Here is a 115343-nt window from a genome sequence, read left to right as displayed (position 1 = left end):
TGGACAGCTAAATGGGGAACTACTAAAGACTTTGTATCTGAAGAGATCATTCAGGAGCAATACAATTGGTGTTATGACAATTATCTTTTGTTTGCCCCGGCGATTATCGTAAACGGATATGTTTTGCCTAAAGAATATGAAATTAATGAACTCAGTTATTTTCTTGAAAATTTAATTGAAACTAAAAAAGCAGTACTTTGAAAATAAGAAATTTCCCTTTCTATAAACAACCGGATTCTAAAGACTGTGGTCCAACATGTCTTCGTATAATTGCAAAGTATTACGGAAAAATTATCGAATTGCAGCAAATTCGTAATCTGGCCGAAACTACCCGTGAGGGAAGTAGTTTACTGGGATTAAGCGATGCGGCAGAAGCTCTGGGATTTAGAAGTCTTGGCATGAAAATTAGTTTTGAAACACTTCAGACAGAATCTCCATTGCCCTGTATCGTTCACTGGAATAATCAGCATTTTGTAGTTGTATATAAAGTACAAAAAGATAAAGTTTATGTGTCTGATCCCAGTCACGGTTTACTGACTTATTCAAAAGATGATTTTATCAAGTTTTGGATCGGAAAGAATGCCCATGAAAAAACCGAAGAAGGAATTGTGTTGTTTTTAGACCCAACACCTCAATTCTATGAAAACGAATGGGAAACTGAAGATTCAAAACGAGGGTTTAGCTTTCTCACAAAGTATTTATTTAGATATAAAGCATTAGTGATTCAATTAGTAATTGGATTGCTGACAGCAAGTTTATTCTCCTTATTATTTCCTTTTTTAACGCAGAGCATAGTAGATATTGGAATCCAGACTCAGGATTTAAACTTTATTTATTTAATGCTTTTAGCGCAGTTAATGCTTTTTGCCGGACAAACATCTATAGAAGTTCTTCGTTCCTGGATTATGTTGCATTTAAGTACACGAATACAAATTTCGCTTATTTCAGATTTTTTTATCAAACTGATGAAATTACCGATAAGTTATTTTGATAGTCGAATGACGGGAGACATTATGCAGCGCATAGGCGACAATCATAGAATACAGCAATTATTAACCGGAAGTTCTTTGAATGTGATGTTTTCACTGATGAATTTAGTCGTTTTTAGTTTCGTTCTTGCCTTTTATAGTATGCAGCTTTTTATGGTGTTTTTTATTGGAGGCGCAGTGTATCTTTTTTGGATTTTGTTTTTCTTGAAAAAAAGAAAAGAACTTGATTATAAAAGATTTTCTCAGGTTGCTACAGAACAATCAAAAGTAATGGAGCTTATAAATGGAATGCAGGAAATAAAGATGCACAATGCCGAAAAGCAAAAACGCTGGGGTTGGGAGTTTGTTCAGATTCGTCTTTTTAAAGTAAGTATGCAGGCTTTAACTTTAGAACAGTGGCAATCTGTAGGTTCCAATTTTATCAACCATCTTAAAGATTTACTGATTACTTTTTTTGCAGCAACGTTAGTAGTAAAAGGAGAACTTACACTAGGGATGATGCTTTCGGTTCAATACATTATTGGGCAGTTAAATAGTCCGTTAATGCAAATGGTAGATTTTGTGCGCTCATTACAAGATGCAAAAATAAGCTTAGAAAGATTAGGTGAAATTCATGATAAAGAAAATGAAGAAGATGTTTTGAATCCTAAAATTCAGGACGTCGAACATTCTGATATTCAACTAAAAAATCTGTCATTTAGATATAGTGGAAATCCTGCCCTTGTTTTAGAGAAATTAGACTTAATTATCCCTAAACAAAAAACAACCGCAATTGTTGGAACAAGCGGAAGCGGAAAAACAACTTTGTTAAAACTTATAATGAAGTTTTATGAGCCGAATGAAGGCGAAATTAGTCTGGGTAAAATTAAGTTTGATACCATTTCTCCCCGCGCCTGGAGATTAAATTGTGGTGTTGTAATGCAGGACGGGTTTATTTTTAATGATACAATTGCCAATAACATTGCTGTAGGAGATGATTATGTAGATAAGAAACGTCTTTTGCACGCTGTAGAGATTGCCAATATTAAAGAGTTTATAGAGAGCTTACCACTTTCTTATAATACAAAAATCGGAAACGAAGGCACAGGAATTTCAGGAGGGCAAAGACAACGGCTTTTAATTGCCAGAGCGGTATATAAAAACCCCGATTATCTGTTTTTTGATGAAGCAACTTCTTCTCTTGATGCCAATAATGAAAAGGTAATTATGGAGAACCTCAATGAATATTTAGTAGGTAAAACAGCTGTAATTATAGCACATCGATTATCTACAGTAAAAAATGCAGATCAGATTGTAGTTCTTGAGAAAGGTAGAATAGTCGAAATAGGAACCCATAAAGAATTGGTTCATGCTCAAAAAAACTATTACAAGCTAGTTAAAAATCAATTAGAATTAGGGAATTAAAGGGTTGTAAATTAAAAGAAAATGGCACAAAAAAATGTTTTAGAAGATATAGAATTACGCTCTGAGTCGGTGCAGGAAGTATTGTCCAATCCGCCGGCATGGATTGTTCGTTACGGAATTTCGATTGTTTTTGTACTAATATTATTGTTCGTCATAGGTTGTTGGTTCATTAAATATCCAGATGTTATTGTTGCCAAAGCAGTAGTAACGTCACATCATCCTCCCGAAAAACTGGAGTCTAAAGTCAATTCCAGAATTGTAAAGCTTTGTGTAGCTAATTCTTCAAAAGTAAAAAGAGGAACTGTACTTGCGATTTTGGAAAGTTCGGCCAATTATGAAGCTGTTCTAAAACTGGATAAAATTATAACATCAATTCCTTCGGATTATCAGTCATTTTATTTTCCTTTTAAAGAAATGAGTAATGTGCAGCTTGGGGATATTCAGTCTTCATTTAGTCAATTTCATAAAGCCTATATTGAGAATGAACTCAATCAGAAACTTCATCCTTATTCTGAAGAAATAAACGCAGGAAAAAGTTCTCAAACAGAAAATAACAACAGATTAGCTGCACTATATGAACAGCAAAAACTAGAAAAAGTAAAGCTTTCATTAAGTGATATACAATACAAGAGATCTTTGCAGTTGTTTGAAAAGGGCGTAATTTCAAAATACGATCTGGATACTCAAAAAGCAAATAACTTGCAGGCAAAACAAGCTTATGATCAGATAAGTTCTTCGATTTCACAACAAAAAGAAGCCATAAATCAAGCTAAAAAACAAGTTGTAGCCAGTGAGATTTCACAGGAAAAAACAGATGTGACTAATTTAGCCTCTTTGTTTCAGGCTTTGGATGAACTGAAAAAAAGCATTCATATCTGGAAACAAAATTATTTGTTTGAAGCAACTTATGACGGAGTTTTTAAGTTTCAAAACTCATGGCAGGAAAACCAACTCATAAAAACCGGAGACTTATTTGCTACAATTTTGCCGGAAAACCAAAAACAATATTTTGGAAGCTTAAAAGTTCCTTTGCAAAACTCAGGAAAAATTCAGCACAATCAGAAAGTATTAATTAAGCTGGATAATTTTCCTTTTCAGGAATACGGAATGTTAGAAGGCCGTGTACAGTCTATGTCGACAATAACAGATCCGGACGGTAATTATTTTATAGAAGTTATAATGCCAAAAGGGCTTAAAACAAGTTATGGAAAAGAGATAAAATTCGACAAAGAACTCACAGGATCTGCTGATATCATAACAGATCAAATGCGTCTAATTGAACGTGTTTTTTATCAATTTAGAAAATTAGTTCAGAGATAAGTATTTATTTGACAACAAATAACACTTGAAATAATTGATTTCAGAATTTCATTTTTATAATAATTTTCAGTGATTTAGAATAAAGTTTTAAACACTACAACGTTGTCGTGAGTCAATTTCGAAAACGCTGTAGTGGATTTACAGTGAATAAGATATCTTTATTAATTATCTCAGTTTTTGCTTTAAAATATCTTAACTAAAATTATGAAAAAAACGATACTTTTAATTCTCTTTTTATTATCGATTACCGCATACGCTCAGCAAATAACAATTTCACCAGCAGTATTTCAGGTAAACCAATCCATAACAATTACAGCCTCATTTACATCAGGTACATGTAATACTATGGGAACCAATCCGACGAAAGTTTATATGCATTCCGGAATTGGTACCGAAGCCAATCCGTGGCAGGTGACCAAAGGAAATTGGGGTGTAGATGATGGTGTTGGCCTAATGACAAAAAATGCAAATGGTACGTGGAGTATTACCATTACACCAAGCACTTATTTTGGTTTGAATGCTACTCAGCAAGCTGCAGCAGTAAAAATGGGAGTTGTATTTAGAAACGCCAGCGGGTCTCAAACCTTAAAATTAGCACCATCTTGTTCCGACTTCTTTCTTAATGTAGGCTCTTTTCAGGTAACACTAAACTCTCCTGCAGAAAACAGCAGTACAATCTTAACTTCCGGTGCTTCTTTTAATATTGCGGCAACAAACACAAATGGAGCAGCAAGTTATGTTCTAAAAGCAAATGGAGTTCAGATTAATGCAAATGCAAGCACATCTAGTTATGCATTTAATCATACAGGTATCCTTGATAATCAGAGTTATGAATTGGCGGTTACTCAGGGAGCAACAACTGTAGTGAAAAAGTTCTCGGTTGTTATCAATCCCAATACAGTTTCTGAGGCAATGCCAACAGGTTTAGTTGACGGAATAAATTATAATGCCGGAGATGCAACAAAAGCAACTTTGGTTCTGGATGCACCTTTAAAGGATTTTGTTTACGTTGCCGGAAGTTTCAATAACTGGCAGCCAACAACAGCTTATGCAATGAAAAAAGATCCGGTTTCGGGTAAATTTTGGTTAGAATTAACCGGATTGGTTTCGGGAGTAAACAATACCTATCAATATTGGGTGGCAGACAGTACGCCATTGGCAAATTCTCCATCAATGGTTAAAACGGCAGATCCTTACTCAACTTTGGTTTTGTCACCTTATGATGATTCATCAATTCCGGCAACTTCTTATCCAAATATTCCAGCTTATCCTGCAGGTCAAAATTTTGAAGTTACAGTTCTTAAAACAGGACAAACACCTTACAACTGGCAGGTTACAAATTTTGTAAAACCAGAAAAAGATAAATTGGTAGTTTATGAAGTTCTGGTTCGTGATTTTGATGCGACAAGAAATTTTCAAAGTTTAATAGATAGAATTGAATATTTTAAAACACTAAAAATTAATGCTATCGAATTAATGCCGGTAATGGAGTTTGAAGGAAATGAAAGCTGGGGTTATAACACCTCGTTTCATATGGCATTAGATAAATTTTACGGAACATCAGATAAACTAAAAGAACTTATCGATTTATGCCACCAAAACGGAATAGCTGTTATTCTGGATGTAGCGTTAAATCACGCCTTCGGAAGAAACCCAATGGTAAGAATGTGGATGAACGATCCGGATGGAGATGGTTTTGGTTCGCCAACAACAGAAAATCCATACTTTAATACCGTTGCAAAACACACGTATAGCGTTGGAGAAGATTTTAATCATCAATCTCCAAGAACGCAATATTATGTAGATCGCGTTATCAAACAGTGGATTGAAGAATATAAAATAGATGGTTTCCGTTGGGATTTGACCAAAGGATTTACTCAGGTTTGTACAGCTACAGATCAAGTATGTACAGATGGATATCAACAAGACAGAGTTGATGTTTTAAGAAAATATGCAGATTATTCCTGGAGTCTCGATCCGACACATTATATCATTTTTGAACATTTAGGAAACTCAGATCTTGAAGAGCAACAATGGGCAAATTACAGAGTGGGAGAAACACCAAGTAAAGGCATTATGATGTGGGGTAACTTGACAGATAAGTATAATGAATTGTCTATGGGGTATACTAGTAATATATCAAGAATGATGAGTTCTAACCACGGCTTTACAGCAAACCGTTTAATGGGGTACGCCGAAAGTCATGACGAAGAACGTTTGATGTACAAAAACAAATTATATGGAAATTCAGCAGGTAGCTATAATGTAAAAACATTAAATACAGCTTTGTCAAGAATGTCTGCAATAGGAGCTGTTTCATTATTGATTCCCGGCCCAAAAATGATTTGGCACTTTGGTGAATTAGGATGGGATGATTCAATTTATACTTGTAATAACGGTACTTTTAATGATACTTCGGGAACTCTTGGTGGAGATTGCAAATTAGATACGAAACCACAGCCGCAATGGTCAGAAAACTGGCTTGGAGACACAAATCGTAATAAAATTTATTATGACTGGGCAAAAATGATCAACATGAAAGTTACAGAGCCTGTGTTTTTAGGAACTGCTACCATGGCAAATACAAGTGCAACAACAGTAAATATTAAAATTACAAACAGTACTCTTGCGGCAACACAATTAAAAGACGTATTAATTATTGCCAATTTTGATGTTACAGCAAAGAATGTTGCAACAGGATTTCAGTACACTGGAGCATGGTACAATTTGATGGACAATACAACATTAAATGTTACCGATGTAAATGCTACAATAAATTTAGGCCCGGGAGAATACAGAATCTACGGAAATAAAACAGCCAATTTGGCTTTGCCTGAATTTGAAAAAGGAAATTCGGTTAATTTATATCCAAATCCTGTAGCTAATTATTTCACCCTGAATATGGCGGCATCAAAAGTTCAGGTTTACGCAATATCAGGTCAATTGGTAAAAAGTTTTAGTTCAAATGGAAATGCAGATTTTCAGTTTGGTGTAAGCGAATTAAAAACAGGATTGTATTTTATAAAAGCATTAGATGAAAACAATAAAGTTCAGGTAATGAAATTTATTAAAAAATAATAAGTCAGTTTTTAAAAGGTTTTAGGTGAAGATGAGATTTTATCTATGGTTCTAAAGCTATAAAAAGCATGTAAAATTTGGTTAGTTAGTAAGGTAAAAGGGCTGTCTGTTTCATTAGGCAGCCCTTTTCTGTTGAAGTAATTTTGGTTATTTTTTCTCGTTGTATTCGCCAATCAAAGAAAAATAGCCAAAAGTTCCCAGGCCTAAAACGATTAATGGGGTGAGAATAAAAAGAATTATAATTCCAAATACCAAATCATCCTGTTTGTCTGATAAAAACTTTGGAAGACCAAATTCAAACACACAAAAATAAGCGGCAGCAATAGAAAGTATAATCCATAAAACACCTAAAATTTGTTTAACTGTATTCATATTATATGTAGGTATTAAAGGTGATTCGTTTTGTTTTTGTTGTCAATATAAACCATTCCAATTACAAAGCAGATTGAAGCGATAATAATTGGATACCAAAGACCATCAAGATAAAAATCGGTTTTTCCGTTTGCTTTAGCATGCGTTACAAAATAAGTCGAAATCGCAGGAAGCAGACCGCCAAAAATCCCGTTCCCGACATGATAAGGAAGCGACATAGAGGTATATCTGATTTTAGTTGGAAACATCTCCACTAAAAATGCTGCAATTGGGCCATAAACCATGGTAACAAATAAAACCTGAATAAAAACCAAAAAAATTAAAGTCCATTTATCGCCTGAATTTATCTGAATTGAAATACTGCTTTGAGAGTCTTTTCCATCAGTAAAATCCGTTTTCTTTTCGATATACGAAGTTCCGTCCGTATAGGTTTTAGAAATAGTAGTTAATAAGTCATTATCTTTTGTTCTTTCGGTATTTTGAGTGGTTTTCTGGGTAATTTCGGTTTTTTGAGTAATGTCAGTAGTGTTATACATCGACTTATAAATAGGTCTGTAAAATAAAATAGCCAGTAACATTCCGCCCATCATAATATATTTTCTTCCAATTTTATCGCTCAGCCATCCAAAAACAATAAAAAAAGGCGTTCCAATTAATAATGCAATTCCCAGTAATCCATCCACCTGAGAAGAATCAATATTCATTACCGTTTTCATGAAACTCATGGCATAAAATTGTCCCGTATACCAAACGACACCCTGACCCATTGTAGCGCCAAATAAAGCCAATAAAACAAATTTCAGATTATATCGGTTACCAAAACTTTCCTTTAACGGATTTGTACTTGTTGTGCCTTCTTTCTTGGCTTTCGCAAAAACAGGAGATTCATCCATATTTTTTCGGATGAGGTATGAAACACCTACCATAACAATGGAAACCCAAAACGGAACGCGCCATCCCCAGGCATCAAAAGCCTCGGCAGATAATATATTTTTGGTTGCCAAAATCACCATTAAAGAGATAAATAAACCAACAGTAGCGGTGGTCTGAATCCACGAAGTCCAATATCCTTTTTGACCAGCCGGAGAATGCTCAGCAACGTATGTGGCGGCCCCTCCATATTCGCCACCAAGTGCCAGACCTTGTAATAAGCGTAAAATTAAAACCAGTAAAGGAGCAAAAAAGCCAATTGATTCATAACTCGGAATGCAGCCTATCGCAAAAGTAGAGCCACCCATCAATAATAAAGTAGCCATAAAAGTATATTTACGACCAATAATATCGCCAAGCCTTCCGAAAAATAAAGCGCCAAACGGACGTACCACAAATCCGGCAGCAAAAGTTGCTAAAGTGGATAAAAATGCTGCAGTTGGATTATCACTCGGAAAAAATTTGGTTGAAATAACAACAGCTAAACTGCCAAAAATATAGAAATCATACCATTCAATCATTGTGCCCATAGAAGAGGCCGAAATTACTTTCCAGATACCTTTAGTAGAAGTTTTATCCATAAAACAGTTTTGTGTACTTAATAAAGATTAAAATATAAAAATATGATTTTACGAATATATAAGATAGTTTTTTATTTACATGATACTTTTTTAACAAAAATGATTGATTTATTGACTTTCTAAAATTTGAATTCTTGATTTTATTGGCAACAGTTCTATATTTGAGTAAGATTTTTATATTTTGATAAAAATGAAAGAAATTTTATTAGTGATTTTTTTTGTATTTTTTATTTCTTGCGGAAACAAAAAAAATATAATGACTGTTGAAAAAAAATGCAAAGCGGTGCCAGTGTCATCTGAAGAGGTACAGCGACAATATTTGCATTTTATAAGTGATTCTGATTTTTCTAAAAAGGAATTTGAAGATTTTAATAAAATAAAGAAAGGTGTTTTACTCTATCATTGGACGGAAGGACTTGGAAGTAATCAATTTTTAATAGTTGATTTTGATAAAGACTTTAATTTTTTTTATAAGTCGAAAAGTTTAACAAAAAAAGTAGATTTTGATTTAGAAGATAAAAAGAAGCTAAGTTTTATTTTGGAATCTTTAGAAAAAGGAAGTTATTATCAAAGTTGTGAGAGAGTTAATGGTCATTCCAATTTATATGTATTAATTATAAAGTGTAATAATGAGGTAAAAGTCCAATATTTTTCACCTTACACAAATCTTTATGAAATAGAGCCATCAGATGTTAATATGAATTCAATTCGGGAAGTTTTTGGAATGATAGAAAGTAACTATTATAAAAGTATTAGTTTAAATAAAAAATAGAAGTTTAAAAACAAACTTTGCGGTTAAATCCAAAAAGTATTAAAAATAAAAAACCCGAATATTTCTATTCGGGTTTCGTGGTACCTCCAGGGATCGAACCAGGGACACATGGATTTTCAGTCCATTGCTCTACCATCTGAGCTAAGGTACCGTGCTTGTTGCGGGTGCAAATATATAACCATTTTTGATTTGTGCAAAACATTTTTTTAAAAAAATCAATTTGTATCTTCGCAGAAGCAAAAAAGTAAATATGGTTTTAACTGTTGATGTTGGTAATACTCGAATCAAAGCGTCTGTTTTTGAGGGAAGTACTGCGCTGGAGAATTTTGTTTTTGAGAAAAATGAGCTTGAAAAAAATATTGAAAAAATTTTAATAAAATTTTCAAATTGCTCCGATTTGGTCGTTTCTTCAGTTGGAAAAATTGAAAAAGAGTCTTTTTTGGCTTTCGAAAATAGACTAAAAGTTCATTTTTTTACACATGAAGATGTTTTCCCATTCACAAATAAATATGCAACGCCAAAAACCTTAGGAATCGACCGAATGATTTTGGCATCCGGGGCTACGTTGCAATTTCCAAAACAAAATAGATTAGTTATCGATGCCGGAACTTGTATTACCTACGATTTTATCGACGAAAACGATAATTATCTGGGCGGAGCCATTTCGCCAGGGCTTAGGTTGAGATATGAATCCCTGCATCAATTCACGGCCAAACTGCCTTTGCTGACTTTTGAGGAGCCTGAAAATTATGTAGGAAACTCTACAAAACAAGCAATTCACTCAGGAGTTGTTAATGGGTTCGTCTATGAGATCGACGGTTTTATCGATGAATATCAGGCGGAGTTTTCAAATTTTATAATAATTTTAACGGGAGGTGATGCAGAATTTTTGGCTAAACGATTAAAAAATACCATATTTGCCAATTCAAATTTCTTACTAGAGAGTTTGAATCAAACTTTTCAATACAAAACCGACAATGATTAAAAAAATTATAATAAGCGCTTGTCTGCTTGTTTCATTCGTTTCATTTGCTCAGCAAGGTACGGCTTCACCCTATTCTTTTTACGGAATTGGAGATGCAAGATTCAAAGGTACACTTGAATATAGATCTATGGCTGGAGTTGCCGTTGAGCAGGATAGTATTCACTTGAATATTGATAACCCGGCGAGTTATGCTAGTTTGATTCAGACCACTTTTTCTGTTGGAGGTTCTTTTGGAACATCAACATTAAAAAACGATAATGAATCTTCAAAAGCACAAAGAGCAACTTTTGATTATTTGGCTTTAGGGATTCCAATGGGGAAATTTGGAGCTTCATTTGGTTTGGTTCCGTTATCTTCTGTAGGATATAAAATTTTAGATGATAATACAGCAGATCCTAATGCTGCAAGCGGACAGTTTGAAGGAAAAGGTGGTGTAAATAAAGTATATTTAGGTTTAGCTTATAAAATTAAACCAAATTGGAATATTGGTGCAGATGTACAATATAATTTTGGTAAAATTACAACATCGAGTATTGAAGGAATTACAGAAGTTGCAGATGTAACAACTGAAATGAATTTGTCTGAACTGTCTGGTGTTAATTTTAATATTGGAACAATGTATCAGACTAAAATAAACAAGAAGTTAGGGTTGTTTACAAGTTTAAACTACACTTTTGCAAGTACTTTAAATTCGACTAGTACAAGGGTTATTTCGGTTTATTCAGATCCGGATCCTATTATTTATGATGCAGTTGAAACAAAATTAAAATTACCAAACAAATTGACATTTGGTGCCGGTATTGGAGAAGCAAGAAAATGGCTTGTTGGTACTACTTTGGCATTTCAGGGTAATGGACAATATGCTAACTACTACAATGCAAGTGAAGATGTTCGTTATGGTAAGTATTCAAAATATGCCGTTGGAGGATACTGGATTCCTAATTATACTTCATTTAGCAATTACTTCAGCAGAATTACTTACAGAGCTGGTTTGAAATATGAAAAACTAGGTTTGATAATTAATAGTCAGTCTATCAACGATGTTGGAGTGACTTTAGGAGCTGGTTTTCCAATTACGGGATCTTTCTCAAATGTTAACTTAGGACTTGAATTTGGTAAAAAAGGTACAACATCAGCAGGTTTGATCCAGGAGAATTATATGAACTTTAGCGTAAGTTTCTCTTTCAACGACAGATGGTTTGTTAAGAGTAAATTCAACTAAGAACAGGATTTTATCTTTTATAAGCTCACTACAATTTACTACTTTTGGCAAATGAATTTACCAAAGAGATATATTATAAACGTTGTCACAGTTCTTGCTGTGACACTGTTTTTTGGATGCGAAAGTAATTTTAAAGAAGTTCAGAGAAGTAACTTTGCAGAATTTGTTCCGGGAAGTGATGCTGATACTGTTGATATAAAATACACAGATTCCGGGCGTATAACGGGAGTTCTAAAAAGTCCTAAAATGCTCGATTATTCTAATTTGGAATTTCCTTTTACAGATTTTCCAAAAGGTATTGATGTAACACTTTATGATAAAAAACAAAAGCGTACTTTTATAAGATCAAATTATGCGGTCTCTTATAAAGAAACCGGAATAATAGATTTACAGGGAAAAGTAAAAATTACATCAGAAGCAGGGCAGGTACTGGAAACGGAGCAGCTTTATTTTGATCAGAAAAATGAATGGTTCTACACCGAGAGAAAATTTAAACTTACCGATGCAAAAGGAGTTTCAAATGGACAAGGGGTAGATTTTAGTAAAGATTTTAAAGTGATTAATTCGCAGCGAATAAGCGGTGAAATTGAATCCGAAGAATAAAACACAGGTTATGGGTTATTTAAAATACACACAATACGTTTATATTGCATTTGCCGTTTTCTTTATTTATGACGGTGTAACAAAGCTGAATGAAAACAATGAAGGTTATCCTTTGAGTTTTGTAATTGCCGGAATGGCAGTTTTTATGTTTTTCTTTAGAAGAAGATTTGTTAAGAAATTTGACGATAAGAACAAAAAACAGTAAAAAATGGAAATTAGTATTATAATACTATGTTTAATACTATCAGCCTTTTTTTCGGGAATGGAAATAGCCTTTATTTCCTCCAATAAAATTTATCTTGAAATAGAGAAAAAGCAAGAAAATTTTCTCTCAAGAATCTTAACCAGACTTACCGGGAATCCTTCCAAGTTTATTGCTGCAATGCTAATTGGTAATAATGTAGCTTTGGTAGTATATGGTTTTTATATGGGAGATTTAATTCTAAACTGTTTAATAAATTTAGGATTTCATTTTTCCGATCTTACAAGCTTAATAATTCAAACCATCATTTCGACGTTTATTGTTTTGCTTACGGCGGAGTTTTTGCCAAAAGTCTTTTTTCAGATTTACGCCAATTCATTAATTAAGTTTTTTGCAATTCCGGCTTATCTGTTTTACCGTCTGTTCTATTATATTTCGACCTTTTTTATCTGGATTTCAGATTTTGTTTTGAGAAAATTTTTCAAAACAGAAGGAGATCAGGTGCAATTGTACTTTAGTAAAATAGAATTGGGTAATTATATTACAGAACAAATGAATTCTGTGGAAGATGACGATGAAGTAGATTCTGAAATTCAGATTTTTCAAAATGCTTTAGAGTTTTCAGGTGTAAAAGCGCGTGATATTATGACGCCACGTACAGAAATCGTTGATATTGATTTGTTCGAAAGTGTCACGGAGCTTAAAGAACTTTTTATTGAAACCGGTTATTCTAAAATTGTAGTAAGCCAAAATTCACTGGACGATATTGTGGGTTATGTACATTCATTTGATTTGTTTAAAAAGCCAAAAACGATAAAATCGGTTTTGATGACAGTTGAATTTGTTCCTGAAACCATTTTGATAAAAGATGCTTTAAGCTTACTAATCAAAAAAAGAAAAAACGTAGCAGTAGTTCTGGATGAATACGGAGGTACTTCGGGAATTATCACTATAGAAGATATTGTAGAAGAACTTTTTGGCGAGATTGAAGATGAACACGATTTAGATGAAGAATTAATTGAAGAAGAATTGGGCGATGGTAAATATTTGTTTTCTACTAGATTAGATGTTGAATATCTAAATGAAGAGTATAAACTGGCAATTCCGGAAGAAGATTCATATGGAACATTAGGAGGATTTATCGTCAACTTTACGAAGGAAATTCCGCAAAAAGGAGATAAAATTCTGATAGATAAGTACGAATTTGTGATCGAAGAGGCCACAGATAAGAAAATTGAATTGGTGAAAATGACTATAAAAGAGTGATTTTTTTTAATTATTAAAAAAATTGTTGAAAATAAAACGCTAGTTGTATTGTTATTAACTAGATAATTGTATTTTCGCAAACTGAATATAAAATTAACGATAATAAAAATGGCAGTTTTAGCAAAAATTAGACAGCGTTCCGCTTTATTGATAGGAGTTATTGCACTTGCATTATTTGCATTTATAATACAAGATCTAATCGGTAAAGGGACATTTAGTCAAAGTTCAAAAGATGTGGGAAGCATCGACGGAAAAGATATTTCATTTGAAGACTTTAGAGTTAAAGTTAGTAATGTTGAAAAAAGTGGGCAAGGAATTACTTCCACTGAAGCTGCAAACAGAGTTTGGGACCAAGAGGTTTCAATCGCATTATTATCAACTCAGTTTGATAAATTAGGATTGAGAGTTGGAGAAAAGCACTTGATGGAAGTTTTAAAAGCTGATCCAAATATTGGTAAAAATCCAATGTTCTTAAATGCAGCAGGTATGTTTGATGTAGTAAAATTTAAAGAATACTTCAAAACAAATCCTGAAGCGGCACAATATATTTCAAGTAAAGAGAAAGATGCAGAATTGAATGCAAAATTTCAAATTTACAACACATTGATTAAATCTGGACTTTACACAACTGCTAGTGAAGGAAAGTTGAAATATGAAATGGAAGCTAACAAAGTAAACTTTAGTTATGCTGCAGCTTTATATTCTTCTATTAAAGATAGTGATGTTAAAATTTCTGATTCTGATATTGTTGACTATATGAAGAAAAACGAGAAAAAATTCAAAGCGGATGAAACTCGTGAAATTCAATACGTTTTAGTAGAAGACAAAGCTTCAAAAGAAGATGAAGCTGAAATTAAAGCTAAAATCACAGGTTTATTAAACGGAAGTGTTGTTTACAATGCTAAAACTGGTAAAAACGATACTTTAGCTGGTTTTAAAAATGCTACTAACATTGCTGAGTTTGTAAACTCAAATTCTGATGTTCCTTACGATTCTACTTATGTTCCTAAAAATGCTTTACCAGCTGTTGATGCTGATAAATTATTCAGCTTACCTGCTGGAGCAATCTACGGGCCATATGTTTACGGAAGATATTATGCAATCTCTAAATCTTTAGGATTTAAAGCTGGTGTTAATGCAAAAGCAAGTCATATCTTAATTGCTTATGACGGATCTCAAACACCAAACGCAAAAGAAAAAAGAACTAAAGAAGAAGCTAAAGCTAAAGCTGAAGAAATTTTAGCACAAGTTCAGGCTAATCCGGATAGTTTCATGATGCTTGCTTTTACAAGCTCTGATGATTCATCTGCACAACAAGGTGGTGATTTAGGATATTTTGGTCAAGGCCAAATGGTAAAACCATTTAATGATTTTGTATTCAATAATGGAATTGGTAAAGTTGGATTGGTTGAAACTCCTTTCGGATTTCACATCATCAAAGTTACAGATAAACAAGACGGAATTCGTTTAGCTACAATTGCTCAAAAAATCGAGCCGTCTGAAGCTACTTCTGATAAAGTATTTACATTAGCAACTAAATTCGAAATGGCTGCGGCTGATAAGGATTTTGCTGCAACTGCTAAAGAATTAGGTTTAAAAGTAGCTGCTCCGGTAACTGCTAAAGCTATGGATGAAGCGTTTGGTCCTCTAGGAAATCAACGTAACATTGTAAGATGGGCATTTGATAAAGAAACAAATACTGGTGACGTTAAACGTTTTGAAATTGCAAACGTTGGACACGTAATCGCACAATACAAAAGCGAAAACAAATCAGGTTTAGTTTCTGTAAGTTTAGCTAGACCATATGTAGAGTCTATCTTGAAAAACAAGAAAAAAGCTGAAATGTTAAAAGCTAAATTAACTGGTTCAACTATCGAGGCTATGGCTAAGAGCGCTGGTGTAGCAGTTCAACAAGCTACAAACGTTACTTTAGATAATCCTGTATTACCTGGTGGAGTTGGTCAAGAGCCAAAAGTAGTTGGAAATGCATTTGCATTGGCTGCTAATAAAGTTTCTGCTCCAATTGAAGGAAACACTGGAGTATATGTTGTAAAAAACATCAGTACTGTAAAAGCTCCTGCTCTTGCTAATCATGCAGAGTATGTTGCGAAAGTAAAAGCACAAAGTTCATCTGATACAAGCAGAATCTTGCCAGCTTTGAAAAGCAATGCTAAAATTGAAGATAACAGATTGCAATTTAATTACTAGTTTTTAGTAAAATAAATAAGGTTTAAAAGCCCGAAGATTCAATCGAATCTTCGGGCTTTTCAGTTTTAGTAAAACACTTAACTTGTTTTGTAATAAATAGTTGACAATTTTTTCTTAATTATATAGGAATAATAGAAATTTAATCATAACATATTTGTGTTATTAAAATTATTACTGTTAATTTGCTGAAATTTTTATTTAAACAGAATAAAATTAGTTTAATGTTTGTTTTTAAAATTGGGGAATTAAAAAATGAATAAGTACTTAAATAATCCGTTGGTTAATGTTTTTTCTTAGTTTGTTTCGCAGAAAGCCGCGAGTGTATACTAAAATAGAAAATCATATTTACGGAATCATCATCGAGCTTTTAAAAGTTAGCAGTACCGACATCAATGTTGATGAGTTGGGAGGGAAGTACTATTTAAGTAACGAAGAGCAGCACTTTAAAGTGACAATACTAAGCAACGATTATGTTATCAGGCTTACGAATACTCGTGATTCTGTTGCTGAAAAATATGATAAAGTATTTGTTGAAGATGTTTTGAAAGCGGTAAAAGAAGAAAAACACCGTAGAATGGAACTGGTATATGATTCTATCAATAATAGTATAGAAAAAATGGCCGAACGTCTACACAACACACTTATCGAATCTAATGAATTAGAAAGTCAAAAAGTCCGGCGCCTTGAGTCTAAACAAATTGGATAAGAGTTTTTGCTGATTTACACTTTAATAAAAATCAGATATTCGGGAAATGATAATTATTCCTTTAAGATCATTTCGTCATAAGTCAGGATTGTGCCGTATCCTTTCGATTCAAAATAAGCTCTAGGGTTTTCTTTAGAGACCACCATTACAAAATCTCCACCCCATGCACCCAGACTTTTAATTGCCCCGTTAAAATCTGAAAAAGCACGCTCTTTTATCGTATCAAGTTCAAGAATTTTACTCAGGTGAACTTCATGTTTTTCAACTGCTCTGGCAAATTCACTCAAAGTTTTTGCATTTAAAATTGCCTCAGTAATCTTGTTGTTTTCAACAATACTTTTGATTAAGTTTTGATCTTTATGATTGTTGTACGCATGAATTGCTGCTTTGCTATTTTGCTTCTTATTAAGATATACAAAGAATATATTTTCTGTAAAGTCAGGATAAAAAGAAACAGGAGTCACACTATTGTTTTCTATTTTGTAGATAATTGGTGTGTCGTTTTGTGCGCAGGCAATATCGTAACCGCTTCCTCCAAAACTATTTTTCAGTAATGTAAAAGCATTAATTTTAGTCCATTGTGCGATATTATTAATCAAAGTCGAGGACGTTCCCAATCCCCAATTTCTTGGAAAAGTAAGGTTGGTTTGAATTTTATATCCCTGAGATTGATTAATAAAATCGGGATTAAGAACATAAGCCTTATGTAAAATATTGATGAGAGTCGATTTTACAGTTTCTATTTCTGGATTTGTATTATTTATTATTTCATCAAACGAAATGGTGTTCTCAAACCAAAGTTGTTGGTCATAATCGTAACTTTTCCATTCAATGATTTTATCGATTCCATCTTCAACAATTAAATTTTGTCCAAATTTGGTTGGTAATGCAAAAGCATCTGCGCCATCTAAGACTAAATATTCTCCAGAGATAAATAATTTTCCGTTACTGTAAAAAGTTGTTGACATAAGTGTTCTTTAGTCCTTAGGACAAATAGTGTATTTTAAATGTAAGCGTTTCTTACTTTCTTAAACTTTCAATAAATTCTACAACTGCGCTATGAGAAACAGCAGTTTTCTTGAAATGTGCTTTAATCAAATGACGTTCTTCGTCTGTAGCTTCAAACTGATTAATGATGTTGTTTAAGTGCATTTTCATGTGACCTTCCTGAATTCCTGTTGTTGTTAAAGAGCGTAATGCAGCAAAATTTTGAGCAAGACCAGCTACTGCAACAATTTCCATTAATTCTTTTGCAGAAGGCTTTTCAAGCATTTCAAGGCAAAGTTTTACCAAAGGATGTAAAGAGGTTAATCCGCCAACCGTTCCTAAAGCCAGAGGGATTTCAAGCCAAAAAGTAAAGATTCCGTTTTCTATTTTTGCATGAGACAAACTCGAATATTGTCCGTTTTTTGATGCGTAAGCGTGGATTCCAGCTTCAATAGCTCTAAAATCGTTTCCTGTTGCCAAAATTACAGCATCAACACCGTTCATGATTCCTTTGTTGTGTGTAACGGCTCTAAAAGGCTCTATTTCGGCAATCTGGACTGCCTGAACAAAACGCTCGGCAAATTCCTGAGGATTTGAAATATGTTTTTCAGTTAAGTCTTCAACAGGACAAGAAACTTCGGCTCTAACGATGCAATTTGGGACATAATTAGATAATATACTCATTATAACCGTAATTTTTTCATCTTCTCCAAATAATTCAGACTGTTGAAATTCTTCTTTTAAAGTGGTTGCAAATTGTTCTAAGCAAGAGTTAATGAAATTGGCGCCCATACTATCTTTTGTTTCAAAAGAAGCATGAAGCTGAAAATAATTCTCAAGTAAATTTCTTTTATCTCTTAGTTGAATATCCAATATACCACCACCGCGTTGTTGCATATTCTTGGTGATACTTTGTGTTTCAGAGAAAAATTTTGGTTTTATGGTATTAAAAAACGATTGTAGTTTTTCGGCATCGCCATTAAAAGTAAAATGAACCTGGCCAATTTTTTCAGTATTGATTACTGTAGCTTTAAAACCGCCTCTTGTTGCCCAATATTTAGCAGATTTTGAAGCTGCAGCGACAACAGAACTTTCTTCGATTGCCATCGGAATTGTTTTGTATTTTCCGTTGATCAGAAAGTTAGGAGCAACTCCAAGGGGGATATAGAGGTTTGTGATCGTATTTTCGATGAATTCATCATGCAGTTGTTGGAGCTTTTCGTCTGAATTCCAGTAATTTCTTATAATAGTTAGTGCTTCTTCTGGAGTAGAAAAGTATTCGTTGGCAATCCAATTAATTTTTTCTTTTTTGGATAATTTAGAAAATCCGGCAACAGCGTTGTTCATTCTCAGTATATTAAATAATAATGTTGCTGCAAAGATACTATTTTAAGAGTTTTCATTGCAATGTATTTGAAAGAGGAAAATACGCAATCGTTATTTTTTTTAACATTTAACACTTATAATGTGTATTATGTTTATTTTTTTTACTAAAATTGGGCTCTTTTTTAAAATTAAATAATTCTAATGAATACAAGTAAAATTACTGTAATGCTTTTGTTATTTGTTTCGACTGTTTTTGGTCAACAAAAAATTACTGTTGAAAGCATTTATAGCGGTGCATTCAAGGCAAAAGGAATGGACGAATTGCAATCTTTAAAAAATACTGATCAATACACGGTTTTAAATGTAGACCAGTCAACAAGGAGCATGCAGATTGATTTATACGACTTTGCAACTTTAAAAAAGGTATCTAACTTAGTTGATTCAAAAAATCACAAAGAACTTGCCGGCGGAATTGACAGTTATATCTTCGATGCTTCAGAAAAAAAGATTTTAATTGCTTCTCATACCAATAAAATATTCCGTCATTCATTTACTGCCGATTATTTTTTATACGATATCGCTTCAAAATCACTAACAAAACTTTTTGATTTTCAAATTCAGGAGCCAACTTTCTCACCAGACGGAACTAAAATCGCTTATGCAAGAGAAAATAATCTTTATGTATATGATTTAGCCTCAAAAAAATCTACTGCCGTTACAACTGACGGAAAGAAAAATGCTGTTATTAATGGTATTACGGATTGGGTTTATGAAGAAGAATTTGCTTTTGTGCGGGCTTTTGACTGGAGTGCAGACAGCAAAAAATTAGCTTACATCCGTTTTGATGAAAGCGCTGTTCCTGAGTTTTCTATGTCAATGTTTCATAAAGATTTATACCCAACAATTGAAACTTTTAAATATCCAAAAGCAGGAGAAAAGAATTCAGTAGTTTCTTTACATGTATATGATGCAGTTGGAAATAGTACTAAAAAAGTTGATTTAGGTAATTATAATGACTTTTATATTGCAAGATTAAAATGGACAAATGATGCTAATGTATTGTCTGCTCAGGTTTTAAACCGCCACCAGGACAATCTTGATTTATTATTTGTTGACGGAACAACTGCGGCAGCAAAAGTTATTTTGAATGAAAAAGATAAAGCTTACGTTGATATTACTGATAATTTGACTTTCTTAAAAGATAACAGTTTTATCTGGACAAGCGAAAAAGACGGTTTTAATCATATTTATGTTTATGATAAAACAGGAAAACTTAAAAATCAGGTTACAAAAGGTAACTGGGAAGTGGTTTCATACTACGGTTTAGACGAAAAAACAAAAACTATTTTCTATCAGTCTACAGAAAATGGTTCTATCAACAGAGATATTTACAGAATTGGTTTAGACGGAAAAAACAAAGTACGTTTAACTTCAAAAGTTGGAACAAGTACAGCTACTTTTAGCCCAAATTTCCAATACTTCATTAATACTTTTTCAAGTAATTTACAGCCTACAACTTATACTTTAAACGAGGCTAAAACAGGAAAAGAAATCCAGGTTATCGAAAACAATCAGGCTCTTGCTGATAAATTGAAAGCATATAATCTTCCTGCAAAAGAATTCATCGTATTAAAAACAGCGAAAGGAAACGAACTTAATGCATGGATTTTAAAACCAAAAGATTTTGATCCTTCAAAAAAATATCCGGTTTTCATGTACCAATATTCTGGTCCGGGATCACAACAAGTAAACAATGATTGGAACAATAGTGATGATTATTGGTTTTTATCTCTTACACAACAAGGTTATATTGTAGCTTGTGTTGATGGTAGAGGAACAGGTTTTAAAGGTGCTGATTTCAAAAAAGTAACTCAGAAAGAATTAGGGAAATACGAAGTAGAAGATCAGATTGACGCTGCAAAAGTAATTGGAGGATATTCTTATGTTGATGCTTCAAGAATTGGAATCTTCGGATGGAGTTATGGTGGTTTTATGGCCTCTAACTGTATCTTTCAAGGAAATGACGTATTCAAAATGGCAATCGCTGTTGCTCCGGTAACAAACTGGAGATTTTATGACAGTGTTTATACAGAGCGATACATGCAGACTCCTCAGGAAAATGCAAGCGGATACGATCAGAACTCTCCAATAAATCATGTTGATAAATTAAAAGGTAAGTTTTTATTAATTCACGGTTCTGGTGATGATAACGTTCATGTTCAGAATTCAATGCAAATGATGGAAGCTTTAATTCAGGCAAATAAACAATTCGATTCTCAAATTTATCCAGATAAAAACCACGGTATTTATGGCGGAAAAACAAGAATTCAGTTGTATAACAAAATGACTAATTTTATCAAAGAAAATTTATAATCTAAATCAATTAACCTTAATATAATAATGAATAATATGGGAGAAACTCAAGTAAAAACTGCGCATCCAAAAGGACTTTGGGTATTATTTGGAACGGAGATGTGGGAGCGATTCAATTTTTATGGAATGCGAGCTTTGTTGACTTTATTTCTTGTGAACTCATTATTAATGAAGGAAGAAGAAGCTTCCTTAATTTATGGAGGTTTTCTTGGACTTTGTTATTTAACTCCTATGTTAGGAGGTTTTGTTGCCGACCGTTTTTTAGGAAACAGAAATTGTATCCTTTTAGGTGGATTGCTTATGGCAATTGGACAAATGTTGTTGTTTACCAGCGGAAGCGTTTTTGAATCTAATTTAGGATTGGCTAAAGCCATTATGTATTCTGCATTAGGAGTTATCGTTTTTGGTAACGGATTCTTTAAACCAAACATTTCAAGTATGGTTGGAAGTTTGTATCCTAAACAGGAAAAAACAAAATTAGATAGTGCTTTTACTATTTTCTATATGGGAATTAACATCGGAGCTTTTTTAGGTCAGTCTATTTGTCCTTTATTAGGAGATGTTAAAGATGCTGGCGGAATTAGAGATATTCATGCTTTTAGATGGGGATTCCTTGCGGCTTCTGTTGCAATGCTTTTAGGAACTGTTCTTTTTTACTTCTTGAAAAATAAATATGTAGTTTCTCCAGAAGGAAAACCATTAGGGGGTTTGCCTTCTAAAAATGATGCTTCAGATTTTGAAGAAGGAGAAGCACAAAAAGCTAATTTTTCTAATAAAGCTTTATTGATTGCCGGATTAGCATTTATTGGTTTAGGATTCTTTTTTCATTACGTAGTAGGTCAGAATTTAATTTATACTTTGATTTATTCTAGTGGATTATCATTGGCGGGATTAATTATTTCGGATACTTCTTTGACTAAAATTGAAAGAGACAGAATTATAGTTATTTATATTGTTTCGTTCTTTATTATTTTCTTCTGGGCTGCTTTTGAGCAAGCGGGTTCATCTTTGACTTTTATTGCAGATAACCAAACAGACAGAAACTTCTTTGGATGGCAAATGCCTCCATCAATGGTTCAGATTTTTAACGGACTATTTGTTGTTGTTTTAGCAGTTCCATTTAGTATTTTATGGGATACTTTACGAGCTAAAGGAAAAGAACCAATTTCTCCTGTAAAACTGGCTGTTGGTTTAGTAGTGATCTCATTAAGTTTCTTTATGATTGCAACTCAGGTTTCTTATATCGGAACTTCTGGTTTGCTTTTAGTTAAGTGGCTTATCTTGTTATATTTCTTAAATACATGTGCTGAGTTATGTTTGTCTCCAATCGGATTGTCATTGGTTGGTAAATTATCTCCAAAACGTTTCGCTTCATTATTGTACGGAGTATTCTTTTTGTCAAATGCATCAGGTTATGCTTTAGGAGGGACTTTAGGATCTATCTTGCCTGCTACAGGAGATAAATTTGCAAAAGCAAAAGAATTAGGAATCGATCTTCAGGCTGTTTTAGATAAAAAAATAACACCAACTGCAGAGCAATTGGCACTTTTAGAAAAACATCAGATTAGTGATGCAAACCACTTTTTTGCAGGATTCGAAATTCATAATCTATATGAGTTTTTCATGGTGTTTGTGGTGCTTACAGGTATCGCAGCAATTATATTATTTGCTTTGACTCCATTTTTGAAAAAAATGATGCACGGTGTTAGATAATATAATCGGATAGAATAAAAAAATATAAAACATCATCTTTTGGTTTTTACCGAAAGATGATGTTTTGTATAAATCTACTTTAAAAAAGAAAGTTTATAATGGAACAAAATTTAAGTTTAGAAGAAATTCAAAATTTTGAAGGTAAATACCCGAAGCAATTGTGGTATTTGTTTTTAGTTGAAATGTGGGAGCGTTTTTGTTTCTACGGAATGCGTGGGGTTTTGGCATTTTTCATGGTAGATCAATTGGGTTTACTTGAAGGAAAAGCGAATCTTCAATACGGTGCAATTCAGGCATTTGTTTATGCGTTTACTTTTATTGGTGGAATTTTTGCTGATAAAATACTTGGATTTAAAAAGTCATTACTTTTCGGAGGAATTGTAATGATTTTAGGAAACTTGCTTATCGCCGCATCTCCACATGATTTCTTTTATTATGGAATTACGCTTTCAATTATAGGAACTGGATTTTTTAAACCAAACGTTTCTTCCATGGTAGGTGAATTGTACCATGAAAACGACGGAAGAAGAGATGCTGGTTACGGATTGTTTTATGCCGGAATTAATATTGGAGGAATGCTTGGTGGTGCGATTCCGATTTATTTAGGAAAAAATTATTCATGGAGTTTGTGTTTTCTTTCTTCAGCGATTGTAATGATTATCGGAGTGGTGACCTTTCTTTTAACTAAAAAATATTTAGCGCCAATAGGAAATTCGCCTTTGGAAAATGAAACACCATCAAAAAGAAAATCTTATGAAATTGCGGTTTATGTAGGATCATTGTTAGTTATTCCTCTTATATACATAATGGTGATCAATTCTGATTATACAGACTATTTTATGTACACAATCGGAACTATTGCTATTGGTTATTTCTTATATGAATTATTGAGAATTAAAGACAGAAATCAGCAATACAAGTTACTGGCGGCATTTATATTTATTTTTGGATATTTTATGTTTATGGCTATTTCTGAGCAATCAGGAGGATCACTTTCTTTGTTTGCAAAAGATAATTTAACAAACAAATTATTGTTTTTCAACATTGATCCAAATGTGGTTAACAATAGTATAAATTCAATGTACGTTATTATTTTTAGTCCACTTGTTGGTTTACTTTGGATATTTATGTACAAAAGAAAAATTGAACCAAATACGGTAATTAAATTTGGACTTTCATTTGTTTTATTAGCAGCTGGATTTTTCATTTTTTATAGTGCAAGATTTTTTGTTAATCCGGAAGGATTGAGTTCATTAAATGTTTTTGCATTAGGATATTTAGTTTACACACTTGGGGAATTATGTATTGGACCAATTGGTATGTCGGTAATTACAAAACTTTCGCCTAAACGTCTTTTTGGAATGATGATGGGGCTTTGGTTTTTGTCTAGTGCTTTTGGACAATTAGCTGCAGGAAAACTAGGATCTGAAATGTCAAATGCTAATACAGGTACAACTTTGATGTCAAAGCTTATTGCTTATACTGATGGGTATTATGATTTGGCTGTTTATTCTCTTGTTGCAGGTGTAGTTTTAATTATTACGACTCCTTTGATTAAAAAATTAATGCAGGAAGTTAAATAGATCAATTTTGTGACTCTTTTTTATTTAAATTTGTGGTAAATAAAAACAGTATGAAAAGAATATTTCTAGTAGCGTTATTTTTTGTTGGAGCTCTTGTAACACAGGCTCAGGACAAAGAACTGAAATGGTATACAGATGTAAGGGAAGCTATTACGGTGAGTAATAATGTGCATAAACCATTACTGATGTTTTTTACCGGAAGTGACTGGTGTGGATGGTGTATTCGTTTACAAAATGAAGTTTTGAAAACACCTGAATTTAAAAAATGGGCTACTGATAATGTTATTTTAGTTGAATTGGATTATCCAAGAAGAACAGCGCAGTCCCCGGAATTGAAAAATCAGAATAACGAATTGCAGCAAGCTTTCGGAATTCAGGGTTTTCCAACGGTTTATTTTACAAGTGCAGAATCTAAAGACGGAAAAGTTAATTTTAAAGGCCTTGGTCAGACTGGTTATGTTGCAGGCGGACCAACAGCTTGGCTAACAGTTGCGGACGGAATTATCAATCCTCCAAAGAAGTCTTAAGAATAAAATATAAAATTAAAAAAGCTCCTTGCGCATATTGTGCAAGGAGCTTTTTTTTATGCTTTAGTAAGAAAAAGTTTTCTTTAATTTGGGTAAATTATGTATTTGATATTTTAATGTTTGAAAAAAAACATATTATGTATTTTTTGTATTAATAAAAATTGGATAATTAAAATATAATGTTAATTTCGTCTTGCTATTCTAACCAAAACCAATATAGTATGACTAAAAAATTACTTATCCTACTGTTCTTTTTTGGTTCATTTTTTATGAAGGCACAGAATTTAGTTTGGAGAACAAACATGACTGATGCAATTGCAATAAGCAATGAACAAAGAAGACCAATGTTAATTTTATTCACTGCCTCAGGTGTACCAGAAAATCTTCAGAATGAAATATTTAAAACCCCGGATTTTGCCGTGTGGTCACGTGATAATGTTATTCTGGTAAAACTGGATTTATCTGATAGCTCTGCTTCAGACAGTGATAAAGAACAAAACATCAAACTTAAAAATGCCTTTGGAGTTGAAGAACTTCCGGAAGTTTGTTTTGCTAGTGCTTCCATCAGAAAAAGCAAAACGACTTTTAGTGCTTTAGGAAAATTATCCTATAAGCCAGGAGGAGCAAAGGCGTGGATTGCAGAATCAAATGCAATTTTGCATCCAAGTGAATGAAAACTGTTGAATTAGATTATATTAATTTAATTTGTAGAATCCCTTTTCGGCTGTGGCATGAAAAGGGATATTTTTTTTGATGCAGGTTGCTTTCCAAGTTTTCTGAATTTTATATGAATTTGATGCATCGGCAATTACAATTTTTGGATGTATTTCTTTCAGTACGCGTTCTAAGTTTACTTTTGGATTTTGAATTAAGAGTAAAATATCCGGCTGAATTTTAGAGTTGTAAATTCCGCTACTATCAATTATGAAAACCTTTTTGCCTTTATAAAAAAGTAGGTTACGCATTTTATTTGCCGCTTCTAGTTGCCCATAATTTCCAACTATATAATTGTTTAAAGTATAGTCTTTTGATCCGTTCAGGATAAGCGTATCAGTAGAAAAGATTCTAATTTTTTTGCCTGCCTTTTCGCTGATAAGTGTTTTTCCTTTTGTATTGTAGACAATTAGTTCTTGCTGGTTTTCTATTTCTTTCTTAGTGACGATAAAAGAAAATTGCATTAAAATTATTGTTATTAAGACAAAGGTAAGTTTGTTGAAGTTTGGTTTTAGAAACCAGATTATTGTTGAGAAGATGAAGAAGTAAAATGTTACGAGATAATAAAAATTAAAACTGATGTCAAGTATAACAAAGGATTCAAAAGAAGCTACCCAATGGATGATTTCGTTTAAGAAATAAATGCTTTTTTCAAAAATAAAAACTAAAAAATCTGGAGGCGAAGTAAAAACGGCAAAAATCATAACGATAATTCCGGCTATCATTATGAATGATAAAACGGGTATTATGGCAATATTAGTCACAAAGAAAAGTCCTGGAAACTGATGAAAATAATACAAACATAAGGGGAATGCGCCAATTTGTGCCGCAAAAGAAACAGTTAGTGCATCCCAAATATAAACGAGAAACTTGCTTTTTGGAGACCAGATCTTTTTTAATAAAGGTTGCAGCCAGATAATAAAAAATAAGGCGATATAACTTAATTGAAATCCAACATCAAACAGGAAGTAAGGTTCGAATAACAATATTAGAAATAGAGAAACAAGTAAAGTGTGATAAATGTTTCCGCTTCTTCTAAGATGATTTCCTGTAGCGACAAACGAAAACATTACAACAGAACGCAATACAGATGGAGACAAGCCTGAAATAACGGCAAAGGCTCCTAATGAGATCAAAACACTAAAGAGTTTTATAAAAGATCCTTTCCGGGTGTTTGGAATTGGTTTTAAAATAAAATTAATAAACAGCATTATAAAACCAACATGCAAACCCGATACAGATAAAATATGCGTTGCGCCTGAATATTGATAATCCTGAATAATTTCTGGCAAGATTTCCTGTTGCTGTCCCAGAATTAGGGCAAGTGCAACATTCATTTCGGCAGCATTAAAATGTGCTTTTTGCAGGTTTCTGATAATACGTCTATGTAGACATCCGGAATAGTACCAAATATCTTTTTTCAGTTTTTTATTAATGCTTATTTCTGATTTATTTACAAATATCTGGGCAAATATTTGTCTGTCGGCTAAGTATTTACTGTAATTAAATTGGTTTGGGTTTTTATTTGAGGGATTGTGCTGCAAAGTTGTTTTTGTCTTAATAATGTTTCCAATTATAATTGGTTTTAAACTGTCTTTAGCAATGTTTACAATAATCTTTCCATGATATTTTTCATTGTTAATTTGGCTTATTAATGCAGTATACCGATCGTTATACGAATTGCTTTTTAGTTTTTCGCGTATCGTAAATGTGATATATTGAGGAGCTTTGAAAGCTTTGCTACAATGTACATAATTAGATTTTTGAAGCGAATCGGTGTGAAATAATAATGCTAATACACCCAGAAAAAAAGAGGTGTAATAAGTACTAACTCCAAAAAATGGAATTATTTTATTATGTTTTTTTGCTAGAAAACAGCAAATTGAAAAAAGAATTGCTCCTAATGAAAAAGCAACTAATGAAGGAAAAAGTGATGGCGTTACATAATAAGCCATTATTATGCCTGCAAGAAACCAAATTGTAATTTTAGCCAAAGGAAAATCTAATACTTTCATGTTCTAAAAGTATTAAAATTTTGTAAGAAAAAAGAATCAAAAATGTTTATTCGATAATTCTGTTAATCTGCGCAAATGAGTTTTGATAATAAGGTTCTTTGGTAGAGGAGATAATGACACCTTTTGAAGTAGATGAATGCACAAATTTGATTTCATTTGAACTTACTTCTGTAATAAGTCCGACATGATTAATTTGCTTGCTTTTGTTGGTTTTAAAAAATATCAAATCTCCTTTTTGAGCGTCCTTCGTCGGAATTACAACTCCAATTTTCGCTTGTTCAAATGAACTTCGGGGTAATTTTATATTTTCTGATTCAAAAGTGGTATAGACTAATCCTGAACAATCGTAACCGCTTTTTGTTGTACCGCCAGCTTTATAACGAACACCGATATTATCGGTTGCTGTTTCAATTAAATGATTGACAACATATTTGTTTTCCCGTTTAGATTCCTTCTTGTTTGTTACAGCCGAAGTCGACTTGCAAGAAGCAAAAAAGAGGATAAAAAACAGTAAAGCGATTATTCTTTTCAAAATCAAAAAATTAAGCTTGTTTTAAATCGTCTACAATAAGTTTTGCTGTCTTTTTGCTGGCGCCAACTCCGCCCAGTTTTTGTTCCAGAATATCGTAATTCTTCAATAGTTTTTCGCGATAAGCCGGCTCTAATAATTTTTGAAGTTCTTCTTTAATGCGTTTTGTGTTGCAATCATTTTGAATCAGTTCCGTTACAACTTCCTGATCCATAATTAAATTAACAAGTGAAATGTATTTAAGCGTAATAATGCGTTTTGCAATTTGGTATGAAATTGAACTTCCTTTATAGCAAACTACTTCGGGAACTTTAAAAAGTGCCGTTTCTAAAGTTGCAGTTCCTGAAGTTACCAAAGCTGCGGTTGAAGAACGCAATAAATCATAGGTTTTATTGGAAACAAATGCGATATTTTGGTTTTTTATAAACTGCTGATAGAATTCATAATCCTGACTTGGCGCACCTGCGATTACAAATTCGTAATCCTGAAAATCATCAACAACGCTAAGCATTACACTTAACATTTTTATTATTTCCTGTTTACGGCTTCCAGGTAAAAGTGCAATAATTGGTTTATCTCCCAATTTATTTTCTTCTCTAAAAACAGCTTCGTTAAAAGGAGGCTGATTCTGAATGGCATCAATTAAAGGGTGTCCAACAAAATCTACAGGAAAACCATGTTTGTCTTCGTAGAAACCTTTTTCAAAAGGAAGAATAACAAACATTTTATCTACATCATGTTTTATAGCATTGATTCTGTTTTCTTTCCAGGCCCAAATTTGTGGAGAAATATAATAATGAGTCTTATAGTTTAATTCTTTAGCCCACTTCGCAATACGCATATTGAAGCCGGGATAATCAATAAAAATTAAAACATCGGGTTTGAATTCAGAAATATCTTTTTTGCAAATTTTAATGTTATTCAAAATGGTTTTTAAGTTGAAAAGAACTTCAACAAATCCCATAAAAGCCAATTCACGATAGTGTTTTACCAACGTTCCGCCAGCTTTCTGCATTAAATCACCACCCCAAAATCGAATCTCAGCCTGAGGATCTTCTTCGTATAAAGCTTTCATTAAATTAGAACCATGCAAATCTCCGGAAGCTTCTCCAGCTATGATGTAATATTTCATATTGATTTTTTTGAAAGTGTGTTACAATTATGGAACACGATATTTTTTTTGCAGAACAAAGATAAGATTTAAATAAATAAAGTCGAAATCGCGAGAACGATCACAGCAAAAACAACTCCTCTTGCCATTATTTCTTTGTTTCTTTTCAGCAGAAACAAAAACAGAATTAAATCCAAAACAGTTCCCAGTGTAATGACTTTACCCAGATACCCATATTGTTTTATGGTTTGAATTCCATTTGAAAGGTCAAACGAAGTAAATAGTTTAATAAAAAGATAACTCCCGATAAGAGAAGTGATAATTCCGATTATAAAACCAATAAGCAGGTCTAATTTATTCATTTAATTTCCAGGTATTAAGTTGCTGCATTGAATGATGAGCGGTTAAATCAAATTGAACAGGAACAACAGAAATATATCCATTTTCCAAAGCCCATTCGTCTGTGTCTTCGCCTTTGTCTTCATTTGTGAATTTTCCGGTAAGCCAGTAATAGTCTTTCCCGAAAGGAGTTTGTCTTTTGTCAAATTTTTGAGCATAGTAAGCTTTCGCCTGACGACAAATTTTTATTCCTTTTATTTCGTTTTCTTTCAGTTTCGGAAAATTTACATTTAGAACGACACCAGCAGGTAATTTATTGGCAAGAGTTTCTAAAGTAATTTTTTTGACGAAAGATTTTACAGGTTCAAAATCGGCATTCCAGTCAAAATCTAACAAAGAGAAACCAATTGCCTGAATTCCTTCTATTCCGGCTTCAACAGCTGCACTCATTGTTCCTGAATAAATTACATTAATTGAAGAATTTGAACCATGATTTATTCCTGAAACACAAAGGTCTGGTTTGCGTTTTAAAATCTCGTTTACTGCCAGTTTTACACAATCAACAGGAGTTCCGGAACAACTGTATTCGGTAATAGTGTCATCTTCTTTTGAGATTTTATCAAGAAATAAAGTGTTATTTATGGTTATGGCATGCCCCATGGCACTTTGAGGTTTGTCCGGAGCGACAACGACAACTTCACCAATAGTCTCCATTACACTTATTAAAGCTCTGATTCCCGGTGCCAGAATTCCGTCGTCATTTGTTACTAATATTAGTGGTTTTTCATCTTTCATGTTGTCAGTTCTGTTTTTTTATTGTCAAAATTAAGCCTTGTTTTGGCAAATGTAGTGACAGATTTTGGTAGAATACTAACAAATAAATAAAAATTGTAAACTAAATCTTAGAACACTTTTGAGCGCCAAACTATTTTATATCTTTAACAAAAAATTATAGTGAGCTTGGCTTTGTTGGCACAGTTTTTACCGTAACTTAGATTAAAAAATTTGATGAATGCTATTATTAAGTTTATGAAAAGAAATTATAAAATACTTATAGCCGTACTATGCTTGTCAGTTACCTTGTTTGCATTTAAGATAAATGCAGATAAGTCTCAAGATCCGGATCCAAACAGAGATAAAACACTTTTAGAATTACTTGCGTTTGTTATTGAAAAAGGACATTATCATCCTGCTGAAATAAATGATGAGTTTTCTAAAGGAATTTTTAAAGATTATGTAGATGCGCTTGATCCATCCAAGCGATTTTTTCTACAGTCTGATATTGATGAATTCAAGCAGTATGAATTACAGCTTGATGATCAGTTTTTAAACAAAGACTTAACGTTTTTTAATCTTACTTATACCAGATTGATGAAACGTATGGAAGAAAGTAAAAAGCGCTATAAAACGATTTTAGCTCAGCCATTCAACTATACAGTTGATGAGACTTTTAATGCTGATTACGATAAACTTCCGTATGCTAAAAATGCAGTTGAGATCAACGAAAGATGGAGAAAACAAATCAAATTGTCTACTCTTTCTTCATTGGTTACAAAACAAAAATTAGAAGAAGATAAAAAGAAAACAGATCCTGCATACAAGGAAAAATCTTTTGAAACATTAGAGAAAGAAACACGCGAAAGTTCTTTAAAATCTTTAGATGACAACTTTAGTCTGATAAAAGATTTGAATAAAGAAGATTGGTTTTCTGTTTATGTTAACTCAATCATGACTCGTTTTGATCCGCACACAAGTTATTTTGCTCCGGAAGAAAAAGATCGTTTTGATGTTAATATTAGTGGTAAACTGGAAGGTATTGGTGCAAGATTGACTAAGAAAAATGATTTTACTCAAATTGATGAATTAATCTCAGGCGGACCAGCTTGGAAAGGGAAACAACTTGAGGCAGGTGATTTAATTTTGAAAGTAGCACAAGGAAACGAAGAACCAGTTGATGTGGTTGGAATGCGTCTTGATGATGTTGTGAAAAAAATTAAAGGTCACAAAGGAACAGAAGTAAAACTTACGGTTAAAAAAGTTGACGGAAGTATAAAAGTTATTTCAATTATCCGAGATGTAGTTGAAATTGAAGAAACGTATGCAAAATCAAGCGTTGTTGAAAGAAACGGATTGAAATACGGGGTAATTTATTTACCTAAATTCTATATTGATTTTGAAAATAAAGATGGCCGTGACGCCGGAAAAGATATTGCTCTTGAAGTTGAAAGACTGAAAAAAGAGGATATCAATGGTATCGTACTTGACGTTCGTGATGATGGTGGTGGATCTTTGTCTACAGTTGTTGATATTGCCGGATTATTTATTCAGGAAGGACCAATCGTTCAGGTGAAATCTGCCGGAATGAAAAAAGAGGTTTTATACGATAAAGACAAAAAAATAGAGTGGGACGGACCATTAGTAATTATGGTTAATAGTTTCTCTGCTTCGGCTTCAGAAATTTTGGCCGCTGCAATTCAGGATTACAAACGTGGAGTAATCATTGGTAGTAAACAAACTTATGGGAAAGGAACTGTACAAACCGTATTAGACTTAAATCAGTTTGTTAGAAATGCAAATTATGGTGATCTTGGAGCATTGAAAATTACAGGACAAAAATTTTATAGAATCAACGGAGGTTCAACGCAGTTAGAAGGTGTTCATAGTGATGTGGTGATGCCAGATCGTTATGCATATTTGAAAATGGGTGAGCGAGATATTGATAATGCAATGCCATGGGATAAAATTGATCCGGCTGATTATAGTACGTGGACATCTAATGAAAAATTTGCTCAGGCAATTAATAACAGTAAAAACAGAATTGCAAACAACGATCAGTTTAAATTGATTGAAGATAATGCAAAATGGATCGATGTTAAAAACAAAGAAAATACTTATAGCTTAAATATTAAAAACTTTAAAGCGACTCAGGAACAAGTAGAAAATGAAGGTAAAAAATACAAACCAATTGCTGATTACAAAAACAATTTGGTTTTTAAATCATTGCCTTACGAAGAGCTTGAAATGAGTAATGATGCTACTTTAAAAGAAAAAAGAGAGGCTTGGCATCAGGCATTGTCTAAAGATGTTTATGTAGAAGAAGCATTAAATGTTTTAGATGATTTGCAGACAAAAAGCTATGTAAAAAATACAGTTGCTCCTAAAATGAAAAAGGATAAATTGGTAAAATCTTAATTCGACAAAGAATTAATTTGTTATTAAAACGCTCCATAGATTTAAAATTTATGGAGCGTTTTTTTGTAAGTTTAATAAAAATAAAATAGATGAAGAATTGTATTATTTTAGGTTTGATGGGTTTTGTATTGTTTTCCTGTAAAAAAGAAAATGTAGAAAAAACAGAGGTGAAGGAAGAAAAACAGACTTCTTTTGCTACAGTGCAAAATAATTCAGATTCTTTATATACTGTTGCCTATTTGCCAACTTCAACAACGGGGCAAATCGTAAAGCACAAATATTACACGCTTTCTTATAATGAAAAATTTGAGCAGGCTGAATGGGTTGCTTATGAATTAAAAAAGGAATATTTGAAAAATGCAGATTATAAACGTCCGTATTTTATTGAAGATCCAAAAGTAACGACAGGTTCTGCTGATTGGAGGAATTATAAAAAATCCGGATATGATAAAGGACATTTATGCCCAGCAGGAGATATGGAGTTTAATGAGGATGCTTATAACGACACCTTTTATACCTCAAATATTTCACCACAAAAACATGATTTCAACAGTGGAATCTGGAACAGAATTGAACAAAAAACACGCTACTGGGCTGGAAAATACAATGATATTTATGTTGTTACGGGCGGAATTTTGAAAGATTCTGATAAAAAAATAGGAACAGAAAATGTCTCTGTCCCTCAATATTTTTATAAAATCGTCGTGGCTAAATCTGGAAAAGAACATAAAGCAATTGCTTTTCTGGTTCCAAATGAAGACAGCGATAAATCTATTTATGATTTTGTAGTTCCTATTGAAACGTTAGAAAAAATGACCAAAATAGATTTCTTTCCGAATTTAAAAAATCTGGAAAGCGACAAGAGTTTTTAATTTAAATAGTACGCTGATTATCGACGCTTTAAGCGTTTTGAAAGTAATATATTGTTATAAAAAATAAAGCGTAATTTTTATTTACCTGTTTAAAAGACTAATTTTAAACAAAAAATATCATGGACTACCTTTTTCTCAGAATAAAACAACAATTGATTTTTGTTGTTTTGATGACTACTTTTATTATAAATCAGAGTTACTCCCAAACAACATTAACAAAGCAAAATATAGAAAGTGTTCTTAATAATGCCTTTAATAAATTTAAAGATTTAAAAGAAGGAAAAAATGCTGACTATATTAAAGAACTAGCCAATGTTGATCCCAATCTTTTTGGAATTACGCTCGTTACCACAGACGGAACTGTATATACTAAAGGTGATATAACTTCTATGGTTTCTATACAGAGTATATCGAAAGTGTTTACCATGGCAAAAGTAATTGAAGAACAAGGGCCTCTTGTTTTGCAGGAAAAAATAGGCGTAGATGCGACCGGATTACCTTTTAATTCTATTGTTGCGGTAGAAATGCATAAAGGGGATAAAATCAATCCTCTTGTGAATCCTGGTGCGATCGCGGCAACTAGTCTTGTGCGAGGTAATGATTCTGTTGCAAAATGGAAAGAAATCATGAAAATCCAAAGCGACTTTGCAGGTAGAGAACTTTCTATAAATCGTCCTGTTTATATTAGTGAGGCAGGAGATAATTTACGTAATCAGGCCATTGCGCATTTATTATTGGCTTATGACAGGATGTATTTTGATCCGGTTCAGGCTACGGATATCTACACGAAACAATGTGCATTAAATGTTAATACAAAAGATTTAGCTACAATGGCCGCCACACTTGCAAATGGAGGAGTTAATCCGGTTACTAAGAAAAAAGTTGTAAGTCAGGCTACAGTTATGTACACTTTACCAGTAATGGCAACCGCTGGGCTTTATGATAATTCAGGTATTTGGTTGTTTAATTCAGGTCTTCCTGCAAAGAGTGGTGTTGGTGGAGGAATGTTAGCAGTATGTCCGGGTAAATTTGGAATCGCTGTTATTTCTCCTCCTTTAGATAAATTCGGAAACAGTTTAAAGGCGCAAAAAGTTATTCAATATATTGTTGAAGAGCTTAAGGTAAATCCTTATTGGGTTGAGCCTAAATAATACCACTTAATATTTATTGTTTAATCTAATTTTTTCTGGTATAATGCCGATGTAATATGAAAATAGTACAATGCAATTGGACTATATTGAATATGCAATCGGTATAAAAATAGATGTATTATAAAATGAAAAAGTCCTAAAAATTATTTTAGGACTTTTTGTATTTTATATAGAGCAAAAAAAAATTAAAAACTAGTAAGAGCTTTTAATTCAGCTACAGTTTGAGTAGGGTTTTCGGCTTTAAAAACAAAGCTTCCTGCAACCAAAACATCGGCTCCTGCTTCTACTAATTGCTTAGCATTTTTGCTGGTTACGCCACCGTCAATTTCAATTAAGGTTGAAGCATTTTTGCGTGTAATCAAAGCTTTTAGTTTTGCAACTTTAGCATAAGTATTTTCGATGAAAGACTGACCTCCAAAACCTGGATTAACACTCATAATACAAACTAAGTCGATATCGTTTATAACATCTTCTAATAAGTCAATATTAGTATGCGGATTGATGGCAACTCCGGCTTTCATTCCCTCGGCTTTAATAGCTTGTAAAGTTCTGTGTAAATGTGTGCAGGCTTCGTAATGTACAGTTAGACCATTGGCGCCTAAATCTGCAAAAGTTTTAATGTATCGATCCGGATCAATAATCATTAAATGCACATCGATATATTTTTTGGCATGTTTTGAAATCGCTTCCAAAACGGGCATTCCGAAAGAGATATTCGGAACAAAAACTCCATCCATAATATCAATATGAAACCAGTCTGCCTGACTGTTGTTAATCATTTCGATATCACGCTGTAAATTAGCAAAATCAGCTGCAAGAACAGAAGGAGCAATAAGTGTATTTTTCATTTGTAGTGTGTTGTTTTTCTTTACAAAGATAATTTTTTTAACCGCATGTTTTTTGAACCATAAAGAGATTAAGAAAATTAAGTTTTAAATCTTAATTCGCTTGTTTGATGAGATCATTAAGCTTTTCTTTATGAAACTTAATGTCTTAATGGTTTAGTAAATAAATAAAAAACTCCGGTAATCAGCCGGAGTTTCAATCATCAATCAAAAAACGAACAGTCAATCAAACTGTTGTTTGTGGTAAAATTCCAATTTAAAAATATCCAAATTTCAATTATAAGTTGGAATTTGGGATTTCAAATATTGAAATTTGTATTGTTTATCCTAAGTAAGTTTTAAGGATTTTACTTCTTGAAGTATGTTTCAATCTACGGATTGCTTTTTCTTTAATCTGACGTACACGCTCACGAGTTAAATCGAAAGTTTCTCCAATTTCTTCTAATGTCATTGGGTGTTGATCGCCAAGACCAAAATACAAACGAACAACATCTGCCTCTCTTGGAGTTAATGTTTCTAAAGAACGCTCGATTTCAGTACGTAAAGATTCGTGAATTAATTCTCTGTCAGGGTTTGGAGATTCTCCAGAACGTAAAACGTCATAAAGGTTAGAATCTTCTCCCTCAACAAGAGGTGCATCCATTGATAAGTGACGACCAGAGTTTTTCATAGACTCTTTTACGTCATTTACAGTCATGTCTAGTTCTTTTGCAATTTCTTCAGCAGAAGGCGGACGCTCATTAGATTGCTCTAATAATGCATACATTTTGTTGATTTTATTGATAGAACCAATTTTGTTCAAAGGTAAACGAACGATACGGGATTGTTCTGCTAATGCCTGAAGGATCGATTGACGAATCCACCAAACTGCGTAAGAGATAAATTTGAAACCACGGGTTTCATCAAAACGTTGTGCAGCTTTAATTAAACCTAAGTTTCCTTCGTTAATTAAGTCAGGAAGAGTTAATCCTTGATTTTGATATTGTTTAGCAACCGATACAACGAAACGTAGGTTGGCTTTTGTTAATTTTTCTAATGCTCTTTGATCACCTGCTTTTATTCTTTGTGCTAATTCTACCTCTTCATCAGCGGTAATTAGGTCAACTTTTCCGATTTCTTGTAGATATTTATCTAACGATGCAGTTTCACGATTAGTTACCTGCTTGGTGATTTTAAGTTGTCTCATGTTTTTGTCTCCTCAATTTTTAAGTGTACAAATAGTTATACGTATGAAGTATCAAAAAAGTTACAATTAAATAAAAATATTTTAATCTTTTATGATTTTACTATTTTTAAAAGGTTATTTGCTCTGATTATTAAATACATAAAAAAATCGGAAGAGTAAAATACTTTCCGATTTAATTAAAAACTATTGTAAAAAAAAATTATGTGCTACAGAAGCCTCTATTTTACGGTAATGTTTTTTGAAACATAAACCGGTTTTCCTTCTTCTGTAAAACCTTCAAGAACAACTTCAAAATTTCCTTTTAAATCAGAAGTATAAAAAGAGATGTTGTCTTCTTTTTGATCTAATTTTAAATTGGGTTTCCAAAGCAATTGATATCTGTAATCCGGAATTCTTTTTAAAGTATTTCCGGAATTATAATCGGGATTGTAGTAAACTTTCTCAGGATTTGGCCTTTGAATATCAGTTGTTTTTAAATACTTTTTAACGTAATTAGTAGCAAAATCACTGTTTTTGGTTTCAAAACTAATAAGTCCGCCATATAAATCAGGTCCGTAAACATAAGGTTCTGTAATAAGACTGACTTTATCAACATTACCCATATTGTATTCAAAAAGATCACTTGGGTCCTGAATTTGAAGTCCATCGACAATCACTAAAGGTGGTCCATAAGATTCCAGATCTTTATGATCATTTCTAACTCTCAATTGGTATTTACCATTGTTTTTTCGGTAATATAACTCAACTATTACTTCGACTACATTTTCTTTTAAAGTCGGAAAACGGGTGTAATCATCTAGTAAATATGTTTTTTCTATTGTGTTGAAGAAGGGGCTAATAACAGCTTCCTGAACTAAACTGTCTTTTTTAGTTTGATAATAAGCATTTTGAATCTGGCTCGCTGTTGAACGATCTTCGATATCACTTTTGAGGCCCTCAGTTAAATTTAATTTTGATGAAAACTTAAGTTTTGAGGTATCAAAGGTTGGAAACGGATCTAAAACAATGCTATAATCACTAGGATTTGGATCAATAATTTGCATAATTGCACTTGAAAAATTTGGAAAATGATCCAGCAAAAATGCAAATTTCCCCTCTGAATTTGTTTTAACTATTTTCAGTACATATTCTTTTCCGGGTAATGAAAGTGAAATAGATTTATTACTTATTGCATTATTGGTTTTTGATACAATTGAACCCGTAATTAATTCAGCTCTTAATTCTGGAATATAAACATAAGAAGTAATAGTATTGTTCTCATAGCTGCCAGCTGTTTTTGCTATAAATTCTTGTGGTGTGGTTTGTTTTATTGTTGGAATTTGATCTGTTTTTCGCACTGAAACAGAGTAACTCCCTTTTTCGATCGTTTCAGTTAATGATTTGATTTTTAAAGTTGCTTTCTCTCTCGTATAATAGCTTTCTTTATCAAACTCAAAGTCAATTCTTTTTTCATTATCAGCATAAGAATTAGTTTGCACTTGCGATGATGAAATGTTGTTTTTTTGAGTACTGTCAAAAGTCACGTTTTCATTTGGTTCCTGCGTCTGAAAAGGATTTATTATAAAAACATCAATTTCGAAAGTTTGTGATTTAGGATTGTTTAGCATCCATTTGGTGTAGGCTATTAATTTATAATTACCAGTTTTTAAAGTAGTAGGAATAAAATAGTCACCAGCTCCAATTCCTTTTTCCAGATAGACTTTGTTTTTTTGAAGCGAATTTTTCTCATTATCCACAAGCTCAATATAAGCTATTTTACTTATTTGACTAGGCTTGTTGTTAAGAGGATTTAAACAATATAGTTTATAAAATAATGTTTCACCCGTAAGAAAAGTTGAAGTATTAGCGTGAAGAAAAATAGTTTCCTGTGTTGATGTTTTTAAATTATCAGTAACACGAGGCTGAGCAAAACTAAAAGCGCTTACTAAAATAGCAACTAAAATTACAGAACGTTTTATTAGATCCAAAATTAAGGTTTGTTTGTATGTTGAAAATTGTTTCATATGTGCTAAAAAAATTAATCTACCCAAAATGGAGGAACGATATTAGATGAAAAAGTAGTACAATCTCCACAAGCAGATTTAACCATATCATAAACGATTTCGGAATCCCATGAAAAAAGCACTTGTGATTTTGTACGAATTATTGAGCGTAAAGCTGCTCCTCGACATGGAGGCTCTGGGAGGTCACAGTTGTAATATGCCTCTGGCTCACAATCACTTTCGTAATAGGGAGGAAGAGGTTCGTTTGGAAACAAATCAGAATAATTGAAATAAATTCGTTCTGATGAAACAGAAGAAACTTCAAAAAAGCCAATTACTTTTTCGGATGGATTTTCTACAGATTTTATATTTCCGTAAAAAAATCCGGGCTGTTTAGGTGAAAGTACGCTTCCTGAAGATGATAAATCTCTTAATGTTTTATAAAAAGTGTGAGCCGCCAAATTCTGAACATATTGTTTTACAAAAATGCTATAACGATGAGAAATGATATAATTCTGGTCACTAATAAATCGTACAGGAAAGTGTACACGATCTTCACTAAGGCCACCGGTGTTGTTTAAAATTATATCTTCAGAATTTTTAGTAGAAAAACAGGTTTTGGTTTCAGTAGTTCTGCGTGTTACGACAATTCCTTCTGAGGCTGCCTGGCCAGGAAAATCATTAATAGGATCGGGTGGTATTGCCGGATTGAACACAACATCAGCTTTAAAAGTATACCATCTTGGTGCTATTATTTTGTATGTTTCGGCATATTCATATCTGTAATATTTTGAGGTATTAGTTGGGTCATAGCTGTTTACATTGATTTGAACACCTCTTTCTCCCTTGACAGTTTCAACAGTTGCAGTTACGTTGTCGATTTTAGTTTCGGTGGTTAAAGTTTGTTCATCAGAAGTATAATTTTTGCCGTCTTTTGTTTTTATTTTTAACTGATACTTTCTACCAGGTTGAGCTCGAAATTGTACGAGAGAAACATACATAGTATCTCTTTGTTCAAATTGATACTCATTTCCCTGATCATCAGTAACAAAAATATTGGCACCTGTTTCAAATTTTGGTCCTGTTTCATCAAGCTGATATACTTGAGAAAGTTTTATAGTCTGATTTTTTGTTTCATTTGTAATGGTACCTTCAACGACAAGAGCACTCTCAAAATTACTGTTTTTAAAAGCATATTGTTCCGTACAACTTGTAAAAGCTATAATGAAGAGAAGAAAAAAAGATATTTTAAGTATAAAATATTTCATAAGTTTTAAAGAATTAATCTATCCAAAATGGAGGAACTATATTAGATGAAAATGTAGTGCAGTCCCCGCAGGCAGGTTTCACCATAAAATAAGTGCTGGCACTCGATGAAAAGTGTACAAGGGAATTGGAACGTATAGAAGAACGTAACGGAATTCCGCTACAAGGAGGATCTCCCTCACAATCTAAATACTCTCGTTGTTCACAATCGCTTTCATAATAGGGAGGAAGAGGCATATTAGGAAACAAGTCTTTGTAGTTAAAGTAAATTCTATCTGAAGAAACCGAAGAAACTTCAAAGAAACCAATAACTTTTTCAGAAGGATTTTCTACAGATTTTATATTTCCGTAAAAGAATCCTGGTTGTTTAGGAGACAATACGCTTCCGGAAGTTGATAAATCTCTTAATGTTTTGTAGAAGGTGTAAGCCGCTAAATTCTGAACATATTGCTTTACGAAAATAGTATAACGATGTGACATAATATAATTCTGATCGCTGATAAAACGAACAGGATAATGAACGCGATCATCACTGTTTCCGCTTGTGTTGGTTAACAAGATCTTATCAGAGTTTTTGGTTGAAAAGCAAGTTTGAGTTTCTGTTGTTCTTGGAATTACTAAAATACCTTCTCCGCCAGGACTCCCTGGAAAATCATTTTCCGGATCTGGAGGGATTGCGGGAAATGATTGTAAAATTGTTTTTCTGGAGTCCCATTTAGGAGCAATTATTTTATAGGTTTCAGTATACTCATATCGGTAATACTTTGAGGTATTTGTAGGATCGTAACTGTTTACATTTATTTCTACACCTCTTTGTCCTTCAACAGTTTCTACTGTTGCCGTCATGTTTTCTATTTTGGTTTCAGTTGTTAAGGTTTGTTCATCAGAAGTATAATTTTTGCCCTCTTTTGTTTTGATTTTTAGCTGATATTTTCTGCCAGGCTCTGCCTTAAATGCTGTAATAGAAGCATAAAGTGTATCTTTTTCTTCAAATTGATATTCATTTCCTTTATCATCGGTAATATAAACATTAGCACCCTTTTCATATCGTGGTCCTGTTTCTTCCAATTGATAAACCTGAGAAATTCTTATAGTTTGATTTTTAAATTCATTTGTAATTGTACCTTCAACAACAAGCGCACTTTCAAAATCTGTATTTTGAAAAACATACTGCTCCGTGCATCCGCTTACAGCGAAAGCAAGAACGAGAAAAAGGTATATTTTTTTAAGATATTTCATGATTTTTAAAACTTGAAATTGTAAGTAATACTAGGAATCGGAATCGAGAAAATAGATGTTTTATAGGCTTTAATTTGCCCCTGATCTGTTACGAAAAATACAGAATACGGATTGTTTCTGCCTAAAACATTGTAAACCGAGATGTTCCAAAAACTATGTGCTAACTTTTTAATTTTATGATTTCCTTCAATATTAAAACCAAGATCTAACCTGAAATAATCCGGAATTCTAAATTTATTACGATCACTATAAACAGTGTATTGCGCATTTCCATAATCATAAGTTCCGATTGGATATGTAATCGGGCGACCCGTTTGATATATAAAATTACTTGAAAAACTGTAACGTTTTGTAATTCTGTAATTTAAAACCGCGCTGAAGTCATGAGGCTTGTCAAAATTTGATGCAAAGTATTTACCGTCATTTACTTTTTCTTCATTAAACTGGCTGTTAAGTTTAATTAAAGATCTTGAGTACGTATAGCCTAACCATCCGTTAAGACGACCTTCAGATTTTTTCAAAAGAACTTCGACACCATAAGCTTTTCCCTGACCTTGTAAAAGTTCAGTTTCAATATTTTCATTTAATAATAAACTGGCACCAACTTTATAATCTAAAATATTATTTGATTTTTTATAATATCCTTCCAGACTTAATTCTAATTCATCATTTTTTAAATTCTTATAAAAACCAAGTGAAAATTGTTGCGCATCTTCTGGTTTAACATTTAAATCTGAAAGTTTCCAGATATCAGTTGGCGATTGTGTTGTGTTATTAGATAATAAATGAATGTATTGATAGGTTTTATCATAACTTGCTCTCACAGAAAAATCATCCATTATAAAATAACGAGCTGCAATTCTGGGTTCAAAACCGCCATAACTTTTAATTACTTCATTGTTCTTGTAGGTTTTGGTCTCTGTAACGGTTGCATCACTAATTGGAAGATTTGGCTGGTAAAGTCTTTGAGTGGATTCACCTAAAGCAGAAAATCTGGAATAGCGCAAACCAAAATCCAATAAGAATTTATCTGTGATTTTAAAATTATCACCTATATACACAGCAGATTCAAGACCTCGTTCCTTTTCAATTTCAACTGGAATTAACGATGAGTTAGGATTTGTAGGTTTTAAATATCCGGGATTAATTCCATACAATTTGCTTGAAATTCCGTATGATATTTTGTGCTTATCATTATATAAATAAGTCATTTTAAGTGCAGCCTGTGTGTCGTTGATCTTATAGCCAAAATCAAATGAGTTTAAGCCGGTCGATTCATAATCAATATTGAATTTATATTCACTATTGGTTAATATCAACGAACCTTTGTTTTTTTCATTGAATGTATGATTCCATTTTAGTGTGGCTAAACGATTACTGTACTTGTACAAAGAATCAGATGAAACGCTAAATTTATCATGACTATAATATAAGGTAGATTCGATATCGTTGTTGTTATTGATTTTATGATTGTATTTTAAAATTAAATCATAGAATGAAGCCTGACTGTTTTTTAAATCCTCGTCGTCAAGAGTTTTTAATATCCAGTCAGAATAACTCGCTCTTCCTCCAACAACAAGACTCGATTTTCCTTTTACAATTGGAGTAGAAAGCATAAGGTTACTGGTTGCCGGACCAATGCCACCTTCTCCTTCAAATTTGTCATAGCTTCCTGTTTTTGAGGTTATATCAAAAACCGAAGATAATCTGCCTCCAAATTCAGCAGGGATACTTCCTTTATAAATATCAACTTTTTTTGTTGTGTAAGGGTTTAAGGCGGTAAAAAAACCGAAAAAGTGAGAAGGATTATATAAAACAGCCTGATCTAATAAAAATAAATTTTGATCTTCTTTACCACCTCGAACGTTATAACCTGCAGAACCTTCTCCTGCAGTTTTAATACCCGGTAAAGTTAAGGCTACTTTCAAAATGTCACGTTCTCCTAAAACCAGAGGTACATTTTTGATTCCTTCCGCATCTATGGTTGTAACTCCTGTAATGGCTGATTTTGCTGTTTTGCTTTTGTTTGTTTTAATTAAAACTTCATTAAGTTGATTTATGTTATCGGTAACATTAAAATTGAGCGTTCCATCATTGTAAACCATGATTTTCTTGGATACTTTATCGTAAGCAAAACTTTCGGTTTCAACTGTACTTACTCCGGCAGGAACCTGTAATTTGTAATGTCCTTCTTTGTCTGTTACTGCGGTAAATTCAGTTTCAGGAATCTTTACCAAAATATTCGCGATTCCGGTCTTATTTTTTCCTCCCTTTATATATCCGGAAAGGGTATAGGTTTTCTTTTTTTGATTTTTTCCTTCTTTTCCGATGAGGATAATGTCTCGAAGATTTTTGTTCGGATTTCTGGTGTTTGTTCTTTTTAAGGAATCAAATTGTTGGTAAAAAATAGGAGTTAATGGTTCTCCGTTTTCGTCTTTTTCCAATGGAATTCCAAAGTAATCATCAGGAAGCTGATTGTAAATTATACTATTGTTGCTAAGTATGATTTTATTTTCTGAAACAAAAAAATTGATACTCGTGTTCTGGAAAATATCTTCCAGGACTTCAGAAATACGAACTTCTTTAAATTGTTTTGAAATAACGGTGCTATCTGCTTCAAGCCATCTTTCATCAAAATAAAACTTAAAATGAGAGGTTTGCTCGATGCTTTGAATGGCTGTTTTTAGATTTGCATTTTTTAAATCGACAGAAACTTTATCACTTATAACCTGACTATAGATAATTTGTTGAAAGGCGAGTAAAAAAAAGAGTAGAAGAGTAATTTTTTTCATTTATGTCGAACTTTTTTTTAAAAAACTATTGATTTGCTTTGTTAGATTTTCCATGAATTGGGTTTTGTCTGAATGTTCTAACTTTTTGTCAACTTTATAATAATTATTAATTTCTTTTTTGACAGAAGGAAATATCTTTTTTACCTCTTTTTGAGAATCAACCTTATAAAAATAATTGTTGTACTTGATGATGTAATCCGTTTTGTAGATATAGTTGTAGTAGACACCATCGGACTGAAAAACTTTAATTTTTTCTTTGTGATGTTTTATGTATAGCGATACAAGATCTCCAACATAATTTTCCTCGTATATGCCATTTATGATACTAGGAAATTTTAATGCCTCAGATTTTAAATTGACAAATTTTTTGTTTTTAATGCTGAAAAAATTAACCTTGTCTTTTATCAGATTGATTGCAAGGTTATCTGTTTGATCCTTTTGTTTGAAAATCAATTGATCCTGATGAATATCATATTTAAGTAGAACGTTGTCGTAAATTTCATCTTCAAAACCTAAACTTCCAGCGTTAAACTCGTTGATATAGTATCTGTGTTTTTCGGCAATTGGCCTAAAAGGTTCGCTATGCAAAACACCATTGTTTATGTTTAAATTGTCTCTGCCAACATTGTTGTCAAAGAATTCGTAAATTGAAGATTTGTCAGAAGTTTGGGAATATAAATACGAAACGTTTGAGATAGTGCTAAATATTAATAGATATAAAGCCTTCTTTTGATAATTTTTCAAAGGATTCAGTGGTTTTAAGGTTTGTTTTTGGTGGTTTCTCAAAATTATTAAAATAATCCTACAAAAAGCATGAACAATTGTTAAAATATAACAAAATGTATGTTTTTTATGAAAAAAACGCCACAAACTTAAAATCAAGAAGTCTTGTAATTAAAAATGTAAATCGACCTGAGAGTTTATTTTTTCTAGATAATAATCTATTTTTCTGATGGCCCTATTAAAAAACAGATTTTGTTCTTTTATTCCTGAGAGTTTTAAAGGCACAGAGTTTTGGATTTGCTGTTTGAAAAATTCATGTACATTTTTGCAGCTTTCCTCATTGTCAGTAATAAAGTATCCCAAAAGAGTGTAAGGAACAAACATAGTGAGTTTTTCTTCGGTCTCGATAAGCATATTATTGTTCAATAATATGAGCTCATTATAGTAAATAGAAAATTTATCATTAGTTTCATTGCATTTTACTTTAATTGAATTAATGATTCTTTTTAAATCTATACATAGAGCATTCGCATTTTTTAGATTTAGAAGTCCTGCCTCATAAAAATATAGAATTTGTTGTAAACTACTATTTATAGTCGTGTCGTTCCAAACTTCATTGACAGCAGTATTCTCGTATGCTTTTTTTAATTTTTGCATATATTCTGCAAAAGACTCGTCAACAACAAAATGTTCAAACGAGGTTTTTTTATTGTTTTTATTTAATAAGTTCAGCCAGACAAAAGCTTTAAATTTTGATAAAATAGTTCCATCCATAAAATAAAACAACGGAATGTCTTTTGCTGAATAAAAAAGAATGGTGTTTTTGTTTTTGGTCAACACTTCAATTTGTTCTGCTGATGATTTAAAATAGTGCAACATGTCTTTTAATGTTTCTATTTCAATTGTTTTTTCAACAATAACTTTTTCTTTTTTTGAATATAAATTATCTAGCGAAATATTGAAATGATCTGCTAATTTGATCGTTTCATCAATCGAAAATTTACTTTTTTCAGAAATTCTTCTATGCGATGCATCATAGCTTATTTCTAAAACTGCAGCAATCTCCTCTATTATAGAAGCTGATTTGGGGATTTTTGAGCGAAGCGCTTTTAAAAAGGATTCCTGATATTTCATAATTTGCGATAATCACAAATATAATAAATGTTTTTATTGATTAAAGCAAATTAATATGTGATAATTGCAATAGGTTTGCTCTGTAATTTTTAAAGAAAATATTATGAAGATATCAGTCTTAATAGCCGTTAGCTTTGTTTTTGGATGTTCTTACAGTCAGAATTCAGTTCTGATTAAAAACGATTCAGTTCCCTTGCATTCGCAAATTTTCAGTCTTTCACCAATGTCTAAAAAAGTAGATAAAGTAAATGGTTTAGTACTTGGTTTTGGACATGTTGAAAATAGAAATGTAGATAGGCAAACTATTAATGGATTAAATATAGAAGCAAATCCGGCTCCGGCAGTTGGCGCTTTATTAGCTTTTGTGTCGATATTTTATCTGCCGGAAATTATTGAACGGAACGAAATTAGAATTGTGAAAACAATTGAAAAAGAGTATAAAATTAAGAATTGGGATTACACTCCTGATCTAAAATTAAATGGATTAAACATAAGCTCAGGATGTTTTTTTACTAAAACGAGCATGAATGGATTGAATATTTCTGCCGGAAATAAATTCAACAATTTTAATGGACTTTCGGTTACTGTTTTAGGGACAATTTCGGATCATCAAAACGGGCTTTCAATTGGTGTGTTTAATGCTAATAATGAAATGACTGGCTCAACGATTGGGGTTTATAATCAATCTTATAAGCTTAAGGGATTGCATATTGGGATTTTTAATCAGGCTCTAATTAATAGAGGTGTTCAGGTTGGAATTTTTAATAAATCTAGTTCTAAAGGATTACAATTAGGATTATGGAATAGTAACAACAAAAGGTCAATGCCTTTTTTAAATTGGTAATAATGAAAAAAGTTCCTTTATTGCTTATTGGTATTAGATTACTGTTAGGTTTTGTCATGATTTTCATTGCAAACAATGATTTGGTTCATGTTAGAATGATTTTGGTTTCATTAATGGTGTTAGGATTATTAACCGATATTTTTGATGGTATTATTGCTCGAAAATTTGAGGTGTCATCAGAAAAATTAAGGAGAATGGATAGTCAGACAGATTTAATTTTTTGGATTTGTGTAGGCTGGTGTGCGTGGTTGCTAAATCCTGAAATTATCATTGAACATAAATATTCTATTATTTTGATTTTTTTAATGGAGGCGTTAACTTATGTTTTTAGTTTTTTAAAATTTAAAAAAGAAACTTGTACACATGCTCTTTTATCTAAATTATGGGGTATAACATTGTTAGTTGCCTTTGTTTCGATAATTGGTTTTGGTCATGCTGGAATTCCGTTTTTTCTTGCAGTATTTTTTGGAATTATAGGACATATTGATGTTTATCTGATAATATATTTTTTACCAAAATGGACACACGATGTTCCTAGTTCTTACCATGCTTATTTAATTCGAAAAGGAAAATCAATCAAAAGACATACATTGTTTAATGGATAATTCTTGCGAAATACTAGCTAAAAACTCCAGTTTATTCATTTGAACTGGGGTTTTTAGCTAGTAAATTTTAACCGGGCCAAAGATTATCTTTTAAGAGATTTGAATTATTTATTCCGTTTTGAATGTTTTATAAAAATGAACATAATTTCCTGTTTCAGTAATTCCTTCTAACATGATTTCATAATCTCCGGAAATGTCAGAGGTATAAAAAGAGATTGTCATATCACTATTTTTAAAAGTTATATTAGGTTTCCAAAGTAATTGATGTCTGTAATCAGGAATTCGGCCAAGCGAACTTGATGTTTCATAGTTTGGTTGAAAATACACTTTTGCAGGTTCGGGTCTTAAGATTGTTGTTTTTAAAATATTTTTATCAGTGTAAACAGTGGCAAAATCGTTATTTTTTGTACTGATACTAACAATTCCGTTGAATATTTTAGGACCATAACAGTAGGGTCTGTTAACAACGCTAATATCTTGAATTTGATAGGCATTGTAATTTAATAGTGCATTTATATCCTGAATTTGTAGTCCGTCAACCAAAACCAGACAAGGCTCAGGAGATTGTATTGTATTGTATCTGGAATCGCTTAAGTATAATGAGGGAACCTGATTGTAATCTCTAAAATTAAGATCAGTAACAATTTCTATTATTGTCTCTTTAAATGTTCTAAATCTTTCGAAATCATCAAGATTATATTTTTTTTCGGTAGGCTGAAAAAAGAAATCGGTATGGATAGCTTCGATAAGACTGTCTTTTTTTTGTGAAAAATAAGCGTTTTCTACCTGAGTTGCCAATGAGCGCTCTTGAATTGCTTTCAAATTTTTGCCAGAAATAGAGGTCTTATTGGAGAAAATTAAATTTGATAAATCCGGACCCGGTGTTTTATCTATTGCGATAGTATAATTTTCTTTGTCAGTTTCTGATAATTGTAAATAACAATCTGATGTACTGGTTTGTTTATCAATTAAAAAAGTGAATCTTCCGTTGCTATCTGTTTGGGTTGTTTTGAAGATGAAATTTTTCCCGGGAAAAGATAGTGTAACTATTTTTGAGTCTAAATTAGAAGCTCCGGATTTCGGAGTAATATATCCAGTTATAATTTCGCCTCTTGCTTCAGGAAGTATCCTTATGTCTTGTTTTAAATTTATGGCAGTATTAATAGTTTCGTTATTTGCATTTGCAGGTATAAAATCTATTTTTCTGATGTTTAAAAAATAATTTCCTCTATCTAATGTTTTTGATATGGTAAGTCTGGCTTTCTCCCTTTTAGAATATTTTTCTTTGTCAAGACTTAAAAGAGCGCTTTCGGATATACTTTTTGTTCTGTCTTTATAAGTGCTAAGGTTTTTAAATGTGCTGTCAATTGTCATATTGATATGTTCCTGAAACGGATTTATTATGGTAAAATCGTTTTCAAAAAAGGTATTTTGACTATTGTTTAACATCCAGTTTGTATAAGCAATAAGTTTATAGTTCCCTGTTTTTAATGTCGTTGGAATAAAATAATCACCGGATCCGATTCCATTTTTTAGACTAATTTTAGTCTTAAATATACTTTCTTTCTGATCGTTAATTACTTCTAAATATGCAATTTCACTGATATCAGAAAATACATTCGTTTTATTTAGACAATATATTTGATAGAACAGTGTTTCGCCGGTCAGGACTACCGAGGTGTTTGTTTTAACTAATATTGATTCTGTGCCCAAAAACATATTGTTTTGAGCGCTGGATTTATAAGTAAAATTTACTAATAAGAGTAAAAAAGCTAATTTTATGTTTAATTTTCCCAAAATGAAGGTGTTACGTTAGAAGAAAATGATGTACAATCTCCGCATTTTTTTTCTACCATGTAGAAGCCGGAAGGTGTCATTCCTGGACCATCTCCTAAAAAATCATACGTCTTAAGTAACTTATGATTTTCTAGTGCTATTTCATCAAAGTCAAAGAGTCGGGCATCGCAAATTTTAAAATATTCGACAGGTTTTTCTGAAGGGAAAAAATCTTTGAAGCTAAAAAAGATTCTTTTTTTGGAGACTGATGCAACTTCAAAATAACCAACAACTTTTTCACGAAAATCGGTTGTTGATTTGATGTTTCCTACAACATATCCAGGCTGATTTGGAGATAATAATTCTCCTGAATCAATTATTTTTTTTGATTTATAATAATAATCGTAAGCAGATTCGTTCTGTGTGTATTGAGAAACCATAATGCTATAACGATTTGTCAGCATGTAATCTGTGTCACTAATAAAACGGACAGGATATTTTACACGATCTTCTGTTAAATCGACCGTACTGGTTTGTCTTATTCCTGTAGAGTGTTTGGTTGTGTAGCAAACTTGAGTGTTTGGTTCTGCCGGAACTTTTTGATAGCCATAAGAGCCATTTTTTGGCACCACTATTAAACGTGTATCAATATTATAAGGTGTTATTATTTTGTAAGTTTCCTCATATTCATATCGGTAATATTTGGAAGTATTTGCAGGGTCAAAACTTTTAACATTTACCTGAACACCTCGGGCGCCGTCTTTTTCTGCGATTCCTATTTCCAGATCAATACTGTTTTGCGTAGGTAAAACTTCTGTTGAAGATACGTATGATTTTCCCGATTTGGTTGTTATTTTTAATTGATAGTTTTTATTTGGTTCTGCTTTAAATTCATTTGCAGAAATATACTTTCCATCTTTTTCGTTAAACTGAAATATATTGCCATCGCTATCAACAACAGTAACGTTAGCTTCGGGTTCAGACTTTTTTATTGTATCATTAAGAAGTCTTGTCCTTGAAACGTTTATTTCCTGATATTTTAATTCATTGGTTAACGTAGCTTCAACGGTCAGTGCATCTTCAAAATCTTGATTTTGATATACATATTGTTCCGTGCAACTTGACAAAACAGCAAAGGTAAAAAAGGTCAATGTCGTTTTTTTGATTATTGATAAATTCATATAGATGTGATAAATGAATTAAAATTTAATGTTATACGTTATTGTTGGAATCGGAACAGAAAAAATAGATGTTTTATATGCCTTGATTTTTCGATCTTCAGTAACAAAATAAACATTATACGGATTGTTTCTTCCCAGAACATTGTAGACTGAAAAATTCCAGAAACTATGTGCAAGTTTTTTTATTTTATGATTTCCTTCAAAATTGAGACCAATATCCAATCTGTAATAATCCGGAATTCTATATTGATTGCGATTACTATATAAAGTAAAATCCTCTCCCGAAAAACTATACGATCCAATAGGAAAAGTAACTGGTCTGCCGGTTTGGTAAACAAAATTGGTTGACAAACTGTATCTCTTTGTGAATTTATAGTTTAGAATAGCGCTAAAATCATGCGGTTTATCATAATTTGTAGGGAAATAATCTCCGTTGTTTATTTTTTCGGCATCAAATCTACTGTCAAGTTTTATCAGAGCTCTGGAATAAGTATAGCTTAACCAGCCATTAAAATTTCCTTTTTCTTTTTTGATCAAAAATTCAACTCCATAAGCTTTTCCTTCTCCCTGAAGAAGTTCTGTTTCTATGTTTTCGTTCAAAAATAATTCGGCGCCCACTTTGTAATCCAGGATGTTTTTTGAGCGTTTATAATAACCTTCTATACTTAGCTCTAATGATTTTTGAATTATATTTTTGAAAAGCCCTAAAGAGAATTGATTGGAAGATTGTGGCTTAGTATTTAAATCAGAAAGTTTCCATACATCCATTGGAGATTGTGTGGTATTAGTAGACAGTAAATGCATGTATTGGTACGTTCTGTCAAAACTTGCTTTTATGGATAAATCAGGAAGTATAAAATAACGAGCTGAAATTCTAGGCTCAAAGCCACCATAAGTTTTTATGGATTGATTGCTGTCGTAAGTCTTGGTTTCAACAACTGTTCTTTCAGATTTAGGACGGTCATCCTGATAGATGTTTTGCGTAGAAGGGCCAAGTGCAGAATAAAAAGAATAACGTAAACCTAAATCAATTAAAAGTTGGTCATTGACCTTGTAATTTTCGGTAAAGAATAAAGCCGATTCTAAAGCTTTTTCCTTTTCAAGTGTGATGTCTTTAATGAGAGAGTTGTCACTTGTTGATTTGAGGAAACCAGGTTTAATATTGTATATTTTGCTGCTGATGCCATAATTAAAGGAATGTTTTTCATTGAGATTGTATCTCATTTTAAAAACAAACTGAGTTTCATTAATTTTATAGCCGTAATCAAATGATTTTTCAGGTTGAGAATCGTAATCAATATTAAAATTATACTGACTATTGGTAATAATTAGTGAAGATTTATTTTTTGCATTAAAATCATGATCCCATTTTACGGTTGCTAATAAGTTGTTGTATTTGTAGATGGAATCTGAATTAATGCTGTACTTGTCATGACTATAATAAAGTGAGGTTTCGAGATCATCTTTTTTACTGATTTGATGATTGTATTTTAAAATCACATCATAAAAAGAAGCTTGACTATTATCCAGTTCAGGATCTTTAATAGTCCTCAGAATCCAGTCAGAATAACTAGCTCTGCCACCAAATAATAAGCTTGATTTTCCTTTTACAATCGGAATTTCCAGAGTAACATTGCTCATAACCGGTCCAATTCCGGCTTCGCCAGAAACTTTTTCGGTATCTCCATTTTTAGATTTAATATCAAAAACAGAAGAAAGTCTTCCTCCAAACTCAGCAGGAATACTTCCTTTGTAGATATCGGCCTTTTTTGTTGTAAAAGGATTTACGGAGGAAAAGAAACCTAAAAAGTGAGATGGATTGTATAAAGAAGCGTTATCCAGTAAAAATAAGTTTTGATCATCTTTTCCTCCTCGCACATTAAAGCCCGCAGAACCTTCTCCTGCAGTTTTTATTCCTGGAAGAGTTGTCGCAACTTTAAAAATGTCTCTTTCGCCTAAAATCAAAGGCACATTTTTAATGTTTTCGATATCAATACTTGTAAGACCTGTAACTGCTGAGGTTACATTTCTTGTTTTTTTGTTTTCGATGACAACTTCTTTAAGTGCATTTACATTTTCGTCTAAATTAAAATCAACTTTTCCATTGTTGTAAAGTACAATCTTTTTAGTTTTTGGCTGATGAGTAACAGATTGTGTTTCAATTATATTAATACCCGCAGGGACTCTAAAACTGTAATAACCATTTGCATCAGTTGTCGTACTTATGTCTTTGTCTTTTACTTTAATAGTGATGTTGTATTCTGGTTTTCCTGAAATTCGGTCCTTAATATAGCCGGATAAGTTGTAGGTTTGAGATGCGTTTATTAAAGACTGTTTACCAAGAGAAATAATAGAGTCTGAATCTTTCCTAGCGTCTTTTAGATATTGCTTATTATAAATAGGAACAATTTGCGAATTAGTGGCCTTAGTAACACTTTTATCATCAGTGTTTTCAAAATAACTTTCAGTTATAATGTTTGAAATTAAAAGACCATTACTTAGAATAATATTGTTCTTGTCAATAACGTAATTTATGGTGGTGTTATTAAAAATAGCGTCTAAAACTACTGTAATAGAGGTGTCTTTAAATTTATCCGAAATAAGTTCATTGTTAGATAGCCATTGGTCCTCAAAATAGAAGCGAAAAGAAGTGTTTTTTTCTAGTATTTCAATAGCTTTTTTTCGTGTTACATTTGAATATTCTATAGAAATATTTTTTTCCTGAGAAAAAAGGAAATTTGATAATAATAAAAATAAACAGAAGATAAAGTGTTTTTTCATTTAGGTTTTGGAATAGCGCTTATAAATTGTTATCAATAAATTTTATTAAATCTGCTTTGAATTGGTATGGGTTTGTTTCTTCTGGGATTTTATTTCTTTTGTAATAATCTTTTATTTCTTTTTTTAGTTGAGGAAATAGTGTGAGGATTTCTTTTTGTGTGTTTACAGATGTAAATTTTGAATTATAAAGAAGTTGATAGTTATTATATTCTTTGAATTCTGTGTACAAATTATTTTCAATAATAATTTCTTTTGCGGTTTTAAAAGGTTTAATGTACAGGGAGATAGTTTTGCCTAAATATTTTTCTTCAAAAAAACCGGTGATGGCTTTTGGATATTTATACTTATTATCAATATTGACAAATCTCTTATTTTCGATCAAAAAATAATCGATTTTTTCATTTGTAAGCGTTATACCGAATGTGTTATTGTTCTTAAATGATTTTACAAGTTGGTCTTTATATATATCATACTTTATGAGAATGTTTTCATATAGTTGATTGTCATAAAAAACAGATCCTTTTACGAAGTTTTTATTTAAATAATAGTTATGATCATTTTTAACATTATAAGGGTCAATATGAATTTTGCCGTTATTGATGTTTAGAATTTCTTCGCCAATTGTTTTGTCCAGATAATTAGAGACTTCTTTTTTTGCATTAGTTTGAGAAAAACTGTTGATTGAAAGTAATAGTAGAATACAAATTACTGTTGAGTAATTTATGATTTTTAGTGGAGGGATTTTGTAATATAGTTTGATTTTAAAAGAGATTATGATAAATAATATTGTTTTAATTCTTGACAATGCAATACTCTTTCTCATCAATATTTTAGTTTTATGTAGTGGTTTTCTATATAAAACTATGTTAATGATGTTTTGTTAAAAAATAAATTAAACCAACAACATTGATTTTTAAACCAACAACATTATTTAATCTATAATGTGTTTTTCTTGAAAACGTTCTGGATTAGCGTTTTAACCATATGATTTTAGGTTGAAAAGTAGATGTGAAAACCGAAAAACCCCAGTGCAAATGAATGAACTGGGGTTTTCTATGAATAAACCTTTAGTAAACTAAGATCTGATTACTCTTTTTTCTCCTCACGTGGAGGTCTTGGAACAAGTGCTTTTTTAGACACTTTTTCTTTTTTAGTTTTAGGGTCAACTCCTAAGTATTTCACTTGGAATACATCTCCCATATTAACTACGTCAGCAACGTTTTCAGTACGTTCCCAAGCTAGTTCAGAAACGTGAAGCAATACTTCGTTTCCTGGTGCAGCAGTATATTCTACTACAGCTCCAAAATCAAGCATTTTGATTACTTTAACTTCGTAAGCTTCTCCCATTTGTGGTTTGAAAGTGATAGATTGGATTTTTGCCAATACCGCTTCAATTCCAGCAGGATCTGTACCTAAGATTTCGATTACACCTTGCTCGTCAACTTCGTTGATCACAATAGTTGTTCCAGTAGCTTTTTGTAATTCCTGAATTACTTTTCCACCAGGTCCAATTAATGCTCCAATAAAGTTTCCAGGAATAGTTCTTGTAATGATTTTTGGTGCATGTGCTTTTACGTCAGCTCTTGGAGTTGCAATAGTTTCAGTTAATTTTCCTAAAATATGCAAACGTCCGTCACGAGCTTGAGATAAAGCTTGTTCCATAATGTCATAACGTAAACCATCAATTTTGATGTCCATTTGACAAGCAGTGATACCATCAGCAGTTCCAGTTACTTTAAAGTCCATATCTCCTAAGTGATCTTCGTCTCCTAAGATATCAGACAATACAGCAAATTTCTCACCGTCAGTAATTAATCCCATAGCAATACCAGAAACTGGTTTTACCATTTGAACTCCAGCATCCATAAGAGCCATTGTTCCGGCACAAACAGTTGCCATAGAAGAAGAACCGTTAGATTCTAAAACCTCAGAAACAACACGGATTGTGTAAGGACAATCTGCAGGAATCATATTTTTTAATGCTCTTTGAGCTAAGTTACCGTGACCAACTTCTCTTCTTGAAGTTCCTCTTAATGGTTTTGCTTCACCAGTAGAGAAAGGAGGGAAGTTATAGTGTAAGTAGAATTTCTCTTCACCTTGCTCAGATGGAGAATCGATTTGGTTAGCTTCTCTGGAAGTTCCTAAAGTTACTGTAGCCAAAGCTTGAGTTTCTCCACGTGTAAATAAAGAAGATCCGTGAACTCTTGGTAAATAATCAGTTTCACACCAGATTGGTCTGATATCTGTAGTTTTTCTACCATCTAAACGAACGCCTAATTCTAAAACTACGTTACGAACAGCTTCTTTGTTTGTTTTGTAGAAATATTTAGAAACTAAATCACCATCAGCAGCTAATTCTTCTTCAGTAAATAAAGCTTTAACTTCTTCTTTTACTTCAGCAAATGCAGCACCTCTTTCGTGTTTAGCTGAACCAACTTTTGCAATAGCATAAATTTTATCGTATGCTGCAGCTTTTACTTTTTTGTAAATTTCTTCGTTTTCTTTCTCACCTTCGTAAGTACGAATTTCTTTTTTACCAAAAGCTTCTTGTAAACGGTATTGAGCCTGAATTTGAACTTTGATAGCCTCGTGAGCAAATTTAATAGCTTCGATCATTTCAGCTTCTGAAATTTCTTTCATCTCACCTTCAACCATTGCTACAGAATCCATAGAAGCTCCAATCATCATGTCGATGTCTGATTTTTCTAATTCTTCTCTGCTTGGGTTGATTACTAATTTTCCGTCGATACGTGCAACACGTACTTCAGAAATTAAGTTGTAAAACGGGATGTCTGAAACTGCTAATGCTGCAGAAGCAGCTAAACCAGCTAATGCATCTGGCATAACTTCTTCGTCGTGAGACATTAACTGAATCATAACTTGTGTTTCAGCATGGTAATCATCTGGGAAAAGCGGACGCAATACACGGTCTACTAATCTCATTGTTAATACTTCGCTGTCGCTTGGACGTGCTTCTCTTTTAAAGAAACCTCCTGGGAAACGACCTGCTGCTGCGAATTTTTCGCGGTAATCTACCGTTAATGGTAAAAAGTCAACCGCTGGGTTTGATGTGCGAGCTGAAACTGCTGTTGCAAGAATCATTGTGTCGCCCATTCTTACTACTACAGAACCATCAGCTTGTTTTGCTAAACGTCCTGTCTCGATTGTGATGCTTCTGCCATCACCTAAATCGATCTTTTCTACAAATAATTGTGGAATCATAAATTTTTTCCTTATTGATTATACAATGGGTTTTAGTTGTGTTGTAGTTGTTGTGTGTAGTTGTTGTTGTCTAAAACCCAATGAAAAACCAAACTTTTTTTCTTGTAATAGTATGCGTGTAATGTAAAAACAAAAAGAGGCACTTTCGCACCTCTTTTCTATATTGATTATTTTCTGATATTCAATACTTTGATAATCTCACGATATCTGTTGATCTCTTTCTTTTTCAAGTAATCTAACAACGATCTTCTTTTACCTACTAATAGTACAAGAGAACGCTCTGTGTTGTAATCGTGACGATTTTTTTTCAAGTGTTCAGTTAAGTGAGAAATTCTATAAGTGAACAATGCAATTTGACCTTCTGCGCTTCCAGTGTTTGTTGCACCACCGTGTTGTGCGAAAATCTCTTCTTTCTTTTCTTTGCTTAAATACATTCCAATATTATTTAATGATTTTTATGTATGTCTTACATCTTTTGTAGACGGGTGCAAAATTAGATTAAAAAAACAGAAAAATCAAAAAAAAATAAAAGAATCTAAAAATAAGACCTAAGAAATTCGTTTTTAACGATTTGAAGCTGTTTTTTTAGGTGCTATTCTTTCATTTAGCGAAGAATAAGAATAATTTATATTGTTTTCATTTACGCCTACTCCCGAGATTAAGATTCCTTTGTCGTAATTTTCAGTAAATGTAATTTTACGTAAGGCATCATTTCCCTGCCAGAGACCTTGCTTTAAACCATTTTTAAGGACTCCTTTTTCAGTAACAAAATTATCGGTACTGGCATACTCACCATTCCCATCAATTACTTTCTGCTCATTTTCTGTATTCCAAAAATTAAGAATAGAAGTTTGAACAGCCTTCGTTTTAGGATTCCAGATATTCTGTTTCTCAGATTTTTTATTTTGGTTTTCGTACCAACTAATTTCTTTTCCTTCTTTATGATCCTGAGAATAATTTACCACAGATTCTTTTGCTCCGTTTTTGTAATAACAAATAAACTCTCCATCCTTTTTTAGAATATCTCTGTCTAAAGTAGCTCCGGTCATTTTTTTTCTGCCGTTCTTGTAAAAATCAGTTACAACATAGCGAACACTTTTTTGAGAGTAGTTGGTAATTACTCTAGTATAAGCATATTTTTCGGGTGTACATTCACGATTTAACGAGTCCAGAAAGATTTTTTTCGAGAGCATGTTAATTTGTGCAGACAGATTAACTGAAAGTATCAGAAGCAGAAAAATGAAGATATTGCTTTTCATTCCGTTCTATTTTTACTTAAAAATAGTTCTTCTAGAATAATTTTGCAACTTCTTGATTTACAAATTCTAAAAATCTTTCGTCAGCTTCTGTAAAAGGATCAATAACATGGCTGTCAATATCGATTTGACCAATATTTACCCCGTTTACAAATAAAGGAACTACAATTTCTGATTTAACGGTGAAACTGCAGGCAATATAATTGTCTTGTGCTGCTACATCCGGCACTACAAAATTGGCATTACTTTCGGCTACCTGACCACAAATTCCTTTCCCAAACGGAATAACAGTATGATCTGTTTCTGCTCCAACATAAGGGCCAAGGTGCAATGTTTTGTTCTCGTGATTGGCAAAATAAAAGCCAACCCAGTTGTAATATTCTATATTTTCATTTAGCAATTGACAGATTGCTAATAATTTTTCGTCTCTGTTTGTACTATTTTCAGCTACAATAGCGCTTACTTTTGGTTGTAATTCCTGAAAACTCATGATGTAATAATTTTATACAAAAGTATTTAAAGCTACTCTCAAAAAATACATAAATTTGAAAAAAAAATCCATTGAAAAAATATTTAGTACAATTTAAACCATTCTTAATTTTTATAAGCACGTTTTTCTCGGTATATATTATACTCACTATACTTTATAAGTTATATTTAAATAGTTTTGATTTAATAGAGGTTGACGGAATCACAAAGGTAGTTGGGAGACATGTTGAAAGCTTAATGCTTTTTTTTAATTCAGACATAAAAATTGTACAAAGTGTACATGAATCTTGTTTAAACGTTTTGTACAATAATAAATATATTATTAGGATAATTGAGGGGTGCAATGCCGTAAGTGTTATTATATTATTTGTGTCTTTTGTGATTGCCTTTTCAGGAAAATTTAAAACGACTTTACTTTTTATTTTATTCGGAGTGTTTTTTATTTATGTTCTAAATGTTATCCGAATTGCTCTTTTGACAGTATTATTGTTTAATTATCCGCAACATCTTCATTTTATACATGGTGTTCTTTTTCCTCTGATTATTTACGGAATCGTGTTTGCACTGTGGGTGATTTGGGTAAGTAAATTTTCGAAATATGCTAAATAGATTAATCGAGCATCGAAATAAAATTGGAATTTCGATTCTTATTATATTCGGCTTTGGTCTTATCAGAGCTTTTGAGAACAGCCTTTTTTACGATCCGTTTTTAGTATATTTTGAAGCTGAATTTAAAAATACGCCTTATCCTCAAGTAGATGTTTTAAAGCTTCTTGGCGGGCTTTTAGTGCGTTATTCTTTGAATTCGATTTTGTCTTTAGCTCTGATTTATAATTTGTTTAGAGATGTCGAAATCTTAAAATTTAGTACTTTTCTTTACCTGTTTTTTCTGGTATTTTTAATGGTAGCATTTGTTTTAATCTTAGAATATTTCCCAGATGGAAACTGGCTTTTGTTTTATGTTCGAAGATTTATAATTCAGCCCATATTTGTTATATTATTTATTCCTGCATTTTATTACCAGCAGGAAAATTTCAAAAAATAACATTTCATTAGAATTTTTTTAAGTCTTTTTAGATAATTTTGCAATATGAATTTAAAAAAGTGCACAGGATTGTTTTTAGCTTTTCTATTGTTGGTTTCCAACTTTGGATTTGCTTTTGATGTGCATTATTGCGGAGGTAAAATTGCTTCTGTTTCATTAAATACTACAGTTTCCGGAACACCAGAAAAAAAATGTTGCGGAGCTTCTGAAAAAAAATCATCTTGTTGTAAAGACAAAGTGGTTCATTTTGAAAAAAAATCAGATCATGCTACTTTTAAGATCTTCTTTTTTCAGCTTGATTTTCCTGCAGTAATTCAGGAATTCAAACCAATTGCATTTTTGGCAGTTCCAAATTTCAAAACAAATCAGATAATTGCCTATTATTCTGATGCCAATGCGCCCCCTTTATTTAAATTATACAATCAATATATTTTTTACTCCTGATTTTAATGTTAGAATCAAGCCCACTTTGGCTTGCCTTTTCTGCTTGTATTTTTTATAAAAAATAAGAAAGCAGTTTTCTAATTAACATTAAAATCATTTTTATATGCACAAAAATATTATGCTTTTGGGCATGATTTTGCTTTCCTTGTCTGTGTTTTCGCAAGAAGATTTAGAAGAAGTAAAAATCACCAAGAAGCAAAAGGGAATTAAAAAATCGTACACCCTTACCGCTAATACATCAGTAATAACCAGTAAAGAACTTTTAAAAGCTGCTTGCTGTAATCTTGCTGAGAGTTTTGAGACAAATCCTTCTATAGATGTCAATTTCTCGGATGCCTTAACTGGAACCAAACAAATCAAAATGTTAGGTTTAACAAGTCCGTACCTAATGATTACCGAAGAAAATATTCCATCCGTTCGTGGCGCTTCTCAGGCCTATGGATTATCTTTTACTCCGGGAACCTGGATAGAAAGTGTTCAGATTACAAAAGGAGCCGGAAGTGTTATTAATGGTTACGAAAGTATTTCGGGACAAATAAACACAGAGCTTTTAAAACCATTAAATGATGTTCCGTTTTTTCTGAATGCTTACGGTTCTACCGATGCCCGTTTTGAATTGAATACTCAGTTTAATAAAAAACTATCAGATAAATGGGCTACAAGTCTTTTTGTTCATGGAAACACCCGTGTAGCAAAAAACGATATGAATGACGATGGTTTTCTGGATAATCCGTTAGGGAAGCAAATCAATGTTTTAAATCGTTATCAATATTATGATGCCGAAAGTGGTTTGGTAAGTTTTATCAATTTCAGATATATGAATGATAAAAAGCAAACCGGAGAGGTTGATTTTGATAAAGATCGAGATCGCGGAACCACAAATAAATGGGGTTCAGAAATCAACACAGAACGCTTTGATGTATCGACCAAAATAGGATATGTTTTTCCAGATATGCCTTATCAGAGTATTGGTTTTCAAAATGCTTTTAACAGCCACAAGCAAGATTCCTATTATGGTTTAAATCAATATGATATCAAGCAGAATAGTTTTTATTCGAATTTAATTTTCAATTCGATTATCAGCAATACGATGCATAAATTCACAACCGGATTAAATTTCACGTATGATCAGTATCAGGAATTTGTGAATGTAAATGATTACAGTAGAATTGATAATTCTGTTGGGGCATTTTTTGAATACACCTACGACAATACCGATAATTTTAGTTTGATTTTGGGAGGAAGAGTTGACAATCATAATCGACTTGGATTTTTTGTGACACCTCGTTTGCACATGAGGTATAATCCATGGAAAAATGGAGTAGTTCGTTTTTCTGCAGGAAGAGGGAAGCGTTCAGCCAATATTTTTGCCGAAAATCAACAACTTTTCGCAAGTTCAAGAACATTCTCAATTTTAGATACTAACGGAAAAATCTACGGACTAAATCCTGAAATTGCCTGGAATTATGGCGTAAGCTTCTCGCAGAAATTTAAACTTTTTAATAAAAATGCCGAAGCTGGATTTGACTTGTACAGAACTGACTTTCAAAACCAGGCTGTTGTTGATTTAATGCAGAGTCCTCAGGATGTTTTATTTTATAATTTAAAAGGAAGTTCATTTGCAAACAGTCTTCAAGTTGAATTTAATTATGAGTTGATTCATAATCTTAATTTAAGAACAGCTTATAAATATTACGACATTCAAACTGACTATCTAAGAGGAACTTTTCAACGTCCGCTTCAGGCAAAACATCGTTTTTTAGGAAATCTGGAATACGAAACACCTTCAAACAATGGAAAACAATGGAAGTTTGATTATACCTTTAATTGGTCAGGAAAGCAACAATTGCCTTATACGGCATCTAATCCAGTGGAAGATCAGTTTCCGGATTTCTCACCATCTTATGCCGTTATGAATGCTCAGGTAACAAGAGTTTTTTCTCCGGTTTTTGAGGTTTATATTGGAGGAGAAAACATTGGAAATTACAAACAACAAAAAGCAATTTTAGGAGCAGAAGATCCATTTGGACCCAATTTTGATGCTTCGATAGCATATGCGCCAATCTTCGGACAAATGTATTATGCAGGATTGCGATTTAAAATAAAATAAATTAATTTAAAACTTTAATATTAGACAAAATGAAAAACTTAATTTTAATTGTATTACTAGCATTTTTTGGAATCTCGACACAAGCTCAGGACAAAAAAAATAAGAATTTAAAATATACTACAGAGGTAAATGGTAATTGCGAGCAATGCAAAAAACGTATTGAAAAAGCGGCATTTGCAGTTCCGGGCGTGAAAACAGCAACTTGGGACATAAGTTCACATCAATTGAATGTAATTTTAAATGAAGAAAAATCTTCAACGCAAGATTTAAATAAGGCGATTGCAAAAGCGGGGCACGATACAAAAGAGGTTAAAGCTACGGTTGCTGATTATGATAATCTTCATTCTTGCTGTAAATACGAAAGACAAGAATAATTTTAAAAGCCCGGGTTTGTACTTGGGCTTTTTTAATAGTTAATTTATCTTTAAAATAAAGCATTTAATTGTGGTTAAAGCAAATTATTGTTAATTTCACCCTTTTATAAGTATAACCAAATTCTTTTTATGAATAATTTTGATTGGACCCAGTTAATAAACCCTGAATTTTATATAACTTTAAGTATCGGAGGTTTTGAAATTGGGTTGTTTATTGTTCTGTTTATAGTTTTTGCCGAAACAGGACTTTTTGCAGGTTTTTTTCTTCCGGGAGACAGTTTACTTTTTTTAGCGGGTATTTACAGTCGCGATTTAGTCCAGAATGTGGTTTATATTCCAGGTGATTTTATTAATGTTTTTTTACTTTCGCTGGCAGTAGCTATTATGGGAGTTTTTGGTAATATGACCGGTTATTGGTTTGGAGCCAAAAGTGGTTATTACTTATTTAAGAAAGAAGATACGTTCTGGTTTAAGAAAAAATACCTTTTGCAATCAAAAGACTTTTTTGAAAAATATGGTGGAAAAGCTATTATATATGCTCGTTTTCTTCCAATCTTCAGAACTTTTGCGCCAATCATTGCGGGAATAGTTTCTATGGATAAGAAGAAGTTTATGTTCTACAATATACTAAGTTCTTTTTTATGGTCGTTTATATTAATCTTTGCAGGACATTATCTGTATGGTGTCTTTTTGAAACAAGGGATAGATTTAAAACAACATATTGAATATATCATTATTATTATAGTTATCATTTCTACATTCCCTGTACTTTTAAAGCTTTTAAAAAAGAGACCAAGTGAACATGTATAAATAACGTTTAACAAAATAAAAAAGTCCGAAGTATTAAACTTCGGACTTTTTTTATGTATTTATTTTATTGAATTTTAATTGTTTTCAGATCATTAGATAGATAAAAAGCTAATGCTAAATATATTGTTCTGATGATGTATAACTTAAAGAATTACAGCTGAAAATTAATGTTCAGAATCAATATTTGAATTTAAACTTTGAGCATTTAATAATTACCATTCATTTACTTTATTGGCATCCATTTTTAAGAATATAAACAACAAAATAGTGAATCCCCATAGTCCGGAACCTCCATACGAGAAAAAGGGCAGAGGGACTCCAATTGTTGGGAAAATACCAATAACCATAGCAATATTTACAAAAAAGTGAATGAAAAGAATTCCGGCAACACAATAACCATAAACCCTGCTGAATTTGGTTTTTTGTCTTTCCGCTAAATAAATAACCCTCAAAAATAGCCCAACAAAAAGAGCAATTACAACAAATGAACCAACAAAACCCCATTCTTCTCCAACAGTGGTGAAAATGTAATCGGTATGTTGTTCTGGTACAAATCCTCCTTTAGTTTGTGTTCCTTGTAAAAATCCTTTTCCAATCCATCCTCCCGATCCAATCGCGATTTCAGATTGATTGGTATTGTATCCAATACCTTTCATATCGACTGTTTTTCCAAGTAAAATATTGAAACGATCTCTATGGTGTTGCTTGAAAACGTGATCAAATACATAATCTACAGAAAAAACAAAAGCTGAGGCTATGACCAAAAGAATACCACTCATAAGTAAATTTCTGTCTACAACCCGACCTTTAAAATGTATAACAGCTAATACTAATGCTGCCAAAAGTATTACCACCCAAGGTTCTAAAACTAGTGTAAGTACAAATAAAAGTATTGTAATAAACCCTGTAAGAACATACCATGATGGTAATCCTTCTCTGTACAGAACGATAATAAAAATACTGTAGATTAACGCACTTCCGGGATCCGGCTGCGGTAAGATAAGTATAACCGGTAAAAATACAATTGCAAGAGCCTGAATTTGCCTGTTTACGTCTTTCAGATTGATTTGCGAATCACTTAAGTATTTTGCTAAAGCTAATGATGTAGCGGCTTTTGCAAACTCAGATGGTTGCAAAGTAAAACTTCCAATGGCATACCAACATCTTTGCCCGGCAATTGTTTTTCCAAAAAGGAAAAGCCCTGCAAGAGATAGTAACGATACACCAAAAATGATACTGGCATACTTTTCATAAAACTTTCCGTCAACAAAAAGTACAACAAATATCAAAGGAATGGTACAACCAATAAAAATTAGTTGTTTTTGATAGGTACCTTCTGTTGATAATAATGATGATGAATAGATATTTAGCCACCCTAATATTACTAACGAGATGTAGATAAAAACACTTATCCAGTCTATGTTATTTTTTACACTTTGATTTTTCATTTGAAATAATCTTTAGTTCTTTTTAGTGGTATCTATTGATGTTTTTTTAATTTCAGTTTTAGGAGCCGGTTTAGGTGCAACAATTTTTGCTTTTAAAACAGAGTCCTTTGGTGTCGATTCAATCGCGCTGGCTTCGTTCATTCCGCCCAATTTTGCATATTCGCTTGCCAAACTTTTATTAAGAACACGAACTTCCAGATCGTTTCTTGTGATCTTTTTTCTTAAATATTTTTCAATCATCAAACTTGCAATCGGACCTGCTACTGTTGCTCCAAAACCTCCATTTTCAATCATTACTGCAATAGCAATTTTTGGATTGTCTTTTGGGGCAAAAGCCACAAATATAGAGTGGTCCTTAAGTTTTTCTCTTTTACCGTTTATTTTTGCGTAATTCTCAGCAGTTCCTGTTTTTCCGCAAATGTCTATTCCTTCCACTCTCAGAGCATAAGCAGTACCTTTGTTGTAAACATCAAATAATCCGCTGATAACAGGTGGAAAATATTTTTGATCAATCGTAGTCACATGTTTTGTTGTGAACTTTTCATCGATCTTTTCTCCTTCAATTTTTTTAATGATATGAGGCGTATAATAATATCCCTGATTCGCTACGGTAGCCATCATGTTGGCCAACTGAATAGGAGTCATCAAAACCTCTCCCTGGCCAATTGAATTCGATACAATTGTTGTACTTCTCCAGCCTCCGTTAGGATAGATTTTTTTATACGTTTTAGAAGTTGGAATATTTCCTCTTTTACCTGTTGGTAAATCATATCCCATAAACTGACCTAAGCCAAAACTTTTTACGTGGTCACTCCAAACATCTACAGCTTTACCAGGGTTGTTAAACTTGTTAATAGTTAACATGTAGGCCTGTGCAAAATAAGTATTACAAGAATTGTAAATTCCGTTATGTAATTGATGTGGACCAAAACCGTGACATTTCATAAAGCGACCTCTTCCGTAGCTAAATCCATGATGACACATAAAAGTAGTTTGTTCGTTGATCACACCTTCTTGTAATGCCACTAAACCAGTTAAAATTTTAAATGGCGAGCCTGGAGGATATTCTGCCAAAAGTCCTCTGTCGTATAATGGTTTTGCAATAGAATCACGATATAAAAGGGTGTAGTTTTTAGATCTTTGACGACCTACCAAAATCCCCGGATCATAAGATGGTGCTGTAACAAGTGCCAGAATTTCTCCACTTTTAGGTTCAATTGCAACAATTCCCCCTCTTTTATTGATCATTAATTCTTCCCCGTATTTTTGAAGTTCGGCATCAATGGTTAGATTAATATCTTCTCCGGCAACAGCTATAGTATCGTATTTTCCGTTTTTATAAGAGCCAATTTCACGGTTATATTTATCTTTCTGAATGTATTTCACGCCTTTTATACCACGCAAAATCTCTTCATAACTTTGTTCTACACCTTGTTTTCCAATTAAATCCCCGCTATTATAATATGGGTTTTTTGCTATTAAACGCTCATCTGCCTGCGTAATAAAACCAAAGATATTGGCGCCATAATCAACTTCATAATCACGAAGAGATCGTTTTTGAAAATAGAAACCTTCGTATTTTCTGATTTTCTCCTGAAAAGCAGCAAATTCATTTTTGTTCAATTGAGATAAAAATACAGAAGGAAGTCTCGGACTATAAACTTTAGCCTTTGCAACTCTTCTTTCGTAATCTTCTTTTGTGATGTTTAAGAGTGCACAAAATTCATCTATATTTAAGTTTTCTTTGATTTCTCTCGGAATAACCATGATGTCATAGGAAGCCTGATTGGCAACTAAAAGTTTGCCATTTCTATCATAAATGTATCCTCTTTCGGGGTAATCATACTGCTTTTTAATTGCATTATTATCCGATTTTAATTTGAAAGAATCATCAATAATTTGCAAATAAAACACCCTGATCACCAGCAAAGATCCTGCAATGATAATTAAAGCGGGTAGCAGTATTTTTCTCATCGTTTATTAGGCTTAATAAGGTAAATTATAATTATTGATATGATTATTGTAAATATCGAACTGAACAACGTTCTAAGTAAAATGTCCCAAATAAATCTAAACTGAAATGCTTCGAGTACAAAGAGTACAATGTGATGCAGTAAAACAGAAACGAGAATAAATGAAAAACGTTCAGGAGTTAAAGATTCATTTAGTTTTATGGTTTGATACTCATAACTTAGACCAAAAGAAAATTTAAATATATAAGGTCTGTAATAGGCAAGAATTACACATGCAGTAGCATGAATTCCTCCCGAATTACAAAACATGTCCATCATGATCCCAAGTAAAAAACTTGAAATGATTAATCCGGATCTATTACTGTTTACAGGATATAAAATTATATACAGAATATATGGAAAAGGACTTATGTAACCTAGAAAATTCATATTGTTAAAAATAACAACCTGAATTGCAAGTAACATAATAAATCGCAAAACATTGACTAACAACGCGCTATTCATCTTTTTCCTTTTTTTCTAAATTAATAAGTTCTTCTCTGTCTTTACTTTTGATGATGTAAACATGTCCAAGGTTTGTCATGTCGTTAAATAGTTTAACTTTTATAACATAAAAACTTGTTTGTTCTTCTTTGTAAACGGTTTCAACGGTTCCGATGTTTATTCCTTCAGGGAAAATTACAGATTGGCCACCAGTTACTATTGTGTCGCCTTTTTTAACAGAAGCTAATCTTGGAACATCTTTTAGCTGTACAAATCCAGTACTTTTCCCATCCCATGTTAAAGAGCCAAAGTGATTTGACTTTTTAAGTTTGGCGTTAATCTGCGATTTCATATTTAAAATACTAATCACAGTAGAGTATCTTGGAGATGTGTTGTCGATAACTCCAATAATTCCAAGGCTATTAATTACCCCCATATCTTGTTTCACACCATCATTGGCTCCGGAATTTAGGGTAATATAGTTTTCGTGTGTATTATAAGAGTTGTGAATTACTTTTGAAACAATAATATCAGCAGGTTTTACCCCCTTTATACTATCTGCCAAAGGTATTTTTGTGGTATCTTCTTTATTGAATAAAAGACTTTTTAACCTTGCATTTTCAAGTACAAGCTCATCATTTTCGGTTCTTAAATTCAAATATTCATTAAAATGATTAATTTTTTCATAAACACCGCCGCTCAGAAAATTAGCAGAACTGATTACTTTGCTTCTATGGAAAGAATGCGATTGGATTGTTAGCGCCAACGATATACCTAAAAGCAGCAAAAACAGCAATCGATTACTGTTTCTTATAATGAAATTAAAAATTTGCTGCATTTCTTGTTTGGTTATTTTGTTTCAGGATATGCTTATGATTTCAGATTTTACTGGAGTTAAATGTTTGAATTTAACTCCAATAAAAAAATATTGATTTGTTATTTTGAATCTTATTTGATTAAGATGCTTTTAAATTTTGCGATATTTTTAAGTGCCATTCCTGTACCACGAACAACTGCTCTTAAAGGATCTTCTGCAATATAAACCGGTAAGTCAGTCTTTTGAGAAATACGTTTATCAAGACCTCTTAACATCGATCCACCACCTGCTAGATAAATACCTGTATTGTAAATATCGGCAGCTAATTCCGGAGGAGTCTGAGATAAAGTTTCCATTACCGCATCTTCAATACGCTGAATAGATTTATCTAAAGCTTTAGCAATCTCACGGTAAGAAACATCAACCTGTTTTGGTTTTCCGGTAAGTAAATCTCTACCCTGAACAGACATTTCTTCTGGTGGACCATCTAAATCTTCAATAGCTGCACCAATTTGAATTTTTATTTTCTCAGCAGTACTTTCTCCAACAAAAAGGTTGTGTTGTGTACGCATGTAATACACGATATCGTTTGTAAAAACGTCACCTGCAATTTTTACAGATTTGTCGCAAACAATTCCGCCCAATGCGATAACAGCGATTTCTGTTGTACCACCTCCAATATCAACAATCATATTTCCTTTTGGCTGCATGATATCAATACCAATACCAATTGCTGCTGCCATAGGCTCATGAATTAAGTAAACTTCTTTTCCGTTTACTCTTTCACAAGATTCTTTTACTGCACGCATTTCAACCTCAGTAATTCCAGAAGGAATACATACCACCATTCTTAATGCCGGGGTAAACATTCTTTTCTTTAATGCCGGTATACTCTTAATGAACATATTGATCATTTTTTCTGAAGCATCAAAATCTGCAATTACACCATCCTTCAATGGCCTTATGGTCTTGATGTTTTCATGTGTTTTACCTTGCATCATATTGGCTTCTTTACCAACTGCAATTATTTTGCCTGATATTCTATCGCGTGCAACGATTGATGGACTATCAATAACAACTTTATCATTATGAATGATTAAAGTGTTTGCGGTACCAAGGTCTATCGCAATATCCTCAGTCATGAAATCAAAAAATCCCATAAGTTTTTTAGGGGTTTAAAATGTTATAAATTATTTTGAACAAAGTTAAACAAATTAATGTTTAAAATGACGTGTTCCTGTAAATACCATTGCAAGATTGTTTTCATTGCAATAATTTATACTTAATTCGTCTTTAATCGAACCTCCCGGCTGAATTACTGCTGTAATTCCCGCTTTTTTAGCTAATTCTACACAATCCGGAAATGGAAAAAATGCATCACTTGCCATAGATGCGCCAGTTAAATCAAATCCAAAAGCTTTGGCTTTATCAACAGCCTGCATTAAAGCATCAACTCTTGACGTTTGACCTGTTCCTGAAGAAATTAATGTTCCGTTTTTTGCAAATACAATCGTGTTTGATTTCGTATTCTTGCAAATTTTTGAAGCAAATATCAAATCTTCGATCTCCTGAGCGGTAGGTTCTGTAATTGTAACGGTTTTTAAATGCTCTTTATTATCCGTAATATTATTTCTGTCCTGAATTAACAAACCATTAAGACAAGTTCTTACCTGACGGGATGGTAATTCAACTTCATTTTGTACTAAAATGATTCTGTTTTTCTTCTCTTGCAATACAGCAATTGCCTCATCATCATAAGCAGGAGCGATTACTACTTCGCAGAATAATTTGTTGATTTCCTGTGCAGTTGCCAAGTCAATTTTGGTGTTTGCAATCAAAACTCCGCCAAAAGCTGAAGTAGGATCACAAGCCAAAGCTGCTAAATATGCTTCGCTAATTGTTTTTCTTGAAGCTAAACCACAAGCATTGTTATGTTTTAGAATTGCAAATGTTGGTCCGTCAGTTTTAAATTCAGCAATTAAATTTACTGCAGCATCAACATCTAATAAGTTGTTGTATGATAATTCTTTTCCGTGAACTTTTTTGAACATTGCGTCAAAGTCTCCAAAGAAAAATCCTTTTTGATGAGGGTTTTCACCATATCTTAAAACCTGACCATCTGCAATGCTTTCTTTGTAGATAGTTTCGTCAGTATTAAAATAGTTAAAAATAGCTCCATCGTAGTGAGAAGAAACGTGGAATGCTTTTGTAGCAAGCAATCTTCTGTTCTCAAGAGTTGTAGAACCGTTTTGTTCTGTAATTAAATCCAAAAGCAAACTGTATTCGTTAACCGAAGCAACAATTACCGTGTCTTTGAAGTTTTTTGCACCGGCGCGGATTAATGAAATTCCGCCAATGTCGATTTTTTCTATAATATCTTGTTCGCTTGCACCAGAAGCAACTGTTTTTTCAAAAGGGTATAAGTCAACAATTACCAAATCAATTTGAGGAATATCAAATTCTTTCATTTGTTGAACATCACTTTCATTATCCTGACGATTTAAAATTCCGCCAAAAATCTTTGGGTGTAAAGTTTTTACTCTTCCTCCAAGAATTTCAGGAAAAGAAGTAATATCTTCAACAGGAACTACAGGAATTCCAAGGTTTTTAATGAAGTCTTCAGTTCCTCCGGTTGAGTAAAGTGTTACGTTTTGTTCGTGTAATTTTCTAACAATTGGCTCTAATCCATCTTTAGAAAAAACAGAAATTAAGGCTGATTGTATTTTTTTAGTTGTGCTCATCGTGTAGTTATGATTTTTGAGACTGCAAAAGTAGTTTTTTTATATATTATTTTAAAGAAATTAGTGTAACATTATAGTAAAAAAATCTACTGATGAGTAAGTTAACTTTTATTAGGTTTTTGTTTTTAAAATATTGAATTTTACTTGTTTGAAAAATACTACTATATGCTTCTTTATTTAAGATTATTAAAAGAAAGTCTCAGCTTTGCCATAAACGCTTTACGAAATAATAAATTACGAACTTTATTATCGCTTTTAGGTGTTACAATTGGTATTTTTTCAATCATAGCTGTACTGGCTGCCGTAGATTCTTTAGATAGAAAAATTTCTAAAGACTTGAGTAGTTTAGATAAAAATACGATTTATTTAATGAAATATTGCTTTGGGCCGTCGGAAATTCCGCAATGGAAGAGAGAACAGTTTCCAAATGTAAAATACGACGAATACATTGGCTTAAAAAATTCACTAAATAATACTGATCAGGTTGCGTATCAGCTTTTTGTAAATCACGAAAGTTTAAAATACGATTCAAAAACGGTAAGCGATGTTAATATTATTCCGTCATCTAGCGAAATGGTGGATATTGACGGATTGAGTTTTGCTAAAGGAAGATTTTATAACGAGTCTGAGTCGAATTCAGGAACTGCAGTAATTGTTTTAGGCTATGATATTGCCGAAGGCCTTTTTGGAACAAGTGATCCAATTGGAAAAAATATTCGTTTATACGGACAACGTTTTACCGTTATTGGTGTAATCGAGAAGCAAGGTGCAGGTTTTTTTGGTGATAGTAATGATACTTCGGTTTATTTACCTGCTAATTTCCTGAGACGAATGTATGGCGATAGTGATTCAATGACGCCGGTTATTGTTTTAAAACCGGTAAAAGGAATAGATATGGATGCTTATAAGGCGGAAATAGCCCAAAAACTGCGTGCAATTCGCGGAATGAAAGCAGGGGAAATGGATAACTTTTTTATTAATGTCCTTTCCGGATTTACTGATTTTATCGATGGAATTTTGGGTCAGATGAATGTTGTGGGATGGATTATTAGTGGATTTTCTCTATTAGTTGGAGGTTTCGGAATCGCTAATATTATGTTCGTTTCGGTAAAAGAAAGAACCAATTTAATCGGAATACAAAAATCACTTGGCGCAAAAAACCGATTTATATTATTTCAGTTTTTATTTGAGGCTATAATTCTTTCGGTTATTGGAGGAATTATTGGTTTACTGATGGTTTGGGGAATTGCACTTCTTTTAACAAAAGTACTCGATTTTGAATTTGTGTTAAGTCTCGGGAATATTCTTTTAGGAACCGGATTAGCCGCTTTGATCGGGTTAATTTCTGGAATTTTGCCAGCCATTTCTGCGGCAAATTTAGATCCTGTAGAAGCGATTAGAACGGGTATGTAATAGGTTGTTTTTGTGTTGTTTAATTGTAAATTTAAATTTTGAAGATTTGAAATAATTCGATATTTTTGGTAAGCAGACAATTTAAATCAATATATAAATGAGCTTTATTCTAAAACCTGTTGATACTGTTGAGTCTATTTCCAGAGAAGATTTTAAAAAGAACTATCTGGATAAAAGAAAGCCTTTAATTATTAAGGGGCTAACAAAAGATTGGCCTGCAAGAGAAAAATGGTCAACGGATTATTTTAAGCGCATTGCAGGGGATATTGAAGTTAAATTAGTTGATAACTCAAAAGCAGATCCTACAAAAGTTATTAATGCTTCTATTGCCAGTATGAAATTTGGTGAATATCTTGATTTAATAAAGAGAGAACCAACACAACTGCGCATTTTTTTCTTCAATCTTTTTAAACACAGACCCGAATTAATAGAGGATGTAAAAGTTCCTAAAGAATTAATGGGCGGTTTTATAGAAAGTATGCCAGCTATGTTTTTCGGAGGTTCTAAAGCAATTACTTTTCTGCATTACGATATCGATTTGCCACATCTTTTTCATACTCATTTTGGAGGTAGAAAACACATTATATTATTTGATAATAAATGGAAAAAAAGGCTCTATTGTCTTCCTAATACGACCTACGCCTTAGAAGATTATGATGTTGCTAATCCAGATTTTGAAAAGTTTCCCGCTCTAAAAGGTGTCGAAGGTTATGAAGTTTTTCTGGAACACGGAGATACCTTATTTATGCCAACTGGTATGTGGCACTGGATGCGTTATATAGACGGTTCTTTTTCTCTGACACTTCGCGCTTGGGATAAATCTGTTTCCCGAAAGATTGCCAGCGTTTGGAGCTTATTTATGCACGGCGCAGTTGATAGTGCTATAAAAGTTGTTTTTAGAGGACGTTATGCGTTATGGCGTGAGAAATTAGTTTTTAAAATTGCTGAAAAAGAATTAAAAAAAGACTTAAAGAATGATTTGAAAAAAGCGAGCTGATTGAAGATTTTGATTTTATATGGAATGATGCTCTATTACTCGTTTTGATTTTTTAATTTTGGTTTTATGAAAGGAAGTGTAATTCGGTTTTGGTTCCATTTAATATCTTCATAATTATAGGATTCATTGTTTTTCTTGTATTTCAAAACAGTATCCTCTTCTTGGGTTGTTCTTCTAATTTTATAAGCTTTTAGTTTACTTGTAAAACTAAAAATTGATTTGTTTTTTATTGTGTCATTTTGAGATGCAATAATTAATCTTTGTTCATTTTTTTTCTTGCTAAGAATATTTAGGGAAAGAAAATCATTTACATTTGACTGTGGAGTTTGAATTAAATCTATGGGCTGTAAGTTTAATAGATAAGGTATAGTGTCAATTCTGTCTGCAGATCCGCATATTCTCGGGATGTATTCTTTTTGGTAAAAGAAGAGATTGCCTTTGCTATCTATTAAAAGCTGATTTTGACAATAAAATCCTTTTATTGAAGGAAAGGTCACTTTATCGCTATTTTCTTTTAATGAATCAGCATACTTTTTGAATTTTTTGTCTTCATAAGAAACAATGTAGAATTTATTGTTTAAGTGGATAATTTCTTCTTTTTTGTTACAATTCAAAAAAAGAAAACAAACTATAAAACCAATAAAAATTCGTGTCATAAAAATCAGATTTAAAATAAAGATATAAAAACAGAATATATAAATACCTACAAGGTTTTGAAAACCTTGCAGGAAGGGCTTAACTGTGTTTGTAAAACTTATATGGTTTAAAAACAAAAAAATCCTAAGAAGAATTTCTTAGGATTTTAAATTGAATTTATAAGTTTTGAAAAGCTTATTTTTCTTTCAGTAATTTTTCAAGATATTCAACTTTTTCTTTTTCTACTATAACTAAACGTTCGTAAAGTTCAATTACTTTATCTAAAGGATTAAATGTGCAATGAGTTGGATTAAACATTCCGTTTATTCCGGTACTGGTACTGTTGTCATAAAAATTATTAAAATAATTGATCATATTTTCGTCAGTAAAGTTTTTTATTGCCTCAGCATTTACTCCAAGAGCTTTTGCTACTTCGGTAAGTCTTTCTTCATCTATATTCTCGCTGTTTTCTATTGCAGATACAGCTTGCTGAGAAATTCCTAAAGCCTGAGCCAAAGCTTCCTGCTTCATATCTCTAAGTTCACGAATACGGCTAATTTTTCGCCCTATATGATTTGGTTTTGTTGTTGTGCTCATAATTCAAAGATATTTATATTACTTTAGAAAAAATGGGTTTCTGTAAAAAACAAGAATGCTTTAGTAGGATACAATTATTAATAGTTTATTTTGGGGAACCATCAATATTTATATAAAAACAAAAATACAATTTTTCAGACAAGTATTGCATAGCTCAATCATATTGCATTTATTTTTAAATCAAGTAGTATAGTTTTTTTGTCCTGCAAGGTTTTCAAAACCTTGTAGGTTTAGTTTAAGATTTTAATTAAGAAAAAAGCATACATTAAATTAAGACCTACAAGGTTTTGAAAACCTTGCAGGAAAACCTTAACTTTACTTATATAACTTATATGGTTTAAAACAAAAAAAAATCCCAAAAAGTAATTCTTGGGATTTTGTATTTTAAGTAGTTTTAAAACTATCTAATATCATTGTTTTGAATCAAATCGATATATAAGTTGATCTTATCTTTCAATTCTTTTCTAGGCGTGATAAAGTCAAGGAAACCGTGCTCTAAAAGAAACTCAGCCGTTTGAAAACCTTCTGGTAAATCTTTTCCTGTAGTATCACGTACAACACGTGGACCAGCAAAACCAATCAAAGCGCCCGGCTCAGAGATATTGATGTCTCCTAACATAGCGTAAGATGCTGTTGTTCCTCCAGTTGTTGGGTCTGTACAAAGAGAGATATAAGGTAATTTAGCTTCAGCTAACTGAGCTAGTTTTACTGATGTTTTTGCTAATTGCATTAAAGAATAAGCAGCTTCCATCATACGAGCTCCACCAGATTTAGAAATCATAACAAAAGGCATTTTGTTTTTGATCGCGTGATCAATACCCCTTGCAATTTTTTCCCCTACAACTGCTCCCATAGATCCACCAATAAAGGCAAAATCCATACAACAAATTACAAGTTCTTTTCCTTTAGATTTTCCTACTCCCGTACGCACAGCGTCTTTAAGGTGAGTTTTTTCCATTACATCTTTCAAACGCTCTGCATATTTTTTTGTATCCACAAAATGCAAAGGGTCTTTTGATGTCATGTTTTTATCTAACTCAACAAATTCGTTGTTGTCGAATAAAATTTCAAAATAGGTTGCGCTTCCAATTCGAACATGAAAATCATCTTCAGGGCTTACGAATAAGTTTCTCGCTAATTCGTCTGCATCAATAATTTTTCCAGTTGGAGATTTGTACCACAATCCTTTCGGAACGTCCATCTTATCTTCTGTCGCGGTCGTAATCCCTTTTTCTTGTCTTTTAAACCAAGCCATATTGAATGTTTTATTTGTTTTAGGTTTCAAGTTTCAAGTTGCGAAACCTGAAACTTGAAACTTTAAACCTGAAACTTTTTTATTATAGTGTATTCACATTATTTAAGTCAGCAAAAGCTTGTTCAAGTCTTGCATTGAATGTTACTTCGCTCTCACGAACCCATTTTCTTGGGTCATAATATTTTTTGTTAGGAACATCAGCACCTTCTGGGTTACCAATTTGAGTTTTTAAGTACTCAATATTGTTTACCATATAGTCACGGATTCCTTCAGTATATGCAAATTGTAAATCTGTATCAATGTTCATTTTGATAACTCCGTATCCAATAGCTTCTCTGATTTCTTCAAGTGTAGAACCTGAACCTCCGTGGAAAACGAAATCAACTGGGTTAGCACCTGTATTGTATTTGTTTTGTACGAAATCCTGAGAATTTTTTAAGATTTTTGGAGTTAATTTTACGTTTCCTGGTTTGTAAACACCGTGAACGTTTCCAAAAGCAGCAGCAATTGTAAATTTTGGACTTACTTTAGATAATTCTTCGTAAGCATAAGCTACTTCTTCTGGCTGAGTATATAATTTTGAGCTGTCAACATCAGAGTTGTCAACACCATCTTCTTCACCACCTGTAATACCAAGTTCGATTTCTAAAGTCATACCCATTTTGCTCATTCTAGCTAGGTATTCTTTACAGATTTCGATGTTTTCTTCGATTGGCTCTTCAGATAAATCGATCATATGAGAACTGAATAATGGTTTTCCTGTTTCTGCAAAATGTTTTTCAGAAGCATCTAATAAACCATCGATCCATGGTAAAAGTTTTTTTGCACAGTGGTCAGTGTGTAAAATTACAGTTGCACCATAAGCTTCTGCTAAAGTGTGAATATGTTTTGCTCCGGCGATTCCTCCAGCGATTGCTGATTTTTCACCTGCGTTAGATAATCCTTTTCCAGCATTAAATTGAGCTCCTCCGTTTGAGAACTGAATGATAACCGGTGCATTTAATTTTGCAGCAGTTTCAAGAACTCCATTGATTGTACTAGATCCAGTAACGTTTACTGCAGGTAAAGCAAATCCTTTTTCTTTCGCATAATTAAAAATCTCCTGAACCTGATCTCCTGTAGCTACTCCTGGTTTAATATTGTGTGCCATTGTAATTTTTTTTATAGTTGTTTTTAGTTTTTAGGTTGCAAAAATAAGAATTAATTAGCATTAGAACGGATAATTTATTCCAAAATTTAAAACCGAGTGACCAAAATTGTATTCTTTAAACCATCTGTCTCCCTTCTCATGCGCCGGATTGTAGGTCTTGAAGCCTAAATCTAATCGAATAACAAAGAAGCTTAAATCGTATCGTAAACCAAATCCTGAACCCAAAGCAATTTCAGCTAAATCGTTTACGTTGTTAAATCTTGCTTTCTCATCGATGACATTATCGAGCACATTCCAGATATTTCCGGCATCTGCAAAGAGGGCTCCTTTAACATCTCCAAGAATTTTAAATCGAAATTCGGCACTAAGTGCAATCTTCATATTGGCCTCATTAAAATCATCCTTTGCATCGGTGCTTCCCGGACCTAAAGAGTAGGGCTGCCATGCACGGTTGTCATTGGATCCTCCTGAATAATAACTTCGTGAAAACGGAATGTAATCTGAATTTCCAAATGGAATTGCAATCCCAAAGAAACTTCGAACGGCCAGTACTTTTTCTTTTCCAAAATCCCAGTGTTTTATATAATCAAACTCTGTTTTAATATATTCTGAATATTCCAGATTGAAAATTTCATAGTTGCCCCTGTCATTTTTTGGAAGGCTGGCAATATTTGAAACAGCTGATAATAAAGTTCCTGCAGATTCTATTTTGGTTTTAAACTGATAGAAATTATTATCGGCAAGATCTTTTTTGGTGGTTTTTGTAAAAGTATAACTTGTTGCCAGAATAAAGTCATTTTCAGTCAAACGGACTCTTCTTTCTTCAATACTTTCTACATCTTTGTATAAAGGATCTCCTGGTTTTAAATCTGTTTTGTTGGCAAAAACATCTCTTGTAAAGCCTGTTGTACCATCAGGTATGGTCAGGTCTTTATGAAGTTGTTCTTCTGCTGTGTTTCCCCAGTTGATAGGGTTGGTGTTATAATCTTTACCAATACCATTCAATTCATCGTATGATGAAGTATAAACGTTGAAATAATTATCCGGATTTAAATTGCGTACATATTGTGCATTAAGCAACTCCAATTTTGCTGTATTGTGACGTTTTGGAGACCAGTTGTATGAAATTCCTCCGGTGAAATTCTCTTTGTCTAAACCTATATTTCGCTGTTTAGAAAAACCGCTTGAAATTGATGTAGACGGAATCATTCTTTTTGGGATAATTTTCTCCGTTCCAAAAGGCAATAGAATCCTTGGGAAATTCAGTTTTAAATCTACTCCGTATTCCGAAACATTAAAGAAATTATTGTTCGGATTCGCCATGTCCTGTGAAGATCCAATATTCATACGAGTCGAAATTTCAAGAGTTTCGGCACGATTAAAGACGTTTCGGATGGTTTCTGAAAGACTGGCTCCAATACCAAAATCCTGAATATTAGAATGTGTTACATCAAGAGTTGCCCCAAAACTGTATTTTTTTCTTGGCGTTAAATAAACCTTTGCGATTAAAGATTGTGCCGTTGAATCTCGTTTATCAACTTCATATTGAATAGAAGGATAATTGAATATTTTTAAGTTATTTAAATATCGCGAAGAAAGTGTTGTTCTAGTGTCCGAAAACGTACTTCCTTTTGTAATAAAAATAGCATCAGTAATTGCACGTGGTTTGTATTTTAATTTTTTGTAACTATATAAATTAAAGTTGTTGTACGTTGTACTATCTGTGATTTTTGCTTTTGCATTAGCGGCCGAATAATCGGTGTAGATATTTACAGCGCTAATTTTGTATAATTTAAAAGGCTCGGTACGGCTGGAATCTTTCTCCTGTATACTATTGTTGTTAATAATAAGGTTGACATCGGCTTTGTTTTTTTTGCCAATAGTATCAATGTCAAAAGTTACATAAGTTGGCTGAAAATAATAAGCACCATTATTTCTGAAGTAAGTTGTAATCCTGTTTTTTTCTTCTTCAAAATCAGTAGTTTTATACTGATTTCCGGATTTTAAAACAGAAGGTTCTCTGCTTACTTTGTATAATGAATCCAGAGCCGGAGTTAAAATTGTAGTTCTGATTGAATCTAATTTATAAGCAGGTCCGGTAGTAATATTATAATTTATTTTGGCTCTTTTAATCCCAATACTATCAATGTCGTAATCTGTTTTTACCTTAAAGAAACCATTGTTTAGATAATAGTATTTTAAACGCAGTAGAGTTTTTTTTGTTTTTGCAGTGTCAATAATTACGGGTGGTTCACCTGTGTTTTTCAAAAAATCATGAATACCTTTGTATAGAAAAGATTGCCCTAAACGATCTACTTGTTTTGCAGATAGTACTTTTGACCAATTTTCGTATCTGCCCGGATGATTGTCAAATCTTGCTTTATAGGTCGAATCTGGGTTTAAATTGGCTAAATTGTATAGATTTAAACGTAATTTAAAACCTAGTAATTTACCATTTGGCTTTTGGTACATTTGATTAGCTGCCGTTTCATCATTAGACGACTTTCCGTTAACTAGAATATTATTTTTTACAAGAAGGTTTTTTCCATCGGGAACTCTTTTTATGGCATTACAAGCAGAAATAAATATTGCTATTAGAATAAATGCTGTTATTTTTGTGGAATTATTTTTCAAGTGATTTTAAATATTTAATTCAAAAGTACATTATTTTATGGTTAGTAAAAACCAAATAAAACTTATCTCGGGTTTACATCAAAAAAAGCAGCGTTTTGCAAATCAATTATTTTTTGCTGAAGGAGTAAAAGTAATTCAAGAATTGTTGCAATCCAATTTTGAATTAGAGCATTTATACACTACACAAAATGATTTTGAAACTGTTCATGCTTCAAAACGAACACTTATTAATGAACAGGAACTTAAGAAAATAAGTGCTTTGTCGACCCCAAATTCTTGTTTAGCAGTCTTCAAAATTCCTGCCGAAAACAAAATAATTGACTCTGGTTTAATTGTTGCATTAGATGATATTCGTGATCCCGGAAATTTAGGAACAATTTTGCGTCTTTGCGATTGGTTTGGAATCAAACAAATTATTTGCTCTAAAGAAACAGTAGATATTTATAACCCAAAAGTGGTTCAGGCTACAATGGGCTCTATTACCAGAGTAAATGTAAGTTATGTTGATTTGAAAACCTTTATCGGTCAGACTAAACTGCCGATCTTTGGAACTTTTATGGACGGAGATAACATTTATCAAACAGATTTACCGAAAGATGGTATCATTATTATGGGTAATGAAGCAAATGGTATTTCTGCAGAAATTGAAAAAATGGTAACCAACCGACTCACAATTCCAAGATTTGGGGAGCTTCAAAAAACCGAAAGTTTAAATGTAGCTACCGCAACAGCAATTATTCTTAGTGAGTTTAAACGAAATAGTTAAGCAATTGTTTTAATGAAAAGTAAAATTTATTAAAATTGCTCTTGATTTCATAGAGTCTATATTGTCAGTGTATGGACTAACAGGATGTTCAGGAGTTACATTGTCTCGAATTAGTTCATCTGAAATACCAAACATACCTCTTACAGAAGGTGAAAAGATAAAATATTCTGTAAAAATATCGATTCCAAAACCAACTTCATAAGCATACGTCCAGGGTTTAACTCTGAATTTTTGCTGCCAGTTATCATCCTGAGATTTTGAGTTACTAGATAAGTTTAAAGTAGTAGACATTCCGCCAACTAAATAAGGACGGATATTTCCGGTACGTAAAGCTGAAAATTTAAGTAATAAAGGAAAATGAATGTAAGTACTGTTTACCTCTCTTAAATAATCTTTCTCAAGATTTCCAACTCCAGGAAAATATAAATCACGTTTTGTGTAGTATAAACCAGGTTCAAAACGTAAATTGATATATTCCTGCAATCTTAAATCGGCAACAACACCCACATTAAAGCCGGTAGTTTTTTTTACCTGGATATCTTCCTGAACAGGATTTTTGTAATCGAATTTAAAGTCAAAACTATTAAAGCCTAAATAATAACCAAAGTAAAGGCGTTGTTTTTGCCAGTTCTCCAGATTAATAATGGGATCTTTGCTAAACATGCTCTTAGCAAATTGCGAATATCCTTTTGTCGATAAGACTAATAAAATTACGATTACTGTTTTTTTCATACTATTTTTTAGAAGCAGAATAAATGGTTGCAACTCCAAAGGTTTGAGGCATAGCCACAACATCTATAAACCCAATTTTTCTCAAAATATTGTTCAACGCTTCACCATAAGGAAAAGCTGCTGCTGATTCTGATAAATATCCGTAAGCTGAATTGTCTTTTGAAAATAGTTTCCCGATAATTGGGAGTATATTTTTGCTGTAAAAGTTATATCCTTGTTTATAAGGCGTTTTATCCGGAACCGAAGTTTCCAGAATAACAAATACACCATTTGGTTTTAAAACTCTCAATATTTCAGCAAAACCTTTCTCTAAATTCTCAAAATTTCGAACTCCAAATCCCACAGTTATGGCATCAAAATAATTATCCTCAAAAGGAATGTTTTCAGAATCTCCTAAAACTAAATCAATAACATTAGATAGTTTTTTTTCTTCAACTTTCTTTTTTCCTACTTCAAGCATTCCTGCAGAAATATCTAAACCGATGATTTTTTCAGCTTTAGTTTGCGTCATTAAAATGGCAAGATCGCCAGTTCCGGTTGCAATGTCAAGAATAATTTTTGGTTTTGTATCAGATACTATTTTTAATACTTTTTTTCGCCATTTGACATCAATACCAAATGAGATAACACGGTTCAAATTATCGTAGTTCCCGGAGATGTTATCAAACATTTGGGCAACCTGCTCTTTTTTACCTAAAGAAGAGTCTTTATATGGAGTTATTTTCTCAGACATTTTTTTTATTTACGCAAATATAATACAATCTGACTTAACTGTAATTGGCTTTTTTAAATTGTAAAGTAAATGTTTATAAAGAAGAGATTTAAGCCGAGTTTCTCTTTGATTTTTGCAACTTATCAAACCTCCCCAAATGTTGGTATTTGAAAAAAATCACTAAAAGTGGGTATTGTGGGATGCTGAATTTATGCCCACTTTTGCTAAAGATAAAATGATGAAATTTTAATGATTGATTAAATAGAAAGAACTTAAATCAAATGAATACTTTTTTTGCACTGGTACCTCATTTGTTCTTGTAAGTAGTTTTGGAAGTATTGTTACTCAAATTACAGTACTATTTTTTTAAGTGCAAAGTACGTTCTTAGGATTAAATTTGTTTTTGGAAATTTTAATTTTCTTGCCTTTAATATCTTAGTGGTATTTGTTATTAAAGGCCCTCTTTGGGATTAATTCTCAAATTAAATGTTATTCAGTTTTCAAGTGTTTTTAAACATTTGTGATTTTTTTATCAAAATTCTTACCTGAGTAAGTTCAATCGAAATAATCAATCGTTTTTTAAAAAACATCCTCCAAAAGAGGATGTTTTTTTATTTTCTAATGTAAGTCTCGTACGTATAATCGTAAAGATGCTTTTCATCTTTGAAGTTTTCTTCAGATTCTACCAAAAGCCATTCGTTTTCATTAATCTTAGGAAAAAAAGTATCAGCATCAAATGTATGATGCACTTTAGTTATCTCTATAATGTCGCTATAAGGCAAGCCAAGAGTGTAAATTTCGCCTCCGCCAATGATATACGAATCTTCATCTTCCGGGCACATAGCAATTGCTTTCTCAATACTGTCTACTACAATACATCCTTCAGGATTATAATCACTTTGGCGCGTAATTACAATATGAACTCTGTTTGGGAGTGGTTTAGGAAAACTCTCAAAAGTTTTTCTTCCCATAATAATATGGTGATTCGTCGTGAGTGATTTGAATCTTTTAAAATCATTTGGCAGATGCCAAACTAATTCATTGTTTTTTCCAAGGGCATTATTTTCGGCAACAGCCGCTATCATTATAATCATGGCACTCTAAAACTAAATTTTATTTTTCAGTATCCTCATTTATTCTCGATTCCAATTGACTAATTCTTTTTTGCTGTAAGGCAACAAGTCGGTCAATTTGCTCTCTTTCCCATTTTTTATTCATGAACCTGTCTGTAATATATACTTTTATAAAGTGTAAAATAAACAGAAAAAGCCATATTGTGATTCCCCAAATACACCAGTTTTGGTTAGTATTGGCTCCAAAACCAAAAAATCTGTTGGCAATAAATAAAAATAAACTCCCTATGAGAAAAAGTACAAAATGAAAATACAGGATTTTCTTTTGTCTAAGTCTTCTTCTTGCATATTCATATTGCTCGTGTACTTCTTTTTCCATAAGATTGTAAATGAATGAGGTTATAAAGTTAAAATTTATTTTGAAATCATGGTATTCTGCGACTAGAATATTTGGATTACCTGTGGCTAAGAATCTGAAATTCAGAATTTTTAACAGATTAATTTATGGGTACTGTAAAAAAAATATTGTGTTTTTGCTATAGTCGCAAATCGAACATAGGACTATTGAAAGTTCTGGTGCTTTTGCGTAATTTAGGTGTATAAATCTAAAAACTAAATAGTTATGTCTTTAAAGAAACAATTTGTCAAAACAAAACCAGTATGTAAAGTAACATTTTCTGTAGAAGCCAAAGATGCAAACTCGGCAGCTGTGGTGGGAGATTTTAATAATTGGAATGCAGAAGAAGGAGCTTTAAGTAAATTAAAAAACGGAACTTTTAAAGCAACTTACGACTTGGTAAAAGATGCGATTTACGAGTTTAAGTATGTAATTGACGGCGTTTATGTGAATGATCCTGAGGCAGATTCATATAAATGGAATGATTTTGCCGGAAGTGAAAATAGCGTTCTGGCGGTATAAAAAAATCCGCTAAAATTAAGCGGATTTTTTTATAGTTTTATACAGCAACACTTCCTTTTATTCCCGGATGTGGTTCATAATTCACAAGGGTGAAGTCATTATAATCAAAATCAAAAATGTTTTTAATCTCTGGATTTAAAATCATTTTTGGTAATGGTTTTGGCTCTCTTGAAAGTTGTAATTCTAATTGCTCAAAATGATTGTTGTAGATATGTGCGTCTCCAAATGTGTGAATAAAATCACCAGCTTCAAGATCGCATACCTGAGCAATCATCATGGTTAATAATGCATAAGAAGCAATATTAAAAGGAACACCTAAAAATATATCAGCGCTTCTTTGATATAACTGGCAGGAAAGTTTTCCTTTTGTTTCTCCTTTTTCAGTATCAGGGCTTGAAACATAAAACTGAAAAAACGCATGACAAGGAGGCAAAGCTGCCTTGTTGTTTGCTACATTTTCTTCAAATGATTTTTTGGTGTCTGGCAAAACAGATGGATTCCATGCCGAAACCAGCATTCTGCGGCTATTCGGATTTGTTTTTAATTCTGTAATTAATTCAGAAATCTGATCGATTTCTTCACTATTCCAGTTTCTCCATTGGTGTCCGTAAACCGGTCCTAAATCACCATTAGAATCAGCCCAGTCATCCCAGATTTTAACTCCGTTTTCCTGAAGGTATTTAATATTTGTATCTCCTTTTAAAAACCAAAGTAATTCGTAAATAATGGATTTTAAATGAAGTTTTTTAGTTGTAACCATTGGGAAACCCTCACTTAAATCAAAACGCATCTGGTAACCAAAAACGCTTTTAGTCCCTGTTCCGGTTCTGTCTCCTTTTTGATTGCCGTTTTCTAAAACGTGTTTTACTAAATCTAAGTATTGTTTCATTATTGCTTTAGGCTTTAGGCTTTAAGCTTTAGGCTTTACCTAATGCTTTCAGCTTGTTTTTTTTGTTTTACGCTTTACGCTTAAAGCCTAAAGCTTACGGCTTATAGCCTTAAGTTATCTTTTTGAGATTTCGTCTCTAATTTTTGCTGCTTTTTCGTAATCTTCCTGAGAAACTGCCTGATCCAGAAGTTCGTTAAGCTCTTGTAGACTATGTTTGGCATATACATCTCCAGACTGGTTGCTTTCTTCTTCGTGTCCAAAAGTTTCAGGATTAGAAAGTACATCATCAATTTCCTGAGAACCTGGATCTGTTTCTGCTGTATTTGATTTTAGATAAATACCAGCTTTGTCTAAAATGTTTTTATAAGTAAAAATCGGAGCATTGAAACGTAGTGCTAAAGCTATTGCATCAGAAGTTCGGGCATCAATGATCTCTTCAATTTTATCTCTTTCGCAAATTAAACTCGAGTAGAAAACACCATCAACAAGTTTGTGAATAATCACTTGCTTTACCACAATGTCAAATCTTTCTGCAAAGTTTTTGAATAAATCATGTGTTAATGGACGAGGTGGTTTAATTTCTTTTTCTAAGGCAATGGCAATAGATTGAGCTTCAAAAGCACCAATTACAATTGGCAGTTTTCTTTCGCCATCAACTTCATTCAAAATTAAGGCATAAGCGCCATTTTGAGTTTGACTGTATGAAATTCCTTTTATAGATAATTTTACTAGACTCATATATAGGGGTAAAAAAGGGCATTTAAAGCCTCATTTTAATACTTTTTTTGATTGAAAAATAAAGGTGCAATTTTAATCAAAAAATATGGAACAAAAAAGCTACCTAAAACAAAGATACGATTATCTTGTTTTTAGGCAGCTATATTATAGAGAATTCTTAAATTAAGAATGTTGCGCTTTAAATGCTTTTAATTTCTCTGTTAATTGAGGTACAATTTCAAATGCATCACCAACAATTCCGTAGTCAGCAACTTTAAAGAAAGGAGCCTCAGGATCGTTATTGATTACTACTTTTACTTTAGATGAGTTGATACCTGCGATATGCTGAATCGCTCCTGAAATTCCTATTGCAATATATAAATTTGTTGCAACTGGTTTTCCTGTTTGTCCAACGTGTTCGCTGTGAGGTCTCCATCCTAAATCAGAAACTGGTTTAGAACAAGCCGTTGCAGCACCTAAAACAGCAGCAAGATTTTCAACTAATCCCCAGTTTTCAGGACCTTTCAATCCACGTCCGCCAGAAACTACGATATCAGCATCTGCGATAGAAACTTTTCCTGTTACTTTTTCAACAGATTCTACTTTTACACCAAAATCATTGTCTCCAATTGTTGGGTTAAAATCTTCTTCAGCTGCAGATCCTGCACTTTCAAAAATTCCGTAAGAGTTTTTAGCAAGTCCAAGAACTTTTACATCTGTACTGATTTCTGTAATATTGAAAGCTTTGTTTGAGAAAGCGTTTCTTTTTACCTGAAAAGGAGAAGTGCTTAATGGTAAACCAACAACATTTGATGCGAAACCAGCTTCTAAAGCTACTGCAACCAATGATGAAAGGTAAATACTATCTGTTGTTGAAGAAAGTAAAACTAATTTAGTTCCTTCTTTTTGAGCTGCTTGTTTAATTACATCAGCGTAAGCTTTTGCAGTAAAACCAACTAATTTATCGTTGTTTACTTTTAGAACTTTATCAACTCCGTATTTAGCTAACTCGCTTACGTCGCTAATGTTTACAGTTAAAGCTGTAACTGTAGTTCCTAAGCTTTCTGCTACTTTTTTAGCGTAAGAAGCTAATTCGTAAGCAACTTTTTTAAATTTTCCTTCTGCAGATTCTGCATATATTAATATAGACATAATGTTTTTTGTTTAAAAGTTTAAAGTTTCAGGTTAAAAACTGAACACTTACAAACTGATTACTAGATTACTTTCGCTTCGTTGTGTAATAAATTGATTAACTCGTCTAAGTTATCAGGAGAAATTAATTTCACTGCTGATTTTGGAGCTGGTTTTTCAAATTTCACTGCTTTTGTATTTACAGGAGCGTCAACTGGTTCAAGAATAGTTAAAGCTTTAGTTCTAGCCGTCATAATTCCTCTCATGTTCGGGATACGTAAATCTTTTTCCTCAACAAGACCTTTTTGACCACCAATGATTAAAGGAAGAGTAGTACTTACAGTTTCTTTTCCACCATCAATTTCACGAACCGCTTTTACATTATTTCCGTCAACAGTTAAACTTGTACAAGAGTTTAAAAAGTTAGAACCTAAAATTCCGGCAATCATTCCAGGAACCATTCCACCATTATAATCTAAAGACTCTTTTCCAGCAATTACAAGATCGTAACCACCGTTTTTAATTACTTCAGCTAGTTGTTTTGCAACAAAAAAACCGTCAGTTGGGTTAGCGTTTACACGAATTGCTTCGTTTGCACCAATTGCCAATGCTTTACGTAAAGTTGGTTCAGTATCTGGTCCGCCAACATTTACAACAGTTACAGTTGCGCCTTGTTGCTCCTGAAACCAGATTGCACGTGTTAAACCAAACTCGTCATTAGGATTAATTACATATTGTACACCATTGGTATCGAATTCTGAATCACCATTGGAGAAGTTGATTTTTGAAGTAGTATCAGGCACGTGGCTGATGCAAACTAATATTTTCATAAGTATATATTTTATAATTTATAATATGCTTTGACAAATTTAGAAATTAAAATCGAAATAATATACTATGCGTGCATAATATTTTTTGAAAACTATTACGTTTTCGAAGATTGTGAAATTTGCAGGGTGATTTATCTTAGTTGAAAAACAAAAATGCATTCATTTTGCCTGATTGTTAGCAATTTCATAATGTAGGGGGAAGGTGCAGATGTTAAATTTTGTAAGTATTATAATATTTTACGAATTGTTGAGTTTTACAAAAAGAATTTGAAGAATCAGAATTAAACAAAAAAAGCGGAGATTGTCTTAAAAATGTTTTTTCGGGAGAAATAAGAACAATTATATCGATTTCGTAAAAGTTACATTAAAAGTTACATCGAAAAAAGCAGAATTGATGGATAGGGAAGTAAGATTTTAAATTCAATTTATGCTTTTAAGTGATTTAAAATATTTATTTTTGCTCTTCAGAAAATTCAACATACAATATAAATATGAGAACAATACAATTTAGAGAGGCCATTTGCGAAGCGATGAGCGAAGAAATGCGTCACGATGAATCCATATATTTAATGGGCGAAGAAGTTGCGGAATACAACGGAGCATACAAAGCTTCAAAAGGAATGCTTGCTGAGTTTGGCGAAAAAAGAGTAATCGATACTCCAATTGCTGAGCTTGGTTTTACAGGAATTGCAGTAGGTTCAGCTATGAATGGTAACCGACCAATTGTAGAGTATATGACTTTCAACTTCTGTTTAGTTGGTATTGATCAAATTATAAATAATGCTGCTAAAATGCGTCAAATGACAGGAGGACAATTTAATGTGCCTATCGTTTTTCGTGGACCAACTGCTTCTGCAGGTCAATTAGGAGCAACTCACTCTCAGGCTTTAGAAAACTGGTTTGCTAATACTCCGGGACTTAAAGTTGTTGTGCCTTCAACTCCATATGATGCAAAAGGACTTTTGAAATCTGCAATTCGTGATAACGATCCTGTAATTTTCATGGAATCGGAGCAAATGTATGGTGATAAAGGAGAAGTGCCAGACGGAGAATATACAATTCCATTAGGAGTTGCAGATGTTAAACGTGAAGGAAAAGATGTAACAATCGTTTCTTTTGGAAAAATCATCAAAGAAGCTTTCATCGCTGCTGATGAATTAGCAAAAGAAGGAATTTCTTGTGAGATTATCGATTTAAGAACAGTTCGTCCTATGGATAAAGAGGCTATTCTTACTTCTGTTAAAAAAACAAACCGTTTAGTAATTCTTGAAGAAGCTTGGCCATTTGCAAGTATTTCTTCTGAAATTACTTATATCGTTCAGGAACAAGCATTCGATTTTCTTGATGCGCCAATTCAGCGTATTACAACTGCTGATACTCCTGCACCTTACTCTCCTGTTTTACTAAAAGACTGGTTGCCAAATGCAGCTGATGTAGTAAAAGCAGTAAAGAAAGTAATGTACAAATAAAAAAAATCAACAATACTTATAAAACTTCATCAGTCATAATTAATTGATGAAGTTTTTTTTTGCCAAATGATAAAAAGAATAATTTTACTCAGCCTATTTTTTGTATTCGCCTTTGTGAATCTTGGAACTGCACAAACAAAAGTGAGTGGAATTGTTTTGGATAAAACGAATCAGCCAGTACCTTTTGCTAATGTTGTTTTTAAAGGTTCAAATACCGGAATCGTTTCTAATGAAGATGGTCGTTTTTATCTGGAATCACCAAATACCTATACGGTTTTAATTGTAAGTTCGGCTGGATTTTCAGATAAAGAAGTTACTTTGGAGAAATCTGTAAATTATGATTTCAAGATTGTTTTAAGTGAAGCCGAAGCACTTAGTGAAGTAGTTATTTATACCGGTAAAACATCTAAAAAGAATAATCCGGCATTGGATATTTTGAGGAAAATCTGGGAAAGAAAGCGTAAAAACGGACTTTACCAATTCAATCAATATCAAATGGAAAAGTACGAAAAAGTCGAGTTTGATATGAACACGATTGACAGTGCTTTTATGAAAAACAAGCTGTTCAAAGGAATGGAGTTTGTCTTTAATCATGTTGATACTTCTGAAGTTACCGGAAAAACGTACCTTCCTATTTTTATCAATGAATCTGTTTATGATGTTTACGGCGACAATAAATTAAAGAAAGTAAAAGAAAATCTTAACGGAAATAAAATGTCTGGTTTCAATGGAAATCAACAGATTTTATCTTTCGTAAAAGATCTTTATTCCGATTATAATATCTACGACAATCACCTTAAATTTTTTGATAAGAGTTTTACAAGTCCGCTTTCAAAAACAGGAATTGATGTCTATAATTATGTTCTGAAAGACAGTGCTTACATTGACAAAAAATGGTGTTATAATATTGTATTTTATCCAAGACGTAAAAACGAATTAACTTTTAAAGGAGATTTTTGGGTTAACGATACCACTTTTGCGATCAAGAAAATTAATATGGGTGTAACTAAAAGCGCCAATATTAACTGGGTAAAAGACATTTATATCGAGCAGGAATTTGAAGTAGAAAACGATTCTGTTTTTCTATTGACACGTGATTATATGATGTCGGATTTTGCTTTGAATAAAAAAGAAAAATCAAAAGGAGTTTATGGAAAACGAACGACTTTATATCGTAATCATAAATTCAACATTCAAAAACCGGAGAAGTTTTATAAAGAAGAAGTCAACTTTATAGACAATGCCGTTTACGACCGACCTCCTGAATTCTGGGAAGAAAATCGTTTTGAGAAATTGAATAAAGATGAACAGGGTATTTATAAAATGCTCGATACTTTGCAAACGGTCAAGCGATTTAAGCAATTGTACAGTCTAGTCTCTATTTTAGGAAGCGGTTATGTCGAGTTCAAGAACTTTGATTTCGGACCTATTTTTTCAACTTTTGGCTATAATGAAGTCGAAGGTTTAAGAATCCGCGCCGGAGGAAGAACTTATTTTGGACCAAATGACCCTTGGCGTATACAAGCTTATACGGCTTATGGTTTTGACGATAATAAATTTAAATACGGAGTTTCTGGTAAATGGATGATCGATAAGAAAAACCGAATCATTATTTCCGGAGGAAACAGGCGGGATATAGAACAAATTGGTGCCAGTTTAACAACGACCAATGATATTTTAGGAAGAAGTTTTGCGTCTTCAGCTTTATTTACAACAGGAAGTAACGGAAAATTAACCAACATTAATCTGAGTAATGTTTCCTTTGAAATAGAGGCCAAGAAGAATTTTATTATTCAAACCGGTCTTTCATATCGAACGCTTGAATCGGCATCGCCAACATTTAGTTTAGATTATTATACGACTTTACCAAGTGCGGCAAATCCTGCCGGAGTTGTAGAAAGTATGGTAACACAATCTGAAGCAAACATTCAGTTTGAATATATGCCAAATCGTAAAACAATTGGTTTTGGTGTAGAACGTGATATTGTTGATAGCCCGTATAGTCATTTCTTTGTAAACTTTAGTTATGGTTTAAAAGGCGTTTTAAACAGTGATTTTGCTTACGAGAAAATTCAGATTTATTATAAGCAACCTATTATAATTGGACCATTAGGAAGATCAAATATAATTCTTGAAACAGGAAAAACATTTGGTACAATTCCGTTAGGTTTAATGAGTGTGATTCCCGGAAACCAGACGTACTTTACAATAGAAAACACGTTTAGTAACCTGAATTTCTACGAATTTATAACCGATCAGTATACAACTTTGCAGTGGAATCATGATTTTGGAGGAAGGTTATTTGCCAGAGTTCCATTTATGAGAAAACTGAACTGGAGAGAGTTTGTAGGTATTAAAGCCGTTCACGGAACAATTTCTGATGCAAACCGTGCCATCAATGCTTCGGGACAACCGTACAATGCACCTGAAAATGTGTATTGGGAGTATAACGCAGGAATCGGAAATATATTCAAAGTATTTAGAATTGATTTCTCCTGGAGAGGAAGTTACTTAAACGCTCCGGATGCTAATAAATTTGCAGTAAAAGGATCTTTTGGATTCTATTTCTAAATAAAGCAAAGCGAAAGCTATTAATAATCTCGCAAAGACGCAGAGACGCAAAGAATTTAAAAACTTAGCGACTTGGCGTCTTTGCGAGATTTTTTTTTTAGTTAATTTTGAATAGACTTAAAATCAAGCTATGCAAGAAGCCATCGATTTTCTTTTAACCAAGAATCCAATATTTCAGGAGATTATTGATAAATATGGATTACCGCCCATTCCAAAACGCCCACAAGGTTTTGAAACATTGGTTTTGCTAATACTCGAACAACAGGTTTCTATAGATTCGGCGAAAGCCACATTTTTAAAAATCAAAGCATACACAACCTGCAATCCTGAAAACATGGTATTGCTATCAGATGAAGAATTCCGGAATCTGGGAGTAAGCCGTCAGAAAACAAAATATATTAAAATACTGGCAGAAGCTGTTTTAAGCAAAGAATTAGATATTGAAAGTTTAGCTGAAAAATCTGCAAAGCAAGTTCGTGAAGAGCTTATCAAACTAAAAGGAATAGGAAACTGGACCATCGATATTTATCTGATGTTTTGTCTACAGGAACCCGATTTAATTCCGCTTGGTGATATTGCTGTTATAAATACAATCAAAGAATTGCTGAATATTCATGACAAACAGGAAATGGAAATTCATGCAGAACAATGGAGCCCGTATCGCTCTTATGCCACCTATTTGCTTTGGCATTATTACTTAAAAAAGAGAAATCGAACAATTACTTATTAAATGCTTGTTTTTTAATACATAATAGAGATAATTTAACCTGTTTTTTTATTGTAAAAATGGAATGTTTGGTTACTTTTGCAACCGAAATTATAGATATAATAAAAAAAGAAAATGACCGCAGACAAACTAACGACTTTCGATGTTTTAATCGAAATACCAAGAGGAAGCAGAAATAAATATGAGTACGATTTTGAAATCAAAAGAATGCGTTTCGACAGAATGTTATTCTCTTCAATGATGTACCCTGCAGATTATGGATTTATTCCTGAAACTTTAGCTTTAGACGGTGACCCTCTTGATGTATTGGTTTTAGTAAACGAACCAACTTTTCCTGGATGTGTAATGGAAGTAAAACCAATTGGTGTTTTCCACATGGCAGATGATAAAGGACCAGATGAAAAAATTATTTGTGTACCAGTTTCAGATCCAATCTGGAATTCTTTAAATGATCTTTCAGATATGAACCCGCACTTGGTAAAAGAAATCGAACACTTTTTCCAGGTATATAAAGATCTAGAAAACAAAAAAGTGGATGTAGAAGGATGGGGAGACGTAAACGAAGCTTATGCAATTATTGCAGAGTGCACGAAGCGTTTTGATGATATTGAAAACAAACCAGAAGGATTATTTAGCATTAAATAATTTTAGCCTTCATAATTTATAAAAAAAGCAATACTCCGTTAGGAGTATTGCTTTTTTGTTTAAATTCGTTTTAGTTAGTTTATTGACTATTAACCAAAACCATTAATATATTATGAATGCATTTATGATTTACTTGCCAATTGTCATGGCAATTTTAGGATTACTTTTCATGGGAATAAAGAGGACTTGGGTTTTAAAACAAGATGCTGGAGATGGCAAGATGAAAGAGATTTCAGATTACATCTACGAAGGTGCATTAGCCTTTTTAAAAGCAGAATATAAACTATTAACCATCTTTGTAATTATTGCAAGTTTAGCTTTGGCAGGAATTACTTTTATTCCAGGTGTAAAAACACATTTATTTATCGTAATAGCATTCATATTTGGAGCATTCTTCTCTGCTTTAGCAGGAAATATGGGAATGAAAATCGCAACCAAAACAAACGTTAGAACAACACAAGCAGCCCGCACAAGTTTACCGCAAGCTTTAAAAGTTTCTTTTGGCGGAGGAACTGTAATGGGACTTGGTGTTGCTGGTTTAGCTGTTTTAGGATTAACTACTTTTTTTATAATTTTCTTTAACCTTTTATCTGGAGGAGTTTGGAAAGACACCGAAACAATGACGGTTGTTTTAGAGACTTTAGCTGGGTTTTCATTAGGAGCAGAATCAATTGCATTATTTGCCAGAGTTGGTGGCGGAATTTATACTAAAGCCGCAGACGTTGGTGCCGATTTAGTAGGTAAAGTTGAAGCTGGAATTCCGGAAGACGATCCAAGAAATCCGGCAACAATTGCAGATAACGTAGGAGATAATGTGGGTGACGTTGCAGGTATGGGAGCCGATTTATTCGGATCGTATGTGGCAACTGTTTTAGCTGCAATGGTTCTTGGAAACTATGTAATTAAAGATATGGGCGGAAGTATTAATGACGCTTTTGGTGGAATTGGTCCAATTTTACTTCCTATGGCCATTGCCGGTTTCGGAATCTTATTTTCGATTATCGGAACTTTATTGGTAAAAATATCAGATGATAATGCGAGAGAAGCTCAGGTGCAAAAAGCGTTAAATATAGGGAACTGGGTTTCTATTGGTTTAACTGCAATTGCATGTTTCTTTTTGGTACAACACATGCTTCCTGAAGTCATGACAATGGAGTTTTTTGGAGAAGGATCTCAGCAAATTTCTTCTATGCGTGTTTTTTATGCTACTTTAGTTGGGTTAGTTGTGGGCGGAGCAATTTCATCAGTAACTGAATATTATACAGGATTAGGAACAAAACCAGTTTTGGCGATAGTTCAAAAATCATCTACAGGAGCAGGAACAAACGTAATTGCAGGTTTGGCAACGGGAATGATTTCAACTTTTCCAACAGTAATATTATTTGCTGTAGCCATCTGGATTTCTTATGCTTTGGCAGGATTCTACGGTGTAGCTTTGGCAGCTTCTGCAATGATGGCAACAACGGCTATGCAATTAGCTATTGATGCTTTTGGGCCAATCTCTGACAATGCCGGAGGAATTGCCGAAATGAGCGAATTACCAAAAGAAGTTCGTACAAGAACCGATATTTTAGATTCAGTAGGAAATACAACTGCAGCAACTGGAAAAGGTTTTGCAATTGCATCAGCAGCTTTAACTTCATTAGCATTATTTGCGGCGTATGTTACTTTTACAGGTATTGATGGAATTAATATTTTTAAAGCGCCAGTTTTAGCGATGTTATTTGTCGGCGGAATGATTCCGGTAGTTTTCTCTGCTTTGGCAATGAATTCTGTTGGAAAAGCGGCGATGGATATGGTGTATGAAGTACGTCGTCAGTTTAAGGAAATTCCAGGAATTATGGAAGGAACCGGAAAACCGGAATACGGAAAATGTGTTGAAATTTCTACAAAAGCCGCTTTACGCGAAATGATGCTTCCTGGAATTTTAACGATTGGTTTTCCTATTGCAATTGTATTAATTGGAAAATTAGTTTATTCAGACAACAACCAGTTAATAGCTGAAATGTTGGGAGGATATATGGCGGGAGTTACCGTTTCTGGTGTGCTTTGGGCAGTTTTCCAAAACAATGCCGGAGGTGCCTGGGATAACGCTAAAAAATCTTTTGAAGCCGGAGTTATGATTAATGGCGAAATGACTTATAAAGGTTCAGATGCGCATAAAGCTGCGGTAACCGGAGATACAGTTGGAGATCCTTTTAAAGATACTTCGGGGCCTTCTATGAATATTTTGATCAAATTAACTTGTTTGATTGGATTGGTTATTGCACCAATTTTGGGTGATGGACATTCAGCTACTGCAATGACAGAAAAAGGTTCTTGTTGTGCTAAAATGGAAATGCATGCAGGCGGAGTTTCTAAATGCGGAGATATATCTGGAATGACAAAAGAAGAGTGCATTAAAATGTGTAAAGAAAAAGGATGTACAGCAGAAGAAACTGCAAAATGTCTGGCACATTATGATGCAAACGGAAAATACGTTCATCAAAAAACAGATTGTTTTGATACGAGTAAATACGAGAAAACGGCTGTTCGTGTTGAAGTAAAAAATGTAAATGGAAAAGCTGTAGGAACTGTAACTAAAACTGAAAATGGTAAAACAACCACCGAAGTTTATGAAGGAACAGAAGAAGAAGTAAAAGCTAAAATTGAAGCTGTAAAATAATTACAATATCAACAGAAACCCGACAGGTTTTGAAAACCTGTCGGGTTTAAAACTGTTAGAATGATTCCATAAAAAATGCCTCTAAATTTTAGAGGCATTTTTTATGGAATTAGTGCATATTCTTTAATCAAAGTTGAGGCAGGAATATGAAGTGCTTCAGTTAAAATTCTAATTTGTTTTATGGACAAGGCCCTTTTTCGGTTAAATAATTCAGAAACTCTTGAGCGGCTGTTTAAAATAACTCCTAAATCGGCATCCGTCAATCCATTTTGTTCCATCATGAATTTAATTGCTTCAATTGGGTCTGGCTCTGGTATCGGGTAATGAATTTGTTCATACTTTTCAATAAGAGTAACTAAAATATCTAATTCATCTCCTTCAATAGTATCCGGTTTTGCATCAAAAAGGATATTAACTCTTTCTAAAGCAAAATTATAATCTTCTTCTGTTTTTATTGGTTTTATATCCATGTTACAAATTTTTAATGTCTTTTAAATTGTCATATTCGTCATGTGTTCCAATGAAAAGAACATAAACAATCTGTGTTTCATAATTGATTTTCACAATTAATCGATAATGATTTCCGCAAATATTAAACACTATTTTATTGTTGCCAATAAAATCTGCTGTGCCAAAAAAAGATTTTATGACGTTTGAGTTTGCAAAATTATTTTTATCGAAAATTTGATACCATGCTAGCAATTGCTGTTTTGCGTTTGGAAACCTTTCGTAAAAGTTTTGTAAAGTTCTTTTTGCTATTATTCTCATAATTGGTTTGACAAAGATAATAAAATTTCCCAAATCGGGAAAAAGCCTTGATTTAAACAAAAGTAAGAAAATAATTATAAAAATAAGATTTAAGCTTTAACAAAGTTGCTTGTAAATAAAAATGCCTCTAAAAATTTATTAGAGGCATTTTTTATGTAAATCTATGCAATTTGTGTTCTAAAACAACCCGTTCAATTCAGCATCAATTCTGTTAATGATGTTTCCTAAATCTTCAGGATTATCAACAAAATTAATATTGTCAACATCAATAATCAATAACTTTCCTTTTGTGTAAGTCTGAATCCAGGCTTCATATCTTTCGTTCAGACGACTTAAATAATCGATAGAAATTGAATTTTCATATTCACGTCCGCGTTTGTGAATCTGACCAACCAGATTTGGAATAGAACTTCTTAAATAAATCAATAAATCCGGAGCTTTTACAAGAGATTCCATCAATTCAAATAATGAAGTATAATTTTCGAAATCACGGCTTGTCATCAATCCCATTGAGTACAAATTGGGAGCAAAAATATAAGCATCCTCATAAATCGTCCTGTCCTGAATGATTTTTTTTCCGCTTTCGCGAATTTGCTGCACCTGACGAAAACGGCTGTTAAGGAAATAAATTTGTAAATTAAATGACCAACGCTCCATTTGGTGGTAAAAATCATCTAAGTACGGATTGTCAACAACATCTTCGTAATGAGGTTCCCATTTAAAATGTTTAGCTAATAATTTAGTTAAAGTTGTTTTTCCTGCGCCTATATTTCCTGCTATTGCTATGTGCATTACGGTGTTACGATTTTATAATTTACAATTTCTTTAGCCGTAAAAATAGATAAAATTTGGTCTTTGTAATAGAATTTGTCAAACGATTTTTCTAAAATTTCAATTTGGGAAGTTGTCTTTACTTTAGACTTGCTAATCTTACTTATGTACAACAAATTAGCTTTGCTAAAAAGATACTTTTGAGAATCAATAATTTCAATTTTATCAAAATCAGGAACATTTCCAAGATTCGAGATTTTTCCAAAAATATCACACGAAAACCAGTTGTTATTTTTATCAATCCAATAAAAAGTATTAAAGTCGGTTTGGTAATATTTAAAGTTTTCGGTTAACGGAACAGAAACAGTTTTGTATTCATTTTTTAAATAATCAAAAAGACCAATTTGTTGATTCAACGCATTGTAAATCCAAAGTTGATTTTGTGTCGACATACCAATAGCGCTTACCACAATTGGAATTTCATTTTGCGAAAAATTAATCTCTGTCATTTTATTCAGTTGATTATCCAGCAAAACAACGCTATTAAAATCTTCATAAAACAAAACAATTTTAAGAGGGTTCTGAATATCAACTTTGGTAATATTTCCTAAAGAAACGTTTTTGTATTCGAAAATTTCATTTCCTTTAATTTTACTAAAAACGTTATTGAGTATCTGATATTTATAGACGAAAGAATCATAGCCCACAAATTCATCAGCATCAGTTTTGAGTTGTGAAATCAGAGTAGGATTTATTTTTTCGCTTTGCCCATAAAAACTTGAAAAAGAGCATGCAATAAACAGCAGTAATAAAATTTGGCGCACTTTTTTTGTCATTGGGTTATTATTTCGAAAGGCCAAATTACAAAATCCAGTTTAAAGACCCGCTTAAAATTAGAGATTTAGCCCTTTTTAGTTTTAAACCTTTACAAGTTCCAATAGTCTTACAAATGAACCGTTTTGTCGATGCCATTTTGGGATTGATATATTTAACTTTCAGGATTTTAAAATTAATAATAATTTTGAAGAATAAGTTTCCTAAACTTGTCATTAAAACAAATCAGATAAAATGAAAAAACTAACTTATTTAATTGTGCTGCTTACTTTCTTTAAGGTTCAGGCTCAAAAAGATTTTCAGGGAATGGCAGTTTACGAATCTAAAACTCAGGCGCCGAAGTTTGATGGAATGAGACCGGGAAACCGCGATATCACGCCAGAAATGCAGAAGAATATGGAAGAGCGCATGAAAAAAATGTTAGAGAAAACATTTATTCTAAATTTTGACAAATCAGCATCAATTTATAAAGAAGAAGAAAAGCTGGAAACTCCCGGACAACAAGGTGGCGGAATGCGTGTTATGATGAACTCCTTTATGGGTGGCGGCGGAACATTTTACAAAGATGTAAAAAGCAAAACCTATACAGTTGATAAAGAATTTATGGGCAAAGAATTTCTGGTTATTGATTCCTTGCCAAAACTGAACTGGAAATTAGAAGCTGAAACCAAACAAATTGGCGGTTACAATTGTTATAAAGCGACGGCCGTTAAAGAAGCCAGTAAAACCGATTTTAGAAATTTCAGACCTAAAAATAACGACGATAAAAAGGAAGAAGTAAAAAAGACTTCCGGAGAAACGAAAACCAATTTTGAGGATAATTTTGAGATGCCAAAAGAAATTACGGTAACGGCATGGTATTCACCGGAAATTCCAGTAAATCAGGGACCGGAAAATTATTGGGGTTTACCAGGTTTGATTTTAGAAATCAGTGATGGAAAAACCACTATTTTATGTTCGAAAATTGTTCTGAATGCTAAAGATAAAGTAGAAATTAAACCCTCTAAAAAAGGAAAAGTAATCTCACAGAAAGATTATGATGATACTGTTATAAAAAAAATGGAAGAGTTTAGAGAGATGAATCGAGGGCGTGTCGGAGGACAAGCAATGCCGATAGGAAGATAAAATTTATAAATTCCACACTTCAAATTCCAAATTCCAAAATTCTTATAATGAATAAGACCTTTTTTATATTTGCCTTACTTTTTACTTCTATATGCTTTTCGCAAAGTGTTCGTTTTGATGGTTTCATTCAGGATGAGCAAAAAAATCCGTTGGAAATGGCCAATATTATGGCTGTAAATAACGGAACCAAAGCAATGGATTCGTACGGAATTACCAATGATAAAGGAAAGTTTCAGTTAACGCTAAAGCCAAATACTTCTTATACAATCAAAGTAAGTTATCTCGGAATGAAATCGAAAGAAATAACCCTTTCGACTAAATCTGAAAATATAGCTCAGAATATTGTTATGGACGACAGCGGAATAGAACTTGAAGGTGTTGAAATTGTTCGCGAAATGCCGGTTTCTATAAAAGGAGATACCATTGTTTATAATGCAGATTCTTTTAAATCGGGAACAGAAAAAAAACTCGAAGATGTTCTAAAAAAGCTTCCCGGAGTTGAGGTAAATGCAGATGGAGAAATTGAAGTAGAAGGCAAGAAAGTGAGTAAATTAATGGTGGAGGGAAAGGATTTTTTTGACGGAGATACCAAACTAGGCGTTAAAAATATTCCAGCCGATGCGATTGATAAAGTTCAGGTTCTTAGAAATTACAATGAAGTTAGTGCATTAAAAGGTCTGGAAAATGATCAGGACAATGTGGCTATGAATATCAAATTGAAGGAAGGTAAAAAGAACTTTTGGTTTGGTGATGTTACAGCCGGAATAGGCGTCGGGGAGCTTGATAGCCGTTATGTTATTAATCCGAAATTATTTTATTACAGTCCAAAATACAGCATAAATCTGATTACCAATTTTAATAATATTGGTGAATTGCCTCTAACGGCTCAGGATTATTTTAAGTTCACAGGAGGATTTAAAAACATGATGAAAAAAGGCGGAAGCAATTTTAATGTTTCATCAAATGATTTGGGGATTTCGATTTTGAGAAACAATCGAGCCAAAGAAATTGAAACCAAATTTGGAGCAACAAACTTTGCGTATTCAGTTAATAAAGCCTGGAATATTAGTGGTTTTGGAATTCTTTCGGCTTCAAAAACAGATTTAGAAACCAAATCGCAGACTACAATTTTAGATTCAGGAGATCAGCAAAAAAGGGATGAATTAACACATCAGAAAAATAATCTGGGACTTTTTAAATTAAGTTCAACCTATAAACCAAATGATAAATTTCAGTTTGATTATGATATTCTGACTAAATTGTCAAAACAAGATGAAAATGGAGATTTACTGAGAGAATCGGTTGTAAGTAATGTCTCAGATGTAGAAACAATTTTCACCACTAAAAAACAAGATCCAACTTCAATAAATCAAAATTTGAGTTTGTACTATACACAGAGTGATAAAAATATTTTTGCTTTTGAAATGCAGCATTTGTATCAGGATGAAAACCCGTTTTACAATGCCAATCTAAGAACCCAGCCGTTTGATTTATCAGGGTATATTTCTGGACAAAATCGCAATGATCTGAATCAGGATCGATTTGTAAAAACCAATAAATTAGATGCCAAACTGGATTACTATTATATGGTAACGCCAAAAAGCAACATCAATATTACTTTAGGAAATACCTATTCCTATCAGGATTTTAATTCGCATATTTTTCAGATGTTGGATAATGGCGATAGAAACGACTTAAATAGTTCGGAAAATAACAATCAGGTAAAGTATAATTTTAATGATGCTTTTCTGGGATTTCATTATAAAATCCTCACAGGAAAATTTACGCTGACACCAGGAGTGAGTCTGCATTCCTATACAATGACAAACACACAATTGGGAACAGATTATTCTCAGAATTTTACAAAAGTACTGCCGGATTTCTTTGCTTTATATCAAATCAAAAAATCGGAAACGCTGACCTATAATTTCTCATTAACAAACGATTTTACCGATATCAATCAGTTGGCTTCAGGTTATGTTTTGTCCGATTACAGTAGTTTGTTCAGAGGAAATCGTTTCCTTGAAAATGCAACTTCGCAAGTGCATTCGCTTCGTTATTTTAAATACAATATGTTCAATTTCGAGAACATTTTTGCCAATGCAACGTATACCAAAAAAGTTGATGCGATTAAAACAAAAGCCGATTTTGACGGGATTAATCAATCCTCAATGCCTTATAATTCAAATTTGGCAGATGAAACTTTTACGGGAATGGGAAATTACGGACGTTCATTTTTAAAGAATTATAAAGCATCCGTGAATGCTACTTTTAACTGGTCAAAATTTAATAATATTCAGAATAATGTTTTGGCAACAACCGAAAGTTTCAGTCAGAGCTATACCGTAAAAGCAGCAACAAATTATAAAAACCTTCCCAATTTAGAAGTGGGTTACAATGCTTTGATCAATAAATACAGCGGTTCGACTTATTATACAGATAAACCTTTTGCACGATTAGATTATTATTTTCTGGACAGTTTCTCGTTTGTTTCAGAGTACGAATTTTATCATTATTACACTGGAAATAAATCGGTCGATAATGAATATGATTTTTTGAGTGCCAGTTTAATTTATCAAAAAAAGAACAGCAAATGGGAGTATAAAATTTCGGCAACCAATTTATTAAATACCACTTATCTTAACGATGATAGCTTCTCGCAGTTCTCCACACGTGTTTCTCAATATACAGTGCAGCCACGGTATATTATCTTTTCTATGAAATATAATTTATAGTATTTTAAGTACGTTTTTTGGTTTTTTGATACTCTTTTTCAATAAGAATCGAATATCTTTGCGCTGGAATATTAACAACCAAAAACTTAAATATGCGCACTATTATCTGGAGTTTCTCCGTATTTTTCTGTTTAATGTTTTCTTCTTTTGCTCAGACAAAAGGAATAGAAAAAGGTACTTATCTATCGACCAATAAAGGTCAAAAAATCAAATTAAACTTATCAGAGGATAATAAATATGAATTGGTTTTTTATTCTGGTGAATATGAGATAAAAGGAGATTCGTTGCTATTTACCAAGAAAATAAAATCTGAAAATAATTTTAATCTTTCTTTTACAACAAATAAAAAAGCCAAAAAGGTAAAAATTAAATTTATAGATCCTTCTTATTATACTTTTTATATTGGTACACAAAAAGGAACTGAAGAAGTTCAGTATCAGAATGTATCAGATATAAGAACCAAAGTAGATCCAAACTGGGTCAATACAGATTTAGAATTTGATATCGAAAAAACAGACTTTTTGTATTTGGTTTATGAAGATTATACAGGACAAAGTAATGTATGTAAATATGCACTCCCAAAAGACGTTTCTCAAGTAACAATTAGTTATGAACTTGAAGTTTTGGGCGATTTAAATATTGCCGGTTTTTTTGACAGAAAGACGAACAAATTGCAAATTTCGGAACATTTAGGAAAGAACCCATTGGTTTTTGTTAATGAAAAAGATTCTCAGTCGGAAACAACATCAGGAGTTCTTCCACTTGAAAACAAGACTATTTCAAATTGGACATATCCAGGGAAAGCACCTTTGTTAAATGAAGATTTTGGAGCAGCGGTTGCAGTTGATAGTGCAGTTGCAGCAGTGGATTACGCAGTCGTTGATTCTAGTTATTCTAAATATGACTTTAAATTAAAGATCGAAAAAAGCCTGAAAAGTGCGCTTGAAGCTACAAAAACAGCAAAGACAAAATTTTTAGTCGTTGCAGTTGACAGTAAAAATAAAGAAGGATTCGATACTTTCATTAAAGATCAGGAAACACAAATAGGATACAATATGTACGATGCATACAATCCGCTTTATGATGTTTTTAATTTTTATTTGGCTGGAGCCGATGATAAAAAATGGCTAAAAAACAATAAAATTAAGGATGATCCGAGCACTTTTGTTGTAAACGCAAGCGGAGATATATTGGCAGTTGCAAAATCAAATATTGCAGATAAACAGTATCAGTTTGGCTATTATAGTGATTTTTATCGTAAACTTTTAAGAACAGATGCTTTTATTGCAATCGATAAAACCTTAAAAAATAAAAAAGCAACTGATGCAGATTTAATTGCAGCTTTTAATAAAGCGTCGGTTTTAGAGACTACTTATGATTATGATTCAGATTATACTTTAAGCGATCCAGATACAACTGAATTTATTGTAACGAAATCAAGTCTAGATAAAAAAGAAGTAACGCAAGCCTGGAAAAAACTAATTGAAGCGCACCAAAAAGATACAAAACCAAATATGTATCTGGTAGAAGCGATTTTGAAAGAAATCCAGAATCAGGGATTTACAAAACAGATTTTTAATACAGACAGAATTTTAAACGATACTGATTTTCTTGCGATTGATTATTTACTGAAACATTCAGAAGAAATTGAAAAGAATCGTACCGCATTCAACAGCAAAGACGGAGAAATACATGGCGTAGGAAATGTAATTTCTGAAATATCCAGCGCGATGCAACAAAACCTATACGCAAATCAGGATGAAGTTTCGGGAGATATTAATAAAGACAAAGTAAATTCAGTTTACAAAAAGATCATTGCTTCCGGAAAAGGAAATTTTGAATCGTACCGAAATTATTTCTCTAATTTAGACGGAGCAGAGAATAAAGAAGGATCGTACACAGATATGTTAAGAGAATTCAATATTTACTTTGATGCAAACTTAGCTTCTGCAAGTCCAATTGAAAAGTTAGACAGTATTTTTTCTACATTAGATTCAAATTCTGATTATTCTTATAACGGATGGAATTCATTTAAAGAATATCATTCTAATATATGTAATTCGGCTGCATGGACGGTTGTTGTAAAACCTGAAAATGCCAACTTTATTAAAGATGCGATTAAATGGTCTGAATACAGTTTAGTTGTAACCAAAAACAATACTTATTATCTTGATACGTTGGCACAATTATATTATAAAGACGGACAAAAGGAAAAAGCGATTGCAACACAAACGTTGGCAGTAAAGTATTTGACTCCGGAAGTAGATGAAGAAACGGCAAACGAAATGAAAGAAACGTTATCAAAAATGCAAAACGGAACATATTAAAATACAAAACCAACAGTCCCGAAGCTTCAGGACTGTTAGATTTAATTTATAAAACAGGTCAAAAATAAAAGGCTGTCTAAAATTTTTAGACAGCCTTTTTTATATTTAAGATTCAGATTGAATTACAATCCGAAAGCAGCTTTTACCTGATCAACAAAATCAAGTTTTTCCCATGTAAACAACTCAACAGTAACTGTTTTTTCGTTTCCTCCAGGAGCAGAGAAAGTTTTAGTTACAGTTTCTGGTTTACGTCCCATGTGTCCGTAAGCAGCAGTTTCGCTATAAATAGGATTTCTTAATTTTAAACGTTGCTCGATAAAGTAAGGACGCATATCAAAGATAGCTTCCACTTTTTTAGCGATTTCACCGTTAGTTAAGTTTACTTTAGAAGTTCCGTAAGTTTCAATGAAAATTCCCATTGGCTGAGCAACTCCAATAGCGTAAGAAACCTGAACTAAGATTTCGTCAGCAACACCAGCAGCAACTAAGTTTTTAGCGATATGACGAGTTGCATAAGCAGCACTTCTATCTACTTTACTTGGATCTTTTCCAGAGAATGCACCACCACCGTGAGCACCTTTTCCACCGTAAGTATCAACGATGATTTTTCTTCCTGTTAAACCAGTATCTCCGTGAGGTCCTCCAATAACGAATTTTCCTGTTGGGTTAATATGGTAGTTAATTTTATCGTTAAATAAATGAGCGTGCTCTGGGTTTTTAGCGATAATTCTTGGAATTAAAATTTCAACGATATCTTTTTTGATTTTAGCCAACATTGCAGCTTCTTCATCAAAATCATCATGTTGAGTAGAGATAACAATCGCATCAATACGAGTTGGTTTGTTATCGTCGCTATATTCTAAAGTTACCTGAGATTTAGCATCTGGACGTAAATAAGCAATTTCTTTATTTTCACGTCTTAAAATAGCTAACTCCTGTAATAATTTATGAGATAAATCAAGAGCCAAAGGCATGAAGTTTTCAGTTTCGTTAGTTGCATAACCAAACATCATTCCCTGATCTCCTGCACCTTGTTCTTCTGGCTTAGCTCTGTCAACACCTTGGTTAATATCTGCAGATTGCTCGTGAATTGCTGAAAGAATTCCACAAGAATTTGCTTCAAACATATATTCACTTTTAGTATATCCAATTTTACGGATTACTTCGCGAGCAATTTGTTGTACATCAAGATAAGTATTTGATTTTACTTCACCTGCTAAAATTACCTGACCTGTTGTAACTAATGTCTCACAAGCCACTTTTGAGTCAGCATCAAATGCCAAAAAGTTGTCAATTAATGCATCCGAAATTTGATCTGCAACTTTGTCTGGATGTCCTTCACTAACAGATTCTGACGTAAATAAATAAGCCATAATAATATAATAATGATTAAATTTTAAATTAAGCGAGGAAAAAATAATTGCTAAAAAAGGCTAAAGAAGAGTTTCTGCTTTAGCATTTTTTACTGCTGAAAATTTCGTTTCAGCACTCATAACGAACCATTTCATTATGAAGAGGTTGCAATCAGTTCAAATTTTTCCTCTGTATTCGGGTGCAAAGGTATGAAACCATTTTGATTTGCAAATTAAAGTTCAACTTTTTTTATTTTTATAAGCAGAAATTTAACATAAACATACTAAATTGATAGGGTAATAGAAATTATTTTAGTTTTTGTTTGGCTGATTGAAAAATAGTTCGCAAATTTGCCTCATCAAAATAGAAAAAAAATGAAATTAACGATTTGCAATATGATGTCTTGTAAGATGCCGGAGTTCTCCGCAGAGACACTATTGTGATTTTTTTTCAAAAATTCATATAGAACCTCTGCAGATTGCAGAGGTTTTTTTTTGTTCAAAATCGAATACCATAATTTTTTTTAAAGCCAAAAACACTAATTAATCAGTTAAAGAAATGAAAAAAAATGTACTACTACTTTTAGGTCTTTTGACATTTTCGGGAATTAAAGCTCAGGAAAATAAAAAAGAACAGGATACTTTAAAAAACAATGAATTGTCTGAGGTTACTATTGTAGGATCCAGAAGTAAAAATAGAGTTAAGACAGATGTACCGGTTCCGGTTGATGTTTTTAACGTGACTGAAATAACAAAAGGAGCGCCGCAAACCAGCGTAACGCAAATTTTAAATTATGTTGCACCCTCGTTTACCAGTAATGCAACATCAACAGCAGATGCAACAGATCACGTTGATCCCGCACAGTTAAGAGGTTTAGGACCCGATCAGGTTTTGATTTTGGTAAACGGTAAACGAAGACATACAAGCGCTTTGGTAAATATAAACGGATCACCGGGAAGAGGATCTGTAGGAACAGATTTAAACGCTATTCCGTCTTTTGCAATCGAAAGAATTGAGGTTTTAAGAGATGGAGCTGCTGCACAATACGGTTCTGATGCTATTGCAGGAGTAATTAATATTGTACTTAAAAAGAACGCCAATTTTATTTCGGGAGGAATTCAATACGGCGCTAATTTATCTTCAGGATCAAATAATTTTGAAGGTGGAGCCGATGGACAAACCATACAAGTCGATTTAAATTACGGAACTTCATTAGGGAAACCTGGTAGTTTTTTAAACGTTACCGGTAGTGCTGTAACAAGACAAACAACCAGCAGAGCCGGAATTAGAAGCAATGCGATTTTTAATGCCTATAATGCTGTCGAAAACAGAGCTGCACAAAATGGTGTTGAAATCAACTCCTTGTTCAGTAACATTAACACAACGCCAAACTCGGCACAAATTCTGACCTCATTAAAGCAATATGCGCCTCAGGTAGGTTATTTTACTCCGGCACAACAAACTGCAATCGCCGGAGCTACAACGCTTACGCAAATGCAAACGGCATTAAATTTTGATGTTACCAATAATGAGTTGGCTTACAGAGGACAGGAAAGAAGTGATTATAATATGAGCGTTGGTCAGTCAGAACTGGCTTCTGGACAAGCGTATTATAATGCAAAATATCCTTTAACAGAAACTACATCTTTGTATTCTTTTGGTGGCGTATCGTACAGAAATGGTAAATCGTATGCTTTTAACAGACTGCCAAACGGTTCAGGAACTTTTACTCAGGTTTATGAAAACGGATTTTTACCGGAAATTCAATCAGATATCTTAGATGCTTCTGCTGCAGTAGGTGTTAACACAGAATTATTTGGTTTTGATACCGATTTGAGTACAAACCTCGGAACAAACTCTTTTAAGTATGATGTCAACAATACTATTAATGCCACTTTGGGAACCAATTCTCCTTTTAGTTTTGATGCCGGAAAAGTTTCATTCCTACAAAGTACAACCAATTTAGACTTTAGCCGAAAGTATGATGTTCTTTCCGGTTTGAATGTTGCTTTTGGAGGTGAATTCAGATATGAAAATTATCAGATAAAAGCTGGTGAAGAAGCTTCTTACGGATTGTATGATGTAAATGGAAATTTCGTTTCAGGAATTCTGCCAAGTAATTCTCCTTTAATTGTGACTGACTTTTTCGGAAACAAACGTGGAGCAGGAGCGCAAGGATTTTCAGGATTTCAGCCTTCAGATGCAAAAGAGAAAGACAGAAAAAGTGGTGCAGCTTATGTTGATTTAGAGTTAAATGCAACCGAAAAATGGCTTGTAAACGGAGCATTGCGTTATGAAAATTATTCAGATTTTGGAAGTACAGTCATTTTTAAATTGGCCTCTCTATTAAAATTAAACGACAATATTAACTGGAGAGTTTCTGGACAAACGGGATTTAGAGCACCATCATTACAACAAAAATATTTTGAATCAAGTTCAACACAATTTATAAACGGATCACCTTATCAGGTTGGTTATTTTACAAATGATTCTGAAGCAGCAAAAAGTATTGGAGTAGAAAATTTAAAACCTGAAAAGTCAAAAAGCATTAGTACAGGATTTACATTTAAAATTCCTGAAGCAAATATCACAATTGCAACAGATGCTTATTTTACAAGAATCGACGACAGAATTGTTTTAACAGGTCAGTATTCAAGACCAACAGATGCTCAGATTGCAGCAGCAACATCTGATGGACAAAGAGAAGCTTTGACATTGTTTCAGCAGGCATTTGATACAAAAGGAGTAGAAAGAGCATCATTCTGGACCAACGGAATCAACTCTGAAACAAAAGGTATTGATTTGGTAATTTCTCAAAAATATGATGTAATTCAGGATTTTGTAATTAGAAATGATTTTGCTTTAAGTTATAATGAAACCAAAAGAGTAGGAGATTTAAATGTTCCGCAATCTATTATTGATGCAGGTGGAGACCCTTATATCTATTCCTTTTTCCCGGAATCAAGCAGAGTATATTTAGAAGAAGCAATTCCGAAATTAAAAGCCAACTTAATGACGACTTTCAGTATTAAAAAACTGGACATTTATTTAAGAAACAGTTATTTTGGTAAAGTGACAGATCCGGGAGCAACAGATGTAAATCTGGACGGATTCTCATCTGTGTACGAACATCCGGAATACAGCGCAAAATTAGTTACAGATTTATCTTTAGGATATCAAATCAACGAGCATTTTAGAGCCACAATCGGGTTTAATAATATAGGAGATGTTTATCCGGACAGAAATAATCCTGCAACTCCGGCTTTTACAAATACAACTCCAACTTTATCTCCGGCGCCAAGTACAGATTTAAGTAACGCAAATCAGTTTGCTTATTCAAGAGCAGTATCTCAATTTGGATTGAACGGTAGATTTGGTTTTGCACGATTGAGTTTTAAGTTTTAAGAAATATTGTTTAGGCCACAGATTGTACGGATTAAATGGATTAACGCTGGTTTTTATCTTTGTAATTCTTTAAACTATGAATTAAACTTTACCAATAGACTGAGATTTTATAAAAAAAAATCTGTGTCAATCTGTTTAATCCGTACAATCAGTGACTAATTTTCAAAAACAAAACAACTATATAAAAAGGAAGAAAAATATTTAATTATAAAAACTCAATTTTTAATTTGGTGGTTAAATAAATACTTATTACATTTACTCTATCGAATTAGTCGAATTTAAAAATAGGATTAAATTTTAATTAAAATGAAAACAATAGCAAGAAAAAATATGATGTGTTGTAGTATGATGCAAATGTGCATCCAACCTTGCTGTTGCCAAAAGTGAAAGATAAAATCTTTGTTATAGTTTCAACTATAAGCCCTTTTGGTAGCCATCCGAAAGGGCTTTTTCATTTCAACACTTTTAAATTAAAAATCATGAAAACATTAAATTCAATTGCAGTAGAATATTTATTGAGAAACGATTCTCAAACAAACAATAATAAATCAGAAGAAGTAGCAAAAGAAGTTACAAGAATACAATCAGAGCAGTATTTGAAAAATCAAAAATCACTACTGTTTCAAATGTATGAACTGGAGGAAGAAGGAGACTATTTCCTTGTTTAAACTCTTCTAAAATTCAACAACAATTTCAAAAATCTATTACAATATATAACGTATTAACAATATCTAAAAACTAAGAAATCATGAGTACACAAAAATTTGCAACAAACGCATTACACGCAGGACACGATGTTACTAAAAACGCAGGAACAAGAGCAGTGCCAATTTATCAGACATCCTCTTATGTCTTTAATAATTCAGATCACGCTGCCAATTTATTTGGTCTTGCCGAAGCCGGATTTATTTACACCAGATTAAACAATCCAACAAACGATATTTTAGAGCAACGATTGGCGGCACTTGAAGGCGGAATAGGTGCGGTGGTTACAGCATCGGGTGCTTCTGCAATCTCGACAACATTATTGACTTTACTAAAAGCAGGAGATCATATTGTAGCTTCAAATAGTTTGTATGGAGGAACTTATAACCTTTTAAAAGTGACTTTGCCAAGATTAGGAATCACAACCACTTTTGTAGATCCTTCAAAACCGGAAAATTTCACTAAAGCGGCAAAAGAAAACACAAGAGCATTTTTTGTTGAATCATTGGGGAATCCAAAATTGGATGTTCTGGATCTAAAAGGAATTTCGGCAGAAGCCAAAGCATTCAAAGTGCCATTTATTGTAGATAATACAGTTGCGACACCTTATTTATTAAACCCAATTAAATATGGTGCCGATATTGTAATTCATTCCTTAACTAAATATATCGCCGGAAACGGAACTTCATTAGGAGGTGTTATCATTGATGCCGGAAATTTTGATTGGTCAAATGGGAAATTCCCTGAATTTACGGAACCATCTGCAGGATATCATGGATTAGTATATCACGAAGCTTTAGGAAATGCGGCCTTTATAGCAAAAGCACGAATAGAAGGTCTGCGTGATTTTGGTGCTGCTTTGAGTCCGTTTAATGCCTTTCAGATTATTCAGGGATTAGAAACACTTCCTATCCGAATTAAAAAACACAGCGAAAATGCTTTGGCTTTAGCAGAATGGCTAGAGAAACAAGAAGAAGTGGTATGGGTAAATTATCCAGGATTAAAATCAAGTAAATACAATGATTTGGCCAAACAATATTTGCCGGAAGGGCAAAGTGGTGTTATCACATTTGGATTAAAAGGTGGTTTTGATGCAGCTAAGAAAGTAGTAGACGAAACCAAACTTTTCTCGCTCTTAGCTAATATTGGCGATACAAAATCGCTAATTATTCACCCGGCGAGCACAACCCACCAACAATTGTCTGATGAAGAGCAACTGGAAACTGGAGTGTCAAAAGATTTGATTCGCCTTTCTGTTGGGATAGAAGACATCGATGACTTAATTGTCGATCTGCAAACTGTTTTTGAAAACATTGCACAATCGCAATACAGCATCAATAAGAACTAGGTTTTTTTGTTTTTTGTTTGAAAAATTGCCTTTAGCGGTGTGAGTTCTGCTAGAGGTGATTTTTTATAAATAAAATCACTATAAAATTTAAACCATATATATTATATGGAGAGACGCACTGCAGTGCGTCTAAAATGAACCATATAAGTTATATAAGTTCATTTTAGCAGAAACGCACTGTCGTGCGTCTAATTATCAGGAACAATAGCATTAAATTATACGCAGGGTTTGCATTGAGTAACCTGATATAACTTATATGGTTAAATATTTAAATTCAAAAATTATGTCAAAGCTTAAAATAAATATTATCCTTTTTGGGATTGGAAATATCGGAAGTACATTAATCAATCAGATTATAGAAAGTCAGGAGTTTTTTCTTCAGAGCAAAAATATCGATTTTCATTTTCCAATTATTACCAATTCTACAGTAGCTTTTTTCGAGAAAGAAGGTGTTGGATATGCCTGGGAAACTAATTTTAGAGAATTGGCAGTTCCTTTTAAGGTCGAAGATATTGTTGGGTTTGCAAAAGAAAATGAATTTGAAAACCTCATTGCAGTAGATGCCACAGCCAGTGACGAGTTAATTGGTCATTATAATACCTTAATAGAAAACGGATTCAATATTGTTGCCGTAAATAAAAAAGCCAACACATTGCCAATCGATTTGTATAAGCAATTAAGAGAAAACCTAAAAAAATACGACAAGGAGTTTTTATATGAAACTTCGGTAGATACAGGTTTTCCGGTTTTACAAACATTAAGAGATTTGTATTATTCAGGCGAAAAAATCACCAAGATCAGAGGCGTTTTTTCCGATCATCTAAGTTATGTTTTTAACCGTTTTTCTAATGAGGATAATTCTTTTTCTTCGATATTAAAAGATGCGAGTTTATTAGGATTAATGCGTTCTACTTTTAAAGAAGATTTATCAGGAAATGATACCGCAAGAAAACTACTGATTTTGACGAGAGAAATCGGGAAGGATTTTGAACTTTCAGATATAAAAATCAACTCTATTATAAAAGAAGAACATTTAGAGAAAAACGGAATCCTTAATAAAGATGCCATTGACAAATCGTTTAAGATTGAAAAAATAGCACAATCAGACGATCATGTACTTCGATACATAGGAGAATTTGATGTTGCTAAAAATAAACTCGAAGTAAAATTGGTTTCAGAGCCCATTACATCTGCAATAGGTCAGTTAAAAGGTTCAGATTCTATTTTCGAAATTTATACACAATCTTATGCTGAGGTCCCGATTGTAATCAAAAGCGCATCGCCCTGTAAACAGGCAATTTCGAGAGGAATAATTACTGATATTTTAAAAGTAGCCGACAAAATAAAAAATAAGGAAGCAGTCTGGCTGTAAGTGGTTTTTAAAATAATAGAAAAAGAGTTCTTTGACAGATTGAAACAGAAAAGTTAGTTAATTTTTTGTAAGATAAAACCGTACTTATTTGAAAACTTGATTTTGTAAGATGTTTTTTAACGTTAAAATGCTGTTTTTTAACGTTTTTTAGGAATAATTAAGCTTTTATAACTTGGAATATTAAAAAAAAATTCGCAAATTTGTAAGACAAGTAAGATCTGTTAAAATCAGCCCCTTAATTGTTAAATAAAATGATTGCTTTTAGATATTAATCACATCAAAAAGCCAACTAATAGAAAAATTAAATGCAAGATTTTTTTAAAATAGCAAATAAATCACAGATGAATAAATCCCTACAGATGAACAAGATGTTTAACGTCGCACGTATTTGTGTATGTGTCTGTTGATACTAAAAGTATATATAAGTTGTAAAAAACTTAAACCCTTTTGGTATTAGAAACCCAAAAGGGTTTTTTTATTCCATTTATCTGGCATAACAAAGAATTAAAGAAAAAGTAAAGATTATAAAACGCAAACTAACTTAAACTTAAATATCATGAGCACACTAAACTACTTATCAAAAACATTTTTGACATTGAAAAGCTTGAGAGCTAAAAGAAACAATCCGCCACCACCAATCAATGAATTAGTTCATCCTAGATTCGGAATAACTGAGACAGACAAAAAAGAGGTGAAAAAAGAAGCTGATTCTTTATTGTTTTTGATGTATTCAAAAGAAAATGAAACACTTTTTATCTAAATTAAAAAGAGTCATAAAATAGGGTGAAACCTGCTTAATTTTACTGAGCTACTTGTTCGGTAATTTTTTGCGTATAATAGTTTTTGATTGAATAATGTTTAAGAAATCGAGGAATCGTTTCGATTTAATTTGTTTGTTTAAGAAATTAGTAGTTAATTTGCACCTTTAAGTTCAAAAACGTATTGAAATGTTATAAAGAAAGGACGAGGGATTAGACCCGATGAATCCTTAGCAACCCTTCGTTAAATCGAAGAAGGTGCTGCATTCTACCACGCCCAAACGTGGAAAGATAACAACAAGAATTTTTCTAGTTTCAACTTCTAGACTTTCTTTCTAATATTTCCACATACAAATCAATAATAAAAAGATTTGAAATTGGAAAATATACCAAGTCCCATCATAATTAAAGATTTCATCACAGAAAGTGGTGCGATATATTCATCATTACCGTTAAGTTTTACCCTTTCCGGCTTGCCTTTGCATACAGCTCCAATTGTTTTGGTTAATCATGCCCTAACAGGAAATGCACAGGTTACTGGCGAAAACGGCTGGTGGAATGACTTAATTGGCGACGAAAAAACAATCGACACTAATAAATACACCGTTTTGGCATTTAATGTTCCCGGAAACGGAAATGATTCGTTTGAAATCAACAATTATCTGGACTTTACCACAAGAGACATTGCGAGCATTTTTATTAAAGGTTTAAGAGCTTTAAATATCGAACATGTATTTGCTATAATTGGAGGTTCTGTTGGAGGCGGAATAGCGTGGGAAATCCTTGCATTAGAACCAAACATTACAGAACATCTAATTCCGATTGCAACCGACTGGAAATCGACCGACTGGATGATTGCCAATTGTTACTTACAAGAGCAAATCCTGAACAATTCTTCAAAACCGGTTGAAGATGCCAGAATTCATGCCATGCTTTGTTACAGATCGCCGGAATCATTCAAAGAGAAATTTAAGCGAACTGTTCATTCTGATCTTTCAATCTTTAATATAGAAAGCTGGTTGGCGCACCACGGCAAGAAATTGCAGAAACGCTACCAATTGTCATCTTATAAATTGATGAATCAATTGCTGAAAACCATAGATATTACTAGGAATAGTGCCGATTTTGAAACGTTACTATCCAAATCAAATGCAGCGATTCATATCGTTGCCATCAATTCAGATTTGTTTTTTACACCAAAAGAAAATCTGGAAACTTATAATGAATTAAAAAAGTTTAAAGAAAATGTTACGTATAGTGAAATAGATTCTGTTCACGGGCATGACGCTTTTTTAATCGAGTACAAACAATTAGATCATTTACTTGCCGATATTTTTAAGGCAGAAACAATAACAAAATAAAATGAAAGTATTAAAATTTGGAGGTAAATCGTTATCAAACGGAGAAGGGTTAAATAAAGTAGTTTCAATCATTTCGGATAAAATAAATCAGGGCGAGCAAATTGCCGTAGTCGTTTCTGCACGTGGAAACGCAACAGACGAATTAGAAGATATTCTTAGAATTGCAGCTAAAAACGGGAATTACAAACCATTATTAGAAAGTTTCAAAGCGTATCAGGTTTCAGATTTTCCGCATGTAGATTTATCTGAAGAATTCAACGTATTAGATAAACTTTTTGAAGGTGTAAGTCTTATTGGAGATTACAGTCATAAAATTAAAGATCAGATTTTGTCTAAAGGTGAATTACTTTCGGCTAAATTACTGACTGCAATTTTGGTTGAAAAAGGTATTCCTGCAAACTTTGTTGATACGAGAGAATTACTTAAAACCGATTCTAAATTTGGAGATGCTCAGCCTTTGGAACAACTTTCAAAGAAAAACGTTATCAATTATTTTAAACTTCATAACGGAGAAACGGTGAATATCGTAACAGGTTTCATTGGTTCAAACAACAATAACGACACCACAACTTTAGGAAGAAACGGAAGTAACTATACCGCTTCGTTAATTGCTAATTATTTAGATGCCGAAGAACTTCAAAATTTCACGCATGTTGACGGAATCTACACCGCAAACCCGGATTTGGTTGCTGATGCTAAAAAGATCGAATTTCTATCGTTTAATGAAGCGAATGAATTAGCGAATTTTGGAGCAACAATTTTGCACGCTAAAACCATTATTCCATTATTAGAAAAAAATATTCCGCTTCGTATTTTAAATACATTTAATCACGAAAATCACGGAACCCTAATCACATCAAATTCTCAAAAAGAAGGAATCAAAACGCTTTCTGTTTTAGAAAATGTGTCTTTAGTAAATCTTGAAGGACGCGGATTACTTGGAAAATCTGGAGTTGATGCCAGGATCTTCAAAGTAATGGGCGATCATAATATCAGTGTAAGTATCATTTCGCAAGGTTCTTCAGAAAGAGGAATCGGATTGGTTGTAGCCAAAGACAAAGCAACGCTTGCAATGGTTGAGTTGGAAAAAGAGTTTGAAAACGACTTTTATTCTAAAGATGTAAACCAGATTACAGTTACCGATAATGTATCTGTAATTTCGATTATTGGTCAGGATTTGAGTACTTTCCATAAACCTTATACAGCTTTAATCAAAAATAAAATTGTTCCAATTTTATTCAACAATACGGTTACGGGTAAAAACGTGAGTTTGGTTGTTAAAAAAGAAGAGCTAAACAAAGCTTTAAATGTAATTCA

Annotated in this window: 96 protein-coding genes, 1 tRNA gene and 1 riboswitch (2 of these 98 cut by a window edge); of the genes, 47 read left to right on the top strand and 50 right to left on the bottom strand. The window is 32.7% G+C overall.

Annotated elements, in window-relative coordinates:
* The 4 genes from KHA98_RS03095 to KHA98_RS03080 form a co-directional block, all read left to right on the top strand.
* Positions 1 to 201, top strand: partial view of a vitamin K epoxide reductase family protein gene (locus KHA98_RS03095; protein ID WP_213255150.1) — the 3' portion only. It extends 1377 nt beyond the left edge of the window; only the last 201 of its 1578 coding nucleotides appear in the window; the start codon falls outside the window, past its left edge; it ends in the stop codon at positions 199 to 201.
* 2 nt (positions 202 to 203) lie between these two features.
* On the top strand, positions 204 to 2393 hold the full coding sequence (locus KHA98_RS03090; RefSeq protein WP_213255391.1) for a peptidase domain-containing ABC transporter: 2190 nt from the start codon (positions 204 to 206) through the stop codon (positions 2391 to 2393).
* A gap of 21 nt (positions 2394 to 2414) precedes the next feature.
* Positions 2415 to 3713: an HlyD family secretion protein gene (locus KHA98_RS03085; protein ID WP_213255147.1), complete on the top strand. Its 1299-nt coding sequence runs from the start codon at positions 2415 to 2417 to the stop codon at positions 3711 to 3713.
* A gap of 204 nt (positions 3714 to 3917) precedes the next feature.
* The gene (locus tag KHA98_RS03080; RefSeq protein ID WP_213255144.1) at positions 3918 to 6791 is read left to right on the top strand and encodes an alpha-amylase family glycosyl hydrolase; all 2874 of its coding nucleotides are present in this window, start codon (positions 3918 to 3920) and stop codon (positions 6789 to 6791) included.
* Between the two features lie 147 nt (positions 6792 to 6938).
* Here the strand turns inward: KHA98_RS03080 and KHA98_RS03075 are convergent, their stop codons facing one another.
* Together KHA98_RS03075 and KHA98_RS03070 are read right to left on the bottom strand one after the other, a co-directional pair.
* On the bottom strand, positions 6939 to 7163 hold the full coding sequence (locus KHA98_RS03075) for a DUF6814 family protein (protein ID WP_115888113.1): 225 nt from the start codon (positions 7161 to 7163) through the stop codon (positions 6939 to 6941).
* Between the two features lie 14 nt (positions 7164 to 7177).
* Entirely contained in the window at positions 7178 to 8674 is a 1497-nt protein-coding gene (locus KHA98_RS03070) for an MFS transporter (protein ID WP_213255141.1), read from the bottom strand.
* Between the two features lie 190 nt (positions 8675 to 8864).
* Here KHA98_RS03070 and KHA98_RS03065 point away from each other — a divergent pair, with 190 nt between their 5' ends.
* A complete protein-coding gene (locus tag KHA98_RS03065; RefSeq protein ID WP_213255139.1) occupies positions 8865 to 9446 on the top strand; it encodes a hypothetical protein in 582 nt (193 codons plus the stop codon).
* Positions 9447 to 9524: 78 nt separating this feature from the next.
* On the opposite strand, the gene KHA98_RS03060 is transcribed toward KHA98_RS03065, so the two are convergent.
* Positions 9525 to 9597 (bottom strand) — tRNA-Phe (locus KHA98_RS03060).
* Between the two features lie 99 nt (positions 9598 to 9696).
* On the opposite strand from KHA98_RS03060, the gene KHA98_RS03055 reads away from it, so the two are divergent.
* From KHA98_RS03055 to KHA98_RS03025, 7 genes are all read left to right on the top strand, one after another.
* Positions 9697 to 10431 (top strand): type III pantothenate kinase, encoded by a 735-nt coding sequence (locus KHA98_RS03055; RefSeq protein WP_213255136.1) that lies wholly within the window; start codon positions 9697 to 9699, stop codon positions 10429 to 10431.
* Entirely contained in the window at positions 10424 to 11653 is a 1230-nt protein-coding gene (locus KHA98_RS03050) for a hypothetical protein (protein ID WP_213255134.1), read from the top strand. The genes KHA98_RS03055 and KHA98_RS03050 overlap by 8 nt, the downstream gene beginning before the upstream one ends.
* Positions 11654 to 11704: 51 nt before the next feature.
* Positions 11705 to 12256 carry an LPS export ABC transporter periplasmic protein LptC gene (lptC, locus tag KHA98_RS03045; RefSeq protein ID WP_213255131.1) on the top strand — a complete coding sequence of 184 codons (552 nt, stop codon included), beginning with the start codon at positions 11705 to 11707 and terminating at the stop codon, positions 12254 to 12256.
* 10 nt (positions 12257 to 12266) lie between these two features.
* A complete protein-coding gene (locus KHA98_RS03040; RefSeq protein WP_213255127.1) occupies positions 12267 to 12461 on the top strand; it encodes a hypothetical protein in 195 nt (64 codons plus the stop codon).
* A gap of 3 nt (positions 12462 to 12464) precedes the next feature.
* Complete coding sequence (locus KHA98_RS03035) at positions 12465 to 13724, top strand: hemolysin family protein (protein WP_213255125.1); 1260 nt, start codon at positions 12465 to 12467, stop codon at positions 13722 to 13724.
* Between the two features lie 108 nt (positions 13725 to 13832).
* Entirely contained in the window at positions 13833 to 15932 is a 2100-nt protein-coding gene (locus KHA98_RS03030; protein WP_213255123.1) for a peptidylprolyl isomerase, read from the top strand.
* Between the two features lie 319 nt (positions 15933 to 16251).
* Positions 16252 to 16638 (top strand): hypothetical protein, encoded by a 387-nt coding sequence (locus tag KHA98_RS03025; RefSeq protein WP_317192559.1) that lies wholly within the window; start codon positions 16252 to 16254, stop codon positions 16636 to 16638.
* A gap of 53 nt (positions 16639 to 16691) precedes the next feature.
* Here the strand turns inward: KHA98_RS03025 and KHA98_RS03020 are convergent, their stop codons facing one another.
* Entirely contained in the window at positions 16692 to 17606 is a 915-nt protein-coding gene (locus tag KHA98_RS03020; protein ID WP_213255117.1) for a GYDIA family GHMP kinase, read from the bottom strand.
* Positions 17607 to 17658: 52 nt separating this feature from the next.
* Positions 17659 to 18972 carry a hydroxymethylglutaryl-CoA reductase, degradative gene (locus KHA98_RS03015; protein ID WP_213255115.1) on the bottom strand — a complete coding sequence of 438 codons (1314 nt, stop codon included), beginning with the start codon at positions 18970 to 18972 and terminating at the stop codon, positions 17659 to 17661.
* A gap of 180 nt (positions 18973 to 19152) precedes the next feature.
* Here KHA98_RS03015 and KHA98_RS03010 point away from each other — a divergent pair, with 180 nt between their 5' ends.
* The 5 genes from KHA98_RS03010 (at position 19153) to KHA98_RS02990 (ending at position 25821) form a co-directional block, all read left to right on the top strand.
* Positions 19153 to 21324: a S9 family peptidase gene (locus tag KHA98_RS03010; protein WP_213255114.1), complete on the top strand. Its 2172-nt coding sequence runs from the start codon at positions 19153 to 19155 to the stop codon at positions 21322 to 21324.
* Positions 21325 to 21360: 36 nt separating this feature from the next.
* The gene (locus tag KHA98_RS03005) at positions 21361 to 23037 is read left to right on the top strand and encodes a peptide MFS transporter (RefSeq protein ID WP_213255112.1); all 1677 of its coding nucleotides are present in this window, start codon (positions 21361 to 21363) and stop codon (positions 23035 to 23037) included.
* Between the two features lie 98 nt (positions 23038 to 23135).
* Positions 23136 to 24620 carry a peptide MFS transporter gene (locus tag KHA98_RS03000; RefSeq protein WP_213255110.1) on the top strand — a complete coding sequence of 495 codons (1485 nt, stop codon included), beginning with the start codon at positions 23136 to 23138 and terminating at the stop codon, positions 24618 to 24620.
* Between the two features lie 50 nt (positions 24621 to 24670).
* Entirely contained in the window at positions 24671 to 25147 is a 477-nt protein-coding gene (locus KHA98_RS02995) for a thioredoxin family protein (RefSeq protein ID WP_213255109.1), read from the top strand.
* A 221-nt stretch (positions 25148 to 25368) separates the two neighbouring features.
* On the top strand, positions 25369 to 25821 hold the full coding sequence (locus tag KHA98_RS02990; protein ID WP_213255108.1) for a thioredoxin family protein: 453 nt from the start codon (positions 25369 to 25371) through the stop codon (positions 25819 to 25821).
* Positions 25822 to 25842: 21 nt separating this feature from the next.
* Here KHA98_RS02990 and KHA98_RS02985 read toward each other — a convergent pair whose 3' ends face one another.
* The 5 genes from KHA98_RS02985 to surE form a co-directional block, all read right to left on the bottom strand.
* Positions 25843 to 27876, bottom strand: a complete 2034-nt coding sequence (locus tag KHA98_RS02985; RefSeq protein ID WP_213255107.1) for a ComEC/Rec2 family competence protein — start codon at positions 27874 to 27876, stop codon at positions 25843 to 25845.
* Between the two features lie 46 nt (positions 27877 to 27922).
* Positions 27923 to 28408, bottom strand: a complete 486-nt coding sequence (locus tag KHA98_RS02980) for a C40 family peptidase (protein WP_213255106.1) — start codon at positions 28406 to 28408, stop codon at positions 27923 to 27925.
* A gap of 10 nt (positions 28409 to 28418) precedes the next feature.
* Positions 28419 to 29537, bottom strand: coding sequence for a lipid-A-disaccharide synthase (gene lpxB / locus KHA98_RS02975; protein WP_213255105.1), 1119 nt, complete (start codon positions 29535 to 29537; stop codon positions 28419 to 28421).
* A gap of 68 nt (positions 29538 to 29605) precedes the next feature.
* Positions 29606 to 29878, bottom strand: a complete 273-nt coding sequence (locus tag KHA98_RS02970) for a hypothetical protein (protein ID WP_213255104.1) — start codon at positions 29876 to 29878, stop codon at positions 29606 to 29608.
* Entirely contained in the window at positions 29871 to 30650 is a 780-nt protein-coding gene (gene surE / locus KHA98_RS02965) for a 5'/3'-nucleotidase SurE (RefSeq protein WP_213255102.1), read from the bottom strand. The genes KHA98_RS02970 and surE overlap by 8 nt, the downstream gene beginning before the upstream one ends.
* 213 nt (positions 30651 to 30863) lie before the next feature.
* Between surE and KHA98_RS02960 the strand changes: the two genes are divergently transcribed.
* The 3 genes from KHA98_RS02960 to glsA all read left to right on the top strand — a co-directional run bounded on the left by KHA98_RS02960 (position 30864) and on the right by glsA (position 35070).
* Entirely contained in the window at positions 30864 to 33047 is a 2184-nt protein-coding gene (locus KHA98_RS02960) for a carboxy terminal-processing peptidase (protein WP_213255099.1), read from the top strand.
* A gap of 89 nt (positions 33048 to 33136) precedes the next feature.
* Positions 33137 to 33919, top strand: coding sequence for a DNA/RNA non-specific endonuclease (locus tag KHA98_RS02955; RefSeq protein WP_213255097.1), 783 nt, complete (start codon positions 33137 to 33139; stop codon positions 33917 to 33919).
* Positions 33920 to 34038: 119 nt separating this feature from the next.
* Positions 34039 to 35070 (top strand): glutaminase A, encoded by a 1032-nt coding sequence (glsA, locus tag KHA98_RS02950; RefSeq protein WP_213255094.1) that lies wholly within the window; start codon positions 34039 to 34041, stop codon positions 35068 to 35070.
* Positions 35071 to 35255: 185 nt separating this feature from the next.
* Here glsA and rpe read toward each other — a convergent pair whose 3' ends face one another.
* The 8 genes from rpe to KHA98_RS02910 form a co-directional block, all read right to left on the bottom strand.
* Entirely contained in the window at positions 35256 to 35918 is a 663-nt protein-coding gene (rpe, locus tag KHA98_RS02945) for a ribulose-phosphate 3-epimerase (RefSeq protein WP_213255092.1), read from the bottom strand.
* A 319-nt stretch (positions 35919 to 36237) separates the two neighbouring features.
* Positions 36238 to 37101, bottom strand: coding sequence for a sigma-70 family RNA polymerase sigma factor (locus tag KHA98_RS02940; RefSeq protein ID WP_007804760.1), 864 nt, complete (start codon positions 37099 to 37101; stop codon positions 36238 to 36240).
* A gap of 218 nt (positions 37102 to 37319) precedes the next feature.
* A complete protein-coding gene (locus KHA98_RS02935; protein ID WP_213255089.1) occupies positions 37320 to 39104 on the bottom strand; it encodes a hypothetical protein in 1785 nt (594 codons plus the stop codon).
* Positions 39105 to 39118: 14 nt separating this feature from the next.
* Complete coding sequence (locus tag KHA98_RS02930) at positions 39119 to 40351, bottom strand: DUF4249 domain-containing protein (protein WP_213255087.1); 1233 nt, start codon at positions 40349 to 40351, stop codon at positions 39119 to 39121.
* A gap of 13 nt (positions 40352 to 40364) precedes the next feature.
* A complete protein-coding gene (locus KHA98_RS02925; protein ID WP_213255085.1) occupies positions 40365 to 41588 on the bottom strand; it encodes a DUF4249 domain-containing protein in 1224 nt (407 codons plus the stop codon).
* A 5-nt stretch (positions 41589 to 41593) separates the two neighbouring features.
* Positions 41594 to 44380: a TonB-dependent receptor gene (locus tag KHA98_RS02920; RefSeq protein ID WP_213255083.1), complete on the bottom strand. Its 2787-nt coding sequence runs from the start codon at positions 44378 to 44380 to the stop codon at positions 41594 to 41596.
* A complete protein-coding gene (locus tag KHA98_RS02915) occupies positions 44381 to 45124 on the bottom strand; it encodes a hypothetical protein (protein WP_213255081.1) in 744 nt (247 codons plus the stop codon).
* 150 nt (positions 45125 to 45274) lie between these two features.
* Positions 45275 to 46237 (bottom strand): hypothetical protein, encoded by a 963-nt coding sequence (locus KHA98_RS02910; RefSeq protein WP_213255077.1) that lies wholly within the window; start codon positions 46235 to 46237, stop codon positions 45275 to 45277.
* Between the two features lie 103 nt (positions 46238 to 46340).
* Here KHA98_RS02910 and KHA98_RS02905 point away from each other — a divergent pair, with 103 nt between their 5' ends.
* Both KHA98_RS02905 and KHA98_RS02900 read left to right on the top strand, forming a co-directional pair.
* Entirely contained in the window at positions 46341 to 47081 is a 741-nt protein-coding gene (locus KHA98_RS02905) for an LA_2272 family surface repeat-containing protein (RefSeq protein WP_213255075.1), read from the top strand.
* Positions 47082 to 47083: 2 nt separating this feature from the next.
* Positions 47084 to 47686 carry a CDP-alcohol phosphatidyltransferase family protein gene (locus tag KHA98_RS02900; RefSeq protein ID WP_213255073.1) on the top strand — a complete coding sequence of 201 codons (603 nt, stop codon included), beginning with the start codon at positions 47084 to 47086 and terminating at the stop codon, positions 47684 to 47686.
* Between the two features lie 108 nt (positions 47687 to 47794).
* Here the strand turns inward: KHA98_RS02900 and KHA98_RS02895 are convergent, their stop codons facing one another.
* From KHA98_RS02895 to KHA98_RS02860, 8 genes are all read right to left on the bottom strand, one after another.
* Positions 47795 to 49399 (bottom strand): hypothetical protein, encoded by a 1605-nt coding sequence (locus KHA98_RS02895; RefSeq protein WP_213255071.1) that lies wholly within the window; start codon positions 49397 to 49399, stop codon positions 47795 to 47797.
* A 71-nt stretch (positions 49400 to 49470) separates the two neighbouring features.
* Positions 49471 to 50643, bottom strand: coding sequence for a DUF4249 domain-containing protein (locus tag KHA98_RS02890; RefSeq protein WP_213255069.1), 1173 nt, complete (start codon positions 50641 to 50643; stop codon positions 49471 to 49473).
* Between the two features lie 18 nt (positions 50644 to 50661).
* Positions 50662 to 53424: a TonB-dependent receptor gene (locus tag KHA98_RS02885; RefSeq protein WP_213255066.1), complete on the bottom strand. Its 2763-nt coding sequence runs from the start codon at positions 53422 to 53424 to the stop codon at positions 50662 to 50664.
* Positions 53425 to 53443: 19 nt separating this feature from the next.
* Complete coding sequence (locus KHA98_RS02880; RefSeq protein WP_213255063.1) at positions 53444 to 54247, bottom strand: hypothetical protein; 804 nt, start codon at positions 54245 to 54247, stop codon at positions 53444 to 53446.
* 263 nt (positions 54248 to 54510) lie between these two features.
* The gene (locus KHA98_RS02875; RefSeq protein WP_213255061.1) at positions 54511 to 56646 is read right to left on the bottom strand and encodes a polyribonucleotide nucleotidyltransferase; all 2136 of its coding nucleotides are present in this window, start codon (positions 56644 to 56646) and stop codon (positions 54511 to 54513) included.
* A 167-nt stretch (positions 56647 to 56813) separates the two neighbouring features.
* Positions 56814 to 57080 (bottom strand): 30S ribosomal protein S15, encoded by a 267-nt coding sequence (rpsO, locus tag KHA98_RS02870; protein ID WP_089057420.1) that lies wholly within the window; start codon positions 57078 to 57080, stop codon positions 56814 to 56816.
* A 129-nt stretch (positions 57081 to 57209) separates the two neighbouring features.
* Complete coding sequence (locus KHA98_RS02865) at positions 57210 to 57905, bottom strand: toxin-antitoxin system YwqK family antitoxin (protein WP_213255060.1); 696 nt, start codon at positions 57903 to 57905, stop codon at positions 57210 to 57212.
* A 31-nt stretch (positions 57906 to 57936) separates the two neighbouring features.
* The gene (locus KHA98_RS02860; RefSeq protein ID WP_213255058.1) at positions 57937 to 58392 is read right to left on the bottom strand and encodes a GAF domain-containing protein; all 456 of its coding nucleotides are present in this window, start codon (positions 58390 to 58392) and stop codon (positions 57937 to 57939) included.
* Between the two features lie 71 nt (positions 58393 to 58463).
* Here KHA98_RS02860 and xrtF point away from each other — a divergent pair, with 71 nt between their 5' ends.
* From xrtF to KHA98_RS02830, 6 genes are all read left to right on the top strand, one after another.
* The gene (xrtF, locus tag KHA98_RS02855; RefSeq protein WP_213255055.1) at positions 58464 to 59000 is read left to right on the top strand and encodes an exosortase family protein XrtF; all 537 of its coding nucleotides are present in this window, start codon (positions 58464 to 58466) and stop codon (positions 58998 to 59000) included.
* Positions 58990 to 59436 (top strand): exosortase F system-associated membrane protein, encoded by a 447-nt coding sequence (locus KHA98_RS02850; protein WP_213255052.1) that lies wholly within the window; start codon positions 58990 to 58992, stop codon positions 59434 to 59436. Before xrtF ends, KHA98_RS02850 begins: the two co-directional genes overlap by 11 nt.
* A 45-nt stretch (positions 59437 to 59481) precedes the next feature.
* Positions 59482 to 59880: an HYC_CC_PP family protein gene (locus KHA98_RS02845; RefSeq protein WP_213255051.1), complete on the top strand. Its 399-nt coding sequence runs from the start codon at positions 59482 to 59484 to the stop codon at positions 59878 to 59880.
* A 103-nt stretch (positions 59881 to 59983) separates the two neighbouring features.
* Positions 59984 to 61990, top strand: coding sequence for a TonB-dependent receptor plug domain-containing protein (locus KHA98_RS02840; RefSeq protein WP_213255049.1), 2007 nt, complete (start codon positions 59984 to 59986; stop codon positions 61988 to 61990).
* Positions 61991 to 62019: 29 nt separating this feature from the next.
* On the top strand, positions 62020 to 62364 hold the full coding sequence (locus tag KHA98_RS02835) for a heavy-metal-associated domain-containing protein (protein ID WP_213255048.1): 345 nt from the start codon (positions 62020 to 62022) through the stop codon (positions 62362 to 62364).
* A 129-nt stretch (positions 62365 to 62493) separates the two neighbouring features.
* A complete protein-coding gene (locus KHA98_RS02830; protein WP_213255047.1) occupies positions 62494 to 63174 on the top strand; it encodes a DedA family protein in 681 nt (226 codons plus the stop codon).
* A 212-nt stretch (positions 63175 to 63386) separates the two neighbouring features.
* On the opposite strand, the gene rodA is transcribed toward KHA98_RS02830, so the two are convergent.
* From rodA to purH, 6 genes are all read right to left on the bottom strand, one after another.
* Entirely contained in the window at positions 63387 to 64622 is a 1236-nt protein-coding gene (gene rodA, locus KHA98_RS02825; RefSeq protein WP_213255046.1) for a rod shape-determining protein RodA, read from the bottom strand.
* A gap of 12 nt (positions 64623 to 64634) precedes the next feature.
* Positions 64635 to 66596 carry a penicillin-binding protein 2 gene (gene mrdA, locus KHA98_RS02820; protein ID WP_213255044.1) on the bottom strand — a complete coding sequence of 654 codons (1962 nt, stop codon included), beginning with the start codon at positions 66594 to 66596 and terminating at the stop codon, positions 64635 to 64637.
* A complete protein-coding gene (locus KHA98_RS22860) occupies positions 66593 to 67099 on the bottom strand; it encodes a rod shape-determining protein MreD (protein WP_246522126.1) in 507 nt (168 codons plus the stop codon). Before KHA98_RS22860 ends, mrdA begins: the two co-directional genes overlap by 4 nt.
* Entirely contained in the window at positions 67092 to 67916 is an 825-nt protein-coding gene (mreC, locus tag KHA98_RS02815) for a rod shape-determining protein MreC (protein ID WP_213255043.1), read from the bottom strand. Before mreC ends, KHA98_RS22860 begins: the two co-directional genes overlap by 8 nt.
* Positions 67917 to 68026: 110 nt before the next feature.
* Positions 68027 to 69055: a rod shape-determining protein gene (locus KHA98_RS02810; RefSeq protein ID WP_213255042.1), complete on the bottom strand. Its 1029-nt coding sequence runs from the start codon at positions 69053 to 69055 to the stop codon at positions 68027 to 68029.
* 54 nt (positions 69056 to 69109) lie between these two features.
* On the bottom strand, positions 69110 to 70636 hold the full coding sequence (gene purH / locus KHA98_RS02805; protein WP_213255040.1) for a bifunctional phosphoribosylaminoimidazolecarboxamide formyltransferase/IMP cyclohydrolase: 1527 nt from the start codon (positions 70634 to 70636) through the stop codon (positions 69110 to 69112).
* Positions 70637 to 70801: 165 nt separating this feature from the next.
* Between purH and KHA98_RS02800 the strand changes: the two genes are divergently transcribed.
* Positions 70802 to 72049, top strand: coding sequence for an ABC transporter permease (locus KHA98_RS02800; RefSeq protein ID WP_213255038.1), 1248 nt, complete (start codon positions 70802 to 70804; stop codon positions 72047 to 72049).
* A gap of 97 nt (positions 72050 to 72146) precedes the next feature.
* Positions 72147 to 73046, top strand: a complete 900-nt coding sequence (locus KHA98_RS02795; protein WP_213255036.1) for a cupin-like domain-containing protein — start codon at positions 72147 to 72149, stop codon at positions 73044 to 73046.
* Positions 73047 to 73081: 35 nt separating this feature from the next.
* Here the strand turns inward: KHA98_RS02795 and KHA98_RS02790 are convergent, their stop codons facing one another.
* The 5 genes from KHA98_RS02790 to tamL form a co-directional block, all read right to left on the bottom strand.
* Entirely contained in the window at positions 73082 to 73702 is a 621-nt protein-coding gene (locus KHA98_RS02790; RefSeq protein WP_213255033.1) for a hypothetical protein, read from the bottom strand.
* Positions 73703 to 73877: 175 nt separating this feature from the next.
* Entirely contained in the window at positions 73878 to 74279 is a 402-nt protein-coding gene (locus KHA98_RS02785; protein WP_213255030.1) for a helix-turn-helix domain-containing protein, read from the bottom strand.
* A gap of 400 nt (positions 74280 to 74679) precedes the next feature.
* Positions 74680 to 75534, bottom strand: a complete 855-nt coding sequence (gene accD, locus KHA98_RS02780) for an acetyl-CoA carboxylase, carboxyltransferase subunit beta (RefSeq protein ID WP_213255028.1) — start codon at positions 75532 to 75534, stop codon at positions 74680 to 74682.
* An 82-nt stretch (positions 75535 to 75616) separates the two neighbouring features.
* A complete protein-coding gene (gene fbaA / locus KHA98_RS02775) occupies positions 75617 to 76684 on the bottom strand; it encodes a class II fructose-bisphosphate aldolase (RefSeq protein ID WP_213255026.1) in 1068 nt (355 codons plus the stop codon).
* Positions 76685 to 76744: 60 nt separating this feature from the next.
* A complete protein-coding gene (gene tamL / locus KHA98_RS02770; RefSeq protein ID WP_213255023.1) occupies positions 76745 to 79318 on the bottom strand; it encodes a translocation and assembly module lipoprotein TamL in 2574 nt (857 codons plus the stop codon).
* Positions 79319 to 79355: 37 nt separating this feature from the next.
* Between tamL and KHA98_RS02765 the strand changes: the two genes are divergently transcribed.
* Positions 79356 to 80084: a TrmH family RNA methyltransferase gene (locus tag KHA98_RS02765; protein ID WP_213255021.1), complete on the top strand. Its 729-nt coding sequence runs from the start codon at positions 79356 to 79358 to the stop codon at positions 80082 to 80084.
* A 9-nt stretch (positions 80085 to 80093) separates the two neighbouring features.
* Here KHA98_RS02765 and porT read toward each other — a convergent pair whose 3' ends face one another.
* From porT to KHA98_RS02745, 4 genes are all read right to left on the bottom strand, one after another.
* Entirely contained in the window at positions 80094 to 80816 is a 723-nt protein-coding gene (gene porT / locus KHA98_RS02760) for a type IX secretion/gliding motility protein PorT/SprT (RefSeq protein ID WP_213255019.1), read from the bottom strand.
* A gap of 1 nt (position 80817) precedes the next feature.
* On the bottom strand, positions 80818 to 81549 hold the full coding sequence (gene ubiE, locus KHA98_RS02755) for a bifunctional demethylmenaquinone methyltransferase/2-methoxy-6-polyprenyl-1,4-benzoquinol methylase UbiE (RefSeq protein ID WP_213255016.1): 732 nt from the start codon (positions 81547 to 81549) through the stop codon (positions 80818 to 80820).
* 590 nt (positions 81550 to 82139) lie between these two features.
* On the bottom strand, positions 82140 to 82622 hold the full coding sequence (locus KHA98_RS02750; RefSeq protein WP_213255014.1) for a dihydrofolate reductase: 483 nt from the start codon (positions 82620 to 82622) through the stop codon (positions 82140 to 82142).
* A gap of 19 nt (positions 82623 to 82641) precedes the next feature.
* Positions 82642 to 82980 carry a 2TM domain-containing protein gene (locus tag KHA98_RS02745; protein ID WP_213255011.1) on the bottom strand — a complete coding sequence of 113 codons (339 nt, stop codon included), beginning with the start codon at positions 82978 to 82980 and terminating at the stop codon, positions 82642 to 82644.
* A gap of 243 nt (positions 82981 to 83223) precedes the next feature.
* Here KHA98_RS02745 and KHA98_RS02740 point away from each other — a divergent pair, with 243 nt between their 5' ends.
* Entirely contained in the window at positions 83224 to 83520 is a 297-nt protein-coding gene (locus tag KHA98_RS02740; protein WP_213255009.1) for an isoamylase early set domain-containing protein, read from the top strand.
* Positions 83521 to 83557: 37 nt separating this feature from the next.
* On the opposite strand, the gene KHA98_RS02735 is transcribed toward KHA98_RS02740, so the two are convergent.
* The 4 genes from KHA98_RS02735 to KHA98_RS02720 form a co-directional block, all read right to left on the bottom strand.
* On the bottom strand, positions 83558 to 84409 hold the full coding sequence (locus KHA98_RS02735; RefSeq protein ID WP_213255007.1) for a thymidylate synthase: 852 nt from the start codon (positions 84407 to 84409) through the stop codon (positions 83558 to 83560).
* Between the two features lie 114 nt (positions 84410 to 84523).
* The gene (locus KHA98_RS02730; RefSeq protein WP_213255005.1) at positions 84524 to 85147 is read right to left on the bottom strand and encodes a bifunctional nuclease family protein; all 624 of its coding nucleotides are present in this window, start codon (positions 85145 to 85147) and stop codon (positions 84524 to 84526) included.
* A gap of 162 nt (positions 85148 to 85309) precedes the next feature.
* Entirely contained in the window at positions 85310 to 86278 is a 969-nt protein-coding gene (locus KHA98_RS02725) for an electron transfer flavoprotein subunit alpha/FixB family protein (RefSeq protein WP_213255001.1), read from the bottom strand.
* A 62-nt stretch (positions 86279 to 86340) separates the two neighbouring features.
* Positions 86341 to 87087: an electron transfer flavoprotein subunit beta/FixA family protein gene (locus tag KHA98_RS02720; protein ID WP_209573165.1), complete on the bottom strand. Its 747-nt coding sequence runs from the start codon at positions 87085 to 87087 to the stop codon at positions 86341 to 86343.
* A gap of 491 nt (positions 87088 to 87578) precedes the next feature.
* On the opposite strand from KHA98_RS02720, the gene KHA98_RS02715 reads away from it, so the two are divergent.
* The 5 genes from KHA98_RS02715 (at position 87579) to KHA98_RS02695 (ending at position 95164) form a co-directional block, all read left to right on the top strand.
* Positions 87579 to 88556, top strand: a complete 978-nt coding sequence (locus KHA98_RS02715; RefSeq protein ID WP_213254998.1) for a pyruvate dehydrogenase complex E1 component subunit beta — start codon at positions 87579 to 87581, stop codon at positions 88554 to 88556.
* Between the two features lie 66 nt (positions 88557 to 88622).
* Complete coding sequence (locus KHA98_RS02710; protein WP_246522124.1) at positions 88623 to 91127, top strand: DUF5686 and carboxypeptidase-like regulatory domain-containing protein; 2505 nt, start codon at positions 88623 to 88625, stop codon at positions 91125 to 91127.
* Between the two features lie 130 nt (positions 91128 to 91257).
* Entirely contained in the window at positions 91258 to 91857 is a 600-nt protein-coding gene (locus KHA98_RS02705; RefSeq protein WP_213254996.1) for a DNA-3-methyladenine glycosylase family protein, read from the top strand.
* 111 nt (positions 91858 to 91968) lie between these two features.
* The gene (locus tag KHA98_RS02700) at positions 91969 to 92499 is read left to right on the top strand and encodes an inorganic diphosphatase (protein WP_155101359.1); all 531 of its coding nucleotides are present in this window, start codon (positions 91969 to 91971) and stop codon (positions 92497 to 92499) included.
* Between the two features lie 112 nt (positions 92500 to 92611).
* A complete protein-coding gene (locus tag KHA98_RS02695; RefSeq protein ID WP_213254994.1) occupies positions 92612 to 95164 on the top strand; it encodes a sodium-translocating pyrophosphatase in 2553 nt (850 codons plus the stop codon).
* A gap of 101 nt (positions 95165 to 95265) precedes the next feature.
* Here the strand turns inward: KHA98_RS02695 and KHA98_RS02690 are convergent, their stop codons facing one another.
* The 4 genes from KHA98_RS02690 to KHA98_RS02675 form a co-directional block, all read right to left on the bottom strand.
* Positions 95266 to 95634, bottom strand: coding sequence for a helix-turn-helix domain-containing protein (locus tag KHA98_RS02690; protein ID WP_213254992.1), 369 nt, complete (start codon positions 95632 to 95634; stop codon positions 95266 to 95268).
* A 1-nt stretch (position 95635) separates the two neighbouring features.
* Positions 95636 to 95932, bottom strand: a complete 297-nt coding sequence (locus KHA98_RS02685; RefSeq protein ID WP_213254990.1) for a type II toxin-antitoxin system HigB family toxin — start codon at positions 95930 to 95932, stop codon at positions 95636 to 95638.
* A 177-nt stretch (positions 95933 to 96109) separates the two neighbouring features.
* Entirely contained in the window at positions 96110 to 96724 is a 615-nt protein-coding gene (locus KHA98_RS02680) for a deoxynucleoside kinase (protein ID WP_089052568.1), read from the bottom strand.
* Complete coding sequence (locus KHA98_RS02675) at positions 96724 to 97539, bottom strand: hypothetical protein (protein ID WP_213254988.1); 816 nt, start codon at positions 97537 to 97539, stop codon at positions 96724 to 96726. Before KHA98_RS02675 ends, KHA98_RS02680 begins: the two co-directional genes overlap by 1 nt.
* Before the next feature lie 232 nt (positions 97540 to 97771).
* Here KHA98_RS02675 and KHA98_RS02670 point away from each other — a divergent pair, with 232 nt between their 5' ends.
* The 3 genes from KHA98_RS02670 (at position 97772) to KHA98_RS02660 (ending at position 103724) form a co-directional block, all read left to right on the top strand.
* Positions 97772 to 98662 (top strand): GLPGLI family protein, encoded by an 891-nt coding sequence (locus KHA98_RS02670; RefSeq protein WP_213254986.1) that lies wholly within the window; start codon positions 97772 to 97774, stop codon positions 98660 to 98662.
* A gap of 47 nt (positions 98663 to 98709) precedes the next feature.
* Positions 98710 to 101397, top strand: a complete 2688-nt coding sequence (locus tag KHA98_RS02665; RefSeq protein ID WP_213254984.1) for a TonB-dependent receptor — start codon at positions 98710 to 98712, stop codon at positions 101395 to 101397.
* A gap of 92 nt (positions 101398 to 101489) precedes the next feature.
* Positions 101490 to 103724, top strand: coding sequence for a hypothetical protein (locus KHA98_RS02660; protein WP_213254982.1), 2235 nt, complete (start codon positions 101490 to 101492; stop codon positions 103722 to 103724).
* 122 nt (positions 103725 to 103846) lie between these two features.
* Here the strand turns inward: KHA98_RS02660 and metK are convergent, their stop codons facing one another.
* A complete protein-coding gene (gene metK, locus KHA98_RS02655) occupies positions 103847 to 105097 on the bottom strand; it encodes a methionine adenosyltransferase (protein ID WP_213254980.1) in 1251 nt (416 codons plus the stop codon).
* Between the two features lie 538 nt (positions 105098 to 105635).
* Here metK and KHA98_RS02650 point away from each other — a divergent pair.
* The 7 genes from KHA98_RS02650 to thrA form a co-directional block, all read left to right on the top strand.
* Positions 105636 to 108482: a TonB-dependent receptor plug domain-containing protein gene (locus KHA98_RS02650; RefSeq protein WP_213254977.1), complete on the top strand. Its 2847-nt coding sequence runs from the start codon at positions 105636 to 105638 to the stop codon at positions 108480 to 108482.
* A gap of 479 nt (positions 108483 to 108961) precedes the next feature.
* Complete coding sequence (locus KHA98_RS02645) at positions 108962 to 109150, top strand: hypothetical protein (protein ID WP_213254974.1); 189 nt, start codon at positions 108962 to 108964, stop codon at positions 109148 to 109150.
* An 80-nt stretch (positions 109151 to 109230) separates the two neighbouring features.
* On the top strand, positions 109231 to 110535 hold the full coding sequence (locus KHA98_RS02640) for an O-acetylhomoserine aminocarboxypropyltransferase/cysteine synthase family protein (RefSeq protein ID WP_213254971.1): 1305 nt from the start codon (positions 109231 to 109233) through the stop codon (positions 110533 to 110535).
* Positions 110536 to 110818: 283 nt separating this feature from the next.
* The gene (locus tag KHA98_RS02635) at positions 110819 to 111907 is read left to right on the top strand and encodes a homoserine dehydrogenase family protein (protein ID WP_213254969.1); all 1089 of its coding nucleotides are present in this window, start codon (positions 110819 to 110821) and stop codon (positions 111905 to 111907) included.
* A gap of 556 nt (positions 111908 to 112463) precedes the next feature.
* The gene (locus KHA98_RS02630; RefSeq protein ID WP_213254966.1) at positions 112464 to 112667 is read left to right on the top strand and encodes a hypothetical protein; all 204 of its coding nucleotides are present in this window, start codon (positions 112464 to 112466) and stop codon (positions 112665 to 112667) included.
* Between the two features lie 187 nt (positions 112668 to 112854).
* Positions 112855 to 112963, top strand: a riboswitch (SAM riboswitch).
* 79 nt (positions 112964 to 113042) lie between these two features.
* Complete coding sequence (locus KHA98_RS02625; protein ID WP_246522121.1) at positions 113043 to 114026, top strand: alpha/beta fold hydrolase; 984 nt, start codon at positions 113043 to 113045, stop codon at positions 114024 to 114026.
* A 1-nt stretch (position 114027) separates the two neighbouring features.
* Positions 114028 to 115343 carry the 5' portion of a bifunctional aspartate kinase/homoserine dehydrogenase I gene (gene thrA / locus KHA98_RS02620; RefSeq protein ID WP_213254962.1) on the top strand. It continues 1099 nt past the right edge of the window, so 1316 of the gene's 2415 nt are visible here — the first part of the coding sequence; its start codon is at positions 114028 to 114030; its stop codon lies off the right edge, out of view.

This window comes from Flavobacterium branchiicola, from assembly GCF_018383905.1.
Classification (GTDB): domain Bacteria; phylum Bacteroidota; class Bacteroidia; order Flavobacteriales; family Flavobacteriaceae; genus Flavobacterium; species Flavobacterium branchiicola.
The sequence above is the reverse complement of the archived record's forward strand: the minus strand, read 5'-3'. Positions and strand labels throughout refer to the sequence as shown.

Bases quoted from the DNA above. Each gene is read 5' to 3' on its own strand.
- KHA98_RS03085 (WP_213255147.1), top strand. From the start codon at position 2,415: ATGGCACAAAAAAATGTTTTAGAAGATATAGAATTACGCTCTGAGTCG.
- KHA98_RS03080 (WP_213255144.1), top strand. From the start codon at position 3,918: ATGAAAAAAACGATACTTTTAATTCTCTTTTTATTATCGATTACCGCA.
- KHA98_RS03075 (WP_115888113.1), bottom strand. From the start codon at position 7,163: ATGAATACAGTTAAACAAATTTTAGGTGTTTTATGGATTATACTTTCT.
- KHA98_RS03070 (WP_213255141.1), bottom strand. From the start codon at position 8,674: ATGGATAAAACTTCTACTAAAGGTATCTGGAAAGTAATTTCGGCCTCT.
- KHA98_RS03065 (WP_213255139.1), top strand. From the start codon at position 8,865: ATGAAAGAAATTTTATTAGTGATTTTTTTTGTATTTTTTATTTCTTGC.
- KHA98_RS03055 (WP_213255136.1), top strand. From the start codon at position 9,697: ATGGTTTTAACTGTTGATGTTGGTAATACTCGAATCAAAGCGTCTGTT.
- KHA98_RS03050 (WP_213255134.1), top strand. From the start codon at position 10,424: ATGATTAAAAAAATTATAATAAGCGCTTGTCTGCTTGTTTCATTCGTT.
- lptC (WP_213255131.1), top strand. From the start codon at position 11,705: ATGAATTTACCAAAGAGATATATTATAAACGTTGTCACAGTTCTTGCT.
- KHA98_RS03040 (WP_213255127.1), top strand. From the start codon at position 12,267: ATGGGTTATTTAAAATACACACAATACGTTTATATTGCATTTGCCGTT.
- KHA98_RS03035 (WP_213255125.1), top strand. From the start codon at position 12,465: ATGGAAATTAGTATTATAATACTATGTTTAATACTATCAGCCTTTTTT.
- KHA98_RS03030 (WP_213255123.1), top strand. From the start codon at position 13,833: ATGGCAGTTTTAGCAAAAATTAGACAGCGTTCCGCTTTATTGATAGGA.
- KHA98_RS03020 (WP_213255117.1), bottom strand. From the start codon at position 17,606: ATGTCAACAACTTTTTACAGTAACGGAAAATTATTTATCTCTGGAGAA.
- KHA98_RS03015 (WP_213255115.1), bottom strand. From the start codon at position 18,972: ATGAACAACGCTGTTGCCGGATTTTCTAAATTATCCAAAAAAGAAAAA.
- KHA98_RS03010 (WP_213255114.1), top strand. From the start codon at position 19,153: ATGAATACAAGTAAAATTACTGTAATGCTTTTGTTATTTGTTTCGACT.
- KHA98_RS03005 (WP_213255112.1), top strand. From the start codon at position 21,361: ATGGGAGAAACTCAAGTAAAAACTGCGCATCCAAAAGGACTTTGGGTA.
- KHA98_RS03000 (WP_213255110.1), top strand. From the start codon at position 23,136: ATGGAACAAAATTTAAGTTTAGAAGAAATTCAAAATTTTGAAGGTAAA.
- KHA98_RS02995 (WP_213255109.1), top strand. From the start codon at position 24,671: ATGAAAAGAATATTTCTAGTAGCGTTATTTTTTGTTGGAGCTCTTGTA.
- KHA98_RS02990 (WP_213255108.1), top strand. From the start codon at position 25,369: ATGACTAAAAAATTACTTATCCTACTGTTCTTTTTTGGTTCATTTTTT.
- KHA98_RS02985 (WP_213255107.1), bottom strand. From the start codon at position 27,876: ATGAAAGTATTAGATTTTCCTTTGGCTAAAATTACAATTTGGTTTCTT.
- lpxB (WP_213255105.1), bottom strand. From the start codon at position 29,537: ATGAAATATTACATCATAGCTGGAGAAGCTTCCGGAGATTTGCATGGT.
- KHA98_RS02970 (WP_213255104.1), bottom strand. From the start codon at position 29,878: ATGAATAAATTAGACCTGCTTATTGGTTTTATAATCGGAATTATCACT.
- surE (WP_213255102.1), bottom strand. From the start codon at position 30,650: ATGAAAGATGAAAAACCACTAATATTAGTAACAAATGACGACGGAATT.
- KHA98_RS02960 (WP_213255099.1), top strand. From the start codon at position 30,864: ATGAATGCTATTATTAAGTTTATGAAAAGAAATTATAAAATACTTATA.
- KHA98_RS02955 (WP_213255097.1), top strand. From the start codon at position 33,137: ATGAAGAATTGTATTATTTTAGGTTTGATGGGTTTTGTATTGTTTTCC.
- glsA (WP_213255094.1), top strand. From the start codon at position 34,039: ATGGACTACCTTTTTCTCAGAATAAAACAACAATTGATTTTTGTTGTT.
- rpe (WP_213255092.1), bottom strand. From the start codon at position 35,918: ATGAAAAATACACTTATTGCTCCTTCTGTTCTTGCAGCTGATTTTGCT.
- KHA98_RS02940 (WP_007804760.1), bottom strand. From the start codon at position 37,101: ATGAGACAACTTAAAATCACCAAGCAGGTAACTAATCGTGAAACTGCA.
- KHA98_RS02935 (WP_213255089.1), bottom strand. From the start codon at position 39,104: ATGAAACAATTTTCAACATACAAACAAACCTTAATTTTGGATCTAATA.
- KHA98_RS02930 (WP_213255087.1), bottom strand. From the start codon at position 40,351: ATGAAATATTTTATACTTAAAATATCTTTTTTTCTTCTCTTCATTATA.
- KHA98_RS02925 (WP_213255085.1), bottom strand. From the start codon at position 41,588: ATGAAATATCTTAAAAAAATATACCTTTTTCTCGTTCTTGCTTTCGCT.
- KHA98_RS02920 (WP_213255083.1), bottom strand. From the start codon at position 44,380: ATGAAAAAAATTACTCTTCTACTCTTTTTTTTACTCGCCTTTCAACAA.
- KHA98_RS02910 (WP_213255077.1), bottom strand. From the start codon at position 46,237: ATGAAATATCAGGAATCCTTTTTAAAAGCGCTTCGCTCAAAAATCCCC.
- KHA98_RS02905 (WP_213255075.1), top strand. From the start codon at position 46,341: ATGAAGATATCAGTCTTAATAGCCGTTAGCTTTGTTTTTGGATGTTCT.
- KHA98_RS02900 (WP_213255073.1), top strand. From the start codon at position 47,084: ATGAAAAAAGTTCCTTTATTGCTTATTGGTATTAGATTACTGTTAGGT.
- KHA98_RS02890 (WP_213255069.1), bottom strand. From the start codon at position 50,643: ATGAATTTATCAATAATCAAAAAAACGACATTGACCTTTTTTACCTTT.
- KHA98_RS02885 (WP_213255066.1), bottom strand. From the start codon at position 53,424: ATGAAAAAACACTTTATCTTCTGTTTATTTTTATTATTATCAAATTTC.
- KHA98_RS02880 (WP_213255063.1), bottom strand. From the start codon at position 54,247: ATGAGAAAGAGTATTGCATTGTCAAGAATTAAAACAATATTATTTATC.
- KHA98_RS02875 (WP_213255061.1), bottom strand. From the start codon at position 56,646: ATGATTCCACAATTATTTGTAGAAAAGATCGATTTAGGTGATGGCAGA.
- rpsO (WP_089057420.1), bottom strand. From the start codon at position 57,080: ATGTATTTAAGCAAAGAAAAGAAAGAAGAGATTTTCGCACAACACGGT.
- KHA98_RS02865 (WP_213255060.1), bottom strand. From the start codon at position 57,905: ATGAAAAGCAATATCTTCATTTTTCTGCTTCTGATACTTTCAGTTAAT.
- KHA98_RS02860 (WP_213255058.1), bottom strand. From the start codon at position 58,392: ATGAGTTTTCAGGAATTACAACCAAAAGTAAGCGCTATTGTAGCTGAA.
- KHA98_RS02850 (WP_213255052.1), top strand. From the start codon at position 58,990: ATGCTAAATAGATTAATCGAGCATCGAAATAAAATTGGAATTTCGATT.
- KHA98_RS02845 (WP_213255051.1), top strand. From the start codon at position 59,482: ATGAATTTAAAAAAGTGCACAGGATTGTTTTTAGCTTTTCTATTGTTG.
- KHA98_RS02840 (WP_213255049.1), top strand. From the start codon at position 59,984: ATGCACAAAAATATTATGCTTTTGGGCATGATTTTGCTTTCCTTGTCT.
- KHA98_RS02835 (WP_213255048.1), top strand. From the start codon at position 62,020: ATGAAAAACTTAATTTTAATTGTATTACTAGCATTTTTTGGAATCTCG.
- KHA98_RS02830 (WP_213255047.1), top strand. From the start codon at position 62,494: ATGAATAATTTTGATTGGACCCAGTTAATAAACCCTGAATTTTATATA.
- rodA (WP_213255046.1), bottom strand. From the start codon at position 64,622: ATGAAAAATCAAAGTGTAAAAAATAACATAGACTGGATAAGTGTTTTT.
- mrdA (WP_213255044.1), bottom strand. From the start codon at position 66,596: ATGAGAAAAATACTGCTACCCGCTTTAATTATCATTGCAGGATCTTTG.
- KHA98_RS22860 (WP_246522126.1), bottom strand. From the start codon at position 67,099: ATGAATAGCGCGTTGTTAGTCAATGTTTTGCGATTTATTATGTTACTT.
- mreC (WP_213255043.1), bottom strand. From the start codon at position 67,916: ATGCAGCAAATTTTTAATTTCATTATAAGAAACAGTAATCGATTGCTG.
- KHA98_RS02810 (WP_213255042.1), bottom strand. From the start codon at position 69,055: ATGGGATTTTTTGATTTCATGACTGAGGATATTGCGATAGACCTTGGT.
- purH (WP_213255040.1), bottom strand. From the start codon at position 70,636: ATGAGCACAACTAAAAAAATACAATCAGCCTTAATTTCTGTTTTTTCT.
- KHA98_RS02800 (WP_213255038.1), top strand. From the start codon at position 70,802: ATGCTTCTTTATTTAAGATTATTAAAAGAAAGTCTCAGCTTTGCCATA.
- KHA98_RS02795 (WP_213255036.1), top strand. From the start codon at position 72,147: ATGAGCTTTATTCTAAAACCTGTTGATACTGTTGAGTCTATTTCCAGA.
- KHA98_RS02790 (WP_213255033.1), bottom strand. From the start codon at position 73,702: ATGACACGAATTTTTATTGGTTTTATAGTTTGTTTTCTTTTTTTGAAT.
- KHA98_RS02785 (WP_213255030.1), bottom strand. From the start codon at position 74,279: ATGAGCACAACAACAAAACCAAATCATATAGGGCGAAAAATTAGCCGT.
- accD (WP_213255028.1), bottom strand. From the start codon at position 75,534: ATGGCTTGGTTTAAAAGACAAGAAAAAGGGATTACGACCGCGACAGAA.
- fbaA (WP_213255026.1), bottom strand. From the start codon at position 76,684: ATGGCACACAATATTAAACCAGGAGTAGCTACAGGAGATCAGGTTCAG.
- KHA98_RS02765 (WP_213255021.1), top strand. From the start codon at position 79,356: ATGGTTAGTAAAAACCAAATAAAACTTATCTCGGGTTTACATCAAAAA.
- porT (WP_213255019.1), bottom strand. From the start codon at position 80,816: ATGAAAAAAACAGTAATCGTAATTTTATTAGTCTTATCGACAAAAGGA.
- ubiE (WP_213255016.1), bottom strand. From the start codon at position 81,549: ATGTCTGAGAAAATAACTCCATATAAAGACTCTTCTTTAGGTAAAAAA.
- KHA98_RS02750 (WP_213255014.1), bottom strand. From the start codon at position 82,622: ATGATTATAATGATAGCGGCTGTTGCCGAAAATAATGCCCTTGGAAAA.
- KHA98_RS02745 (WP_213255011.1), bottom strand. From the start codon at position 82,980: ATGGAAAAAGAAGTACACGAGCAATATGAATATGCAAGAAGAAGACTT.
- KHA98_RS02740 (WP_213255009.1), top strand. From the start codon at position 83,224: ATGTCTTTAAAGAAACAATTTGTCAAAACAAAACCAGTATGTAAAGTA.
- KHA98_RS02735 (WP_213255007.1), bottom strand. From the start codon at position 84,409: ATGAAACAATACTTAGATTTAGTAAAACACGTTTTAGAAAACGGCAAT.
- KHA98_RS02730 (WP_213255005.1), bottom strand. From the start codon at position 85,147: ATGAGTCTAGTAAAATTATCTATAAAAGGAATTTCATACAGTCAAACT.
- KHA98_RS02725 (WP_213255001.1), bottom strand. From the start codon at position 86,278: ATGTCTATATTAATATATGCAGAATCTGCAGAAGGAAAATTTAAAAAA.
- KHA98_RS02720 (WP_209573165.1), bottom strand. From the start codon at position 87,087: ATGAAAATATTAGTTTGCATCAGCCACGTGCCTGATACTACTTCAAAA.
- KHA98_RS02715 (WP_213254998.1), top strand. From the start codon at position 87,579: ATGAGAACAATACAATTTAGAGAGGCCATTTGCGAAGCGATGAGCGAA.
- KHA98_RS02710 (WP_246522124.1), top strand. From the start codon at position 88,623: ATGATAAAAAGAATAATTTTACTCAGCCTATTTTTTGTATTCGCCTTT.
- KHA98_RS02705 (WP_213254996.1), top strand. From the start codon at position 91,258: ATGCAAGAAGCCATCGATTTTCTTTTAACCAAGAATCCAATATTTCAG.
- KHA98_RS02700 (WP_155101359.1), top strand. From the start codon at position 91,969: ATGACCGCAGACAAACTAACGACTTTCGATGTTTTAATCGAAATACCA.
- KHA98_RS02695 (WP_213254994.1), top strand. From the start codon at position 92,612: ATGAATGCATTTATGATTTACTTGCCAATTGTCATGGCAATTTTAGGA.
- KHA98_RS02690 (WP_213254992.1), bottom strand. From the start codon at position 95,634: ATGGATATAAAACCAATAAAAACAGAAGAAGATTATAATTTTGCTTTA.
- KHA98_RS02685 (WP_213254990.1), bottom strand. From the start codon at position 95,932: ATGAGAATAATAGCAAAAAGAACTTTACAAAACTTTTACGAAAGGTTT.
- KHA98_RS02680 (WP_089052568.1), bottom strand. From the start codon at position 96,724: ATGCACATAGCAATAGCAGGAAATATAGGCGCAGGAAAAACAACTTTA.
- KHA98_RS02675 (WP_213254988.1), bottom strand. From the start codon at position 97,539: ATGACAAAAAAAGTGCGCCAAATTTTATTACTGCTGTTTATTGCATGC.
- KHA98_RS02670 (WP_213254986.1), top strand. From the start codon at position 97,772: ATGAAAAAACTAACTTATTTAATTGTGCTGCTTACTTTCTTTAAGGTT.
- KHA98_RS02665 (WP_213254984.1), top strand. From the start codon at position 98,710: ATGAATAAGACCTTTTTTATATTTGCCTTACTTTTTACTTCTATATGC.
- KHA98_RS02660 (WP_213254982.1), top strand. From the start codon at position 101,490: ATGCGCACTATTATCTGGAGTTTCTCCGTATTTTTCTGTTTAATGTTT.
- metK (WP_213254980.1), bottom strand. From the start codon at position 105,097: ATGGCTTATTTATTTACGTCAGAATCTGTTAGTGAAGGACATCCAGAC.
- KHA98_RS02650 (WP_213254977.1), top strand. From the start codon at position 105,636: ATGAAAAAAAATGTACTACTACTTTTAGGTCTTTTGACATTTTCGGGA.
- KHA98_RS02645 (WP_213254974.1), top strand. From the start codon at position 108,962: ATGAAAACATTAAATTCAATTGCAGTAGAATATTTATTGAGAAACGAT.
- KHA98_RS02640 (WP_213254971.1), top strand. From the start codon at position 109,231: ATGAGTACACAAAAATTTGCAACAAACGCATTACACGCAGGACACGAT.
- KHA98_RS02635 (WP_213254969.1), top strand. From the start codon at position 110,819: ATGTCAAAGCTTAAAATAAATATTATCCTTTTTGGGATTGGAAATATC.
- KHA98_RS02630 (WP_213254966.1), top strand. From the start codon at position 112,464: ATGAGCACACTAAACTACTTATCAAAAACATTTTTGACATTGAAAAGC.